The sequence below is a fragment of the Mesorhizobium sp. M0293 genome, from assembly GCF_040321735.1.
Taxonomy (GTDB): Bacteria; Pseudomonadota; Alphaproteobacteria; order Rhizobiales; family Rhizobiaceae; genus Mesorhizobium.
Genome location: NZ_JAMYSA010000013.1, coordinates 1 through 89,174, shown reverse-complemented (window position 1 = coordinate 89,174; position 89,174 = coordinate 1). Strand labels below are relative to the sequence as shown.

General features: G+C 62.6%; 81 protein-coding genes, 1 tRNA gene and 1 pseudogene. 33 read left to right on the top strand and 50 right to left on the bottom strand.

Annotated features, from left to right (window positions below):
* The 6 genes from NKJ06_RS07985 to NKJ06_RS07960 form a co-directional block, all read left to right on the top strand.
* A partial coding sequence (locus NKJ06_RS07985; protein ID WP_352809526.1) for a type I secretion C-terminal target domain-containing protein occupies positions 1-1,957 on the top strand: 1,957 nt, incomplete at its 5' end.
* Between the two features lie 60 nt (positions 1,958-2,017).
* Positions 2,018-2,389, top strand: a complete 372-nt coding sequence (locus tag NKJ06_RS07980; protein ID WP_352635219.1) for a hypothetical protein — start codon at positions 2,018-2,020, stop codon at positions 2,387-2,389.
* A 32-nt stretch (positions 2,390-2,421) separates the two neighbouring features.
* Positions 2,422-3,168 carry a lytic transglycosylase domain-containing protein gene (locus NKJ06_RS07975; RefSeq protein WP_352635227.1) on the top strand — a complete coding sequence of 249 codons (747 nt, stop codon included), beginning with the start codon at positions 2,422-2,424 and terminating at the stop codon, positions 3,166-3,168.
* A gap of 87 nt (positions 3,169-3,255) precedes the next feature.
* Positions 3,256-4,488, top strand: a complete 1,233-nt coding sequence (locus tag NKJ06_RS07970; protein ID WP_352635217.1) for an ABC transporter substrate-binding protein — start codon at positions 3,256-3,258, stop codon at positions 4,486-4,488.
* A 33-nt stretch (positions 4,489-4,521) separates the two neighbouring features.
* Positions 4,522-5,217, top strand: coding sequence for a thermonuclease family protein (locus NKJ06_RS07965; RefSeq protein WP_352635215.1), 696 nt, complete (start codon positions 4,522-4,524; stop codon positions 5,215-5,217).
* Between the two features lie 184 nt (positions 5,218-5,401).
* On the top strand, positions 5,402-6,154 hold the full coding sequence (locus tag NKJ06_RS07960) for a GGDEF domain-containing protein (protein ID WP_352635213.1): 753 nt from the start codon (positions 5,402-5,404) through the stop codon (positions 6,152-6,154).
* 6 nt (positions 6,155-6,160) lie between these two features.
* Here NKJ06_RS07960 and NKJ06_RS07955 read toward each other — a convergent pair whose 3' ends face one another.
* From NKJ06_RS07955 to NKJ06_RS07935, 5 genes are all read right to left on the bottom strand, one after another.
* Positions 6,161-7,687 (bottom strand): HlyD family type I secretion periplasmic adaptor subunit, encoded by a 1,527-nt coding sequence (locus NKJ06_RS07955; RefSeq protein WP_352809523.1) that lies wholly within the window; start codon positions 7,685-7,687, stop codon positions 6,161-6,163.
* A 4-nt stretch (positions 7,688-7,691) separates the two neighbouring features.
* Positions 7,692-9,443 carry a type I secretion system permease/ATPase gene (locus NKJ06_RS07950; protein WP_352635210.1) on the bottom strand — a complete coding sequence of 584 codons (1,752 nt, stop codon included), beginning with the start codon at positions 9,441-9,443 and terminating at the stop codon, positions 7,692-7,694.
* Positions 9,444-9,516: 73 nt separating this feature from the next.
* Positions 9,517-13,533: a T1SS-143 repeat domain-containing protein gene (locus NKJ06_RS07945; protein WP_352809521.1), complete on the bottom strand. Its 4,017-nt coding sequence runs from the start codon at positions 13,531-13,533 to the stop codon at positions 9,517-9,519.
* Between the two features lie 337 nt (positions 13,534-13,870).
* The gene (locus NKJ06_RS07940; RefSeq protein WP_352635206.1) at positions 13,871-15,220 is read right to left on the bottom strand and encodes an HlyD family type I secretion periplasmic adaptor subunit; all 1,350 of its coding nucleotides are present in this window, start codon (positions 15,218-15,220) and stop codon (positions 13,871-13,873) included.
* Positions 15,217-16,995, bottom strand: coding sequence for a type I secretion system permease/ATPase (locus tag NKJ06_RS07935; RefSeq protein ID WP_352635203.1), 1,779 nt, complete (start codon positions 16,993-16,995; stop codon positions 15,217-15,219). The genes NKJ06_RS07940 and NKJ06_RS07935 overlap by 4 nt, the downstream gene beginning before the upstream one ends.
* A 493-nt stretch (positions 16,996-17,488) precedes the next feature.
* Here NKJ06_RS07935 and NKJ06_RS07930 point away from each other — a divergent pair.
* Positions 17,489-17,669 (top strand): annotated as a pseudogene (locus NKJ06_RS07930) (IS21-like element helper ATPase IstB); the annotation flags it as partial.
* A gap of 97 nt (positions 17,670-17,766) precedes the next feature.
* Here NKJ06_RS07930 and NKJ06_RS07925 read toward each other — a convergent pair.
* Together NKJ06_RS07925 and NKJ06_RS07920 are read right to left on the bottom strand one after the other, a co-directional pair.
* A complete protein-coding gene (locus tag NKJ06_RS07925) occupies positions 17,767-18,630 on the bottom strand; it encodes an IS3 family transposase (RefSeq protein ID WP_352635225.1) in 864 nt (287 codons plus the stop codon).
* Complete coding sequence (locus tag NKJ06_RS07920) at positions 18,609-18,959, bottom strand: transposase (protein WP_352635201.1); 351 nt, start codon at positions 18,957-18,959, stop codon at positions 18,609-18,611. The genes NKJ06_RS07925 and NKJ06_RS07920 overlap by 22 nt, the downstream gene beginning before the upstream one ends.
* A 464-nt stretch (positions 18,960-19,423) precedes the next feature.
* Between NKJ06_RS07920 and NKJ06_RS07915 the strand changes: the two genes are divergently transcribed.
* Together NKJ06_RS07915 and NKJ06_RS07910 are read left to right on the top strand one after the other, a co-directional pair.
* Positions 19,424-21,505: a hypothetical protein gene (locus tag NKJ06_RS07915; RefSeq protein ID WP_352635199.1), complete on the top strand. Its 2,082-nt coding sequence runs from the start codon at positions 19,424-19,426 to the stop codon at positions 21,503-21,505.
* A 288-nt stretch (positions 21,506-21,793) separates the two neighbouring features.
* Entirely contained in the window at positions 21,794-22,027 is a 234-nt protein-coding gene (locus NKJ06_RS07910) for a hypothetical protein (protein ID WP_352635197.1), read from the top strand.
* A gap of 11 nt (positions 22,028-22,038) precedes the next feature.
* Here the strand turns inward: NKJ06_RS07910 and NKJ06_RS07905 are convergent, their stop codons facing one another.
* Both NKJ06_RS07905 and NKJ06_RS07900 read right to left on the bottom strand, forming a co-directional pair.
* Positions 22,039-22,677, bottom strand: a complete 639-nt coding sequence (locus tag NKJ06_RS07905) for a response regulator transcription factor (protein WP_352635195.1) — start codon at positions 22,675-22,677, stop codon at positions 22,039-22,041.
* 344 nt (positions 22,678-23,021) lie between these two features.
* Positions 23,022-23,098 (bottom strand) — tRNA-Met (locus tag NKJ06_RS07900).
* 240 nt (positions 23,099-23,338) lie between these two features.
* On the opposite strand from NKJ06_RS07900, the gene NKJ06_RS07895 reads away from it, so the two are divergent.
* A complete protein-coding gene (locus tag NKJ06_RS07895; protein WP_352627517.1) occupies positions 23,339-24,304 on the top strand; it encodes a Gfo/Idh/MocA family protein in 966 nt (321 codons plus the stop codon).
* 9 nt (positions 24,305-24,313) lie between these two features.
* Here NKJ06_RS07895 and mnmA read toward each other — a convergent pair whose 3' ends face one another.
* Complete coding sequence (mnmA, locus tag NKJ06_RS07890; protein WP_352627518.1) at positions 24,314-25,504, bottom strand: tRNA 2-thiouridine(34) synthase MnmA; 1,191 nt, start codon at positions 25,502-25,504, stop codon at positions 24,314-24,316.
* Between the two features lie 290 nt (positions 25,505-25,794).
* Here mnmA and sciP point away from each other — a divergent pair, with 290 nt between their 5' ends.
* On the top strand, positions 25,795-26,070 hold the full coding sequence (sciP, locus tag NKJ06_RS07885; protein WP_013529904.1) for a CtrA inhibitor SciP: 276 nt from the start codon (positions 25,795-25,797) through the stop codon (positions 26,068-26,070).
* Positions 26,071-26,147: 77 nt separating this feature from the next.
* On the opposite strand, the gene NKJ06_RS07880 is transcribed toward sciP, so the two are convergent.
* Positions 26,148-27,074, bottom strand: a complete 927-nt coding sequence (locus tag NKJ06_RS07880) for an NADP-dependent oxidoreductase (RefSeq protein ID WP_352627519.1) — start codon at positions 27,072-27,074, stop codon at positions 26,148-26,150.
* Positions 27,075-27,164: 90 nt separating this feature from the next.
* On the opposite strand from NKJ06_RS07880, the gene NKJ06_RS07875 reads away from it, so the two are divergent.
* On the top strand, positions 27,165-27,563 hold the full coding sequence (locus NKJ06_RS07875) for a winged helix-turn-helix transcriptional regulator (RefSeq protein WP_352627520.1): 399 nt from the start codon (positions 27,165-27,167) through the stop codon (positions 27,561-27,563).
* An 87-nt stretch (positions 27,564-27,650) separates the two neighbouring features.
* Here the strand turns inward: NKJ06_RS07875 and NKJ06_RS07870 are convergent, their stop codons facing one another.
* Positions 27,651-28,028: a flagellar export protein FliJ gene (locus tag NKJ06_RS07870; RefSeq protein WP_013529907.1), complete on the bottom strand. Its 378-nt coding sequence runs from the start codon at positions 28,026-28,028 to the stop codon at positions 27,651-27,653.
* Between the two features lie 452 nt (positions 28,029-28,480).
* Here NKJ06_RS07870 and ctrA point away from each other — a divergent pair, with 452 nt between their 5' ends.
* Entirely contained in the window at positions 28,481-29,176 is a 696-nt protein-coding gene (ctrA, locus tag NKJ06_RS07865; protein ID WP_006203583.1) for a response regulator transcription factor CtrA, read from the top strand.
* A gap of 198 nt (positions 29,177-29,374) precedes the next feature.
* On the opposite strand, the gene NKJ06_RS07860 is transcribed toward ctrA, so the two are convergent.
* Together NKJ06_RS07860 and chpT are read right to left on the bottom strand one after the other, a co-directional pair.
* Positions 29,375-29,743 (bottom strand): response regulator transcription factor, encoded by a 369-nt coding sequence (locus tag NKJ06_RS07860; RefSeq protein WP_352627521.1) that lies wholly within the window; start codon positions 29,741-29,743, stop codon positions 29,375-29,377.
* Between the two features lie 236 nt (positions 29,744-29,979).
* The gene (chpT, locus tag NKJ06_RS07855) at positions 29,980-30,609 is read right to left on the bottom strand and encodes a histidine phosphotransferase ChpT (protein WP_352627522.1); all 630 of its coding nucleotides are present in this window, start codon (positions 30,607-30,609) and stop codon (positions 29,980-29,982) included.
* Between the two features lie 389 nt (positions 30,610-30,998).
* Here chpT and NKJ06_RS07850 point away from each other — a divergent pair, with 389 nt between their 5' ends.
* A complete protein-coding gene (locus tag NKJ06_RS07850) occupies positions 30,999-31,535 on the top strand; it encodes a DUF1134 domain-containing protein (RefSeq protein WP_352627713.1) in 537 nt (178 codons plus the stop codon).
* Positions 31,536-31,783: 248 nt separating this feature from the next.
* Positions 31,784-32,920 carry a coiled-coil domain-containing protein gene (locus tag NKJ06_RS07845; protein ID WP_352627523.1) on the top strand — a complete coding sequence of 379 codons (1,137 nt, stop codon included), beginning with the start codon at positions 31,784-31,786 and terminating at the stop codon, positions 32,918-32,920.
* 13 nt (positions 32,921-32,933) lie between these two features.
* Here NKJ06_RS07845 and NKJ06_RS07840 read toward each other — a convergent pair whose 3' ends face one another.
* From NKJ06_RS07840 to NKJ06_RS07815, 6 genes are all read right to left on the bottom strand, one after another.
* A complete protein-coding gene (locus tag NKJ06_RS07840) occupies positions 32,934-33,737 on the bottom strand; it encodes a TrmH family RNA methyltransferase (RefSeq protein ID WP_352627524.1) in 804 nt (267 codons plus the stop codon).
* A gap of 166 nt (positions 33,738-33,903) precedes the next feature.
* Positions 33,904-34,248: an ArsR/SmtB family transcription factor gene (locus NKJ06_RS07835; RefSeq protein WP_023760638.1), complete on the bottom strand. Its 345-nt coding sequence runs from the start codon at positions 34,246-34,248 to the stop codon at positions 33,904-33,906.
* Between the two features lie 155 nt (positions 34,249-34,403).
* Positions 34,404-35,183, bottom strand: a complete 780-nt coding sequence (locus tag NKJ06_RS07830; RefSeq protein WP_352627525.1) for a HugZ family pyridoxamine 5'-phosphate oxidase — start codon at positions 35,181-35,183, stop codon at positions 34,404-34,406.
* Between the two features lie 35 nt (positions 35,184-35,218).
* A complete protein-coding gene (locus tag NKJ06_RS07825) occupies positions 35,219-36,394 on the bottom strand; it encodes a CaiB/BaiF CoA transferase family protein (protein ID WP_352627526.1) in 1,176 nt (391 codons plus the stop codon).
* Between the two features lie 6 nt (positions 36,395-36,400).
* Entirely contained in the window at positions 36,401-37,162 is a 762-nt protein-coding gene (locus NKJ06_RS07820) for a 3-hydroxyacyl-CoA dehydrogenase (protein WP_352627527.1), read from the bottom strand.
* A 73-nt stretch (positions 37,163-37,235) separates the two neighbouring features.
* Positions 37,236-37,760: a GNAT family N-acetyltransferase gene (locus NKJ06_RS07815; protein WP_352627528.1), complete on the bottom strand. Its 525-nt coding sequence runs from the start codon at positions 37,758-37,760 to the stop codon at positions 37,236-37,238.
* 273 nt (positions 37,761-38,033) lie between these two features.
* Here NKJ06_RS07815 and NKJ06_RS07810 point away from each other — a divergent pair, with 273 nt between their 5' ends.
* Positions 38,034-39,026 carry a glutathione S-transferase family protein gene (locus NKJ06_RS07810; RefSeq protein WP_352627529.1) on the top strand — a complete coding sequence of 331 codons (993 nt, stop codon included), beginning with the start codon at positions 38,034-38,036 and terminating at the stop codon, positions 39,024-39,026.
* 1 nt (position 39,027) lies between these two features.
* Here the strand turns inward: NKJ06_RS07810 and NKJ06_RS07805 are convergent, their stop codons facing one another.
* Positions 39,028-39,522, bottom strand: a complete 495-nt coding sequence (locus NKJ06_RS07805; protein WP_352627530.1) for an NUDIX domain-containing protein — start codon at positions 39,520-39,522, stop codon at positions 39,028-39,030.
* 53 nt (positions 39,523-39,575) lie between these two features.
* On the opposite strand from NKJ06_RS07805, the gene NKJ06_RS07800 reads away from it, so the two are divergent.
* Complete coding sequence (locus tag NKJ06_RS07800; RefSeq protein WP_352627531.1) at positions 39,576-40,505, top strand: metallophosphoesterase family protein; 930 nt, start codon at positions 39,576-39,578, stop codon at positions 40,503-40,505.
* Here the strand turns inward: NKJ06_RS07800 and NKJ06_RS07795 are convergent.
* From NKJ06_RS07795 to leuA, 4 genes are all read right to left on the bottom strand, one after another.
* On the bottom strand, positions 40,489-41,106 hold the full coding sequence (locus NKJ06_RS07795; protein WP_352627532.1) for a hypothetical protein: 618 nt from the start codon (positions 41,104-41,106) through the stop codon (positions 40,489-40,491). The two genes, NKJ06_RS07800 and NKJ06_RS07795, sit on opposite strands and share 17 nt — an antisense overlap.
* A 115-nt stretch (positions 41,107-41,221) precedes the next feature.
* Positions 41,222-42,025: an alpha/beta fold hydrolase gene (locus tag NKJ06_RS07790; RefSeq protein ID WP_352627533.1), complete on the bottom strand. Its 804-nt coding sequence runs from the start codon at positions 42,023-42,025 to the stop codon at positions 41,222-41,224.
* A 195-nt stretch (positions 42,026-42,220) separates the two neighbouring features.
* Positions 42,221-43,969: a tetratricopeptide repeat protein gene (locus NKJ06_RS07785; RefSeq protein ID WP_352627534.1), complete on the bottom strand. Its 1,749-nt coding sequence runs from the start codon at positions 43,967-43,969 to the stop codon at positions 42,221-42,223.
* Between the two features lie 184 nt (positions 43,970-44,153).
* Positions 44,154-45,908, bottom strand: a complete 1,755-nt coding sequence (leuA, locus tag NKJ06_RS07780) for a 2-isopropylmalate synthase (RefSeq protein ID WP_502905596.1) — start codon at positions 45,906-45,908, stop codon at positions 44,154-44,156.
* Positions 45,909-46,580: 672 nt separating this feature from the next.
* On the opposite strand from leuA, the gene NKJ06_RS07775 reads away from it, so the two are divergent.
* Together NKJ06_RS07775 and NKJ06_RS07770 are read left to right on the top strand one after the other, a co-directional pair.
* Entirely contained in the window at positions 46,581-47,747 is a 1,167-nt protein-coding gene (locus tag NKJ06_RS07775) for an ATP-grasp domain-containing protein (RefSeq protein WP_352809519.1), read from the top strand.
* A gap of 4 nt (positions 47,748-47,751) precedes the next feature.
* Positions 47,752-48,528: an esterase family protein gene (locus tag NKJ06_RS07770; RefSeq protein ID WP_352809518.1), complete on the top strand. Its 777-nt coding sequence runs from the start codon at positions 47,752-47,754 to the stop codon at positions 48,526-48,528.
* A 157-nt stretch (positions 48,529-48,685) separates the two neighbouring features.
* Here the strand turns inward: NKJ06_RS07770 and NKJ06_RS07765 are convergent, their stop codons facing one another.
* Entirely contained in the window at positions 48,686-50,221 is a 1,536-nt protein-coding gene (locus NKJ06_RS07765; protein WP_352809517.1) for an MFS transporter, read from the bottom strand.
* A gap of 146 nt (positions 50,222-50,367) precedes the next feature.
* Here NKJ06_RS07765 and NKJ06_RS07760 point away from each other — a divergent pair, with 146 nt between their 5' ends.
* Both NKJ06_RS07760 and NKJ06_RS07755 read left to right on the top strand, forming a co-directional pair.
* Positions 50,368-51,276, top strand: a complete 909-nt coding sequence (locus NKJ06_RS07760; RefSeq protein WP_352659303.1) for a LysR family transcriptional regulator — start codon at positions 50,368-50,370, stop codon at positions 51,274-51,276.
* Between the two features lie 108 nt (positions 51,277-51,384).
* Entirely contained in the window at positions 51,385-52,458 is a 1,074-nt protein-coding gene (locus NKJ06_RS07755; RefSeq protein WP_352809516.1) for a siderophore-interacting protein, read from the top strand.
* A 27-nt stretch (positions 52,459-52,485) separates the two neighbouring features.
* On the opposite strand, the gene NKJ06_RS07750 is transcribed toward NKJ06_RS07755, so the two are convergent.
* The 6 genes from NKJ06_RS07750 to NKJ06_RS07725 form a co-directional block, all read right to left on the bottom strand.
* Positions 52,486-54,591 carry a TonB-dependent siderophore receptor gene (locus tag NKJ06_RS07750; RefSeq protein ID WP_352809515.1) on the bottom strand — a complete coding sequence of 702 codons (2,106 nt, stop codon included), beginning with the start codon at positions 54,589-54,591 and terminating at the stop codon, positions 52,486-52,488.
* 171 nt (positions 54,592-54,762) lie between these two features.
* Positions 54,763-55,866 (bottom strand): AbrB family transcriptional regulator, encoded by a 1,104-nt coding sequence (locus NKJ06_RS07745; protein ID WP_352809514.1) that lies wholly within the window; start codon positions 55,864-55,866, stop codon positions 54,763-54,765.
* A 185-nt stretch (positions 55,867-56,051) separates the two neighbouring features.
* Positions 56,052-56,297 carry a type II toxin-antitoxin system Phd/YefM family antitoxin gene (locus NKJ06_RS07740; protein WP_352809512.1) on the bottom strand — a complete coding sequence of 82 codons (246 nt, stop codon included), beginning with the start codon at positions 56,295-56,297 and terminating at the stop codon, positions 56,052-56,054.
* 38 nt (positions 56,298-56,335) lie between these two features.
* Positions 56,336-56,644: a putative quinol monooxygenase gene (locus NKJ06_RS07735; protein ID WP_352809511.1), complete on the bottom strand. Its 309-nt coding sequence runs from the start codon at positions 56,642-56,644 to the stop codon at positions 56,336-56,338.
* A 63-nt stretch (positions 56,645-56,707) separates the two neighbouring features.
* Positions 56,708-57,490, bottom strand: coding sequence for an SDR family NAD(P)-dependent oxidoreductase (locus tag NKJ06_RS07730; protein WP_352809510.1), 783 nt, complete (start codon positions 57,488-57,490; stop codon positions 56,708-56,710).
* Between the two features lie 62 nt (positions 57,491-57,552).
* The gene (locus NKJ06_RS07725) at positions 57,553-57,993 is read right to left on the bottom strand and encodes a DsrE family protein (protein WP_352809509.1); all 441 of its coding nucleotides are present in this window, start codon (positions 57,991-57,993) and stop codon (positions 57,553-57,555) included.
* 102 nt (positions 57,994-58,095) lie between these two features.
* On the opposite strand from NKJ06_RS07725, the gene NKJ06_RS07720 reads away from it, so the two are divergent.
* Both NKJ06_RS07720 and NKJ06_RS07715 read left to right on the top strand, forming a co-directional pair.
* The gene (locus NKJ06_RS07720; RefSeq protein WP_352809508.1) at positions 58,096-59,199 is read left to right on the top strand and encodes a hypothetical protein; all 1,104 of its coding nucleotides are present in this window, start codon (positions 58,096-58,098) and stop codon (positions 59,197-59,199) included.
* Positions 59,200-59,217: 18 nt separating this feature from the next.
* Entirely contained in the window at positions 59,218-59,424 is a 207-nt protein-coding gene (locus NKJ06_RS07715) for an antitoxin (protein WP_352809507.1), read from the top strand.
* A 302-nt stretch (positions 59,425-59,726) separates the two neighbouring features.
* Here NKJ06_RS07715 and NKJ06_RS07710 read toward each other — a convergent pair whose 3' ends face one another.
* Together NKJ06_RS07710 and NKJ06_RS07705 are read right to left on the bottom strand one after the other, a co-directional pair.
* Complete coding sequence (locus NKJ06_RS07710; RefSeq protein WP_352627548.1) at positions 59,727-60,674, bottom strand: cation diffusion facilitator family transporter; 948 nt, start codon at positions 60,672-60,674, stop codon at positions 59,727-59,729.
* A gap of 5 nt (positions 60,675-60,679) precedes the next feature.
* Positions 60,680-62,869, bottom strand: a complete 2,190-nt coding sequence (locus tag NKJ06_RS07705) for an anthranilate synthase (RefSeq protein ID WP_352627549.1) — start codon at positions 62,867-62,869, stop codon at positions 60,680-60,682.
* A gap of 320 nt (positions 62,870-63,189) precedes the next feature.
* Between NKJ06_RS07705 and NKJ06_RS07700 the strand changes: the two genes are divergently transcribed.
* Positions 63,190-63,960: an isocitrate lyase/PEP mutase family protein gene (locus NKJ06_RS07700; protein WP_352627550.1), complete on the top strand. Its 771-nt coding sequence runs from the start codon at positions 63,190-63,192 to the stop codon at positions 63,958-63,960.
* A 150-nt stretch (positions 63,961-64,110) separates the two neighbouring features.
* Here the strand turns inward: NKJ06_RS07700 and NKJ06_RS07695 are convergent, their stop codons facing one another.
* From NKJ06_RS07695 to NKJ06_RS07680, 4 genes are all read right to left on the bottom strand, one after another.
* Positions 64,111-65,166, bottom strand: a complete 1,056-nt coding sequence (locus NKJ06_RS07695; protein WP_352627551.1) for a M14 family metallopeptidase — start codon at positions 65,164-65,166, stop codon at positions 64,111-64,113.
* A gap of 87 nt (positions 65,167-65,253) precedes the next feature.
* Positions 65,254-66,432: an MFS transporter gene (locus NKJ06_RS07690; protein WP_352627552.1), complete on the bottom strand. Its 1,179-nt coding sequence runs from the start codon at positions 66,430-66,432 to the stop codon at positions 65,254-65,256.
* 126 nt (positions 66,433-66,558) lie between these two features.
* Positions 66,559-67,935 (bottom strand): FAD-containing oxidoreductase, encoded by a 1,377-nt coding sequence (locus NKJ06_RS07685; RefSeq protein WP_352627553.1) that lies wholly within the window; start codon positions 67,933-67,935, stop codon positions 66,559-66,561.
* Positions 67,932-68,393, bottom strand: coding sequence for a DUF4126 domain-containing protein (locus NKJ06_RS07680; RefSeq protein WP_352627554.1), 462 nt, complete (start codon positions 68,391-68,393; stop codon positions 67,932-67,934). The genes NKJ06_RS07685 and NKJ06_RS07680 overlap by 4 nt, the downstream gene beginning before the upstream one ends.
* A 185-nt stretch (positions 68,394-68,578) precedes the next feature.
* On the opposite strand from NKJ06_RS07680, the gene NKJ06_RS07675 reads away from it, so the two are divergent.
* Positions 68,579-69,136 carry a sugar O-acetyltransferase gene (locus NKJ06_RS07675; RefSeq protein WP_352627555.1) on the top strand — a complete coding sequence of 186 codons (558 nt, stop codon included), beginning with the start codon at positions 68,579-68,581 and terminating at the stop codon, positions 69,134-69,136.
* Here the strand turns inward: NKJ06_RS07675 and NKJ06_RS07670 are convergent.
* Positions 69,123-70,139, bottom strand: coding sequence for a GlxA family transcriptional regulator (locus tag NKJ06_RS07670; protein WP_352627556.1), 1,017 nt, complete (start codon positions 70,137-70,139; stop codon positions 69,123-69,125). The genes NKJ06_RS07675 and NKJ06_RS07670 overlap by 14 nt on opposite strands.
* A gap of 127 nt (positions 70,140-70,266) precedes the next feature.
* On the opposite strand from NKJ06_RS07670, the gene NKJ06_RS07665 reads away from it, so the two are divergent.
* On the top strand, positions 70,267-70,911 hold the full coding sequence (locus tag NKJ06_RS07665; RefSeq protein ID WP_352627557.1) for a cysteine hydrolase family protein: 645 nt from the start codon (positions 70,267-70,269) through the stop codon (positions 70,909-70,911).
* 67 nt (positions 70,912-70,978) lie between these two features.
* Here the strand turns inward: NKJ06_RS07665 and NKJ06_RS07660 are convergent, their stop codons facing one another.
* From NKJ06_RS07660 to NKJ06_RS07620, 9 genes are all read right to left on the bottom strand, one after another.
* Positions 70,979-72,658 (bottom strand): formate--tetrahydrofolate ligase, encoded by a 1,680-nt coding sequence (locus NKJ06_RS07660; RefSeq protein WP_352809504.1) that lies wholly within the window; start codon positions 72,656-72,658, stop codon positions 70,979-70,981.
* A 313-nt stretch (positions 72,659-72,971) separates the two neighbouring features.
* Positions 72,972-74,096 (bottom strand): DUF2333 family protein, encoded by a 1,125-nt coding sequence (locus NKJ06_RS07655; RefSeq protein ID WP_352809503.1) that lies wholly within the window; start codon positions 74,094-74,096, stop codon positions 72,972-72,974.
* Between the two features lie 105 nt (positions 74,097-74,201).
* The gene (locus tag NKJ06_RS07650) at positions 74,202-75,500 is read right to left on the bottom strand and encodes a DUF6638 family protein (protein ID WP_352809502.1); all 1,299 of its coding nucleotides are present in this window, start codon (positions 75,498-75,500) and stop codon (positions 74,202-74,204) included.
* A 70-nt stretch (positions 75,501-75,570) separates the two neighbouring features.
* Positions 75,571-75,981: an endonuclease domain-containing protein gene (locus tag NKJ06_RS07645; RefSeq protein WP_352627561.1), complete on the bottom strand. Its 411-nt coding sequence runs from the start codon at positions 75,979-75,981 to the stop codon at positions 75,571-75,573.
* Positions 75,982-76,050: 69 nt separating this feature from the next.
* On the bottom strand, positions 76,051-77,961 hold the full coding sequence (locus tag NKJ06_RS07640) for an AAA family ATPase (RefSeq protein ID WP_352809501.1): 1,911 nt from the start codon (positions 77,959-77,961) through the stop codon (positions 76,051-76,053).
* Positions 77,962-77,985: 24 nt separating this feature from the next.
* On the bottom strand, positions 77,986-79,131 hold the full coding sequence (locus NKJ06_RS07635; RefSeq protein WP_352809500.1) for a hypothetical protein: 1,146 nt from the start codon (positions 79,129-79,131) through the stop codon (positions 77,986-77,988).
* 31 nt (positions 79,132-79,162) lie between these two features.
* A complete protein-coding gene (locus tag NKJ06_RS07630; protein ID WP_352659352.1) occupies positions 79,163-80,251 on the bottom strand; it encodes a hypothetical protein in 1,089 nt (362 codons plus the stop codon).
* 311 nt (positions 80,252-80,562) lie between these two features.
* Positions 80,563-80,952, bottom strand: coding sequence for a c-type cytochrome (locus NKJ06_RS07625; RefSeq protein WP_352809499.1), 390 nt, complete (start codon positions 80,950-80,952; stop codon positions 80,563-80,565).
* A gap of 128 nt (positions 80,953-81,080) precedes the next feature.
* Positions 81,081-81,692, bottom strand: a complete 612-nt coding sequence (locus NKJ06_RS07620; protein ID WP_352603515.1) for a thymidine kinase — start codon at positions 81,690-81,692, stop codon at positions 81,081-81,083.
* A 258-nt stretch (positions 81,693-81,950) separates the two neighbouring features.
* Here NKJ06_RS07620 and NKJ06_RS07615 point away from each other — a divergent pair, with 258 nt between their 5' ends.
* From NKJ06_RS07615 to choV, 3 genes are all read left to right on the top strand, one after another.
* Positions 81,951-82,886: a choline ABC transporter substrate-binding protein gene (locus NKJ06_RS07615; RefSeq protein WP_352627567.1), complete on the top strand. Its 936-nt coding sequence runs from the start codon at positions 81,951-81,953 to the stop codon at positions 82,884-82,886.
* 134 nt (positions 82,887-83,020) lie between these two features.
* A complete protein-coding gene (gene choW, locus NKJ06_RS07610; protein ID WP_352809497.1) occupies positions 83,021-83,875 on the top strand; it encodes a choline ABC transporter permease subunit in 855 nt (284 codons plus the stop codon).
* The gene (choV, locus tag NKJ06_RS07605; RefSeq protein WP_352809496.1) at positions 83,872-85,053 is read left to right on the top strand and encodes a choline ABC transporter ATP-binding protein; all 1,182 of its coding nucleotides are present in this window, start codon (positions 83,872-83,874) and stop codon (positions 85,051-85,053) included. The genes choW and choV overlap by 4 nt, the downstream gene beginning before the upstream one ends.
* A 33-nt stretch (positions 85,054-85,086) precedes the next feature.
* On the opposite strand, the gene NKJ06_RS07600 is transcribed toward choV, so the two are convergent.
* Together NKJ06_RS07600 and NKJ06_RS07595 are read right to left on the bottom strand one after the other, a co-directional pair.
* Positions 85,087-86,493, bottom strand: coding sequence for an ATP-binding protein (locus NKJ06_RS07600; RefSeq protein ID WP_352627570.1), 1,407 nt, complete (start codon positions 86,491-86,493; stop codon positions 85,087-85,089).
* A complete protein-coding gene (locus NKJ06_RS07595; protein WP_352627571.1) occupies positions 86,490-87,206 on the bottom strand; it encodes a response regulator in 717 nt (238 codons plus the stop codon). The genes NKJ06_RS07600 and NKJ06_RS07595 overlap by 4 nt, the downstream gene beginning before the upstream one ends.
* Positions 87,207-87,439: 233 nt before the next feature.
* Between NKJ06_RS07595 and NKJ06_RS07590 the strand changes: the two genes are divergently transcribed.
* The 4 genes from NKJ06_RS07590 to clpS all read left to right on the top strand — a co-directional run bounded on the left by NKJ06_RS07590 (position 87,440) and on the right by clpS (position 89,027).
* Positions 87,440-87,742: a hypothetical protein gene (locus tag NKJ06_RS07590; protein ID WP_352627572.1), complete on the top strand. Its 303-nt coding sequence runs from the start codon at positions 87,440-87,442 to the stop codon at positions 87,740-87,742.
* A gap of 38 nt (positions 87,743-87,780) precedes the next feature.
* Complete coding sequence (locus NKJ06_RS07585) at positions 87,781-88,014, top strand: hypothetical protein (RefSeq protein WP_352627573.1); 234 nt, start codon at positions 87,781-87,783, stop codon at positions 88,012-88,014.
* A gap of 215 nt (positions 88,015-88,229) precedes the next feature.
* Positions 88,230-88,595: a hypothetical protein gene (locus NKJ06_RS07580; protein ID WP_352627574.1), complete on the top strand. Its 366-nt coding sequence runs from the start codon at positions 88,230-88,232 to the stop codon at positions 88,593-88,595.
* A gap of 126 nt (positions 88,596-88,721) precedes the next feature.
* The gene (clpS, locus tag NKJ06_RS07575; RefSeq protein WP_027039419.1) at positions 88,722-89,027 is read left to right on the top strand and encodes an ATP-dependent Clp protease adapter ClpS; all 306 of its coding nucleotides are present in this window, start codon (positions 88,722-88,724) and stop codon (positions 89,025-89,027) included.
* Positions 89,028-89,174 lie beyond the last annotated feature (147 nt).

The window sequence follows — 89,174 nt, the reverse complement described above, 5'->3', positions numbered from 1 at the left end:
CCTGCCGACCTCGTCGGTGACGGAAGGGGCTTTCTTCCAGACGGTGACCGGCACGCTGCTGACGATCAGCCAGATCCAGAACGGCGTCGCGGTGGCGGTTGTATCGGTGTCGCTGTCGAACACGACGGCTGGCGCCTATACGGTGACCCAGCTGCATGCGATCGACCACCCGGCGGGCGCCAACGAGAACGACGTGGCGTTCACGGTCGGCTACACGACGACCGATCATGACGGCGACACGGCGACGGGCTCGCTGACGATCAATGTCGATGACGACACACCGACGATCAGCAACATCCAAGACGCGATCATGCCGAACGTCAGCAATACCGACGTTCACGGCACCTGGCAGCCGTCCTTTGGAGCGGACGGGCCAAGCCTTACTTCGGCGATCAGCCTTGCTATGGGAGCCGCGCCCTCTGGACTGACCTACATTTTGACTAGCCAGGGGACGAATGGTGCTGGCGATGCCGTAACTCAAGTCGACGTGAAAAGTGGAACGACTACTCTCTATACGTTCTATGAGTATACGCACTACGATCCGGCAACCCATTCGTCCGAGATGTTTGCCTACACGAACCTCACGGATGCGCAGGGAGCTACCGGCGCGAACGAATACTTCACGCTGACTGTCGCGGCAGATGGAACCTACGACTTCCACCTCGTGACGAACAGCCTGCAATCGACCAATACGTTCGACATAACGGGGGTCCATCCGGGCAACGGCAACTACGCGACGATCATCAACAACGTTGGCAGCTTCGGCAACGGTGCGGTCCCAGCCAGCGGCTACGATGTCCTTATCGATGGGTTCAACGCGTCAAACGTCAACGACAACGTATATATGAACAATAACGGGCTGGGGATCGGCAACGGTAACCTGGACACGAACGAGACCCTGACCTTCAAGTTCGCTCTGCTTCAGGATCACGTCTCGATGGCTATCGGGAAAAGCGGAAACGATGCGAATGAGCATTTCTTGGTGACCATCTGGAATGCGGCGCACAATATCTCCGCCACCTGGAACGTGACACAAGCGGATGGCACGCCGCTGATTATCGACGCGGCGCATTGGGGGACCAACGGAACGAATAGCGGGGCGTTCTTCGATTTCAGCGAAGCAGATGTAAAGAACATCTCAAGCGCCAGCGGTGAGGATCCCAAGCTAGTGATCCTGTCGCTTACCTACAACTCGCAGACGATCATTAGCGACACGACGCTGAATTTTGCGCTTGGCATCACCGATCATGATGGCGACTCCGTCACCAGTTCGGACAATCTGTCCGTCTCGCTAGTCGGAACCCATACCGGTTCCGGCTATCAGGAGACGGGTACCACGACTGCGGAGGTAATTGCCGCGAGTTCCGGTGCCGACACGCTCAACGGCGGAACCGGCCCCGGCGACACCGTCGACTACAGCAGCGCGTTGGGCGCGGTCACGATCAATCTGTCAACGCAGACAGTGAGCGGAGCGGGGGCGAGTGGCGACACGATCAGCAACTTCGAGAACGCGATCGGCTCGCATTTCGCAGATACATTGACCGCCAACAACACCGGAAGTGCACTGTGGGGCGGGGGAGGCGACGATACGTTGATTGGCGGCAACGGCAACGACCTGCTGATCGGCGGTCTCGGTCAGGACACGATGACCGGCGGCACAGGCGCCGATACGTTCAAGCTCGATCATCTCGACATCAAGGATCTCATCACCGATTACAATGGTGGCGAGGGTGACAAGATCGACCTGACGGCGTTGTTCGAAACCGGACCAGGGACCAATATTGCCGATTTCGTGAAATATGATGCGCTCTCACACACTCTCAGCGTCGATACGAATGGTACAACCGGCGGCGCCAATTTCGTCGACGTCGCCGTCTTGCAGAACGCACCTGTCGCCGGCACCATCAATCTGATTTACGACGACACGGCGCACGTACAACACACGGCAACGATCTAACGCCATGGCGCACGACCACCTGCCTATGTTATACATCGCTAATATCGAGGGGAGCTCAATATGAAACGTTCTGCAAGACTGCTGGTTTCCGCTGCGACGCTGTTGCTGGCAGTCGGGTCGACGGGTTATGCCGCCGACATCATCGAAGGTCCGACGGGCGACTATTGTCGTGTCGTCGGAACCTCCAACCTGGTGCTGAACGACAACATCGTCGATCTCAGGGAGCAGGTGGTGAAGCTGATGGACGAGTCGGTGGCGGCCGCCAACAGCTCGGAGTGGATCAACTCGTCCCGGCCCGTCTTCGTCTGGGCATCGGAAGCCAAGGTCGCTTGCGGCATGGCTTACGGCTACTTGAAGACGAACTACAAGGACGAAGACACGCTCAACAAATGCGAGTGTTTTCACGATCGCATGGTCGAGTACATGCACTGACCGGATAGGCGAAGCCACGCCTGTTGGCCGTCATGACAGCCGACGGATCATTCCTGAGCGCGATCGCCGGTGCGGTCGCGTTGATCGGCTTTGGCCATGCTGTCACGCCGGCCAGCGCCAACTGGCTGGAACGACCTTCCGTGAAACAGTCCTCCAATCCGGTGCGACCGGTGCACTGTGAGGCGGCCACGCAGTGGACCCGGCAGACATTCAAGGCGTTTGCCAGCTGCCAGGCATCGATCTATGGCCTGGAGCCGCTGCTGGCGCATGCCGTCATGGAGATCGAAAGCGGGTTCGATCCCGACGTGCAGGGCGCCGATGGCGAAGTCGGCCTGATGCAGGTCATGCCGGCGACCGCCAGGATGCTCGGTTTTCGAGGCTCCCTGGACGATCTGAGCGCGCCGGCGACCAACATCGCTCTTGGGGTCAGATATCTTGCGCAGGCCAACAGGCTGGCCGCGGGCGATCTGTGCACCACCGTCATGAAATATCGCGCCGGGCACAATGAAAGCCGGTTCTCGGCCCTGTCAGTCCGCTACTGCCAGCGTGCGCGGGCAATCCTGGCAAGGGACGGCATCGACGTAGCCGGCCCGCTACCAGTGGCCTCCTTCGGCTTTTCCGCATTTTCGCCAGGAGGCGGAGCTCCTGCCCAGGGAAAAAATGTGTGCGTGCGCCGTGTGTTCGTGCCCGGGCCGCGATACATGAAATGCGCCGACTACCGGAGTGCCGGGCAGGCACGACAGGTCAAGGCGCTCAGGGCCAGGCTTTTCGGCGGTTAAAAGAAATGCAGACGGCACAGCAAGTCCGCCGTAACATGACTTGAGGGCCAGACCGGGAAGCCGGCGGCAAATAAGGGTGGAGCATTCATGGAAGCTGGCCGACGCGTCCATTGTCCACGGACATGGGCAATCGCCTTTGCGCTCGCCATGATGGTGTCGGGCTGCCAATCGAAAGACGGCGTTTCCGAAGCGCTCGATCCGGCGGCGATCGCCGCGCCTGCCGGGCAGAATGGCGCCGCTGTTGCCGTACCTGCCGGGCAAAATGGCGCCGCTGTTGCCGGTCCAGTCCAGGCGACCCAGTCGCTGGGCACCGGTTCGACGAAGATCACCATGCTGCTGCCGCTGTCCGCCGCCGGAACGGCAGGCGAAAACGGCAGGAAGATGCTCGATGCCACCAAGCTGGCGATGACGGATATCGGCAATGGATTGCTTACGCTGACGGTAGAGGACACCAGAGGCGACAGCACACTGGCCAGCAAACTGGCGATAACGGCCATAACGACGGGGTCGAAGGCCGTCATCGGCCCGACCGAATTGCCGGCAGCACAGCATATTGCCACGCTGTCGGGATCGACGCGGCCACCGGTCCTGGCGCTTGCCGATAATTTCGCCGGCGGCGCCGGAGTTTATGCCGTGCCGCTTGGCGAAGCGGACAGCGCCGCGGCGGGCGCCGCGGGACTGGCGGCGAAAGGCAGCAAGAAGTTCGTACTGCTTGTCGCGGCGGGCCCAAACGCCGGCGCCGTGGAGAAGCGGGTCGCAAACAGCCTCAGCATCTACGGCGCGACGCTGGCGGTCACCGTGCCGTATTCGGCCGGCGACAGTGGCGCGAAGGCGGTCGACGATATGGGCTCGCTGGTGGAAGCCCCCGACGCCGTCATCGTTGCCAGCGGCGATGGCAGTCCGTCATCCATCCTTGCCGCCCTCAAATCAAAGGGCATTCCGGGAAAGACAATCTCCGTCGTCGGAACGAACCGTTGGCTGGAACACCCGATGGATCCGCTGTTCGCGGGGGCCTATATCGCCACGCTCGATCCAAGTGAAACCGGGCCGATCGCCGACCGTTTCAGGACGACATACAACTATCCGGCCGACGTCAATGTGGCCTACGCCTATGACATGGTTGCGCTGACCGCGGGGATTGCCAGTGCGGTCGGGCCTGATGGCTTCAGCAAGAAAAATCTCGAAAATCCAAACGGGTTTCGTGGATCGACAGGCCTGTTCCGGTTTCGGGCCGACGGATCCAGCGAGCGATCGATGCCGTTCTATCGGATTGAAAAAGGTGCTCTCAAGCTGGTTGCAAAATCGACGTCGGGTTTCTGATCGGCGAGAAGCCTTGAGAACCTGTTCGGGCTGATGGGCAGGTTTGTCCGCAGCCGCCAGCCGATCGGGCTCGGAAGCCTGCTGCTTCTGGCCGGTATCCTGCTGATTGGTCGGGCCGGGGCTTTGCTTTCGGTCGATCGGCCTGTCCTGGCTCCTTCGCAGGACGACACGCAGCCAATCCGACCGGCGGCCACTATCGAGGCACAACGCCGAGAGCCGGCGCGCAAGGTTGCTCAAGACCTCATCGCCCCGCCGCGGCTCGATCCCGCGGAGATCGAACGGGTCGAGCCCCGCCCGCCGCTCAGCGAGCTCGGGCTCGCCGTACCCCCGAAGACGCCGATGCCTGGCGACTGGCGGGAGGTCTTGCTCTACCGCCCGATTGCGACATCGTCGGCGATGTTCGAATCCATGGGCCGGAAGGTGATCATCAGCGGGGTGCAAGGCATCGACCTCGACGGATCCTGCTCGTTTCACGCCGTCACCTGGCCCTGCGGCCAGCGCGCACGCGCCGCTTTCAATTCCTGGCTGAGGGGACGCGCGTTGAAATGTTTCGTGCCGCCGGACGTCGAGCGTTTTGCCATCGCCGCACCGTGCAGCCTGGGCAAGCAGGATGTCGGCGCCTGGCTTGTCTCCAATGGCTGGGCCACGGCGCTGCCGAACGGCCTCTATGGCAAGGCGGAGGCGACAGCCAGGGGTGCGGAGATGGGCATGTTCGGCCCAGCGCAATAGCCGGCCATTCAACCCCTGATACTTGGTTTGTTAACCGTCACGGGCGAAGCTTTCCCCAGGAGCAAGCCATTTCGTCCGCAGCCTTGATGGGGTCATCGCGCAATCGATTAAATTGCAAGGTTCCTTGAAACTGAAATTGCAACACACCGGCCTTATTACCAGCCCATCCACAGGAGATCGGCCAGTGACAAAGATATCGGCGAGCACCACCGTCCCAGCATGGAAAGGCGTCGTTTGGCTGACCTTTCTGGGAACCACGGGAATCCTGGCCCTTTCCGTCGGCCTCAACTATCTGCTGCTTTTCTCGGAGGCGCTGACGCCATTTGGGCGCAGTATGATCACGGCGATCCTGTTGCCGGTTGTCCTTGGCGTTCCGCTTTTTCTGTTCGTCGGATTGAAGCAGATCGAGGTCCGTCACTATCGCCGGGAGCTCGACAAGTCGGCAACTTTCGACACCATGACCGGCTGCCTGAACGGAGCGGTGTTCACGTCGATGGTCGAACGAAGAACAGCAAGGCCGTCGTCGCCAGGGCCGAGATCCGGCGCCTTCCTGGTCATCCATTCGGAACAGCTGCGGTCCATCAACCTGCGCTTTGGCCTTGAATGGGGCGACGAGGCCTTGCGGCTGGTCGCCTCGACCATACGATCGTCGGTGCGCGCGGAGGACCTGGTTGGACGTATAGGGGCTTCTATGTTCGGGGTCTTCCTCTCGGGCGCCACCGAGGCGGAAGCCAGCGAAATCGGCGAGCGTATCCGGTCGCGCATCGCGCAAGTCTATTTCGCACCAAAAGGAACCGAGGATGCGCTGAGCGTCAAGGTCGGCGGCGTGGTGTTCGAAGACGAGGTGGAGTTCGCGGACATGTTCCGCTCCGTCGAGCAGCGCATGGCAATCGTCCAGGACGGAGCCGCGTTCGAACTGACGCATCTCCACAGCTGACAGTCGCTAATGCTCCCTGAAACCGCGATTGAGAGAATCGCGAACTGGCGCCAGCATGTAGTCGAGCAGCGTATGCTCGCCGGTCAGGATCATGACCTCGGCCGGCATGCCGGGCGACAGATGGACGTCATGCAGCTTCCCCAGATCGGCGGTATCGACTTTGACCTTGGCGAGGAAATAGGGTTCTCCTGTCCTCTCGTCCGTTAGCCGGTCCGCCGATACCGAGGTCAGCAGGCCATGGATCTGCGGCAGGTGCCTGGTCGGATAGGCCGACAGCACCACGCGGGCCGGCATGTCCGGATGCACCATGTCGATGTCGGCAGGCTTGATCCTGGAATCGATGACCAGATTGGGCTCATTGGGAACGATATCGAGAAGCGGCTGGCCGCTGGAAATCACCCCGGATTCGGTCGTCACGCGCACGTTCATGACGGTTCCCGCGATCGGTGCGGCAATGTCGGTCCTTGCCAGCACATCCTGGCGTGAAGGCAGAAGGCTGCGCAGCTCGGCCAGGTCGCCCCGCACCTTGGCAAGGTCCTCATTGGCGCTCTCGCTATCTTGCTGGCGCAGGTTGAGCAGCTGCAGCTTGGTCTCGCCGATCTGCTGCTCGTTGCGCGCGACCTGCGACCGGTTCGACGCCTGGTTGGCCCGGATGTCGGCCTGGGCGCGCTGCAGCGCCAGGATTCGCGGCAGGCGCTCCAGTCCCTTCTTGTAGAGCACCGTCGCGGAACCGATCTCCTGGTCGATCAGGCCGAGTTGCTCGCCTTGCGCCGCGATCACCTCCCTCGATCCCGTGATCTGTTCTTCTATCTGCGCTATGCGCTTGTTGAGGATCTGTTCGCGCCCTTCGCGGGTCGCGAGGCGGCTGTCGAGCAGCGCCTGCTCCTCGACAACCACCTTTCGCGCGATCTCGCTGTCGATCGAGGTCAGCTCCTTGGGAAAAATGATCTGGTCTTGCTTGGCAAGCTCCGCGAGCAGGCGCGCCTCGGCGGCCAGCAGGCGGATGTAGCGCCCCTGAAGCTCGTCGTAGCGGCCCTGTGCGTCGGTCGTCTTCATGCTGATCAGGATCTGGCCGGCGCTGACCTTGTCGCCTTCCCGCACATGGATGGCCCCGATGATGCCGCCCTCCAGATGCTGCACGGTCTTGCGGTAGCCCTCCGGGCTGACGACGCCGTTGGCGACGACGGCGCTTGCCAGAAGCGCCACGCTGGACCAGACCGCGATGCCGCCGACAAATCCGATCGCCGAGACGTAGCCCAGTACGCGCGCCGGCCGCGTTCGCTGCTTCAGGTCGCGCTTGCTGGCCCGAAACGCACCGGAACGCCGCCGGACAAGAATTCGGAGCATGGGCAGAAGCAGCGCGGCTGCCGCTGCCGCCACCGCGATGCGTGCAGGCAGGCCCAGCCCCTCGAACCAGCTCGAGGCCGCGCCCGTCAGATCTCCGAGAGCGATGATAAGCTTGTCCACCATGTCGCGCAGGCTGACCATCAGCAGGTCCAGCATCGTCGACAGATCGCCAAATCGATCGTCCATGGGTTCACTCCACTGCCTTCAGCTGCGCCGGCACATTGGCGGCGATCTTGTCCCGTACGGATGCCGGCTGGGCGATGCGTTTGGTCTGACCGGCCAGAGCGCCGAGCACCTCGTCGCGCGTGCCGAACATCGACATGCAGCCGTCCTGGAGCAGGACGACACGATCGGCGGTGCGCAAAAGGTTGGTCTGGTGGCTGATGAGGATAACGGTGCGGCCTCTTTCCTTCAGATGCCGAAGCACGTTGAACAGCGCTATCTCGCCGTCGCCGTCGAGACCGGTGTTCGGCTCGTCGAGCACGACCAGCGCCGGATCGCCGAATAGCGCCCGGGCCAGCGCGATGCGCTGACGTTGGCCGCGCGATATCCGAGCTCCACGTGACCCGACCTCGGTCTGGTAGCCGTTTGGCAGCCGCAGGATCATCTCGTGGATGCCGGCAAGCTGCGCCGCGGCGATGACCGCGCCGCTGTCGACGTCGCGCAGGCGTGCAATGTTTTCGGCGATCGTGCCGGGGAACAGCTCGACCTGCTGCGGCAGATAGCCGATGTGCATGCCCAGCTGGTCGGATGGCCAGCTCGATACCTCCGCACCGTCCAGTCTGACATGGCCGAGCGACGGACGCAGCGTTCCGACAATGAGGCGGCAAAGCGTGGTCTTGCCGGAACCCGACGAACCGATCACGCCGCAGGTCTCGCCCGCCTCGATACTGAAGGCCACCCGGTTCAAGAGGGCCTGCGGCGCACCCGGTGCGTAGTAGTTCAGGTTCTCGAGCCTCAGCCGCCCTTGCGGGCGCGGCAGCTTCACGCAGGCGTTTTGCATCGACCCGGTGTCGGCGAAAAGCCGCGTCAGGTTGCGACGTGCCGTGCGGGCGGTAACCAGGCTGCGCCATGCGCCGATCGAGCGTTCTATCGGCGCCAGCGCCCGGCTCAGCAGGATCGAGGCGGCAATCATCGATCCTGCGGTCAGTTCGCCATGCAGGACAAAATAGGCGCCAAGCCCCAACACGGCCACCTGAAGCGCCAGCCGGATCGAGCGCGACAGGCTGCCGATGGTCGTCGTGCGCCCGAGCAGTTGCGCCTGGACGGTCATCAGCGACTGCTGCCTTTCCTCCCAGCGCCGCAGCGCGGGCTCGGACATGCCGAGTGAGCGCAGCGTCTCGGCGCCATCGATGTATTGACCGGCCGCGACCTGGTTGCGACGCAGCCCCGCCGCCGCTTCCTGACCCCTGTGACGGGTGAGGAAATCATTGGCGAGCGCGCCGCAGAACAAAAGGATCGCTCCGGCAATTCCGACCAGGCCCAATGCCGGATGCAGAAACCACATGAACATTAGGAAGACGGGCGTCCACGGCGCATCGAGAAAGGTCAGCATGCCGTCACCGCCAACGAAACCGCGCAGATCCGACACGTCCTTCAGGCCGGCCTCGACGCCGTTGCCACCCACGAGGCGAGCCTCCATGGCGCGTTCGATCACCGGAACACTCAGCTGGTCGTCGAGCCATTGGCTGATATGCCCGAGGATCATCCGGCGGGCCTGTTCCAGCAGGCCGTAGACGGCGATCGCGCCGATCACCGCCAGAGTTAGCCACTTCAGCGTGTCGATCGACCCGCTCGACAGCACCCGGTCGTAGATCTGCAGCATGTAGACGGTGCTGGCCAGCAGCAGAAGATTGGCCAGCAGGCTGAAGAGGAGCAGGGCGGGCGCCTGGCGCCGTGCCAGATGCATCACCTCCTGGAACTGCGGTCTTGACTGCGTCACGGTAGCCCCCCGGGGTTCAATGCTTTTGGTAGTGTCCGGCGGGGCGCCCGTCTGGCGCCCGGCCGGTGTCGTGTCAGGCAATGCCGTCGTCGAAGATACCGGTGCCGTCGACGCCGACAGAGAAGTTGGCGAACGCATCGGCGGTACCGCCGTCGACGTCGCTGTCGTAGTCGGTGATCTGGACCGCGAAGTCGAACGATTGGTCCGGCGTATCCTGCCCTTGCAGCAGGTTGAAGCCGCCAATGTCGAACTTGCCGGCAACAGCCTCGATGTCGGCCACGTCATGCGGCGCTTCAGTGTCGAACTCGACCGTGTAGTGGGCTCCGAGGCCGGACACCGTGACGCTGTACTGGTTGAAAATGACACCTACCGTGGCGCTGTCGATCAGGTTCACGGGATCCCCAGGATCGGTGTCCGTCCAGCTTTCGATCACCGTGCCGTTCGCGTCGAGCACCCTGACCCCGGTGATGTTGACCGGGTCGGCGTTGGCTATGGGATCCAGGGCGAAGGCGCGGGCCTCTGCATCGGTGTCGACTTGGCCAAGGGCGACGTTGTCAATGTCGTAGGCGAAGATGTCCATCGTCGCCAACGTATTGCCCTGCACCTGCGAGATCTCCACGGACGCAGAGGTCACCTCCGTCGTGCCTTGGAAGCCGATGGTGTCGGCATCGTCGGCCGTTTTCTGCGTCAGCCCGCCCGTGACCCCGGCGATCGAATCGTCGTCGGGATTGTCGAGATAGACGAAGAACGCGCCGTCTCCCGGATCGAACATCTGGTTGCCGATGCCGATCGTCACCGGTCCGCCGCCCTTCGACGTGTTGATGGTGTCGCTGGCGTTGGCGCCGCTGGTGACATAGGTTCCATCGGCCTTGAGGTGCACGTCAGAACCGATCACCAGCAGGGCCGATCCGTCGAGGTCCGCCTTGTCGGCGGCGATGACGCCGAACAGGTTCTGGCCCGATGGCAGGTCGCTGAAGTCGAACGAGGTGAAGGCCGCCGGTGGATCCTCGTGGACGGTGAAGGTGTACTCGCCGCTGCCGTCCTGATCGAGCACGATGTCGTAGACCAGCGTGCCAAGCGTGGCGTCCGAGTAATACTCGATCTTCGTTGCGTCGGCCGAAAGCACCGCCGTGAGGTCCGAGAAAACGTTGGTCGGCGTCGAGTAGTCGGCGAACGTGTAGGTCTTGGTGCCGTCGCCCGACAGGTCGTCGGCGGTGTTCTCGTCGGCGCCGATGATGCCGTTCAGCGAATTGCTGACGAAATCGCCGGCGGCGAAGTCGACTACGCCGCTCAAGATCTGCGCGCTGATCACCGGCACGTCGTTTTCGACATTGATGACGAAGGCATTGACGTCAGGCGTCACCGCGTCGCCGTCGGCATCCGTCGCCACCAGCACCGACGATAGGTCGAGCGCCAGAAGAGCGTCGTCGCCGCTGGCGGCTGCGTGGTCGATCTGGTCCTGAAGGTCGAACGTGTAGCCGCCGGTTGCGGCCAGCGCCAGCGTGAACACGATGCGCTCGTCGGCTCCGCCGTCATCGGCGGTGGCGGTCAGCAGATCGCCGGTCAAGTTGACTTCATAGGTAACTGCGTCGCCCTTCGAGGTCAGGCTCTGCAGGCCGGACGTGTCGGCCGACAGGCTGAAGGTCACCGGTTCGTCGGCGCCGGACGTCACCAGTGACGCCACCGATCCGCTGGCCTCGTCCTGGTTGGGCGTGGCGTCCTCGTCGATGCCGTCGGAGGAATCGCCGTCCGCGAGCTTGAGGTCGTCCTCCTGCACCGTTGCCGATACCGTCTCACCCGACGCCACCGGCACGTCGTTCTCGACGTTGATGACGAAGGCTTCGGCATCTGGCGTCACGGTGTCGCCGTCGGCATCGGTTGCCACCAGCACCGACGACAGGTCGATCGCCAGGATACCGGCATCGCCGCTGGCGGTTGCGTGGTCGAGCTGGTCTTGCAGGTCGAAGGTGTAGTCGCCGTTGGCGGCCAGCGTCAGCGTGAACACGATGCGCTCGTCGGCTCCGCCATCATCGGCGGTGGCGGTCAGCAGATCGCCCACGACGCTGTAGGTAACGGCGTCGCCGTTCGAGGTCAGGCTCTGCAGGCTGGACGTGTCGGCCGACAGACTGAAGGTCACCGGCTCGTCGGCGCCGGACGTCACCAGTGATGCCACCGATCCGCTGGCCTCGTCCTGGTTGGGCGTGGCGTCCTCGTCGATGCCGTCGGAAGAATCGCCGTCTGCGACCTTGAGGTCGTCCTCCTGCACGGTTGCCGACACCGTCTCTTCCGACGCCACCGGCACGTCGTTCTCGACGTTGATGACGAAGGCTTCGGCATCTGGCGTCACCGTGTCGCCGTCGGCATCTGTTGCCACCAGCACCGACGACAGGTCGATCGCCAGGATACCGGCATCGCCGCTGGCGGTTGCGTGGTCGAGCTGGTCTTGCAGGTCGAAGGTGTAGTCGCCGTTGGCGGCCAGCGTCAGCGTGAACACGATGCGCTCGTCGGCTCCGCCATCATCGGCGGTGGCGGTCAGCAGATCGCCCACGACGCTGTAGGTGACGGCGTCGCCGTTCGAGGTCAGGCTCTGCAGGCCGGACGTGTCGGCCGACAGACTGAAGGTCACCGGCGCGTCGGTGCCGGACGTCACCAGTGATGCCACCGATCCGCTGGCCTCGTCCTGGTTGGGTGTCGCGTCCTCGTCGATGCCATCGGAGGAATCGCCGTCCGCGACCTTGAGGTCGTCCTCCTGCACCGTTGCCGATACCGTCTCTTCCGTCGCCGTCGGGCCGTCGTCCTCGAAACGGATCTTGTCACCGATATCGAAATGCTCGACCACGCCTTGCGTCAATCCGAACTGGCCGATGTCGAATTTGCCCTCGACGTCCTCGACGAGGACCTGGTTGTGATCGGTCGCGGTCGTCCATTCGACCTTGTCGCCGGCGCCGAGCCCCGCGATCTCGACCTTGTCGTTGACGCCGTCCAGGTTCGAAACCGTGATGCCGTCCTGGGTGCCGTCGGCGTTGAAGGTGTAAACGGTCCCGCCGACGGTCACCGTAATGGACGTGATATCGATCACGCTGCCGGTTCCGAGCGCGGTGTCGAAATCGGCGCCGTCGGCGTTGGGAGCCAGAAAGGCTTCGATCGTCAGCGTTGCGTCCGTATTGCACTGGATTTGCGAAATGACGAGGAAGCCGCCGGTGACATCCAGCGTATCGCCGAACTGCACGTTGTCGAGATCGTCCGCTTCATTCTGGTCGAGGCCGCCGACAACGCCCGATAGAAAGTTGGGGTCCGGATCGGTGACATAGGTGAAGTAGGCGCCTTCACCTTCATCGAACATCTGGTTGTTGATGCCGATCGTTACGGTGCCGCCGCCTTGCGACGTATTTATCGTGTCGCTGGTATTGGTGAAGGTGTTGTCGGCCTTCAGGTCGATATCGCGACCGATGACCACGATGGCAGCGTCGGCGTCGCCGACCGTGCCGAACAGATTTTGCCCGGAGGGCAGAGTGTCGAAATTGAAGACCTTCGGCGAAGTTATCGCAACATCGATAAGGCCGGTGAGATCGACGGGGTCGTCGGGATTGTTCGTATCGGGATTGTCGATGGCTTCGAACTGGACCATGGAGATGTTGACGTCCGATCCGCTGGTCGTGATGTAGACCGCAAAGACCACGTCTCCCGACGCGTCGACGCCAAACACCAGGTTGTCGCCAAGACCGCTGGCGCTGTCGATGCACAGGTAGATCGCCTCGCCGTCGAGCGTCGTGAAACTGGTTGCAATGTCGGTGGGCGGGGCACCGCTGCCCACGACGTAGACCGGCAGCGAACTGCCGTCATCCTGGACGAATCCTTCCAGGGTGGAGCCGCCGCTCAGCGTGGCCACGGTATTGGTCGCCGCGCCGTTCGTGCCGCTGAAGGTGCTGCTCAGCCCGAGGTCGGTGAAGAGACGGGTGGAGAATGTGGCATCCAATGACGCCACAAGGATATCGTTGTCGTTGTTGTCTTCGGTACCGACCGGGACACCGCTGTTCTGCAGCCCGGAAGATTCGTCCAGTGTGACGGAATCGGTGATGATAATTGCCATGATCGTTGTCCCCTTGGGGTTAGATTCTAACGATCCGCACATCCGATAACCCCGGGGTGCATCTGCCAGAGTGCACTCCGGTCGCGGCCTGGATGAGCGGCCCTCATACGCCATTATGTCGCCAGCGAAGAGGACGCGTCCATTCTCAGTTCGATAGTATTGGGGTCAATGCCCGTACCTGATCGAACGATATACATCCTTCGATAGATCAGGCCGCGACAGGCGCTCGGGGTGGCCGCGGCGCGGTCTTGGCTGCGTCGCGGAAGGCCCCGTGCGATGTTTTCGGTTGTGCCCGGTCGGCGCCCAGACTGGCGCCCGGCCGCTGGGCGGCCTACGGTTATTTTTCCCGCATTGCTCGGCGGAAGTTCTGCGTGATCGGCTCGGCGAGGTAGGAAAGCACGGTGCGAGCACCCGTCCGGATCATCGCCTCGCTCGACATGCCGGGCAGCAGCTTGCGGCCCTCCAGCTTGGCGAGTTCGCTCTTGTCGATCAACACGGTCGCGGCGAAATAGGGTGCCCCGCTGCGCTCCTCCACCATGCGGTCAGCCGACACGATCTCCACGACGCCCTCGAGCGGCGGCAGGTTGTAGCGGGCAAAGGCCGGGAAGCTGACGCGCGCGGGCTGTCCGGGGGCGATCGTCTCGACATCCTCTGGTTTGACCATGGCCTCGACCACGAGTTGCTGTCCGAGCGGCACGACGGTCATCAGTGTCTCACCGGGTTTCACGACACCGCCGGCCGTGTGGACCTTCAGGTCCATGACGATGCCATCAACCGGTGCGACGACATCGGTGCGGGTAAGCACGTCCCTGGCGGAGCGCTCCTGCTGTCCGAGGTCGAACAACTCCGCCTCCACCTTGCTCAGCTCGTCGACGGCCTCTTTCAGCCGCACTGTGCCGAGGTTCAGGATCTGCATGTCAATCTCGGCCATGGCGCTTCCGGCACGGGCGATTGCCGCGACATTGGTGGCGCGCTCGCCCTCGATCTCGCGCTGTTGGCGTCTGAGCAACAGGTTCCGCTCGCGGGTGGTCAGCCCCTTCTTGAGCAGGCTCTCAAGGTCTTTGCTTTCACCCTCGATCGCCTCGATCTGCTTGTCCTCGGTGACGATGAGCTCCTCCAGCCCCTTTACCTCATCCTCGGTCTGGTGACGGCGCTGGCCGAGAATTTCCCGCTCGTCGGTCAAGTTGTGGTGCTTCGCCGCGAACACGTCACGCTGTGCGGCCACCGCATCCTTCGCGGCGGTGGCGGGGTTTGCGAGCAACGCCGGATCAAACTCGATCTCGGCCTTGCCGTCGCGCTCGGCCCTGAGACGCGCGGCCAGCGCCTCACGCGTCGCTATCCGGTTCTGGAACAGGTCGAGCTGCGCCTTTGCCTGTGTGTCGTCGAGTCGGACGAGGACCTTGCCCGCCTTGACAATATCACCGTTGGCGGCGTTCAACTCCGCGATGATGCCGCCCTCGAGATGCTGGATGAGCTTGCGGTCGCCGGCGACCTTGACAATGCCCGGTGCCACTGCGGCGCTGTCCAACGGTGCCAGGGCTGCCCAGCCCCCGGCGACGCCGAAGAACAGGAACATGATCGCGAACCCGGTGAACGTCACGCCGGCCAGACGCAGGGGTACCGGTTCCAGGAGGGAGGGCGGCGCGACGGGTAATGGCACGACGTTCAATGCTGAAGACCGGGTCATGCTTCTTTGACCTCTTCGATTTCTTTGACTTCCTTGACCAGTTCGAGGGTTGGCAGTTGGGCTGCCTTTGGCATCTGGCTAACCTTGCGGGCGCGGTTGGCGAGTTCGTTGAACACGGCATCGCGCGGCCCAAACAGGTCCTGAGCGCCGTGGTTAAGCACCAGCACCTTGTCAACTTTTTCCAAAATGCTTGGCCGGTGCGAGATCAAGATCAGGGTCGTACCTGCCGCCTTGAGCCCACCGATGACTGTAGCCAGTGCTTGCTCTCCCTCGTGGTCGAGATTGGAGTTAGGCTCGTCGAGGACAAGGAACGCTGGGTCGCCGTAGAGTGCTCGCGCCAGCCCGATGCGCTGGCGTTGCCCCCCGGACAGTGCCGCACCACCTTCCCCGATCTCGGTGGCGTAGCCCTTCGGCAATCCCTTGATCAGTTCATGGACGCCGGCCAACTCCGCGGCCTTGACCACATTGTTGAAAACCGCAGGGTTGAGCGACGCAAAACGGGCGATATTCTCGGAGACGGTGCCGGCGAAGAGCTCGATGTCCTGGGGCAAATAACCGACGTGTCGTCCCCTGTCCTCGGCCGCCCATTCGACAACGCTCATGCCGTCAAGCAACGCGCGACCACCGGATGGGCGCCAGGCTCCGACCAGGATTCGCGCCAGACTTGTCTTGCCGGCGCCGCTCGGGCCGATCAACGCCATCGCTTCACCGGGCTTGAGCTGGAAGCTGACGCCTTTCAGAATGTGCTCGCCACCCTGACGGGCAAGCACAAGGTTATCAGCCTCAAACCTGCCTTTCGGTCGTGGCAGCGGCAGAACTGGCGTGGCCTCCGGGCGCTGTCCGGCGACCGCGGTGAGACGCCGGTAAGCGGCACGCGCTCCGACCGTCGCTTTCCACGTGGCGATCGCTTGCTCGACAGGGGCCAACGCACGGCCCATCAGGATTGAGGCGGCGATCATGATACCGGGTGAAGCCTCGTTGCGAAGTACCAGATAAGCGCCGAGGCCGAGGATGGCCATCTGCAGGGCCAGGCGGTGGCATCGTGCGATGGCCGCAATGACGCCGCCCCGGTTGGCGGCAAGAACTTGTCCTTTATTTGCCTCGTCCTGATGCGCCTTCCAACCCTCCAGCAGGGGCTTCAACATGCCCATCGCCTGGACGACTTCGGCATTGCGGATCGCCGCCTCAGCCTGCACGTATGCCCGCGACTGAGCGCTTGTGGCCTCCGTCAACGGTTTGCGTGTGATGTATTCGTTCAGCAAAGCGAGTGCGAACAGCACAAGCCCGCCGCAGAGTGCCAACCAGCCCAGCCAAGGGTGCATGAGGAAGATGGCGGCGAAGAAGATCGGTGCCCAAGGCGCGTCGAGGATCGGGAAGATGCTCGGGCTGGTCAAGAAATTTCGCACCTGGTCGAGGTCGCGCAGTGGTCGCGCGTTAACCTGGCCTGGGGCAGAAGCGGCGTATTCCACCGATGCGGTCAGGAGGACTGGGCCCAACCGTGCGTTCATCCATGACCCGACCTTGGCCAACAGACGCCCGCGCACAACTTCCAACCCCGCGAGTGTCCCGAGCGCCGCCAGCGCCATCAGCGACAGCATCACCAGCGTCTCCAGACTATGGCTGCCGAGTACGCGGTGGTAGACCTGGAGCATGTAAAACGCCCCGGTCAGCATCAGCACGTTGATGCCGCCGCTGAACCAGATAAGCGGTCGGATGGCGCGTTTGGCCTCTTTCATCACCACCTGCAGGGCAGAGGGCTGTTGCTTGGTTTTCATCGTTATTTCTCTGGTGTGCGGAATGACATCCGGCGCGAGGGATTGCAGTGGGGACAGCCATGAGCTGCTATGGTGAGTGCCATCGAGATTCCCCCTTTTTTTGGAACGCATCAAGAAAAGGGGTTCCCCATCCCCAGATGCCCTACCCGAATGCATCCGCTGGCGCGCTGACGCCCTGAATTGCGGCCTTTGATCCTCGATTGTGTCGCCGCCGAAGAGGACGCGTCCATTCCCGGTTCGATAGTATTGAGGTCAATGTCCGCACCTGATCGAACGATATATATCTTTCGATAGATCAGGCCGCCGCAGACGCTGCGGCGGGTATCACGGCCGATGCCATCACGCGGCTTTCCGGCCCGTGCCGGCCTCATGTCGATGCCAAGTGCTGATGTCAGAGGAGGCCGGCCCCTGGATGGTCGAGGCCCTTTGCGCCATCCAGGCCAGTTCCGCCCGGCTGCCGAGGTGCAGCTTCTCGTAGACGTGATACAGGTGCAACGTCGTCGATCTGCTCAACCAGCTCAAGACCGAGCGTCGCGCCGGTAAGCAGGGCCGCATCGCCGACTATCTCACCCGCCTCGGCTTCGTCGTCCTCGATGAACTCGGATCGTCTCACGCATCACTGTGAGATCATCGAGACTGGCAATGAGTCCGGGCGCTTCAAGAACCGCGCCTGATCAACCCAACACGTCCAAGCTCATCCGCGCTCGCGGGCTGCAACCCGATCAGCTCCGCCCGGCGAGCGCTAAGCGAAGTGCCCTACATAGAGGGGGGTCAAAATTGGACGCCGATCTGGAGTGCGCCCCTCGGACCGGACAGGTCAAGCCGCAGTTTTGACCATCTGCCGGGCGTGTTGGTCCTCGAACTGTTGCGGGCTGAGATAGCCGAGCGCTGAGTGCAATCGGCGGGTGTTGTAAACCTCATCAATGAAGCGGGGAAGTCCTCAGCGACGTCGGCGAAGGTTTCGTAGGCCATCGGATAGACGGCTTCGACCTTCATCGTCTTCATGAAGCTTTCCGCTTTCGCATTATCGTAGGGATTGCCGCGCCGGCCCATCGATCCAATAAGATCGTGCTCGGCGAGAACGTTGCGGTAGAGGAGTGCGGCATATTGCGAGCCTCGGTCCGAGTGATGGACGCAGCCCGGCGGGGTTTTTCGTCGTTCGATTGCCGCTTTCAATGCTGCAACGGTCAAGCGCGCGTCGATCGACCGACCGATGGCGTAACCAACGACCTTGCGTGACCAGGCATCCAAAATGACCGCGACGTAGACGAAGCCCGCCGCAATCGTCACGTATGTTATGTCGCTCACCCAGAGCTGGTTCGGGCCGTCGGGTGTCACGTTCTTCGCCAGGTTCGGGAAGATCGGCAACTCGTGATCGCTGTCCGTAGTGGCGATGAAGCGCCGCCTGATCCTGGGCTGCAGATCGTGCTCGCGCATCAACCGTCTGACCTTCTTGTGGTTGACGACGATGCCGCGCTGCCGCAGCGCCGCCTGCATGCGGCGATAGCCGTAAGCTTCGAAGCTGTCGGAGATCTCACCCATCGTCTCGACGAGCGCTGTGTCATCCACGGCGGTTTCGGGCTGATCGTAGTAGGTTGATCGCGCGATCCCCATCAGCCGGCATCCTTCAGCGATGGAGACACCGCCGGGCCGGTGATCACGGATGTAGTCCCGCTTCTCGGACGTAGTGCGCTTTTCAGAGCCCCCTTTAGAAACTCAATTTCCAAGGCTTGCCGGCCTACCAGCCGCTCCAGCGCTGCGATCCGCGCCTCATAGGTCTGCATCGTGTCGGCCGCCGCCACGTCTTCGTCGAAGGAGCCGGCCTCGTATTTCTGAACCCAGATGCGGATCAGGTTACGCGGCAGTTCGTGCCGCTTGGCGAGACCATGCAGCGTCTCGCCGGACAGGAACTCCTGCACTACCTGACGTTTGAACTCGATGCTGTGCGTGCGATAAGTCACCATGGGCTTCCATCCTTCGAAAGCCCGGCTTCCAAGTCAATTCTGCTTGTGCATCCTGTCCGGTCCGAGGGGCGCACTCCAATCGGGGGTAAGTTTTGCAAGGCGTTTGACACGTACGGTTGGCGCCGACGCGAGCATTCACTACGGCGCTTCTCCGCCAGGTCAATATTCCCAGTTATATTGACGACAGCGATCTATCGAAAACGATATATATCGTTCGATATAGATCATAATACTACCAGACGGAAAGTTGACTTGCCATCCTTAGGCTGCGCCCAATGGCCCCCCTGAGCAGCTGGGGTTTGTTAGCATTTCAAGTGATGGCGGACGGGCAATCGTAGTTTTCTACGCCTCCGGAACTTACGCACGTCAAGGCGTGCTCTGTTCCGGTTCTCGAAATCCACCATTTTCGGCGCGCCCTGACCTCTGACCCTGGGGACAGCTCGATCACAATTGGGAGGAAGATTATGACCACTATTACCGGCACAAATCTCGTTCTCGACGAGCAAATCGACGTACAGACTGTCACCGATGATAATGATATCATCCTGGACGCGACGCTGCTCGCCCATCTCGTCAATGATCTCGGCGTCGACATCAGTGATACCGACCCCGCGACAGGCTTCCCGCAGGTGGCCGTCAACAGCGCCCTCCTTGACACAACCGGAGCGACCGATCTGGCGCTGTCGACCACTGGCGGCTCGAGCGGCCTCTTTACCGTGGGCGGTGTTGAAATCTTCCTCTACAACGAGGGCGGCATCATTTATGGGCGCGAGGCCGACGCGAATGGCGACGCCGACCCGGCGGGCGCCCTGGCATTCGCGGTTGCGCTTGACTTGACCGACGGCGTGTCATCGGCGCAGGTTTACCTCATTCAATACGAACCGCTGCACCACCTCAATCCGGACGCTGTTGACGACGGCGACATCCTATCGTTTGCCGAGGGCAAGATCACACTGGATGTAACGACTACCGAACTCGTAACGACGTTCCAGACACTCGACTTCGCGTCGATCCCGTCAGGTAGCCCGCAGGAGACACTAACGGTTGCGACAGCCGATCCCACTGACAATCACAGCGCCAAGTTTGATGGGCTCATCTTCCCGAGCGGGACGGTGGTTGATCCAACGACAGTCCCAACCAACTCCGGAACCAATGATGATCTGAACCCCGACGCCGTCGGCTTCGGTGTGAAGGGCGGCCAAGCCTCCCAGTTGAATCAAAATGAGGGCTTCTTCGTTCAAGACGCGGCCTGGACCTCCTCTGATCCGGATGCGAACGAGATCGGCGGCATTAGATTCGACGTCCAGGGCATAGGCGGGGTGAAGAGCGTTAACATCGAGTGGTGGACTGTCGATAATGGAGCAGTAGTTGAACACGGCGCCGACACAGTAAGCTTGCCTAAAGGCAGCGCCGTCTATGAGAATTATACCATCGAAACGGCGGATAGCGTCGACCAAATCTACGTTCGATTTACCTACGACACGAAGCAAAGCACGTCCGGCGTGCGCATTGAGAACCTCGAAGTCGCGTTCCCATCAACGACCGAGGTGCCAGTCGTCAACCCCGAGGATCTCGGGACGCACCTCGTGTTCGAGGACGCCGGGCCGACGTTCACCGGCATCACTGGTGATGGCACGGACTTCCAGGTCGGATTGGCCGCCGGTCAACAGGACACAGGGACGTTCGACCTTACTCCCGGAGCCGACGGCTCACACGTCACCATCACCGGTTACACCGATCTCGGTGGCGATGACATCGAAGAGATTCTCAGCATCGACGGAACCACGCTGACGTACTACGACGTTGCCGCCGATCAGAACCTCTACCAACTGAGCGTGACGGATTCGGGGTACACTTTCGACGTGCTCTTCACACCCCACGGTGAGCAGTCCGACCTCGACTTCAATGCGGTCAAGTCGGGCGGTCCCCAGGAGACCTTGACGGTACCCACGGCGGACAACACCGGCAGCATCGTCTTTGACGGCCTGATCTTCAACGCTACGCCCGCAGCGGACGCGACCGAGTCAGCCTTTGCGCCGTTCAACGCTGCTCCTCTGGGAGGCCCGACCGTTGCGGCTGACGACCTTAACCCCGATGCAGTTGGATTCGGGGTGAAAGGCGGTCAGGCGTCGCAGATCAATAACAACGAGGGCTTCACCTTCTCTACTTTGGACGGGTCTGACATCAACAATCTAACCTTTGCGGTCGCAGGGATTGGAAACATCAACACCATCACAGTAGAATCGTGGCTTTACGACGGTGGCGGTAATCTGATTGATCACAATACCGACGACGTTATTGGCTTGCGCTCGGGTAATCAGACCGTGACCATCAACGACGATGGTGGTCAAGCCTTCGACACGGCCTACGTTCAGTTCCACCTCAACGGTGCCAACTCGGGTGTTCGCGTCCTCGACTTCTCGACGAGCATCGAGGGTCCGGTTCCCGATCAGTTGTTCGAGTTCACGCTGGCAAACACCGACCTCGACGGGGATGCTGCTACGCAACCACTGAGCATCCTCGCAAGCCAGGACTTCATTGTTTAATGGCGTCCTCGTAGCCTACAAGAGCTTCAACGCCTGCGATCCGGTCCCCCTTTGGGGACCGGTCGTTCAAGACACCAAGGCCCTTGACTAAAACCAGGCGACGCGCAAAGCGGCGGCTTGCAGTGCCCACCTATGATGCTGTGGACGGCTCTCCAACTAATCGTCCAGCCTGTTTGGCTGAAGCCCCAAGCCAATCTCCCAGGGCCGGTTATCAGGCGGGTTTGACCGAGAGCAGGCGGTCGGTTGTAATGATCGATACGAAGATCGCATCAATCGAAGCGGACCCCGGTGGTCAACTGGTTCGATCGGGTATGCGCCAGCCTGGAAGGGAACCTCCAGCGAAGTGCCGAGAGTCAGGAGATATTGCAGCGTGAGATTCGTGTCCAGGGACGCATCAATATCGTCGTCTGTACTGCCGGCGGACTCGATCAGGCCGGCGCAGGCGCTGCGGCGGGTACCACGGCCGACGCCATCACGCGGCTTTCCGGCGCCCGTTGCCGGTTTCATGTCGATGCCAGTTGAAAGTGCTGGTGTCAGAGGAGGCCGGTTCCTGGATGGTCGAGGCCTTTGCCATGCGCCGCCCAGGCCAGTTCCGCCCGGCCGCCGAGATGCAGCTTTTCATAGACGTGATGCAGGTGCATCTTCACCGTGCCTTCGGATACGTGCAGCCGCTGCGCGATGGCCTTGTTGCGTAACCCGCGCGAGACGAGATCGGCGATCTCGGTCTCCCGCCCGGTCAGCCTGGACATCGGCTGGTGCCGCGTTTCCGGCGTCAGCAGTTGCTGGACGATCTTGTTGTCGATCCACTTCTTGCCTGCCGCCACCGCGCTCACGCATTCGATGAGATAGCGGTGGCTGATGCCGTCCAGCATCAGACCGTCGCTGTCGAGCGCCTGTATTTCCTTGATGCCGAGCCGGCCGGCTGGCTGGACGATGAAGATGATGCCGAGAGCGCTGTTGCAGGCCTTCAGCCGGGAGGAAAGCCCTGATGTCTGCGGGTCCGCGATATCCAGGCCGACGATGACGATATCAGGCCGATGGCGCTCCACATGAGGGAGAACGTCGACAAGGCGGCGGCACTGGGCGACAACATCGTGTCCAGCCTTCTGCAACACCCACTCCAGACCGGCGAGATACACCCCCCGCGGGTCGGCGACAACCAAAGTCGACATACCAACACCGTCCGACCAACACCGTTCGAAAAAACGCAACGAACTTGGTTAAACACCCGTTAAATCACGAAACCAGAGCTCATGCGTATTGTCAAGTAAACACTAATATAGCGACTGCTATAATAAAGACCTTAGGCTTTCAGGCCGATCGGCGCGGGAACCCGCACGGCAGTGAGTTCGGCTGACGCTGCCGGATGGCACTCGCAAACCTTGTCAGTATCGCGTCATGATGAGCAGGACGCGATACTGGAGATCAACCTTAGCGGTTTGCGATATGGCACGACACGAAGGGAGCAGGTTTGCTGCCCCTCAGTTCGCGTAACATCACGATATTGAAAGAAATTTGGTAGCGGGAGAGGGACTTGAACCCCCGACCCCAGGATTATGATTCCCGTGCTCTAACCAACTGAGCTACCCCGCCAGGGCGGCGAAAGGCCCGAAATCCGCCTCAAATCGAAAGGCATGTCGGGGGCGTTCGCCAAGGTCGCGCGGATATAAGGTTGGGAGGGTGAGCCTGTCAAGCTTCGAAGCAACCGGCTTGCCGGCTTATCGTCATTATCGAAAAGCTTTGCCGCGCAGACATTTGGTTGCTGCCGTCGGGGTTGAGTTCGAGGGGGCACGTCGCTATGTCTCGGCCACGAGTTTTTAGAGTTTGAAACAGATGAAGCCGCGCATTGCAGTCCTCGGTTGCGGATACTGGGGCAGCAACCACATCCGCACCCTCAAGGCGCTCGGCGCGCTGCACGCGGTCTCCGACGCCAACCGGGCCCGTGCCGAAGGCTTTGCCAGCGAGCAGGACTGCCTGGCGATCGAGCCGGACCAGCTATTCGTTCGTGACGATATCGACGCCATCGTAATGGCACTGCCGCCGCAATTCCATGCCGACCTTGCCGTGCGTGCCGTCGAGAGCGGCAAGGACGTGCTGGTGGAAAAGCCGATCGCGCTGACGGTGGCGGATGCCGAGCGTGCGGTGAAGGCGGCCAAGGACAATGGCCGTGTCTTCATGGTCGGCCATGTCCTGCGATTCCATCCCGCCTTCGAGACGCTGAAAGGGCTGATCGACAAGGGCGAGCTCGGCGAAGTCCGCTACATCCATTCGCATCGGCTCGGCCTCGGCAAGTTCCACACCGAGAACGACGCGCTGTGGGACCTGGCGCCGCACGATTTGTCGATGATCCTGGCGATCACCGGCACCGAGCCGATCGAGGTGCGCGGCGAGGGGGCCGCCCTGCTCGACAATCTCAGCGACTTCGCGCATCTGCACATGCGCTTTCCCAACGGCCTGCGCAGCCATCTCTTCACCTCGCGTCTCAATCCCTATCGCGAGCGGCGGCTGACCGTGGTCGGCACCAAGGCGATGGCGGTGTTCGACGACGTCGAGCCATGGGAACGCAAGCTTGCCGTCTACCGCCACGCGGTTTGGCAGGACAGCGGCCAATGGGCCTTCACCACCAATGAGCCATCCTATGTCGCGGTTGCCCAAGGCATGCCGTTGACGCGTGAACTGGAGCATTTCATCCAGTGCATCGAGACGCGCGCCGAACCGCGCACCAGCGGTGAGGAAGCGATCAGGGTGCTGCGCATCCTGACCGCAGGCACGGTTACACACACCAAGTCCGGTTCCTGAAACGCGGTTTTATTCGGCGGGGACCTGCGCCGGCCCGGCGGCAAGCCGGGTCAGCATGGCCTCGGCCTCGGCGCCACGCTCCGAACGCTCGATGAAGCCGCCGCCGAACACACGGGCCTCGTTGCCGTCGTCGGAATAGAGCACGCAGGCCTGTCCCGGCGCGATGCCGGACTCGCCGTCGACCAGTTCCACCCATGTGGCGCCGGCACGATGATGCAGCACGGCCGGGCGCGGCGGTCGCGTCGAGCGAACCTTGGCAAACAGCTCCAGGCCGGCGGCGGGGACTTCTGTGAGCGGTTCGTCGCCAAGCCAGTTCATATTGCGCAGATAGATCTTGTGCGTCTCCAGCGCCTCGCGCGGGCCGACGACGACCCGTGCGCGGTCGGCGTCGAGATGGACGACGTAAAGCGGCTCGCCGGAAGCGATGCCGATGCCGCGGCGCTGGCCGATCGTGTAGCGCAGGATGCCCTCATGGCGGCCGAGGACGCGGCCGTCGATGTGGACGATGTCGCCCGGGTTGGCGGCGGTCGGCTTCAGCTTGGCGATGATGTCGGAATACTTGCCCTGCGGCACGAAGCAGATGTCCTGGCTGTCCTGCTTGGCGGCAACCGTCAGCCCCATCTCCTCGGCAATGGCGCGAACCTGCGGCTTCGACAGGCCACCGAGGGGAAAGCGCAGATAATCGATCTGCGCCTGCGTGGTGGCGAACAGGAAATAGCTCTGGTCGCGGTCGGCGTCGACCGGCCGGTAGAGCGCGCGGTGGGCACCGTTGGCGCCAGAGCGGATATAGTGGCCGGTGGCCAGCGCGTCGGCGCCAAGTTCCTTGGCCGTGGCCAGGAGATCGGCGAACTTCACCGTCTGGTTGCAGGAAACGCAAGGGATCGGTGTCTCGCCGGCGACATAGCTCTCGGCGAAGGGATCGATGACCGCCTTGCGGAAGCGCTCCTCATAGTCGAGCACATAATGAGGGATGCCGAGCGTCTCGGAGACGCGGCGGGCATCGTCGATGTCCTGCCCGGCGCAGCATGAGCCGGCCCGGTGCGTCGCCGCGCCATGATCGTAGAGTTGCAAGGTGACCCCGACGACATCATAGCCTTCGCGCTTCAGCAGGCCGGCGACGACCGATGAATCGACACCGCCCGACATGGCGACGACGATGCGGGTGTTTTCGGGACGTCCGGGGAGATCGAGACTGTTCATGGTGCTTTCGTTCTGCGCGGCGTCTCAATGCCAATGTCGAGAATATAGGTCAAGCTTTACGGTCGCGCCAGCGCACAGGGCGATTCACCCGGTTGCGGCCGATCCCGCTAGGAGATGCAATTTCCCCCGGCAAAATCAGGGTTCGCGGGCAGATGTTTCAAATGCCTGCGAAAAGACTAACGCGGCGTTCATGATCCTTACCTAGTCATTAGGGTCTGCTTAGGCAATTTTTAAAGCTGTGGCGGTAACGTGGCGGGGATTGGGTCTTTGAGTTTTTTGTAGAGAGTACGATGACCGATCTGGTTAGACCGAGAGTCAAATATGTTATCGGGCCTGACGGCAGCCCTCTTACGATTGCCGATCTGCCGCCGACGAATACACGTCGCTGGGTTATCCGGCGTAAGGCGGAGGTGGTTGCGGCAGTGCGCGGCGGGCTCCTGAGCCTGGACGAGGCTTGCCAACGCTACAAGCTCACCACCGAGGAATTCCTGTCCTGGCAGGCGTCGATCGACGAGTATGGCCTTGCCGGGCTGCGCACGACGCGCATCCAGCAATACCGTCACTGACAGTTGCGAATTTGAACGAAGGGCGCGGAATGTTCCGCGCCCTTCCGTTTCTGCTGCTGGCTGCTGCGGTCCCTGGTTCAGGCCGTAAGCGCCACTTTGCCGATCGGCTTGGTGGCCAGAAAGGCGTGGGCTGCCCCCGCCTGGTCGAGCGGGAATGTCCTGGCCACATGGACGGCGAGCTTTTTCGCGTCGATCAACTGGGCGAGTTCCAGCAGGCCCTCCCTGTCGGGCACGACGGACATACGCTCGACCCGGATATCGCGCGCACTGGCCTGCACTCTGGTGTCGTCGTTGACATCGAGCAATGACACCAGCACGCCGCCACGCTTGAGCACCTTCAGCGAGCGTTCGGCGTGGTCGCCGCCCATTGGATCCAGCACCAGATCGATGTCGCGAACATGGTCGGTAAAATCGCCCTTGGTGTAGTCGATGACCTCGTCGGCGCCGAGTTTGCGAACGAAATCGAGTTTTTGCGGGCTGGCGGTGGCGATGACGTAAGCACCGCGCGCCTTGGCGATCTGCACCGCCAAATGGCCGACGCCGCCGGCCCCCGCATGCACCAGCACGCGCTGGCCCGATTTCAGCCTGCCATGGCGGACCAGGCCTTGCCAGGCGGTGAGGCCTGCCAGCGGCAATGCGCCTGCCTGGATGTGGTCGGCGCCCTTCGGCTTCAGCGCGATTTCATCGGCCGGCACAGCGGCCAGTTCAGCGTAGGCCGCCGCCTGCTTGGGAAAGCGCGGCATGCCGAACACCTCGTCGCCGACGCGCAGGCTGGAAACACCGGCGCCCAGCGCCTCGACGGTTCCCGAGATGTCCCAGCCCAGGGTGAAGGGCGGCTCGCCGAGCAGCGGATAGTAGCCGGCGCGGACGGCACCATCGACCGGGTTGATGCCGGCTGCCTTGACACGGACCAGCACCTCGCCGGCCTTTGGCGTCGGATTGGGCTGGTCGGTGACGAAGAGAACGTCGGGTCCGCCGACGGAATTCTGGATAGCGGCGCGCATTGGGATATCTCCTGCTTGGTTGGCGTCACTATCATTTGGATAGTAATGGCTTCTTGTCTAGTATTTACCTTTATGATATATACGTACCCCATGGATAGTGATGACGACTGCGGTTTCGGCTATGATGCGTTCCGGCGAACGTGCCCATCGCACACCGTGCTGGAAATGCTGGCCAGCAAATGGGTCTATCTGGTGGTTTGCGCGCTGCGCAAAGGCCGGCTGCGCAATGGCGAGCTTGCGCGCAAGCTCGAAGGCATTACGCCGAAGATGCTGACGCAGACGCTACGTGTGCTCGAGCGTGACGGCCTGGTGCGTCGCGAGATATTCCCGGTCATTCCGCCGCGCGTCGAATATGAATTGACAGAACTCGGCCAGAACCTGGCTGGACTGCTTAGCCAGATCAGGTCATGGGCGGAGCAACACGCGCCGGACATCAAGGACGCCAGAGCGCGGGCGGTTGCCGAAAATGAAGGCGATTTGGCCGCCTAGGCGGCTTTCAGTTCTCTTGGCGACCTTCCCAGCCGAGATCAAGCGCCCGCCAGTTGGCAAGCGCCAGAGCCGCGTGCAGGCCGGGCTTCAGCCGATCATGGCGCTGCGGCCGCCGACTTCGGCTTCGCGGATCTTGGTGTCGCGCGATTCCAGCATTTCCGCCTTGGAAAGCTCCGCTTCAGCTTCGCCGAGTAATGATTCGGCAGCGCTTCGCTGTTGTGCGAGGTCGCTTTGCGAATTTCTGAGATTGTCGCGGCGCAAACGCGCCGCCTTGGCGAAGGTCGGATAGGCGAAATGGTTGATGTCGGTGATGCCGGCCTTCTTTTCTTCGGCGGTGATCTGAAGCTCCAGCTCGACGGCCATGCGTTCGAACTCGGCGATCATCATGTCGAGCTGCAGCAGCTGCCGCCGCTTCTCATTCACCTGAAACTGTTTCAGCCGAACGAGGTTTTCACGTGACTTCATGATTCGGTACTCCCGGAAACGCACACCCGCATCTATCGTCCAAACCACCTGGAAACGCCCAGGTCTCACCCGTGTCCACCGGCTTTCCCCGAACTATGGGAAACAAAACCCTAAAGTTTTTTGCCGGCGGTAACCATTCGTTTACGGGCATTGTTAATCATACGGGTCAGGACTTAAGGCCGGGTAAAAATTCCGGCCGCCGATGCGGAAGCGACGTCGATGAGTCCCTGGAGTCACTTAGTCCGGGTTATTAATGTGTTGCATTAGGAATTTGGTTCTAAGATTCGTTATTAGATTCAAGAGGGTGTAGAAAGGGGTTAAAAAATCTGGTACCGTCATGGACGGGAAATTAGATTTTGTTAACCATTCAATGGCAGCCTCTGCACAAGGCAACCACTGCTCCGGGTCCGGACGGGTCGTGAAATGGTCCGGCAGCAGAAAAGGGGAATGAAATGCGTGTTCTGCTGATAGAAGATGACAGTGCAACCGCACAAAGCATCGAGCTGATGCTGAAATCGGAAAGTTTCAACGTCTACACGACCGATCTCGGTGAAGAGGGCGTCGATCTAGGCAAGCTCTACGATTACGACATCATCCTTCTCGATCTCAACCTGCCTGACATGTCGGGCTACGAGGTTTTGAGAACGCTTCGCCTTTCCAAGGTCAAGACGCCGATCCTGATCCTCTCCGGCATGGCCGGCATCGAGGACAAGGTACGCGGCCTCGGCTTCGGCGCCGACGACTACATGACCAAGCCGTTCCACAAGGATGAGCTGGTTGCCCGCATTCACGCCATCGTGCGGCGCTCCAAGGGGCACGCCCAGTCGGTCATCACCACCGGCGACCTGGTGGTCAATCTCGATGCCAAGACCGTCGAGGTCGGCGGCCAGCGCGTGCACCTGACCGGCAAGGAATACCAGATGCTGGAACTGCTCTCGCTGCGCAAGGGCACGACGCTGACCAAGGAAATGTTCCTCAACCACCTCTATGGCGGCATGGACGAGCCTGAGCTGAAGATCATCGACGTCTTCATCTGCAAGCTGCGCAAGAAGCTCGATGCGGCATCCGGCGGCCAGAATTACATCGAGACGGTCTGGGGTCGCGGCTATGTGCTGCGCGAACCGGAAGACATCCGCGTCAGCGCCTGAGCGACGGACACGTCCGATCAAAAAGACCCGGCCCCGGCCGGGTTTTTGCATGATGGGCGGATAACTATTTGTTTTTACGCAATTCCTGACGGAAAACCGTCACACATTTTTCCAGGAATTGCTCCGGGTTTTGTTTTTATGCATGTCGGTGTCCCAAAACCGGGGCCACTTTCGGGCGACATGCATCTGGCCGCCGAATCAGGCGGCGATCTTCAAGGCGCGAAAACGCTCAAGCAGTTGCGGCCGGTTGAATGGCTTCAAGAGATAGCCCTGGGCGCCGGCGCGCTTGGCCCGCATGATCGAAGCGATATCGAGTTCGACCAGTGAAATCAGGATCTGCGGCTTTATCGGGCTCTCCATGGCGCGCACGCGACGGATGAGATCGACCGCCGGTACGTCCGGCAAGGCGCCATCGACGACGATGATGTCGGGCATGTCGGCGGCGCACATCTCCAGCGCGTCAAGGCCGCTGGCGGCCTCGATGACAACCATGTCGGAACCGCCCAGGATGCGTTTTGCAACCTTCCTGATGACGCTTGAATCGTCGACGAACATGCAGCGTTTCATTTCCGGGTCCTCTTTGCCGTCTGGCAATCCGGTAGCGTCGGGGCATCCAAACGCACCATAGGCCAATCTGGTAAAGAAGCCGAAAAGGCGTTAGGTAAAATTTTTGCAAAGATGGCGGCTGCCAGTTTTTATTCGCGAATGCTTCAATGCCGCCTAGGCAATTAAACGCATTTCATGTCGATGAGCCGGAATTACAGGTTTCGATGTGAAAATACTTTGACTTCTCGACTGCGCGATCAGGCTGCCGCAAACACGATTTCTTCCGGCGTCGCGTGGATCGATATCGTCATGCCGGCTTCGCGCGCCAGAAGCAGCGTGTAGTAGGGTTGCACGGAATGCGCGTCGATCGGTTCCTCCGGCTTGTGGCCGGAATGCAGTTCGAGGAATTTCGGCGGCACACGCAGCATCGGGCCAGCCGCCGCGAGTGCGAAGCGCGGCTCGGTCTCGAGGTTTTCCAGCGTCACGGAAAGTTTGCCGCCGCGCGGAATGGCGGCGTTGGCGACCAGGATCAGGTTGAGCAGCAGCTTGACCTTGTTCTTGGGCAGCAGCGCACGGGTCCCGTTCCAGGTCAGTTCCGGCTTTTCGTTCTTGAGGAAGGCGATGGCGACCGCTTCGGCATCGCCGGTATCGATCAGCATGCCGGCCGAGCCGGCGGCGCCGAAGGCGATGCGGGCGAACTGCAGGCGGGCCGAAGCGTTGCGGGCGCTCTGACGGATCAGCTTCATGGCATCTTCGTCGGCGCCGCCTTCATCGAGCAGTTCGAGCCCGTTGTTGATCGCGCCGACCGGCGAGATGATGTCGTGGCAGACCCGGCTGCACAAAAGCGCCGCTAGGTCGGGCGCGGAAAGGGTGAACAGATCGGCCATCGGCGAAAATCCCTGCAAAATCTTACAACTCATGGCCGAGCGATCGATCGTCGCCTGCCCACACGAATCACGCTCTCTCCTCGAGCTTTCTGAATACACAGCGCCCGTGCGTGCAGCAACAAATCCAAATTGTGGTTATGGCAAATGGCGTGTTCACGCAGGCTGCCGACCCCACTTAAGCGACCTCAAACAGCCTTTGAACCGCCATGTTCATGTGGGAGCTTAATGGTTGAAAAAGGATTACGGCATAGTTTGCCCGTAACAGTTACCCTTAACGGCCGGCTAAAAGAGCCGTACGGGGTGCGAGGCGTCGGCGAAGGTGCTCCCTGACGGAGATTGGAAGCATGTTTTCCCGATACTACGACCGGAGCTTTCTCCGCGTCTTCTCAATGGCGATCACGCTCCTGGGCGTTCTCGTCTTCTCAACTTCAGCCCTGCGGGCCCAGGAATACACCGCTCAGGAGATTGTCGATTCCGGTCACAAGTTTTTCGGCGCGACATCAGGCGGGCTCGCCACGGTCGTCGAGAAGATTTTTGCTTCCTACGGCCTGCCCAACGGCTATCTGCTGGGCGAAGAGGGCTCGGGCGCGCTGATCGGCGGGCTGACCTACGGCGAAGGCACGCTCTACACCAAGAATGCCGGCGATCACAAAGTGTTCTGGCAAGGCCCGTCGCTCGGCTGGGATTTCGGCGGCGAAGGGTCGCGGGTGATGATGCTGGTCTACAATCTCGACGATGTGGGCAGCCTCTATAACCGCTATGGCGGCGTCGCCGGTTCGGCTTATGTGGTGGCAGGCGTCGGCTTCAACGTGCTGAAGAACAACAATGTGGTTTTGGTGCCGATCCGTACCGGCGTCGGTGCCCGGCTCGGCGTCAATCTCGGTTATCTGAAGCTTACCGAGCGCGCCACGTGGAACCCGTTCTGAGCTAATTCCTTGGCTTTGTGCATATCGTTCTCCCAAAACCGGGGTTACTTTGGACGACGTGCGTTAAACCCGTCACGTTGCGGCAGACCCTTGCCGCAACGCTGGATTTCCGCCATGTCAACCTGGCGCAGTCAAAAGCGCTCGATGCGCTTTGGTTTTATCTTGTTGCAGTCGTTGTCCCAAAATCGGTTCCCACTTTTGGGCGACATGCATTAGTTTGATGGTTGCCGTCCACAACGGGTAGTCACTTGGTCCAATCGGTCCTGTTCTTCGTCCTAGGCTTTCTCTGCGCCGGCTTTCTGGCGCTTATGGTGGCTCCGGCCATATGGCGTCGTGCCGTCACCCTGACGCGCCGACGTATCGAAGCCTCGATCCCTCTGACGCAAACCGAGATCCAGGCGGACAAGGATCGCGTCCGCGCCGAGTACGCCATGTCGACACGTCGCCTGGAAATCAGCGTCAAGGCGTTGCGCGAGAAGGCGGCCGAACAACTCGTCGAGATCAGTCGCGGCCACGAGGCCCTGAAGGGGCTGGCGGTCGAGCGCATGGACAAGAACCATGCGCTGACCGAACTTGGCGCCAAGAACGAAGCGTTGCGTCAACGCGAGGGCGAGTTGCAGCAGCTTTCGGAGCGTCTCAAGGAAACCGAACGCAAGCTGGAAAAGCGCGCGCTCGAGCTGGAAAAGCTGGAGCGCATGTATGACGATGCCAGTTTCTCCTCCAGCAGCCGGCAGATCGAGCTTGTCGCGCGCGAATCCGAGATGCAGAAGCTTGCCAGTGACATTGCGCTGCTGCGCGGCCAGCGCAAGGAGGCGGACAGGCGCGGCCAGGAGATCGCGGCCGAAAGCAAGGCAGCGCGCGAAGCCCTGAAAACCGAGAAGAAAAAGACCGCCGAGCTCGACAAGAAGGTCGAACGGCTGCTGGCGACACTTGCCGACCGCGAGGACAAGCTAGACCGCCGCGAAAAGGAGCTGGCGCGCATGCGCGAAGAATCAAAAGCCGAAGACAGCGCACCGGCCTTGCGGCTGGTCGGCAAGGGCGGCGACGTCGCCAGGAGCGATGAGCTCGACAAGGCAATCGCCAAGCTCGACAGCGACCGTGAGCGGCTCGAGGCCAGGCTGACGGCACTGGCACGCGAGAACAAGCGGCTGAAGGCGGATCTCACCGCGCTGGCCGCGTCCAATCCCGCAGACGGCAGTTCCGCCTTGCGCGAGCAGATGAACGAGCTGGCGGCGGAGGTCGTCCATCTGACGGCCAAGCTCGAGGGGCCTGGTTCGCCGATCGCCAAGGCACTGGCAGTGCCGTCGGATGCACGCTCCGGCAACGGTGACCGCAGTCTTGCCGACCGCGTGCGGGCACTGCAGAAGGCTGACGCGTCAAGCTGATATCGGGCTGAAATCAGGTTTCTTTTGCCGAGAAATGATGCAGCGCGATGGCTGATGCGGCCGCGACGTTCAGGCTGTCTAAACCTTCCGACATGGTGATCCGCACGGTGTGCAAGCGCGCGAGCAGGCTGTCCGGCAAACCTTCGCCCTCAGTACCGAGATAGAGCGCCAGGCGTTCGCTGCGCTGCGCATCGCGTATGTCGGTCTGCCCGCGTGGCGTCAGTGCGAATTGTTCGAAGTCCCGCCGGGCGAGCATTGCCGTGAAGCCGGCGGCGTCGGTGAACGACGCGAAAGGGATCTTGAGCGCTGCGCCGACTGAAACGCGGATCGCCTTGCGGTAGAGCGGATCGCAGCATGTCGCATCCAGCAGTATCGCGTCGGCACCAAAGGCGGCGGCGTTGCGGAAGATCGAACCCATATTGTCATGATTGGCGATGCCGACGAGCACCACGATCAGCGCCCTGGCCGGCAAGGCATCCAGCAGGGCCTCGGCGGACTCCGGCGTCCCCTTGCGGCCGATGGCCAGAATGCCGCGATGCATGTGAAACCCGGCGATTGCGTCCATCACCGCGCTTGGGGCGACATAGACCGGAAGTGCGGCCGGCGCCTTGCGCAGGATGCCCTCGAGGCCGGCCAGCCGGTTCTCCAGAACCAGTACCGATTCGGCGCCAAAGCGCCCAGTCGAGAGCAGCAGGTCCAGGACCACCTTGCCTTCGGCGACGAAGCGGCCTTGCCGGCCGGCGAGATCGCGTTCGCGGATGTCGAGATAGGCAGCGACGCGCGGATCTTGCGGGTCGTCGATGCGAATGGGATCCATGCGTTCCTCGCGGCCATCGCATCGACCCGAAAATCCGGGCCGATCTCCCGGCGCTCACCGTTGGTTCGGAAAGCACGATGCGACAATTCGGGACGGTCAGCCAGCTCCATGCGCCCGGATGGGCGCATGTCGCTCTGAAATCGCCAGCGAGGGGGCTACAGGACGGTCAGGTTCCGGCACGGCGCAAACGGTGCGCCATCTGGGACAGGTCATCCTTGCCGCTGCCGAAAATGCCGTCCAGCATGACAAGCAGTTCGCGCACGGCGTCGGATTTGCAGGAATAGTAAATCATCTGCCGGTCACGGCGAGTGTCGACGAGGTCGAGCGCACGCAACTTGGCCAGATGCTGGGATAGTGCCGATTGACTGAGCATCACCTTCTCGGCGATGGCGCCGACCGACATTTCACCGTCGGCGAGGTAGCTCATGATCAACAGCCGTTTCTCATTGCCCATCAGCATGAGAAATTCGGCCGCAGATTCGGCGTTGACGATTAGCTTTGTCGAGACCATTGATGCCCCATGCTTCTTGTTCATCCCGACGCCATGGGGGCAATGGCGTCTGATTCCATAAACTCACTTGTGAACCGGCGCTGGCGATTCAGCGCCACCGCCAAAAGGTAGAGCATTTCATTAAAATCTCAAGTGTTGCTTTTGATCAAACATAATTAAGTCCAGTCGCCGGCGTCGACCGAGGCCCGGCCGCTCCTGGCCATCTCGACCAGAACGTGCCGCAATTCACGCGCTGCCGCCAGGGGTTGTGGGAAGAAAACCCGGCAAGTGTCGTCACCCGATACCAGATCCATGCCATCGGCATCGAATCCGGCAACGGTCCAGCCGTTGCCGGATGCTGTCGCGAAATGCCGTGCATACACGGCGAGCGCGTCGAGGTGATCGGCGTTCATGTGGTCGATGGCGGATTGTTCGCTCGCCGCCAGTTCCTCGACGATCGGCCCGCTGGTGAGCAAATCCGATTGATCGAGATGATAGGCCTTGCCGAAACCGCCGTTGAGGCTGGCGCGTTGCGGCTCGAGGCGAAAGATCGAAAAGTCGCCAAGACCGGCGTAAAGTTTCGCCTTGGGATTGCGGTTGAGGTAACGGCGCTCGGCGCGGGCGTGTTCGATTGATCCGCGCTCTAGCCGTACCGCCCGGCAGACCAGTGTCAGGCGCGGGTGTGCCAGCGGATCGCCTTTGCCGGGTTCGCCAAGCAACAGGGAGCAGCGCGGATCGGCAAGCAGGGCGCCGGTGTGCGCCGAGAGCATCGACACCAGGATCAGCGGCGCGCCATCGATGTCGGTCGCCACGCCGACCCTGCTGGCCAGCGGCGAGCCGGTTTGCGGTTCGATCACCGCCAGCGCGCCAAAACGCGCGTTGCGCAGAAGCGTCTTGGCCAGCCGGATCGCCTCGGCGTCGGTCTCGCGGATCACGTCCTTCTTCGGCTCGTCCAAGGCATCACCGCAATAAGTGGATTTTCTTTCTCCAATTATCTGTCGAACAAACCGGATTTGACAAGGTCGTCGATCTCGTTTTTCGAAAACCCGAAACGCGCCAGCACCGTCGATGGGGCGAGATCGCCGTTGGCCGGCTTGCTCGCCGGTGTCGGCTGCGAGCCGGAGAAACGCGGCGCTGGGGCAGGGCGCTCAAGTGCGCCCGCCGTCACGAAGGCGTTGCGCGCCCGATTGTGCGGGTGCTGCTTCGCCTCATACAGCGACAGGACAGGGGCGACGCAGGCATCGGTTTGGGCAAACAGTTGGTCCCAGTCGTCGCGTGATTTCTGCCGGACCCGATCGGCAATGGCCGCGCGCATCGGCGGCCACAGCGCCTTGTCATACTGGCCGAGTACAAAATGTTCATCGAGCGGCAGCAGTCTGGCGAATTCGGCGAAGAATTGCGGTTCGAGGCAGCCGATGGCGATATGGCGTCCGTCTGATGTCTCATAGGTGTCGTAGAAGGGGGCGCCGGAATCGAGCAGGTTCGCGCCGCGCTTTTCGCTCCACAACCCCGCCGCCATGAAGGCGTGCAGGGGCGCCGCCAGCATCGAGGCGCCTTCGACCATCGCGGCGTCGACGACCTCGCCCTTGCCGGTGCGCGAGCGTTGGAGCAGGGCGGCCAGCGTGCCGGCAACCAGCATCATGGCGCCACCGCCATAGTCGGCGACGAGGTTGAGCGGCGGGACAGGGCGGCCGTCGGCGTGGCCGATGGCGTGCAGCACGCCGCAATAGGCCAGGTAGGTGATGTCGTGGCCGGCGCGACCGGCGAGCGGGCCGTCCTGGCCGAAGCCGGTCATGCGGCCGTAGATCAGCGCGGGATTGCGCGCCAGCACCGCTTCCGGGCCGAGGCCAAGCCGTTCCATGACACCGGGGCGATACCCTTCGAGCAACATGTCCGCCTTCTCGGCAAGGCGCAGCACCAGATCGGCGCCTTCCCGGCGCTTCAGGTCGAGACGCAGGATGGCGCGGCCGTGGCGGTCGATGTTGTACTCGTCCGGCAGCGACGGGAGGGGCTGGCTCGTCCCCTTCCGCTCGATGCGCAGCACTTCGGCGCCCATCTCCGAAAGCATCAGGCCGGCCAGCGGGACGGGGCCGAGCCCGGCCATCTCGATCACCTTCAGCCCGGCAAGCGGGCCGGTCCTGCCGGGAGCGGACGGGCCGGTGCTCATATCCGTCTATTTCGGCGCCATGCGGATGGCGCCATCGAGACGGATGGTCTCGCCGTTCAGCATCTGGTTTTCGATGATGTGCAGGGCGAGCGCGGCATATTCGGATGGTTCGCCCAGGCGCGAGGGAAAGGGCACGGCGGCGCCCAGCGAATCCTGCACCTCTTGCGGCATGCCGGCCATCATCGGCGTCTTGAAGATGCCGGGCGCGATGGTGCAGACGCGGATGCCGGAACGGGCGAGGTCGCGCGCCACCGGCAGCGTCATGCCGACGACGCCGCCCTTGGAGGCCGCATAGGCAGCCTGGCCGATCTGGCCGTCATAGGCGGCAACCGAAGCGGTGTTGACGATGACGCCGCGCTCGCCGCCTTGCAGCGGCTCGAGCTTTGACGCGCGCTCGGCGACGAGGCGGATCATGTTGAACGTACCGATCAGATTGACCTCGATCACCTTGCGGTACTGATCGAGGGGATGGGGACCATCCTTGCCGATCGTCTTCACCCCAATGGCGATGCCAGCGCAATTGACCAGGATCCGCGGCTCGCCAAGCTTGTCGGCGACGTCGGCGAGTGCAGCGGTCCCACTGTCGGCGCTGCTGACGTCGCACTGGACGGCAATGCCGCCGATCTCGGCCGCGACCTTGGCCGCGCGATCGATGCCGACGTCGAAGATCGCGACGCGGGCGCCCTTGGCGGCCAGCGCGCGTGCCGTTGCCTCGCCGAGACCGGAGCCGCCGCCGGTAACGATCGCGATCTGGCCGTTCGGGTTCATGGCGTCATCCTTCAATCTCAGGAACAGTGGGACGGATCAGGCGCCAGATCGACGGGGAAGGTCAAGCCGTCACCTAGACGTGCTCGCCGACCCTGGCCTGGCTGGCATGGCAGACCTCGCCCGAGAGCCTGGCAACCGCGCCCGGCGCTATCTCGTGCGACAGCAGCCGGTCGAGATCGACAGGGCGAGGCATCGAAATCTGGCCGCGCGGGATCCGTTTGAAGCCGAGCGGCCCATAGTAGGGTTCGTCCCCGACCAGCATGACCGCGGGCGCACCGGTTTTGGCGGCGGCCTCCAGCGCGATTGCCACCAGCCGGCGGCCAATGCCGAGATTCTTGAAGGCCGGCCGCACCGCGAGCGGCCCGAGCATCAGCGCGCGACCGGCGCCGGCGGCGATGCGGGTCATGCGCACCGAGGCGACGACAATGTCGCCATCGACGGCGACAAAGGACAGCGAGCGTTCGTGCCCTCCGGCTTCGCGGATCTTGTAGGCGGCCAGCACAAAGCGGCCCGGCCCGAAGGCTTCGTCGTTGATGGCTTCGATCTGGAGGTCATGCGCCGGGGTTTCCGGCAGGTATTTCACGTCGGCAAGGCTCATGGTCTTTGCGTTCCGGTAAGGAGGAAAGGTTGCTGCAAACGGCAGCATTCGCCAGTCAGCGCTTCATCAAGCGCGGGCGCCCTTTCGTCGTCGGTCAAACCGGATCAAAGCAAAATCGAACATGCGGATTGTCCGCTAGCATCAATTTTCGGCCGCTGCAATCGGCCGTTTTTGTCCGTCGTTTCGGCCAAGTCACGGTCTGTTCAGCACCTGACGTCTTCGACAGGCCAATCTTGCGCCTAAATTACGCCAATAGGACGCAAGGAGATTTGCATGGGATTGCTGGTCGACGGCAGGTGGCAGGATCGCTGGTATGATACGGCGGATAACGGTGGCAGGTTCGTACGGGCGCAGTCACAATGGCGCGACTGGATCACCGTTGACGGGGCGCCGGTCGAAGGCCGAACGCGCGGCTTCAAGGCCGAGCCCGGCCGCTATCATCTCTACGTCTCGCTTGCCTGTCCGTGGGCGCACCGGACGTTGATCTTTCGTGCGCTGAAGAAGCTGGATGGCATCATATCGGTGTCGGTGGTGCATCATTTCATGGGCGCCAACGGCTGGACGTTTTTGGCTGAGGATGGCGCTACCGGCGATACGCTTTACGGCCTCGACTTCCTGCACCAGATCTATGCCAAGGCCGATCCCGCTTATTCGGGCCGGGTGACGGTGCCGGTGCTGTGGGACAAGAAGGAACAGACCATCGTCTCCAACGAATCTTCCGAGATCATCCGCATGCTGAATTCGGCTTTCGACCAATGGGGCGATGCCAGCCTCGACTTCTATCCGCAGGCGCTGCGCGGCGAGATCGACAAGATCAACGCGCTGGTCTATCCCGCCATCAACAACGGCGTCTATCGCGCCGGCTTCGCCACCACGCAGGCCGCCTATGAGGAAGCGTTCGGCGAATTGTTCGCGGCGTTGGATACGCTGGAGGAGCGGCTGTCAAAACAGCGCTATCTCGTCGGCAGCCGCATCACTGAGGCCGACTGGCGGCTGTTCACCACTTTGGTGCGCTTCGACCCGGTCTATGTCGGCCATTTCAAATGCAATCTGCGCCGCATCGCCGACTACCCGAACCTGTCCAATTATTTGCGCGATCTCTATCAGGTGCCTGGCGTGGCTGGGACCGTGAACCTGCATCACATCAAGGCACATTACTACGGCAGCCACGAGACGATCAATCCGACGCGGATCGTGCCTGTCGGGCCTAAACTGGACTATGGCGCTCGGCATGACCGGGCGCGGCTCAGCAGGGCGGCGGCCTGATCTACCAGTAGGGCGAGGGCTGCTCGCCGCCAAAAACCTCGGCGATCCGGCGCAGCGTCGCCGGCGTCGTTTTCTCGGGCAAGCGGTCGAGCGGGAAGAAGCCGGCTTCGGCGATCTCGTGGTCCGGGAGTTTTGGTGCCGTCTGGCCGAAGCGCTCGATCACGTAGAAGCCTACATGGTCACGCCGGCTGGCGCGGCGGTTGAAATGCATCGATTTGAACACCGGCGGGGCGGTCAGCGCGATGTTGCCTTCCTCGGCCAGTTCACGTGCCAGCGCCTCGGCAAGCGTCTCGCCGACTTCGACACCGCCGCCGGGAAGCTGCCAGCCCGGCACATAGGTGTGGCGGATGAGGAAGACGGAATTGGATGCCGTGTCGTGGATCAGGCCGCGCACTCCAAGCGTCATCGGCCGCCGCAGCACGAAATAGAGATGGAACAGCCTGGCCCTCAGACCCGCCCAGCCGGCTTGGCGGAAGGCATCTTCAGGCTTCACCATCAGGCGCGAAACCGTGGCTGGAAAGCCAAGCGCGGGTCGCCTATGAAGGAGAAATGTTCAGGCTCGCGCATATTTCCGATGTCCATCTGGGGCCGCTTCCCGATGTATCCTATCGCGATCTCGCCTCCAAGCGCGTGCTCGGCTACGTCAACTGGCAGCGCAACCGCCGCCGCCATATGCATGACGCCGTCATCGACACGATCGTCGCCGACATCAAGGCGAACACGCCTAATCACCTCGCCGTCACCGGCGACCTGGTCAATCTGGCGCTCGACGGCGAGATCGAGATGGCCAGGCACTGGCTGGAGACGCTGGGACCGCCGCATGATGTTTCGGTCGTTCCGGGCAACCACGACGCCTATGTGCCCGGCGCGTTCGATAAGGCCTGCCGATCCTGGGCAGCGTGGATGAGCGGTGACGGCGTCGACACGCCGGTCGACCGCAACGCGTTCCCCTATCTGCGCGTGCGCGGCAATGTCGCGCTGATCGGCGTCTCGACGGCACGCGCCACGGCGCCCTTCATGGCCAACGGCTTCTTCATGGAAGGCCAGGCGGAGCGGCTCGGCGAGCTGCTCGATGCCACGGCCCGGCAGGGGCTGTTTCGCGTCATCATGATCCACCATCCGCCGGTGCGCGGCGCGGTCCCTCAGCACAAGCGGCTGTTCGGCATTGCCCGCTTTCACAAGATCATGCGTCGCCATGGCGCCGAACTTGTCCTGCACGGCCATTCGCATCTGCCGTCGCTGTTCTTCATCGGCGGTCGAGGCGTCAGGATCCCAGCAGTCGGCGTTGCTGCCGCAGGCCAGGCACCGGGCGGCAACAACCCGGCGGCGCAGTATAATCTGTTCGACATCGACGGTGAAAAGGGCAATTGGCGGATCCGGCTGACGCGGCGCGGCCTGACCGGGCCGTCGATACCGCCATCCGACCTGCAAACGCTGGAGCTTGGCACGGAGGCCGGAGCCGCTATGGCCGCAAGCTGAGGCTCATGGCGACGATACGGTCCCAGAACAAGACGACCGACACCACAAGGCCGACCAGTGCGCCGGCGGCGACCAGGCCAAGCCCGGAGACAAAGGCCGACCAGCCCTTGCTGCGCGTCATCGCGCGCAGTGGCGGTTCGGCTTCCGGGACATCGGCGCGTTTCATGCCGGCGATAGCCGGCTCGACCCCCCCTTCCATCATCCTCTGACGCTCGACGATGCGCTCGGCGACATAGCGCGTCACGGAATCGGCAACCGGCTTCATCTCAGTCGATTCGGCAAGCACCACCCGGCCGATGCGGGTGTCCTTGAGGAAGCGATAGGTGCGGCGGTCGCGTCCCATGGCAACATGGCTGACGGCGTCGATCCACAGGCGCGGCTGCAAGCCTGACGAGACGACAAAGTCGAAATTGTCCATGTCGGCCGGAACATCGGCAAAAACCGGCGCCAGCTCGGCGGCGAGCAGATCGAGGCGCATGCGATGCGCCTCGCGCATATCGACGACGACGTCGTCACGGTCGGCGAAGGCATTTTTCACATCACGGATGGCATCGGACAGTTTCTTCGACTGATCGATGGTCTTCTCGCCTGCTTCCTTCATCGGCGTCTGCCTCGCGGGTTTGGTTAACATGGCGTTAACACGGCCGCCGGCAAAATGCACTGGCGAGATGGACGGGATCGAGGCGCGCACGAAGGTTGTTGTGCGCGAAAAAAGGTCAGCTGGCCGCCGCGGCGAATTTCTGGCGATGCGGCCTGGCGCGGCGGTTGGTGTTGCGGCGAATGATCTCGGCCACGAGGTCGGGGGCTTCCTCGGCCAGCATATGGCCGGCCTCCAGCACATGGTGCACGTGAAAATGCGCCGGCAGATCATCCGCCTGGGTAAAGGGCAGCACCGCGTCGTCGGTTCCCCACGCCACCATCACCGGCATGTTCAGCCCGTCGAGACGATCGTGCGGGATGACGCCTTGGCGATCATCCATGGTCATTGCGGCCGCGATCTCGACGAGTTTTTCCAGCTGGCCGGGTCGCCGGCGCATTTCCCAGAGGCTGTCCATGGTGTGATCGAGCGGCCGGGCTGATGGCCCCGACATGGCGGCGAGGCAGGACCGGATCTCGGACCGATCCTGTGCACCGGCATAGCGGCGCAACAATGGTCCGTTGATCTCCGGGCCAATGCCGCCCGGCGCCAGAAGCGTCAGCGAGGCGATTTTGTCGGGCTCGGCCAACGCCATCAGCGTTGCCACCGCACCGCCCATAGAGTGGCCCACGAGATGAACGCGCCTCAGGCGACGCTCCGTGAGATCGGCGAGCACGGCCCTTGCCGCCACCTTGGCTGGACCTGCGGCGGGAAAATCGAGCGACAGCCCATGCCCCGGCAGATCATAGGCCAGCGTGTGCGTGGCAGGCGCCATCGAGGAAATCACCTCGCGCCAGATATCGTGGCAACCACCGAAACCATGCATCAGGACAATGGCCTTCGAGCCAACGCCCTGTTCGGCGGCAAAAAGCGATGCGGTCATGAAAACTGTTTTTTGTTATTGCAAGAATGCGCGACACCAAGTGTGGCTGAATTGCGCCTAGTGTACAGCGATGGCCAGTAAAATTTTCGCGATTTGTACGGTTCCGGACAGACCTCGGCGACCAGCCGGCAGTGGCGATCGGAGCACGGGAAATCCACTGGAACGTGGCCCCCGTTCCGCGGATGTCGATTGGTGTCAGCTTGGGTTGCCGAGCCCGGCTGCGCGCAGCGCCTGGACCAGCCGGTCGGTCAGGTCAGCCGGATATTTCCGCTCGACAAAGGTCGCGCGCGGATCGGCGGCAAATTTAGGGAACTCGGTGTTCAGTTGGTTCAACAACGCGCTCACCAGATGATCCTGTCCGGCGGCCTTGGCGCCGATCAGCCGCGCCGCCAGATAGTGCGATTTCGTTGCCGTCGTTCTCAATGCCATGCTGGCCGCGATGGCTTTGTTCATGTCGCCGAGCATGAACTCACCAACGAACACCCCGTAGTCCCACCATGTCGAGTGCCCGCTGAAGGTCTCCGCCGCATGGTCAAGGATCGGCGTTCCCTCCGCATATCGGCCGGCGAAGATCAGCCCGTAGCCGTAGGCGGCGGCCATACCGAGGTCGTAGGGATTGAGTTCGTAGGCCTTGCGCATCCAGCGGATCGCTTCGTCCGTATTGCCGAGGCGCGAACTGACATAGCCGTAGGAGCGATGCGCATAAGGGCTGGTCGGCCCCATCTGCACGCCGCGATGGGCAAACTCCACGGCCTTTTCGATCGTCGCATTGGGCGGATAGGCATAATGATCGGAGACCGCTTCCAGATGCAGGGAGGCAAGTTCCGAATAGACGAGCGAGGATTTCGTGCCGCCATTGGCCAGCTTCTCGAGGCAGCGATAGGCGGCCTCATGGGTCCTGGCGTTCTGGTCGAGATAGTATTTGTCGTTGAGCAGCAGGCATTGCGTCAGACCGTTTGGCGCACCGGTCTGCTCGATATAATTGTAGATCGTGCCCGAGGCGGGAAGAGCCGAACTCAGCATGTCGGCGATACGGTCTTCGACCGCGGCAGGTGCGCTGTCGGCAGGGGTGAGATTGCGCGAAAGAAGCACCCTTCCGGACGCCATGCTTTGCAGTTCGATCGAGATGTCGCCCGCGTTCGGTCCAGGCAGGATGTCGAATATGAAGCTGGTGGCGTCGTCGGCCGGATCGGTGACGGTGTCACGGCCGATGAAGTCGATCGTATCGAAACCGCTCAGTCCGGCACGCAGCGACGCGGCGACACGGCTGGCGTCGGTGCCTTCCGCCTTGAGGCCGATATAGACTTGCGGCAGGTCGTCAGCCATTGCCGATGACGCGATGCTTCCGGTTGCGCCGGCGGTCTCGAGCGTTGCCGACATGTCGCCGCCAGCCAGCAAGGCACTGCTGCCCTGACGAAGGATCAGTACGCCCAGCATGGCGATGACCACGGCAATCGCCATCCAGAAGAAGCGGAGATGGCGCACCACCGAGGGCGCGGGCGAAGGCGACACGGAAACCAGCGACACCGCATCCGGCGCACTGGCGTCCTTGGGCCGCTCGGCTGACTCAGCGCCGTCCAGCTTGAGATCCGGCAACCTTATGGCGTTCAATTCATAGGCGGGAACATAGCCGCCGCGTGGAATGGCGATGCGGACAGGCTCGGCAACGCCCTCATTGGCAAAATAGTGCTGCAGAAGCTCGCGCAGCCTGCCTGCCTGCACCCGCACCACGGCATCGGTGGACGGATCGAAATCGCCGTCCTTGCCAAAAACATCCATGGCGATGGAGAAGCCCTTGAGCCTGTCGGCTTCGCCGGCTTGTTCACGTTCGACAAGATAACGAAGCAGCTTGCGCGCACGTTCGGATCGTCCGAACGTTTGGCTGGCAAGCAGTCGCTCCAGTGTCTCGCGCACTGCGGGGGCGGCAGGCGTGGCATGCTGCAAGTGTCGATCCTCTCGAAGTCGGCACAGGTTGAGGCGCGATCATATAGGTCCCGCACCGCCACACAAGTATACTCCCATTATGCGATCACGTACCCCACCGGATAATTCCGCGGTGGTTAATGGCCCGAAAGATCGGAACCGATCACCAGGTTGGGACGGTCCCGATCTTTGTTCCGTTCGTGCGTCAGCCGGTTTTCTTGCCAACGATACGGTTGGCGGCGGACATCACCGCTTCCAGCGAGGCGGCGACGATGTTGGTGTTGATGCCGGCGCCGAACAGCTTGCCGCCGGGATATTCCATCTCGACATAGGAAATGGCCGAGGCGTTCGAGCCACGCTGCAACGAGTGCTCGGAATAGTCGAGCACCGACATCTCGACGCCGAGATGGCGCGACAGCGCATCGACGAAGCCGTCGATAGGACCGGTGCCTGTGCCGGAGATCGTCACTTCCTTGCCATTGTCCAGGATGACCGCCTCGACGACGCGCCGGCCCTTGATTTCGGTGCTGGGATAGGTGTGGTGATCGAGGAATTTCAGCCGCGCGGCCGGCTGATCGACATAGGTCTCGAGAAAGCGCTCGTAGATGCGCCTGGCCGGCACTTCCTTGCCCTCGGCGTCGGTGATCGCCTGGATTTCCTGGCTGAATTCGATCTGCAGATTGCGCGGCAGATTGAGGCCGTAATCGGCCTGCAGCACATAGGCGATGCCGCCCTTGCCGGACTGCGAGTTGATGCGGATGATGGCTTCATAGCTGCGGCCGACATCAGCCGGATCGATCGGCAGATAGGGCACTTCCCACAGGCTCGTATTGGCCTTCTTCAGCGCCTTCATGCCCTTGTTGATGGCATCCTGGTGCGAGCCGGAGAAGGCGGTGTAGACGAGTTCGCCGACATAGGGGTGGCGCTCGGGGATCTTCAACTGGTTCGAATATTCGTAGACGTCCTTCATCCGGTTGATGTCGGAGCAGTCGATCAGGGGATCGACACCTTGCGTGTACATGTTGAGCGCCAGCGTGACGATGTCGACATTGCCGGTGCGCTCGCCATTGCCGAACAGCGTGCCTTCGACACGGTCGGCGCCGGCCATCAGCCCGAGTTCGGTGGTGGCGATGCCGGTGCCGCGGTCATTGTGCGGGTGCAGCGAGACCAGCAGGTTCTCCCGGTTGTCGAGATTGCGGCACATCCATTCGATGCGGTCGGCATAGATGTTGGGTGTCGACATCTCGACCGTCGACGGCAGGTTGACGATCAGCTTGTTGTCTGGCGTCGGCCTGACGATCTCGGCGACGGCGTTGCAGATCTCCAGCGCCACTTCGAGTTCGGTGCCGGTAAAGCTTTCCGGCGAATATTCGAAGCGAAAGCCGCCTCCGGCCTTGGCCGCCATGTCGGTGATCATCTTGGCCGCGTCGGTGGCGATGCGCTTGATGCCGCCGACGTCCTTTTCGAAGACGACGCGGCGCTGCAATTCGCTGGTCGAATTGTAGAAATGCACGATCGGGTTGGTGGCGCCCTTGAGCGCCTCGAAGGTGCGGGTGATCAGTTCGGGCCGGCACTGCACCAGCACCTGCAGCGAGACGTCGGCGGGTACGTTGCCTTGCTCGATGCACCAGCGGGCAAAGTCGAAATCGGTCTGCGAGGCCGACGGGAAGCCGATCTCGATCTCCTTGAAGCCCATGTCGAGCAGCAGGCCGAACATGCGCGCCTTGCGCTCGCGGCCCATCGGATCGATCAGCGCCTGGTTGCCGTCGCGCAGGTCGACCGAGCACCAGATCGGCGCCTTGTCGATGACCTTCGAGGGCCAGGTGCGGTCGGTGAGGCCGACGGTCGGATAGGGCTGATATTTGCGGGCCGCGTCGGACATGCCCTTGTTCTGGATGCTTCTTTCCGCATCCTTGCCGGCTACCGCGGCATCGGAACGGATCTCTTCTCGTGCGTTCATCGTCTTTTCTCCCGGCGGCTCATGGATCCACCTCAGGTGGATTGATGGCGAGCGGCGCCTTTACCAGAATTTCGTTCGCTTGATATGATTGCCAAGGAGCATGCGCTTGCGCGGCGGTTCGACCGCCGGGCGCTCCTTCAGCGAACCCGGCGATCGCCGATAAGGCCGAGAAGAAGCAGGGTCGAAGCCAGCGCGCGCACGGTCTCGCCGGAAAAACCGGCCGGACGGGAAGCGTTGGTGGCGCGCGTGTTCATGGCTGATCTCATATAGGAGCGGCTTGTGGGAGGCAAGTGGGGCCGCATTACTGGTAGGGCTCCGAACTCAGGTCAACAAAAAACCTGACGACAGCCAGTTCGGCAGTGGCGGCAGCTTTTGTGCCGGCAGCTTTTCACGATAGGAATTTTTTCTTGACTTCGTGCCCTCAGCTATGGTACATATTTGTCCATGGTGCTGATTTGCGCCAGTGACCCGCCGCGCAGGCGGGTTTTTCGTTTGATGCTCAGTCGGCCAATCGCCGCCGAAGGCTGCGACGGAACCCGTTAACCCGAGTTCGTAGCCCTGGCATGGCGGGGCGGAATCTCTAACGCGCATGCTCTTCCCCAGGCGCGGCAAATGCGCCAGACTTGGGCGTCGACGGGGTTGCGATGTCCTGTCGCCGGGAGGGGATCATCCATGAATTTCGTGTTCTTCTCGCCGCATTTTCCCGCAAATGGCGCGGATTTCTGCGACCGTTTGAAGAAGGCCGGAGCCAGGGTGCTCGGCATCGGCGACGCACCCTATGACGCACTCGACGCCAAGCTGAAGGCGGCGCTTTCGGAATATTACCGTGTCGCCGACATGGAAGACTACGATCCGGTGTTCCGGGCGATGGGGCATTTCATCCACAAATGGGGCCGCATCGACCGCTTTGAATCGCTCAACGAGCACTGGCTGGAGCTGGAAGCCAACATCCGCACCGATTTCAACATCTACGGCACCAAGCTTGATTTCGTGAAGAATCTGAAGCGCAAGAGCCGCATGCGCGCCTTCTTCCGCAAGAGCGGTGTCGACACCATAGCGCAGCGCAAATGCTCCGACCGCGCTGGGGCCATGACCTTCATCCGCCGCGTCGGCTATCCCGTGGTGGTCAAGCCCGACACCGGCTCGGGCGCCTCGAACACCTTCAAGATTTCCAACGCCAGGGAGCTCGACCAATTCTTCAGGGACAAGCCCGAGGACGTGACCTTCGTCATGGAGCAGTTCATCGAGGGGCTGGTGGTGACCTTCGACGGGCTGGTCAATCGCGACGGCGAGGTGGTGCTGGCCGCCAGCCACCGCTACGACCAGAGCGTCATGGAGGTGGTCAACAAGGATCGCCACATGAGCTACATCTGCTTTCCCAGGATCAGTCCGGCGGTCGAGGAGGCCGGCCGCAAGATCCTGAAGGCATTCGACGTACGCGAGCGCTTCTTTCACATCGAGTTGTTCGAGACCAAGGACAACCGGGTCATCGCGCTGGAGGTCAACATGCGTCCGCCCGGCGCCTGGATGACCGATGCCATCAACTATACCTTCGACATCGACGTCTATGCGGCATGGGCCGAGATGGTGGTCAGGGATGCCGCCGGCGGTCCCTACGAGGGCAAGTATTTCACCGCCTACGCTAGCCGCAAGCGACGCCTCAGCTATTTGCACAGCCATGAGGACGTGTTAGCCGCCCATGGCGACAAGATCGTCCACCATCAGGCCATCGAAGAGGTTTTCAGCCGCGCCATGGGAAATTACGCCTACCAGATGCGCTCGAAGGACGAAGCGGCGCTGCGCGAGGCGGTCGCCTACATCCACGCGGAAAAGGTGTGAGGCGATGGACATCTCCTATCACAAGAGTTTCTCGGACAAGCTCGGCCGCGACATGGAATACAAGCGCTACGGCCACGCCGGCCGGCCGGTGGTGGTGTTTCCGACCTCGCAGGGGCGCTTCTACCAGTTCGAGGATTCCGGCGGCGTAGGCGCACTGGCCGAATTCATCGACACCGGCCGCATCCAGCTGTTCACGGTCGACGGCGTCGATTCGGAATCCTTCTTCGACAAGCATGCGGACGCCGCGCACCGCATCGCCCGCCACGAGGCCTATTTCCGCTATGTGCGCGAGGAGGCGCTGCCGGAATTCCTGTCGACAGCCGAGCAAGCCAATGGCGGGCGCAAGCTGAAGCCGCTGTTCTCGGGCTGCTCGATGGGCGGCTACCACTCGTCGAACTTCGTCTTCCGCTTTCCTGAACTCGCCAGCGGCGTCATCGCGCTGTCGGGCGTCTATTCGGCCGGCGACTTTTTCGGCAAGGCGCTTGAAGGCGACATCTTCTACAATTCGCCGCTCGACTATCTGCCCGGCATCGTCGATCCGAAACTGCTTGCCCGCCTGAAGGCGCTGCGGCTGATCTTCTGCTGCGGGCAGGGCGCCTGGGAAGAGCGGATGCTGGTCGAAACACGCAAGCTGGAACAGATCCTGCGTGACAAATCCATTCCCGCCTGGGTCGATTATTGGGGCGGCGATGTCAGCCACGACTGGCCGTGGTGGCACAAGCAACTGGTCTATTTCTTCGGCCGCTGGCTGGATGAGGACCTGATGCACAGGCTTGACTGAGGTGCGTCGATATTCAGCCGGCCTGCGAACGACGGCCTGACCTGAATCTCAACACACGCACGTCCGCATTGCCGTCACGGGCAACGGCTTCAACGGCGAGGGCGACATGGCCTTCACGCTGGACGGCGATCGCATAGCGAGCCTGGTCGTCGCCTGACTATCCTTCCTGGCATGCCGCCAGAGCGATGGCCTCATGTTCCGACGCCGATCCGCGACGCAGGCCAAGGAAGACGACGATGGCGGTCATGACGGTGATTGCCGCCAGCACAATCAACAGCCTGTCGAACGCCGTCTCGTAAGCCTGGATCAGGACGGCGGCGCTGGCCATCGGCAGGTGTTGCGCCGTTGCGCCGACATTGCCCGTTACCAGCAACTGCGCCGCGGCCGCCGCATCCACAGGAGAAGCCATTCCCTGCGCGGTGAGCTGCGCGGCGTTGAAACCCGACAGGGTCGCCATGACGATCGCCAGCGCCACGCCCTCGCAGGCGACGCGGGTGGTGTTGAAGATACCGACCGCCATGCCGGCGCGCTCCCGCGGCACGACGCTGACGGCAAGCCCGTCCATCAACCCCCAGGGTAGAGCGATGCCGATGCCGATCAGCATCAGCGGCGCCACCAGCGCGCTGTCGACCGGCACGACGCGGCTCAGCCAGACAAGGCCGGCGGCGGCGACGATCAGGCCGACGCCGCAGATCGTGGCCGGAGCAACCCAGCGCGCCAGTTGGCCGGCTAGCATCGGCAGGATCAGCAACGGGGCCGAGAGACAGATCATCAATTGTCCCGCCTTGATCTCGCTCATCCCTTCGATGCCGATGAAGCGGATCGGCAACAGCACGAGCAGGACCACGAAGGCATAGGCGGGTGCCGCCGCCAGGAACTGGACGCCGACGAAGCGCGGATAGGCAAACAGCGTGAGATCCAGCATCGGCCGGCGCACGCGTCGCTCAACAATGACGAAGGCGACAAAGAAGATGGCCGCCGCGGCGAGAAGCGTGATGACTAGAGGATTGCTCCAACCGCTCTGCGGGGCCTGGAGCACGCCATAGGTCAGCGACGCCAGCGCGATCGTGAAGGTGCCGGCTCCCGCCCAGTCGACGCCTGTCGCATCCGGGTCGCGCGATTCCTTGACGGTACGCAGGCCGAGCATTGCGGCGGCAATCGCGAGTGCCGCAACCAGAAGAAAGATCGACCGCCAGCCGAAGGCATCGATGAGCAGGCCGGAGGCGATCGGGCCGAACGCGAGGCCGATGCCGAAACTGGTGCCGAGGAAACTGAAGGCACGCAGCCGCAAGTGCCCTTCGAATTCCTGGGCGAGCGCGGACGCACCGCCGGCAAAGGCGGCGGCGCTGCCGATCCCTTGCACGGCTCTCAGCACATCCAGCCAGACGATGTCAGGTGCGAACATCGAGCCCAGCGTGGCGAGGACATAGAGGCCGAGGCCGGCGAGGAAGATCCGCTTGCGGCCATGGTTGTCGGCCAGCGCGCCTGATGCCATCAGGCTGGCGCCGAAGGTCAGCATGAAGGCATTGGTCACCCAGTTGAGCTCGATCGGGCTGCCGCCGAGATCGGCCGCGATGCGGGACAGGGCGACCGCCGGTCCGGTGAAGGTCAAAGGCATCGTCATCGCGGCAAGGCATACCGACAAGAGCACGAGCCATCTCTCGGCCGAGCCGGTTCTGGTCTTCAAAGTCATGGGTTTTTCCTATCTGAAGCAGGATCTGTCGGCAGGTCGCGCGGTCGCGGCGCCGGTCACCGACAAGATAGGTCGACGACATTTCCGGCGAAATAGTATTAGATCTCCAGTCATACCGGAATGAAACGCTCGAATGGAATGATGCAATGGATCGTCTCAGCGGCCTGATGGCCTTCGCACGCACGGCTGAGCTTGGCAGTTTCGTTGCCGCCGGCCAGGCGCTCGGCATTTCTGCTTCCGCCGTCGGCAAGAGCGTCGCAAGGCTCGAACAGGAGCTTGGTGTACGGCTCCTGCAACGCAGCACGCGGCGCATCGGTTTGACGGAAGAGGGCAGGCTGTTCAACGAGCGGGTGCGGCGCATTCTCGACGACATCGACGATGCCGAGGCGATGCTGTCGCGGACACGGGAGACGCCGCGTGGGCGGCTGCGCGTCTCGACCCCGATCGTCACCTATCATCTGTTGTTGCCGGTGCTGTCGGAGTTCATGGCCCGCTATCCCGAGATCGAACTCGACATCGATTTCAACGATCGGATCGTCGACGTGATCGACGAGGGTATCGATGTCGCGATCCGCAGCGGCGAGCTGCCGGATTCACGGCTGGTATCGAGACCCGTTGCGCCCTTTCGCATGCTGCTGTGTGCGGCGCCCTCCTACCTCGACCGCCATGGCACACCCGGCGAACCGGCGGATCTCATCAGGCATTTCGGCATAAACTTCCGCTTCCTCAACAGCGGCAGGCTGCTGGAATGGCCATTCATTACCGGAAGCGCTGAACCGCAGATCCGCTCGATGCTGACCTGCAACAACATGGAGGCGTTGAAAGGCGCCACACTCGCCGGCCTCGGCATCGCCTGCATGCCGGATTTCCTGGTGCGCGAGGCGCTGCACGAAGACAGGCTGCGCACCGTCCTCGACGATCATGTCGACGGCCGTGGCCAGTTCCGGATGCTGTGGCCCTCCAATCGCCATTTGTCGCCCAAAGTGCGCGTCTTCGTCGATTTCCTTCCCGAGCGCCTTGCAGCGGCGCCAAGCGGTTCGTCGGAGAAAATATGACTTTTATTATCATGTTTCTATGGAAATGCCGAAGCGGCTGTGGCATGCCGCTGATCGCGAGGACGCCCCGCGGCGACTTGCCCCGAACCGTTTCGAAGGACTTGAGCGATGGACCAACTGAGCGCGCAAACCCGGATCAGCGATGAGGCAACCAGGTCGGCGATAGAGCGGCTGCGCGCCGAACACGGCGAATTCGAGATCGAAACCGGCGTCGCCGATCGTTGGGAGCTTCGCCTGCATTATGGCTCGCTGATCGCCATGCTCAAGGATGACGGCATGCTGATCCGTGTCGCGGCGACAGACGAGACTTGCCTGTCCTACATGAAGATGACGGTCGCCGGCCATGTCGCCGAACATCTTGGCACGGCCAGCGGACTGCGCTGGCAAGGCGACGGCAGCGATGCCGGCACGCCGGTTTTCTTCCGCGAGATCACGGTAATGGCGTCGACGCGGATCTCGGCGCATATGCAGCGCCTGCGCTTCGCCGGCAGTGATCTCGGCCGGTTTACCCATGGCGGCCTGCATATGCGGCTGCTGTTGCCGCCGGCTGGGCGGCGGCCCGTCTGGCCGTCGATGGGTGCCGACGGGCTGCTTGTCTGGCCTTCGGGCGACGATGCTCTAACCGTGCGGGTCTACACGATCCGGGCGGTGGATGCCGCAAGCGGCTGGCTCGATGTCGATTTCGTGCTGCACACCGGCCAGAACACGCCCGCCGCCACCTTCGCGCAAAACGCGCGAGCTGGAGACGTCATCGGCATGATCGGACCCGGCGGCGGCGACGCCCCGGTGGCGCAGACCTTGCTTCTGCTCGGCGACGACACCGCACTGCCCGCCATTGGCAGGATTCTTGAGCATCTGCCGCCGTCAACCCGCGCCGAGGCACTCATCGAGGTCGATGGCCCGGATGACCGGATCGCGCTGGCGCAAGGCGGCAATATCGATATCACCTGGCTTTACCGGCACGGCCGCGAGGCCGGCACCGCGGGTCTGTTGCCGGCCGCCTTGCTGGAGCGCAGTCATATGGCGCTTGCCGACGGCCTGTACGTCTGGGCCGGATGCGAATTCGGCGATTTCCGGGAGATACGCAAGATCGTGCGCAAGCAATGGAGCCTGTCGCGCGACCGTCATCTGGTCACCGCCTACTGGCGCCGGGACGCGCAGGGCGAGGGCGGCGAGGACTAGTCGCCACCCTCCTGAAACGGCGTTCCATCAGAAGCGATAACGCAGGCTGGCGAACAATGAGCGGCCCTCGTCGCGGTAACAATAGCCGGCGGAGCAGATGGTCTTCTGGTTGTCGAACAGGTTCTTGGCGTTGACCTGCAGCTTGACGCCTTCCAGCTTCGGATTGCGGTAGCCGAAATCATAGGAGAGCGAGGCGTCGACGAAGGCGCGGGCGCTGTTCTTGAATGTGTTGGTGTCGTCGCCATAGCTCGAACCGGCGACGCGCACGCCCGTGCCCAGCCCCAGCCCTTCCAGCGTGCCATTCTCGAACTGATAGTGGCCCCACAGCGACAGGATGTGGTTCGGCGTCGCTGATAGCTCCTTGCCATCGGTTCCTTCGGCGCCCTGCTCGATCCTGACGCGAAGATACGTATAGGAAGCGATGAAGCTGAAGCCGTTGTCGAGCGAGGCATTGGCTTCCAGTTCAACGCCACGCGAGTTCAGGTCGAGCTGGCGCTGCTTGTTGATGCCGGTCGAGGCGTCGAAGACGACGCCGTCCTTCTGGTCGATGTCGAACAGCGCGGCGCTGACGGTCGCATTGTAATTCGGGATCTCGTATTTGACGCCGATCTCCCTCTGCGTGGCGATGGTCGGGCGGGCGACGCGGCCGACGGGGCTGGTAACGTCGTCATAGACGAAACCGATGTTGGGCGAGAACGAGGTCGAATAATTGACATAGGGCGTGATGCCCCATTCGGTCTGGTAGGACAGGCCGAGACGGCCGGAAAAGGCGCTGTCCTTCTGCTTCGACGTGCTGTAGTCGGCCGCGGTGGAGGTCGTGTCGACCCAGTCGTAGCGGCCGCTGGTGAACAGGGTGAAGTCGTTCCACTCCATCTGGTCGTGCAGATAGACGCCGAGCTGGTTCATCTGCTGGCCGCCGGAGTGGGGAACCGGCATCGCCTTGATGTCGTCGACCGAGACATAGGACAGACCGCTGGCGGCATCATAGTCCGACCAGGCATAGTCGACGCCGCCGACGGCGATGTGCCTGACCGCGCCGGTGTCGAACTCGAACTGCGCCATGTTGTCGACGACGAAGTTCTTCATGGTCTCGGTGTAGTGGCCCCAGTAGCGCTTCAGGTCGGCACCGTCCGGATAGTGGCCGCTGTATTCGATGTCGCTGTCGACGGCGTTGTAGCGCAGGTTCTGGCGCACCGTCAGCACATCGCTGAAACGATGCTCGAACTCGTAGCCGATGCGGCCCTGGGTCTGGTCGAAATCGTTCCAGGCCGGATCGCCCTCATAGACGTCGGACAGCACGCCATAGCCTGAATTGTAGAAGGCGGCCGTGCCACCGGCGACCGATTTCGAATATTCGCCAAGAATGGTGAGCTTGGTGTCCTCGTCCGGCTTGAAAGTGACGGCCGGCGCCAGATACATCTTGTCGTCGGAATAGCCCGACAATTCGGTATCGCTTTTGCGGCCGAGGCTGGTGAAGCGATAGAGGATTGTGCCGTCCTCGTTCACGGGCCCGGAAGCGTCAAGGGCTGCCTGAAACCGGTTGTGCTCGCCGGCGAGCAGTTCGATCTCTCGGTAGGGCTCATCCTTGGGGCGCTTGGTGACGACGTTGACGATGCCGCCGGGACCGCTGACGCCGTAGAGCGACGATGCCGGGCCTTTCAGGATGGTGACACCCTCGATGCCGTAGGGCTCTGTCCTGAACCAGGCCGAGGGGCCGTTGTACTGGCGCAGCCCATCGCGGAACATGCCGTTGTAGAAGGCCTGGAAGCCGCGCAGGAAAAACGCGTCGTAGCGGGTGTCGAAGCCGAAACTGTTGGGATTGGCGCTGGCCGTGTAGCCGAGCGTTTCGTTCAGGGTGCGCGGCTTCTGGTCCTCGATCTGCTTCTGCGTCACCACCGAAATGGCCTGCGGAATCCTGGCGAGCGGCGTGTCGGTCTTGGTGCCGATGCGGTCCTTCTTGGCGACATAGCCATCCTGCTTCAGGATTTCGTTGCTCTGCGCGGTGACCTCGATGTTGCCGAGCATGCTGGACGTTTCGCTGTCCTGCGCATGTGCAGCGCCTGACTGGCCAAGCATTGCCGCACTGCCCAGCAATGAGATCCCCAGGCGCCATGTCGTCAGCCTTGTTCGCATCAACTCGTCTCCACCGTCTCATGCTTGATTGCGTCCCCGCGTTCTCAAATATGAGTATGTGAGTCAAGTATTTTTTCCCCGCGACGGCCCAAGCTGGCATGGGCCGTTGCAGAGCGGCATCGCTGATAGATTCGACTGAACGATTTTGAGCTTCTGGGGCGGCGGCTTTGCCTACTGCCTGACGCTTCTCGCCACCAGCCGCGCGACGCTCGGGCCGACCAGCAGCACGATCAGGAAGCGTGCCGATTGCAGCGCCATGACAAACGAGATGTCGACGTTCTGCGCGGCGGCGGCGATGATGGCGATGCTGTCCATGCCGCCGGGGCTGGTCGCCAGATAGGCGGTCAGCGGATCGATGCCCAAGAGATGGCTGATCATGAAGGCAAGGCCGCCGCAAAAGGCGATCAGCGCCACGATCGAGGCGATGATCTGCGGCAGAGCGCGCGTCGCATGGCGCAGGATCGGCCTGGTGAAGTTCAGGCCGATCGACCAACCGACCATCGCGTAACTCACAGCGAGCAGCCATGGCGGCAATTGCATCTCCACGCCCAAGCCGAGATGGACGACAGTGCCGAAGATGAAGGTGCCGAGGAAGAAGGGCGAGGGCAGCCGGCAAAGCTTTCCCGATAGGCCGCCGACAAGCGCGATGCCGATGGTGGCGGCGAAGGCTTGGGCATCGATCGGCGGAAACCAGATGATGGCGGGGATTTCGATGCCCGATGTGTCGACCCACATCTTGGCAACGAGTGCTGCCGTCATCGAGACGAAGATGACGCGCAGATATTGCATGAAGGCGACGAGACGCTGGTCGGCGCCGAAGGCACCGGCCATCAGCACCATGGCGGTGGCCGCACCCGGCGACGAGCCCCAGACGGCGGTGGTGCCTGGCAGGATGCGCCAGCGGCTGATCAGCCAGCCGAGCAGGCTGGAGGCGGTGACGGTCGCCACCACGACGCCGAGAAACAGCGGCCATTCCCGGTAGAAGACCGGAAAGATGTCGGCCGAGATCGACGCGGCGACGAGGCAGCCGACGATCGCCTGGGCGGCGCCGAACGCAAGGCGCGGCACGCGCACCGTGGCGCCGTTGGTGCCGGCGACGATGGCCGCCAGCATCGGCCCGATCAGCAGCGCCGCCGGCAGGGCGGCGAGTTCCAGCGCGCCGGCGAACAGCAGGGAAACGACCAGCAGGGCCAGCCATTGCCAGAGCTTGCGCATCCGCGCCATGCGCTCGAGTGTGGGCAGGTCCGGCGATGGCTGCTCGGCTGAGGAATCCATGTTTCGGTCTTAGACTCGAACCGGGACGATGCGAACCCCGCTACGCCGAAAAAGGAAGCTGTGTGATGCGCGGCCTCTCAGTTAGCGAGAGGTATGCTGGTCAAATCTTCCGGGTAGGACCGTGGTCGCGGACGACCATAGTCCGTCCTCAGCAAACGTCTTCCACTGGGTGTCGAGTGATCGTTTCACGCGTTGGCGCCGAACAGTTGCTCGACCTCTCCGTCACCCATGCGATCGAAATCGTCGGGGACGGAAAACTGGCCGGCCATAAAACCGATCCGTCGCGCCTGCGCCGATGCAGGCTGGTCGATCGGCACGACTTTGACCAATGGTTTGCCCGCCTTGGCGATGATGAACGGCTCACCTTTGGCGGCCTGGTCAACGAGACGTGAAAGATTGGCCTTTGCATTGTGAATGTTCACGGTCTGCATCGCAGTTGGCTCCGTTGGCATGGCGCCGTCTGTCCTGGTCAGCCAGTCTTCCCGTCGGCCAGGCCGAAGCCGCCAACGGGGTGGGTCTCGACCTGGAATTCAAAACCGGCGATGAACGGTCGCGCCTTGGCGATCGTCGCCTGGACTTCCGGAAGCTGCAGCGACGCCTTGTGGCTTTCGGCGTCGATCCACACTTCGGTCACCCAGATCGCATCGGCATCCGCGGGGTCGCGGGCGATGATGTAGTTCAGGCAACCCGGCAGGGCGCCGGTGCTGGCACGCAGGAGGTCGATGACCGCGTCGCGCTGGCCGCGTGCCGCCCGCATCTTGCCGATCAGTCCGTACATTCCGTTGTCTCCCTTTGAGGTTTTCGACAAGAACATGCAGATCGCCAGTATGCCGATAGCCGCTCAAGGCATCAACTGGCCGCCATTCACCTCGATCACCTGGCCGGTGATGTAGCCGCTCAAAAGATCGGAAGACAGGAACAGATAGGCGCCGACGCAATCCTGCGCCGTGCCGGCACGTCCCTGCGGAATGGTGGCGATCATGCCCTTCATCTGCTCGTCGGTCGAATAGCGCTCGTGGAACGGCGTGAGAATGGTGCCGGGCGCCACCGCGTTGACGCGGATGCCGAAGCCGATGAGCTCCTTGGCCATGCCGCGCGTCACATTGGAGACGAAAGCCTTGGCCGAGCCATAAAGTCCGGCGCCGCCGCCGGCACCATTGCGCGCGGCGATCGACGAGGTGTTGACGATGAAGCCGCCCTGTTTCTTCAGCCACGGGATCGCCTTGCGCGAGGCGGTCAGCACCGAACGCGCGTTGAGATCCATCACCGCGTCGTAATGCGCTTCGGTCTGCTCGGCATAGGGCACGCGGCCAAGCATGCCGCCGGCATTGTTGACCAGCCCGTCGAGGCGGCCGAAATACTGCGCGCTCTCCTCGACGACGTGTTCGACATCGGCGGCAACGGAGAAATCGCCCTGGACGAGAAACACCTCGCCGCCCTTGTCGGCGATCGTCAGGCCGAGCTTCTCGGCGGCGTCGCGGCTCGAGTTGTAATGCAGCGCCACCTTGCATTTCTGCGCGGCATAAGCCAGCGCGAGCGCTGCGCCGATGCCGGTCGACGCACCGGTGACCAGCACCGCCTTGCCGGCAAGATCGGGTATGCTGAGCGTGGTGGTGGCTGGCACTGTTCTTCCTCCGGGATTTCGGCCCGTCCTTCGTAGGCCCTTGCCACCCCGGTGTTCAAGCCTCAGGGGCGCAGATAGGCGTAGCCCTGGCCTTGCAGTTCGGCGAGCTTGACGACGCCGCCCTTGTCGGCGGCATGGAAACCGGCGAGCAGGTCGGCGAGTGAAATATCCATGCCTTGCATGGTGTTGGCGCAGGCATGGGATTCCAGCCCCTGCTGCACCAGGCCGGCGAAGCGCCCGGAAATCGCGGCCGATATGCCTTTCGACTTGAAGGCCGCCAAGGCAGGACCTTGCACGACCAGCACGATGTCGACATTGCCGCCGGTACCGTCATAGTGGTTCTTGATGTTGCCGAGCACGAAGTTGACCTTGTCGACGTCGCTCAAGTGATAGGCGACCTTTTGCCGGGCCGGCTCCGTTACCGCTGCGGCCTGCACCGCCCGCAGGCCAAGAAGCGTTCCGGTTCCGGCAACAACCGCGCGGAACATTTCGCGCCGGCGCATGGCATCCTCCTCGGCTTGGCGGCCCACCGCGAATTGCGTGGCTGCGGCCGCAATACTAGCATAAATTGACGTGGCGTCCTGTCGATGCGGAGGAGAGATCACATGGCGTTCGGGGTAGGGGAATGGAAGACAGTCGCCGGCGCCGGGTTTGGCGCGGCGCTGCTTGCCACTCTTGCCGGCTCGGCCTTCGCCGATGATGCACTCAAGCTCACAGAACTCAGTCCTAGCGGCACTGACGCCTGTTTCGGCCGCGTCTATGATGCAGCGCATCTAAAGGCGCACCCGAAGCAGAAGGTGGCGCGGATCTTCTTCTACTACGGCCATGATCCGGTCAGCCGGCCGAATGAAGAGCCGACCGTGAATTCCGACACATCCTACAATGCCTTCATCGCCACCTCCGTGCGCGGGGCCAAGGCGCCGGAATGGGCCGGCGGCTGGTGCAATCATGCGTCGGAGGACGGCAAGGCAGGCGCCATCCATTGCGGTATGGAGTGCGACCGGACGCTTGCGTCGCTGAAAGTCGACGACAAGGGCCGGCTGTTCCTCTCGGAGCTGCAGCCCGACATCTATCTCGATGCCGATTCGGAAGAGGAGTTGGGCGCAGCGGAATATGACAGGCAGGCGCTGGGTTCGGAGGACGATAATTTCCGCCTCGACCCAATGCCGGCCGCGACCTGCAAGGCGGAGTTCGCGCGCATCGATCCAGTCGACCCCGCGCTTGGGCCGCCTCTGCGCGAACGGCTGAAGCCGGACCAGGCGTTCTGCTATGGGCGCGACTACGATGCAGCGCATCTCGGCTCGCACCCCGATCAACTGACGCAATCGATCCGGGTTTTCCGCGGCCCGGTCGAACTGGCGTCGTTTGCGTCAGGGAGCGATGCCGGCAACTGGCCTGATGGCGCCGACATTGCCATCTCGGTTACCACGCGGCAGAAATCGGCGAAGATCACGCAGACCTATTCCTGCCAGGGCGAGGCCGACCAGTGGCGCTGCGCGGCAAGTTCGAAGATGAGCGACTTCTCCTGCGACATCGCGCAGAAGGAGATTTTCCTCAAGCGCGGCGCCGATGGCACGATGATGTTGGCCAACCCCAACAGCGCACTCGCGATCGTCGATCTGTGCTCGAAGGCCGCCGACGGCAAGACCAAATCCGACGACAAGGTCTATCGGCTGCAGCCAATGCCGCAATCGGCCTGCGCGCCGTGAGTATCTCTGGAGGGGCGAATGGATAAGGCAAAGGTCTTTTGGTCTGGCCGATCGCAAGCGGTACGCTTGCCCAAGGAGTTCCGTTTTGAAACAGACGAGGTATCAATCCGCCGCCAAGGCCGAACGATCATCCTCGAGCCGCTTGTGCAGGACTGGGCTTGGCTGGACGGTTTGACCGGGCCGCTTGACGACGATTTTGTCGAGGCAGCTTTGGAAGGCCGATAGAGACTGGCTCATCGGCACAGAAGTTTTCGCGGTACGCCTGTCGCTTCGTCATCCTATGGCGGAGCCAGGAGCGAAGCGACGCGGCGCAGACCCCTGGAGCTGCTCCGCAGCCCAAGGGATCCATGCCGTGACATCCGAGCGCTGCTGCGGTGCAGAATTGTGTTCCGCTGCACTTCACGGCCAAGGTCGCGGCGTGGATCCTCGGGTCTCCGCGACGGAGCTTCGCTCCTGCTTGCTCCGCCCGTGGATGACGAAGTCGAGAGGCTTCGGCTAATTTTCCAGGGTTGTGACGGGAGACCGCCTCAAGCGAACGGCACCGCCGTCGTGCCCTTGGGCAGCTTGGCCTCGTCGTCGGGCTCGACGTGGATGGTGACGCGCACCGAGGGGATCTCGGCCTTCAGGGCGTCCTCGATGCGGTCGCAGATGACATGGCTGGCGCCGACCGACATGTCGGCGTCGACGACCAGATGGAACTCGATGAAGGTGGCTCGGCCGGCGATGCGGGTCTTGAGGTCGTGTACCTCGAGCGCGCCCTTGCAATTGGCCGAGATGACGTCGCGGATGCGCATGTGCTCCTGGGTGTCGACGGCGCGGTCCATCAGGCCGTTCATCGATGAGCCGATGACATGCCAGCCCTGCCACAGGATGTTCAGCGCCACGAGGACGGCGAGCGCCGGATCGAGGATCTGCCAGCCGGTCAGGATCGCGCCGACGAGGCCGCCGAAGACGCCGATCGAGGTCACCACATCGGTCATGATGTGGTGACCGTCGACGACCAGTGCTGGTGACTTCTCGGCCCGACCGGCGCGGATCAGCGTCCAGGCCCAGAAGGCGTTGATGACCGTGGCGACGCCGTTGACGGCAAGACCTTCCCAGGGCTGTTCGAGCGGCGCCGGGGTCTGCCAGGAACGCCAGACCTCGTTGAGGATCAAAAGGGCGGCGAGCACGATCAGCACGCCTTCCAGCACCGCCGAGAAATATTCGGCCTTGTGGTGGCCGAAGGGATGGTCCTGGTCGGCCGGCTTGTAGCTGACCTGGATCGCCCAGAAGGCGGCGGCCGAGGCGATGACGTTGACGATCGATTCCAGCGCGTCCGAATAGAGCGCGACGGAGCCGGTGACGTACCAGGCGACGAGCTTCAGGCCGAGCACGATTGCGGCAATGATGATCGACCAGAAGGCAAGGTTGGCGACCTTGCGCTTCGCGGCCGCCTTGGCCGCGATCGCCATTGTGTCCTCGGTTTCGGCCATGATTGTCAGGCGGCCTTTTCCTTGGCCTTGCGCGGCAGGTGGGCGACGATGTTCTCGATGATGCGCATGCCGGCATTGTGGCCGAGCGTCATGATCGATTCCGGGTGGAACTGCACAGCGGCGATCGGCTCCTTGCGGTGCTCGAAGGCCATGATGACGCCGTCCTCGGTTTCCGCCGTGACGATGAAATCGTCGGGCAGCCGCACCGGGTCGGCAAAGATCGAATGGTAGCGGCCGACGGTGACCTCCTTGGGCAGGCCGGAGAAGATGATGCCCGGCTTGGAGACGCGGATGCGCGACGGCTTGCCGTGCATCGGCACGTGCAACTGCCTGAGTTCGCCGCCATAGGCCTCGGCCAGCGCCTGCAGGCCGAGGCAGACGCCGAAGATCGGCAGATCGCGAGCGCGCGCTCGTCTGATGGTTGCGGCGCAATCGAAGTCCTTCGGCGTGCCGGGGCCGGGCGACAGCACGACGAGGTCGGGCTTCAGCCGTTCGAACACTTCCTCCGGCACCGGCGTGCGCACGGTCGAAACATTGGCGCCGGTCTGGCGGAAATAATTGGCCAGCGTGTGGACGAAACTGTCCTCATGATCGACGAGCAGGATGTTGACACCGTCGCCGACGCGCGCGGTGGTGCGCTCGGTGCTGGCGGAATTGCCTGTCTTGGCGTCGCGGATGGAGGAGAGCATGGCGGATGCCTTCAGTTCGGTCTCGGCTTCTTCTTCCTCGGGAATGCTATCGAAGAGCAATGTGGCGCCGGCGCGCACTTCGGCAATACCGTCCTTGATGCGGATGGTGCGAAGGGTGAGGCCGGTGTTCATGTCGCCGTTGAAGTTGACCATGCCGATCGCGCCGCCATACCAGGCGCGCGGGCTCTTTTCGTTCTGTTCGATGAAGCGCATGGCCCACAGTTTCGGCGCGCCGGTGACGGTGACCGCCCAGGCATGAGACAGGAAGGCGTCGAAGGCATCCATGCCCTCACGCAGCCGGCCTTCGATGTGATCGACCGTGTGGATCAGGCGCGAATACATCTCGATCTGGCGCCGGCCGATGACGCGCACCGAACCCGGCTCGCAGACCCGCGACTTGTCGTTCCGGTCGACGTCCGAACACATGGTCAGTTCGGATTCGTCCTTCTTGGAGTTGAGCAGTTTCAGGATCTGCTCTGAGTCCGAAATGGCATCGTCGCCGCGCTTGATGGTGCCCGAGATCGGGCAGGTCTCGACGCGGCGGCCGTTGACGCGCACGAACATTTCGGGCGAGGCACCGATCAGATATTCGCCTTCGCCCAGATTGATGAAGAAGGAATAGGGCGAGGGGTTGATCGACTTCAGCTTGCGCGAAATCTCGGATGGCTGCGTCTCGCAGCGCTCGTAGAACATCTGGCCGGGGACGACCTCGAACAGGTCGCCGCGCTTGAACGAATCCATCGCCTTGCGCACCAGATTGGCATATTCGCCAGGTTCATGGTCGCCGCGGGGCGGGATCCGGTCGGGGCTCTTGAACGGCTCGGCGATTTCGTCGCGCGGCAGCCCCTCCGTCGAGAACCCGTCGCCGGCATAGTCGTAGCGGTCGGTCCAGGCCTTGGCTGAATAATGGTCGACGACGAGGATCTCGTCGGGCAGGAACAGCACCAGGTCGCGCTGGCTTAGCTTGCGCTCGAGCTTGTAGTCGACCGGGTCGAACTGGAAGGCGAGATCGTAGCCGAAGGCACCGTAGAGGCCGAGATTGGCGTCTTCCTCGGTCTTGAATAGAGCGGTGATGGCACGCAGCAAGGTGAAGACCGAAGGGACGCGGCTGCGCTCCTCCTCGGTGAAGACCCGGCCGGGCTTGGCGACGTCAAGGCGGATCAGTTTCTTCGACGTTTCGGCGATGGTCACGTCGGCCAGGTCGCCCAGCGCCTTGCCGATGACCGGTAACAGCGCCTCGCCACGGCGGTTCAGCGCCTCGATGCGCATGGCGCGGCCACGCGCCGAGATGACCAGCGGCGGGTCGATGATGGCGGTGTCCCAGCGCGTGTAGCGGCCGGGATATTCGTAGTTGGAGGAAAATACCGCACCCCGGCGCGAATTCAGGCCGTCGACGTAAGCGTCGATCGCGCCCGCATAGGGCCGGTCGTGGCGCTCGCGGGTGATGGTCACGCCACCCGCGGTCACGAAACTTTCCGCCCCGTTATCCAGAACCTTCATCGTCATTTCCGTCTCCATCAGCTTCTTTGGGGCAACGGACCCGGGAATGGCTTGGAAAAAACAAATGGCCGCCCGGACTTTCCGTTGCGGCCACCCTCTCTTTTCACGCGCACGTGTTCGAACAGGCCGCTGTCAGCAGGCCCACCACCAAATGGTCTTGGTCGAACGCATGTTCATCGCGAAATCCATAGCTGCGAAAGGGAGGATACGCAACAGGTTTGAAAAGCCTGTCCGGTGGCCGCAGCTTCTGCATCTCATGGCACATCGCCAGAGCCGACCGTGCGGCCTAGATTGTTCATCCAACAGCAGGAACATGGGAAACACCGATGACCGAGCAAATCGAGCGCGCGCGCACGTTCCATTCCCTCCACGTCAAGGGAAACCCGATCGTCCTCTACAATGCCTGGGATCCGGGCTCGGCCAAGATCGTCGAGAAAGCAGGCGCCAAGGCGATCGCCACCGGAAGCTGGCCAGTGGCGGCTGCGTTCGGATATGCCGATGGCGAGAAGATCCCGCTGGAGCTGGCACTCGACAACATCAGGCGCATTGTCGGGTCGGTCGACCTGCCGGTGACCATGGACCTCGAGGGCGGTTATGGTATCGCTCCGGAAGCCGTCGCCCATACTGTGACGCTTGCCTTGCAAGCAGGCGCCATCGGTTTCAATTTCGAAGATCAGATTGTCGGCGGCACTGGCCTGCACGACATTGCCGTGCAGGTGAAACGCATCGAGGCCGCGGCGGCCGCCGTCAGGGAATCGAGTATACCGGCTTTCCTCAACGCCCGGACCGACATCTTTCTCAAGGCCAAGCCGGATGCGCATGACAAGGCGCTGCTCGATCAGGCGATCGAACGGGCGCGGGCCTATGAAAAGGCCGGAGCGAGCGGCTTTTTCGCGCCGGGTCTTGGCGATGAGGGCCTCATCGAGGCGCTCTGTAAGGCAATCGCGTTGCCGGTCAACATCATCGCGCTGGCGCATGTGCCGCCGCGCCAGCGGCTGGCTGAACTCGGCGTCGCCCGCATCAGCCATGGCCCGGTGCCTTACCGGCAGATGGCGGAATGGCTGGAGGCCAAGGCGCGGCAGGCTATTTCGGGCTAGGCGGGTGATGCTGCATTCAACGGGTTTGGGATTGGCCGAAGCCTCGCAACTTCGTCATTCTAGGGTCTGCGCCGCGTCGCTTCGCTCCTTGCTTCGCCCTAGAATGACGAAGCTATGGAGTGCTTCGGCAAACTACGAGGCAAAGCTTCCTCAATCCTCCAGCGTTCCCGACCTGGCGTCGGCGCTCTTCCTGTCGCCGACCAGCTTGAGCAGGTCTTCGCCGGCGCGGATGATGCGGCGCGAGCGGCGGGTCAGGATGATGCCGTCCTGCGGCGCGAAGACTTCGGTACGGCCATCGGCTTCGCCCGGCGCGTGGACGATAGTGGCGAGGCGCGCGCCCCTGGCGACGCGGTCGCCGGGCTTTACATCGTAGAGCACTGCGCCTCCCCGCGGTGCGGGCATCATGTCGATGTTTTCCAGCGGAGCGACGACGCCGGTGAACGGACCGGGCGCGGGCAGGGTGGTGTCGGCGATCACGCCGCGCGCCACCAGCAGCCGGTAGAGCCCTTCGGCGTCGGAGGCGGCCAAGGCGTCGTCGACATCGAGGATGCCGCGATATTCGACCGTGGTGGCGACGCGTCGGTCGAGTTTCGCCATGTCAGCGGGAACGTTCTGGTAGGGCATGATCGAGGCGCCCTCGAACGTGCCATCGGTGTCTTCGCTCCACAGCACGACCGCATCGACGCCCATGGCGGCGGCGCAATCGGCCATTGCCGGCCATAGGCTGGTGTGGACGTAGAGATAGGCGAGGCCCTCGTCGTCGCAGTGCAGGTCGAGAACGATGTCATGGCCGAGCGATAGCTGCACCAGCCGGCTCTTCAGCCGCTGGTCGACGTTGCCAAGGCTGGTGTCGGGCAAGAGGGCGGCTTCGGGTGCGGCGAGCAGCGGAAAACCGCGGTTGAAATTGGTGCGCGTGCCCAGATGGAAGCGGCCCTGGTGCTCGCCGAAATGATACTGCGCGCGACCGATCGGGTTGGCCCAGGGCACGATGGTGAGGTTGCCCTTGATGCGGCCTTCAGCCTCCGCCTTGTTGAGTATCGGCATCAGCGCGTCGATAGCGACGACGCCCGGCAATTCACCGGCATGGAGCGCTGCCTGCAGATAGGCGGATGGGGCGGCCTTGTCCGCGCCCGCGAAGCGGAACAGCGGAAATTCGTAGGAAACGCCTTCGCTTTCGCCGGCGATGCGCTCGATCGATTTCTGCATGACTTTCTCCATCAAGAGCATGAGACATGCCCGTTTGAAGACGCCGATGTCGATTGGTCCAGCCTGCCGCGCTATAGGCGCAAGAGGTTACCCTGCGGGAGCCGGAAGAGGGATGACCGGCATGCGCCGGTCCAGCGCCTGCGACAGCACGGCAACGGTGACCGCCAACAGGGCAAGTGCTGCGCCGACCAGCGGCAAATTGGCATAGGAAACACCGGCGGAAAGGGCCACACCGCCGATCCAGGCGCCGCTGGCATTGCCGACATTGAAGGCGCCCTGGTTCAGCGTGGCGGCAAGGTTCGGTCCGTCGGAAGCCGCCTCGACGACGCGGATCTGCAACGGTGGCACGACGACGAAGATGAGCAGGCCCCAGAGGAAGACGATGCCGATGGCAACGCTTGCTATCGCTCCGAACTGCATGAAGCCGACAAACAGCAGCGCCAGCAACAGCAGGGTGCCGATGACCGTTGGCATCAGTTTCCAGTCGGCAAGCCTGCCACCGATGATGTTGCCGATGGTCATGCCGGCGCCGAACAGCAGCAGCACCCAGGTGACCGCAGAGGTGGATAGGCCGGATACGTCGGTCAAATAGGGTTTGATGTAGGTGAAAACGGTGAACAGGCTTGCGGAGGTCAGCGCCGCGATCAGCATGGCCAGCCAGACCTGCAGCTTGCCCAGCACGCGCAACTCGCCGCGCAGGCCGCCACCGCTCGGTTCGGCGACGCCGGACGGCACCAGCCAGGCGATGGCAGCGACCGAGATCAGGCCGATGCCGACCACGGCAACGAAGGTGGCGCGCCAGCCGAAGGCTTCGCCAAGCGCCGTACCGGCCGGAACGCCGAGGATGTTGGCCAGCGTCAGGCCGGCGAACATCAGCGCTATCGCGCTGGCGCGCTTGTTGCGCGGCACCAGACTGGCGGCAACGACCGAGCCGATACCGAAGAAGGCGCCATGGCCGAAGGCGGTGAAGACGCGTGCGGCCATCAGCGTCCAGTAGTTGGGCGAGATGGCGCAAAACAGATTGCCGACGACGAACAGCACGGCGAGGCCAACCAGCACGGGCTTGCGCGGTAAATGCGCGGTGGCCATCGCAACGATCGGGGCGCCGAAGACAACGCCCAGCGCATAGCCGGTGACGAGCAGGCCCGCAGAGGGGATGGACACGCCGAGATCGGCGGCGACCTCCGGCAGCAGGCCCATGATGACGAATTCGGTGGTGCCGATGCAGAAGGACGCAATGGCAAGCGCAAGGATCGGCAAGGGCATGGGGCGTCCAGGCTGAATCGGTTCAAATTGAGACTGCGCGAAGGACGCCACCGTTCGCAAGTTGCATTGCTGCATTGCAGCAATGCAGAAAAGAAGGGGGCTTTGAAATGGGTCGCCAACAGGCTGTCAGGCCAGCGGCTTCAGTTCCTGGGCAATGGTGGGCAGCAGTTCCGAGACATTCGGGTGAATGTGGACGGCACGCGCCAGCGTGTCGACGGGCGCCTTGGCGTACATCAGGTCGAGCACGCAATGCACCGCCTCGTCGCCACCGGGGCCAAGCACCGAGCAGCCGAGGATCTCCCTGGTGTCGGCATCGACCAGGATCTTCATGAAGCCTTGCGTCTCGCCCTTTTCGATGGCGCGGCCGACGCGGGTCATCGGCCGCTGGCCGACCAGTGCGCGACGGCCGGATTTCTTCACCGCGGCCTCGGTCATGCCGCAGCGGCCGAGCGGCGGGTCGATGTAGAGCGCATAGGCCTCGATGCGGTCGCTAACCTTGCGCGGGTCGTTGTCGAGCAGATTGGCGGCGACGATCTCGTAATCGTTGTAGGAGGTGTGGGTGAAGGCGCCCTTGCCGTTGCAGTCGCCCATCGCCCAGATGCCGGGCACGCTGGTGCGCAACTGGTCGTCGACGGTGACGAAGCCACGCCGATCGACCTCGACGCCGGCCTTTTCCAGGCCGAGGTCGTCGGTGTTGGGCGTCCGTCCGAGGGCCAGCAGCACATGCGATCCGACCGCCGGCGGTTTGCCGGCCGAGAAGGTCACTGCGATGCCCTTGCCCTGCTTCGCAAAGCTGATGTCGTCGGCACCTAGGTGAACGGCGATACTTTCGTTTTCGAGGATCGACAGGATGGCAGCCGAGACATCCTCGTCCTCGCGGCCGGTCAGGCGGAGGCTCTTCTCGATGACGGTGACTTCGCTGCCGAAGCGGCGGAACATCTGCGCGAATTCGAGCGAGACATAGCTGCCGCCGACGACGATGAGATGGCGTGGCAGCACGTCGAGATCCATCATCGAGGAATTGGTCAGGTAGTCGATGTCGTGGATGCCGGGCAGGTCGGGTACCGAGGCACGGCCGCCGGTGTTGAGGAAGATTTTTTCGGCGGTCAGGAGGTCGTCGCCGACGCGGACCGTGTTGGCGGATTCGAAGCGCGCATGGCCGCGATAGAGGGTGCAGCCCTTCATGCCGGCTATCCAGGTCTCGAGATTGGTGCGGGCGTCGATCGTCACCTTGTCCTTGCGCGCCTTGATCCTGGCATAGTCGACGCCGACGGGGCCGCCGAGCGTGACGCCATAGTCGGCCGCACGCCGCGCCAGGTGCGCGGCATAGGCGCTGGCGACCATGGTCTTGGTCGGCATGCAGCCGGTGTTGACGCAGGTGCCGCCGACCAGCTTGCGCTCGATCAGCGCCACGCTCATGCCGGCCGCACTCAGCCGGCCGGCCAGCGAAGGGCCGGCCTGTCCGGCGCCGATGACGATGGCGTCGAAGGCTTTTGCCGTCATGTCACCGCCGCCACGATCAGCAGGCCGCCGACGATCGCCACCGCGTCCTCTATGAAGGCGGCGGGAGGATCCTTGCCGAAGGCGGCTGCCAGCCGTCCGCGTGCTTCGGCGCCGCCCAGCGTGCCGATGACAGCGCCGATGGCGCCGGCTATCAGGCCGCCGACGGTGGCGCCGCCTGTCGCGCCGATCACCGCGCCGGTGAAAGCGCCCATGATGATGCGGGCGCCGAATTGCTGCGGCACCTTGCGGCTCGGCGTCGACGGCAGTTGGTCGGTGACCAGCTCGACGATGGCCAGGATGGTGAAGATGCCGACAGCGGCCCAGTGGCTCATGAAGCTCGCCCAGGTGCCGGCAACCGGCAGCCAGCCGAGCCAAGCGCCCCAGGCAACGGCGGCCGGTGCGGTCATGGCGCGAAGACCGGCAATGACGCCGATCAGAAGTGCGAGAATATACAGCATCGTCGATCCCCCTCGATCGCCGGGCCGGGACAGTCCGGCAAGAGCAGGCTAGCATAGGTCCGGCATTTGACCAGCGCATGACTGCGAAAAATCCGAATGGATTTGCGCGGGTGCTGCCGGGGCGCTGGCACTTTCCCGTTAACTGCAATTGTGCTTTGGCAGTGACGTCACATGGAGACATCGTCATGGCTGGAAGCGAACGCGCAAAAATGGCGGCTGGCCAATGGTACACGTGCCTCGACGACGAACTGGAGGTTTTGCGGGCGGCAGCGCGCGACGCGGTGTTCGAGCACAATTGCCTGCCGCCGCGGCAGCGCGGCGATCTCGAGCCAAGCCTGAAGGCGTTGCTCGGCAAGGCCGGTGAGGGCGTCCGCATCGAGGCGCCGTTCCACTGCGCCTATGGCTTCAACATCTTTCTCGGCGACGGCGTCTTTCTCAATGCTGGCTGCACTATCCTCGATACGGCGAGCGTGCGCATAGGCAAGGGAACGCTGCTCGGTCCCAATGTGCAGATCTACTGCGCCGAGCATCACAAGGAGGCCAGCGGGCGGCAAGCCGGACTGGAGATCGCCAGGCCGGTCGAGATCGGCGCCAATGCCTGGATCGGCGGCAGCGCGATCATCCTTGGCGGCGTCAGCATCGGCGAGGGCGCCATCGTCGGCGCGGGCGCGGTGGTGACGCGCGACGTGGCCGCGAACACAACGGTGGTCGGCAACCCGGCCCGGGCGGTCACGCGGGATTGAACGGGATCAGTGCAACAGGCCGTGCTCCATGTACTCGCTCCTGATCGGGCCGCCTGGAGAATTCGCGCCGGTATTGCGCCGGCGATGTCCTGAGCCGCGCGGCGAAATGCTGGCGCAGCGAGGTGGCGCTGCCGAAGCCGGCTTCGAACGCTACCATGTCCATCGACTTTTCCGTTGCCTCCAGCAGCCGCTGTGCCAGTTCGATCCGCTGGCCGGTCAGCCATTCGCCGAAACTGGTGCCGATCGATTTTTGAAAGCGACGGGTGAAGGTTCGCCTTGTCAGGCCGGCGGCATCGGCGACGCTGTCCAGGCTGTGCGTCTCGCCGAGCGTCGCGCGAACCGCGTCGAGGGCCTGGGTGAACCGGTCGGCGTCGGCGCTTCTTGCCACCGGATGCTCGATGAACTGCGCCTGCCCACCCTGCCGGTGCGGGGAAAGGACGATCTGGCGAGCGAGCCGCAGTGCTGCCTCCGCGCCATAGCGGGCGCGCACGATGTGGAGGCAGCAATCGAGGCCGGCGGCGACGCCGGCCGAAGTCACGACATCGCCATTGTCGACATAGAGCACCGTCGGGTCGACGACGATGTCGGGATGAAGTTTCTGCAGCTGCTCGGAATAGGCCCAGTGCGTCGCAGCCGCGCGCCCGGAAAGCAGTCCGGCAGCGGCAATGGCAAAGGTCCCAAGGCATAGGCCGACGATCAAAGCGCCGCGTTGATGAGCCCGGCGTAGCGCCTCCATCAGCAGCGGCGACGCCGGCTCGCCGAGATGATGCCAGCTTGGGATGATGACGATGTCGGCGCCGTCGAGTCCTTCGAGCCCATGCGGGGCGGCAACGGTCAAGCCGGCCTCGGTGTGGATCGGGCCGGCCTTGGCCGCGCAGATGCGGAAGTCGAAGCGCGGCAGGCCAAGCGCCGTCCTGTCCTCGCCGAACACCAGGCATGGCACGGAAAGATGGAACGGGCTGATGCCGTCGAAGGCGAGGACGGCAATGATCGGGTCGGTCATGGGTGCTTCCAGCGAGTGAGCACGGATTGTCCCAATTCTTTCGAATGATGTCAATCGGGCCACTTTCAGCGATCTGGCAACCCGCCTATCTTCGGCCCATCGCATTCAAGCCGGAAAGGAAAACACCATGTCTGACCCAGCCAACACCACGCCGCGCCGGGCGCTGATCGTCGTCGATGTGCAGAACGATTATGACGGCGGCAATCTCGCCATCCAGCATCCGCCATTCCGCGACAGCGTCGTCAATGTGGCACGGGCGATGGATGCGGCGACTGCTGCCGGCATCAAGGTGGTGGTCGTCAAGCAGATGGCGCCGGAGACATCGCCGATCTTCGCCAAGGGCAGCCATGGCGGCGAACTCCATCCCGAGATCGCCAGGCGCGAGCGCGACCACTATGTCGAGAAGAACCTGCCCTCCGCCTTCACCGGCACCGATCTGGAGGACTGGCTGCGCGCCAATGCCATCGATACGATCACGGTGGTCGGTTACATGACGCACAATTGCGACCTGTCGACCATCATCCACGCCGTGCATATGGGCTTTGCCGTCGAGTTCCTGTCCGACGCCACCGGCTCGGTGCCTTACGCCAACAGCGCCGGCTACGCCTCGGCCGAGGAGATCCACCGCGTGGTCACGATCATCCTGCAGTCGCGCTTCGCCGCCGTGCTCAAAACCGCCGAATGGGTCGAGTGCCTGAAGACCGGCGCGCTGCCGGAGCGCGACACGATCTACGGTTCCAACCAGCGGGCGCTGTCGCGCAGCGCCGCGTAGGGCTATCGGAAAACAGAAAGGGCGCCGCATCGCGGCGGCGCCCTTTTTATTGTCGAGACTTAAGGTCTCAGAACAGGCCTTCGATCTGGCCCATTTCGTTGAGGAAGATCTTCTCCGAGGACGGCGCCCTGGGCAGGCCGGGCATGGTCATGACCTCGCCACAGATGATGACGACGAAGCCGGCACCCGCCGAAAGCCTGACCTCGCGCACCGGCACGGTGTGGCCGGTCGGCGCACCGCGCAGGTTCGGGTCGGTCGAGAACGAGTACTGGGTCTTGGCCATGCATACCGGCAGGTGGCCATAGCCGGCCTGCTCCCAGGCGTGCAACTGGTCGCGCACCGACTTGTCGGCAATCGCCTCCGAGCCGCGATAGATGCGCTGAACGATGGTATTGATCTTCTCGAACAGCGGCATGGCATCGGGATAGAGCGGCGCGAACTGCGAAGCGCCGGATTCGGCCAGCGCCACCACCTTGTTGGCGAGGTCTTCGATGCCGGCCGAGCCATGGGCCCAGTGCTTGCACAGGATGGCTTCCTCACCCATCGAGGCGACATAGTCCTTCATCGCCTGGATCTCGGCGTCGGTGTCGGAATAGAAGTGATTGATGGCGACCACCGCCGGCACGCCGAACTGCCTGATGTTCTCGATGTGGCGGCCAAGGTTGGCGCAGCCCTTCTTCACCGCCTCGATGTTTTCCTTGCCGAGGTCTTCCTTCTTGACGCCGCCATTCATCTTCATGGCGCGCACGGTGGCAACGATGACCGCCGCCGCCGGCTTCAGACCGGCCTTGCGGCACTTGATGTCGAAGAACTTTTCCGCGCCAAGGTCGGCGCCGAAGCCGGCTTCGGTGACGACGTAGTCTGCCAATTTCAGCGCCGTCGTTGTGGCGACGACCGAGTTGCAGCCATGCGCGATGTTGGCGAACGGGCCGCCATGCACGAAGGCCGGGTTGTTCTCCAGCGTCTGCACCAGGTTGGGCTGCATGGCGTCCTTCAAGAGCACGGCCATGGCGCCGTCGGCCTTGAGGTCGCGGGCATAGACCGGCGACTTGTCGCGGCGATAGGCGACGATGATGTCGCCGAGGCGCTTTTCCAGGTCCTTTAGGTCGGTCGACAGGCAAAGGATCGCCATGACTTCCGAGGCGACGGTGATGTCGAAGCCGCCCTCGCGCGGAAAACCGTTGGCGACGCCGCCCAGCGAGCAGATCATCTCGCGCAGCGCACGGTCGTTCATGTCCATGACGCGGCGCCAGACGACGCGGCGGGTGTCGATGCCGAGCTCATTGCCCCAATAGATGTGGTTATCGATCAGCGCCGACAAAAGGTTATGCGCGGTGGTGATGGCGTGGAAGTCGCCGGTGAAGTGGAGGTTCATGTCCTCCATCGGCACGACCTGCGCGTAGCCGCCGCCAGCAGCACCGCCCTTGACGCCGAAATTCGGGCCGAGCGAGGCCTCGCGGATGCAGACGATCGCCTTCTTGCCGATGCGGTTCAGGCCGTCACCGAGGCCGACCGTGGTCGTGGTCTTGCCTTCGCCGGCCGGCGTCGGGTTGATGGCGGTGACGAGGATCAGCTTGCCGTCCTTGTTGCCCTTCACCGACTTGATGAACTCGGCGGAGATCTTGGCCTTGTCATGGCCATAGGGCAGCAGATGTTCGGTCGGGATGCCGATCTTCTGGCCGATCTCCTGGATCTGCTTTTTCTTGGCGCCGCGCGCGATCTCGATGTCGGACTTCACTTCGGCCATGACGGCTTTCCTCTGGATTGGACGGTGGAGGGGACGGGTTTGATGTCACTCGCAAGCAGGTTGCAACCGGGCGCGGGCATGTTCTAACCCTGTCGCTGCCGCGGCGTCAACTTGCATGCAACTATGTTTCCTCTAGAGAAAATTCCTCTGCGGACCGGCCGACCTGCCATCGGTTCTTCCTGGCTCCGTTGCCGCGCCGTATAGAAGCCAGAGGACGCGTCGCGCCGCCGTCTCAAAACAGCCGCTCAATGCACGGAATGCGACAGAGGCGACGGCGCAAATTCGCCATCGCGTGGGATGCGGCTGGCGAGCGTTACTGCGTCAGCACGTTGCTGATTTCGACCATGTTGGAGCGCACCCTGAGCACGTAGAAGCCCATTGTCGTCAGATGCGTCGGCAGGATCCAGCCGTCCTCGCGGCCATTGGCGATGATGAAGGGCTGGATGCGCAGCGCCGAGACAAACTGTGCATCCATGGTGTCCCACAGATTCTGCAGATGCTTTTCCTTGATCACGTCCTCGAAATCGGCCTGCGCGCCCTTCATCAATCCGTAATAGCCATAAAGCTGGCCATAGGCGAACCAGAAGCGGTCGTCGGCGCGGGTGTCGAACCAGCCATTGTTGTGGTTTTCGGCGCGTTCCTTGAGGATGGCCGAGGTCGAGCCGATGTCGGATGTGATGCGGTCGATATACTGTTTCAGATTGTCGGCGCGGGCGTCGAACGTCGCCTGGCAGGTGGCAAGGCGGGCGTTGAAGGAGCGTAGCATGCGCACGGCGTCGCGATAGTAGCTTGGCGTCGGCGTCTTCGGGCCGAACGGGTTCAGGCCGAAATACCAGGTCTCCTCGTCGAACTGCAGATTGCCGCGGGCATTCTGCAGATCGCTGTCGATCTGCGAGGTGGTGCGTACGCGGCCGAGATTGTCGGCGAGTTCGGTCGCGGTGCGCCGCACGGCCTGGTTGATGCCGCGCTGGAACGAAGCCTTGTTGTCCATCCACGGCGTGTTGTCCCAGTCGATGCCGAACAGGCCGAGCTTGTAGAGGATCATCGACGAGATCCAGGCATTCTGGTTGACGTTGAAGTCGGTCAGGTCGGCCGCCACCTGGGCGATGCCGGAGTTGCCGCAGGTCTTGGCCGTGTCGGTGCCGGAGCCCGCGGCGACCTGTTCGCCGGCGGAGACGTTACGCTTCTCGAAAGTGTATTTGTCAGGGTAGTTCGGGTTGAAATTGTTCCACCACTGGGTGGCGTAGAAGAAATTGGCGTAGAGGCCGATCAGCACAAGCAAAGCCAGGCCGACCGCCGCCTTGAGGATCCAGCCGCGCTGCGTGTACCAGCGCCCCGCCCACAGGAACGGCCACAGGATCACGCCGATCACAAGCCCGATGCCGCGGCCGATCCACTGGAAAATCCGGGTGAAGAAGTTCACGATCGGATCGAGCATGTCGATGTCATCCCCTCATAGCATGATGCCAAAAAGTTGCAGACTTTTCGGACAACATCATGCACCAAAACAATAAGTTAGAACGAAACTACGGTTCATTTCGTTCTAGTCAGTCAGGCCGTAGAGGCGTGTGCGAAACGCCACCTTGTCCTTCAAATATGTGGTTTTGAGAACGTCCACAACATGCGATCGCCAGGCGTTGCTGAAGCCGTCATAGTCGTTGTAGAAGCCCTGCTTGTTGAAGATGTAGCGCGAGACGAAGTCCGACGGCACGAAATCCGAGATCAGCCGGTTGGTCAGCCAGGCGTCGGGATGATCAGGCTTGGCGCGGATGACCAGAAAGCGCTGCTGCGGGAAGACATCCTCGATCTTGAGGTGGCCGAGCTGGGCGATCTCGCGCTTGGCGGCGTTGAGGAAGGGAAAGTTGCCGTCTTTGGCGATCAGGTCGGCATGGCTCTGGATCCAGGTCTGCAGCCAGACCTTGTCGACATCGGTCAGGTTGCGGTTCGGGTCGGCGTCGCGGATCAGCGCGCGCACCACCATCTCGGCGCGGTGCTCGAGATAGCCCGATGTCTCGACCCAGGAGGCACGCGGCAGCTCGATGCGGCCGGTGGCAGCGAGGAACTTGAACACCTTGTCGGCGTCGCTGATCGAGATATAGCTCACCTGCCACGGTCGCGAACGGCGGAAACCGGGAGCCGTCGGATCACTGATCACGGTCGTCATATCTGGGTCGACGAACACGTAGAGGCCGCCGAAATGGCTGGTCCAGTACGCGTTGTGGCGGAAGATCACCTGGTCTGGCACCAGCGCGTTCTCGCGGATATCACCGCAGATCTTGGCCAGTTCCACCATGCGGGTCAGCATGGCGTTGTCGCGCCAGGCATCAGGCTCCTGCTTCAGCCGGTCGACGAGCTTGCCGAGTTCGGCGGCCTTGCCCAGCACATCCTCGGCCGACAGCACCTTGAACTCGACCTGGTTGATCGACAGCAGGTCCTCGATGTCGTTGACCTTGGGAACGGAATCCTCAATCTCGCCGTAGATTACGTCCTTGATGGTCAGCGCATCGATGGCGCGCTGGTTCTTCGACATGAACTCGAACATCAGCTGCGAGGTGTTGGAGAAGGCCGTGTGCACCACCGGCAGGTCGATCTGCGATGGCGTCAGGATGATGAAACGGCGGTTGACCTCGTTGGGATCGAGATAGTCGTAGTCGTCGCATTCCTCGGCCACTTCGGGCGAGAAGCCGGTGCGGTCGATCTGGAAGCTCTTCAGTTTCGTCGGCTTCAAGCCGAATGCGGCGAGCGCCTTGTTGTAGCGCTGGATGAGGTGCGGCTCGTCGACCGTCAGCAGCCGGCCATAGATCAGCTCGTTGTCGCGTAGAAGGTCGGGTTTCTTGGTCATCTTCTTCCCTTCTCCCCGTTTACGGGGAGAAGGTGCCCGAAGGGCGGATGAGGGGCGGCGCAAACGCTCATCATCTTTCCTCTGGCGTGGCTGACGGCAGAAATTTCGCGTCGATACCGATCATTCTCTCATCCAACCGACCGTCCAGGACTGCAACAATCGTCTCCAGCACGCTCCTGCGGTCCGTGAGGACATCAGCGTGCCACACCCTCAATACCGACCAGCCGTTCCTGTTCATGGTTTCGTCCCTGTATCGATCATGAGATCGATTTGCGTGCTGGCTTCCATCGACTTCCACAACCAGATTGGCCTCTCGGCAGGCGAAATCGGCGAAGTAGGGGCCGATCGGCAGTTGGCGAATAAATTTGTGGCCATTCAATCGTCGCCCACGCAGTTCGTGCCACAGCCATTCCTCGGCATCATTCTCGACTTTTCGCAGCTGACGGGCTCTCGCTACCTTTGGCTCATTACTGCCTCGCATAGCGCTGCCCCTCATCCGCCCTTCGGGCACCTTCTCCCCGTGAACGGGGAGAAGGAAGAGGTGCCAACCTCACGCATTCCACAGCCCTTTCTTCTTCATCTCCTCCATCTCCCGCGCCGCCCGTTCGCGCAGGCGCGCGTCGCGCAGCAGCTTTTCCACCGCGGAGTCGTCGGACTTGTCGGAGTAGCGGAACTCAGAGTCGGCGTAGCGGTTGATCTCCTGCATGACCATGTCCATCGAGAACGGCCCGCGCAGTTCCTCGATCATCGCTTTCTTCTCGTCATAGCCCTTGTGCATGAAGACTTCCGGCTTCTCGAACCAGTCGTCGGGAAGCTCGATGTCCATGGCGCGCATCTTGATGGCGTCGGTGACGTTCTTGATGGCGCGGCCGGTGAAGCGCGGCTCGGCATCCTTGATCAGATGCAGATAGGTGCCGATATCGGCCATCGATTTCGGCGCGCCGTTCTCCTTCATGTAGCGCTCGTAGACCTTCATCAGGCCGTCTTCCCTTGGTTTCTCGTGCTCCTCATAGGCCTCGGTCACGGCGCGCTGGATCTCCTGCGCGGCGTAGAGATCGTGGTCGCCGAGCGGGATCTTATGGTTCTTGCCGGCAAGCAGCACGAAGATGTCGATATAGTCGTCGCGGCTCTGCGGCCCGTCGACCAGCCAGCGGGCGCCGGCGCGCTGGCGCAGCGCATCGTCGACGTTCTCGGGATAGTTGGAAAACATGCCGAACGAGCAGTTGCCGCGCACCACGGTGGCGGCACCGGCGAAGGCGTCCATCAACACGCCGGTAATCTCCTGCTGGCCGGCCGAGGCGCGGTCGTCGGAGCGGCGCGCCGCCACCTGGTCGATGTCGTCGATGGTGCCGAAGCCGATGACACGCGGGTTCAAGACATTGTTGATGAACTGGCGGCAGTTCTGGCCGGACTTACCCTGATAGGACGAGATCTGGTCGACGCCGAAATTCTCATAGGCGAAGGGATAGCCGGCGACCTGGCAGTAGCCGTTGACCAGGCCGGCGATCATCTGGATCAGTGTCGTCTTGCCGGTGCCGGGCGCGCCGTCGCCGATGAAGGTAAACAGGAAGCCGCCGAGTTCGACGAACGGGTTGAGTTCGCGCTCGAAGTCGTAGGCCATCAGCATCTTGGCGAGCTTGACCGACTGGTATTTGGCAATGTGGTTGCCGACGACCTCTTCCGGCTTCTTGAAGGTCATCACCAGCGGCTTGGAGCGCTTGCCCGGCGCGACGTCGAAGCCGTCGAGGGTGAAATCGTCGACATCGATGCGGATATGGGCGTTCTCGAACGGGCCGATGCCGTCGAAGCGGCCCTTGCGCGCCAGAAGCCCGTCGATGGCGACGCGGGCAAAGGCACGTGCTCTGGTCATCAAATCGGCGTCGTCGGACGAGCCGGATATCGCCTTGTCGAGACCGGCAAGGATCGACTTCATTGCATCCTGCGGCGTGTCGAACAGGAAGTCCGGCTCGGGGATATCGTTGGGCGCCTCGCCGTCGCTGTCGATCAGCTGGAACAGATAGGAGGCGAGGCTGAAGGCGGAGATGTAAGCCGAGGCCGACAGAAGCTTCTTGAAGGTGGACGCCTCGTCGCCTTCGAGCGGCGCGCGGGTGTTCTTGGCCTGCAGGCTTTCGAGGTCCGAGCCTTCGGCGAAAACGTCAGATATTGCGAGCGCGATCGCTGTGCCTCGCCGGGCGCGAAACAAGAGCGTGTGCTGCGGGATGGTCAGCAGCTGGTCGTCGGGATGGACGGCGCCGACAGTCTTGGCCAGCTCGACCTCGCGCGTGCGGCGCACCGAACCGACCGAAACGGTCGAGACGAAGCGGCGGTTGGTGCCGGCAAGTGCCGTGCCGGACTCGCGTGACGGATCCTCCAGCACGACGATGCGGGTGATGAAGCTCTGCGCGGTGGCGCGGTGCTTTTCGATCGCAGCTTCCGGGATGGTGGTCAGGCCGGTATCCATGAAGAGTGCTCCGTGGTGTGACGGTCAGACGTCTGAGATGACCTGCCCGTTGGACAGGATGTGAACCTTGTAGCCGGCAAAAATCTTCTGCGCCTCGCCGACGGCGTAGAGTGCCTGGTAGGCTTCGTGCGGGATCAGCGCGTGGTTTTCGTAGCTCGACACGCCCTGGCGCGCGGCTTCCAGATCGTCGGTGTTGATAAAGAATTCCTGCGTCGTCTTCTCGCTAGAGAACAGGCCTTTGCGACCGGGTTTCTCGGCCTTTGAATAGACCTCCTGAATAGTCCAGGTCAGCAGCCAGGCATTCTCGGGCTTGCGCACCTTGGCCAGGACTTCCGTCACCGTCGAATTGTTGTCGGTGATGCCAGCCGAATAGAACGGTCCGAGCACGACGCGGCGCAATTGCTTGGGGTGCAGCGGCTCGAAATCCTTGTCGAGATTGACCGCGATGGTCGCCGGCGACAGCGTATAGGCGGAATTCTTCTCGGTGAAATCGTCGAAACGATGGGCGAGCTCGGGATTGAGCAGGCCGTCCACCGGCAACGGGATGTCGATCGTCTCGTTCAGCTTGCCGTTTCTGTCGACAAGCTGTCGAACCATGTCTTCGGAAGAATCCTCGACCGTCACCATGTAGACCAGAGGCAGGTTGGCGCTGCCGTCGAACGTCGCCCAGTGGACGAGGTAATAGGGCCGCCCCGTCTTCGGGTTGACCGAGACCTTGGCTGTCTGCGCCAGGGTGAACGGGCCGAACGTGTTTTCGCTTTTCACGTCCTCGAGATAGAGTCGCTCGGCCATCGACTTCTGCAGCGCCTGAGGGAATTCCTTGTGGCGCAGGATGAAGTCGGCCATCTCCTCGCGCAATTCGCCGGCCAGCGGAATGTTGGCAAGCCGCGCGTCGGCCTGGCGGCGGTCGTTTTCCAGTTCGAGCAGATTCTGGAACACCGGAAATCCGCTCTCTGCGCGCGAAATGCGGAACGTGTCCATGAAGCCCAGCCGGTTGCGCCAGCAGGAAAAGGACTTGTCGAGCCGGGCGATGTATTCGGCGGCGATCTTGGCGACGATGCCATGCCGATAGAGCGGCGAGCGATCGTCGCGCATGAACACTTCAAGGCCGCTGAGCGCGGCCGTGATGGCGGAGAAATACCGTGCAGCCGCTTCGTTTTCGGGGGTCATGCCTGTGCGCTCGCGGGCAGTCCTGTCACTCCTAAGACTGCACGTAGTTTGCCGAATTGTGCTTCTTCAACACCTCGTCGAAGCGGCGGGCAAAGGCATCGTCGGCCAGCTTCTTGCGGCGCTGGATGTCGGCAGTGGCGACCATGTTCTTCTCGTGCATCTCGAGCAGGTCGCCGATGTGCTTTTGCGAAGCAGCACCGATGCCGGCCATGGTTTCCTCGGCGGTGTTGTCGACCTGGCTGCCCAGCGTGTTGATCTTGTGGGCGACGTCCTGCTGGGCGGCGGTCTTCAGCGAATCTTCCAGCGCCTTGTAGAGCACGATGCGCTGCTCGGTATCGATGGTCAGCTTGTTGATCAGCGTCGACTGCGCGGCGATCTGGTTGTTGAGCGAATCGACGAAGGTCTGGAACATCGAGGTGTAGCGCTCGAGCGTCTGGCTCTCGGCCAGCAGCTCCTGCTCCTTGGCCTGCTTCTCATTGTATTCCGTGGCCAGCTTGGAGCGCTCGCCTTCGAGCTGCGTGCGCTCCTTCTGGCTGGTCGAGGCGGCGATCTTGTTTTCGATATCGAGCAGCATCGGGTTGAGTTCCTCGATGCGCTTCTGCACGGCCTCGAGGTTGGACATGGTGGTCTTTCGGCGCTCGATGACCTGCGATAGGCTGGTCTCGGAGGTCTTGTAGCGCTGGTCGAGGACCTCTTTCTGCGCCTTCAGGATGCCGACGATGGTGTCGGATTTGACCAGCAGTTCCTGCAGATTGCCGGCCAGCGACATGTTGCGGACGCGGTCGGTGCGCATGCGCTGCTTGCTCTGGCTGGAAAAGACGCCGATGAATTTTTCCCAGCCGGTGTAGTTCTTCATGCTCTCGAACTCGGCGCCGAAGACGTTGGTGGCGTCCTCCAGCCCGATGATCAGGTCGGCGATGTTGCCCTCCATCACCTTCTGCTGCTTCAGCACGTCCTCGATGCGGGCGTTCTCGATGTCGAAATTGGCGTCGCCGATCTTCTTGTCGGCGGTGGCGAGCGTATCAAGCACGGTGCCGGACTGGTCGATCTTGGTGCGCATGTCCTGCACGACCTGCTTGGTCTTGGCAATTTCGGCGTCGAAATTCTGCAATGTCGCCATTGGGGCCTCCCGCTTCGGCATCACGTCGCTGGTCGCGAACAGCGGCGAATATATGTGGGGCATTCGGGGATTGAAAGACGCAAGACAAGACCCGCCCCGAAAACAAAATAGTCGGTCACGGTCTTGAAAGGCAATGGAGGTGGGGTCATGGCGTGATTAGCCTGCCGGCCAGGCTTAGTTCAGCTGTCGTTGAACTTTCATGCCGCAAAGCGACGGCGCGGATGCCTCAGTATTCGGCAAACCACTGAAGCAAATCGCGGGCGCGATATGCGAAGCCAAAGCCGGCTTTGCAGAGGCGGACGGATAGCGAATCAGGGCTTGGGATCGGCCTTCAGATAGGCGATGACGTTGGCGATGTCGTCGGCTTTGGTCAGGCCGGCAAACGCCATCTTGTTGCCGGGCACTTTCAGCTTGGGGGCCTTGAGGTACTCGGCGAGATTGGCTTCATCCCAGACCAGGCCGGCGGCGCCTGCACCCTTCATCGCTTCGGAGTAGTGACCAAGAAAACTCTCGGCGCTACCGGCGGTGCGGCCGACGACGCCCATCAAATGCGGGCCGACCTTGTCGCGGTCGGTGGCAGCTTCATGGCAGGCGATGCACCGGTTGAAGACCTTCTTGCCCAGGGTCGGGTCACCGCCGGCATGGGCGGCAAGCGCGGTGGCAAGGAGAAGAATGCTGGCGGACGAAGCGGCTCGAAACATGGCTGACCCCGAAGAGCTCTGGCTGGCCGCCTTATAAGGCCGAGGCCTTAACAAACGCTGCATCGTGGCGGCATTGCGGAAGACGCACGATCCGGCCGCACCAGGCTGGGATCAAACGCTGGGTTCCGTCAGCCCTTGATAAAGCCGATGAAATCGTCGGGCGCGGCGCGGCCCATCTCTTCTTCCCAGTGGCGGCGGCAGAGCGAGACATAGACGTCCTTGCCGATCGCCACCTGCTCGCCCTGGCGCGCCACTTTGCCATCGGGACCGAGGCGCACCACCATCGTCGCCTTGCGGCCGCAGCGGCAGATGGTGCGCACTTCCCGCAGATCGTCGGCGATGGCCAGCAGCGCGCGCGAGCCGGAAAACAGATTGCCCTGGAAATCCGTGCGCAGGCCGTAGCACATGACCGGAATGTTCAGGCGGTCGGCGATGCGGGCGAGCTGCCAGACCTGCTCTTCTTCGAGGAACTGCGCCTCGTCGACGAAGACGCAATGCACCGATGTATGCGCGTGGTGATCGGCGACGCGGGCGAACAGATCATCGCCGTCACGGAACATCTCGGCTTCCGTCTCCAGGCCGATGCGCGACGAGATGAGGCCGGTATCGCCCTTGCGGTAGTGGCCGGCGACGAACAGCATCGTGCCCATGCCGCGCTCGCGATAATTATACGACGCCTGCAACAGCATCGTCGTCTTGCCGGCGTTCATGGTCGCATAATGGAAGTAAAGCTTGGCCATGCCGCTCTTTTAAGCCGACTTGGCCTGACACGGGGAGGGGTGGCCGCCCGCATTCCCCTGAAAAAGCCGGCCCGTCTTCGAAAAAACCGTCTGGCACTGCAAAAGCGTCAGCCGTGTCGCTCATTGGCCAGTCTGCGCCGTTGATCGTGATTGCCTTAGCGCTTGAAAACACACCAGAATGGTGTTTGGCTGACGAAACAAGGCGGGCAGAGAAACCGTAACTACGCTTCGCCAAAGAATCACAATGGGAGACTGTCTATGTCGCGTATGAACTCTTTCGTCGCCGGCCTCGGCCTGGCGGCATTTTTGTCCACGAGCGCTGCCTTCGCCGGTGATCCGGCGAGCTGCAAGGTGGTGCGTCTTTCCGATGTCGGCTGGACCGACATCCAGGCGACGACCGGCATCGCTTCCGTTCTGCTGACCGCGCTCGGCTACGAGCCGCAGACGATCCAGCTGTCGGTGCCGGTGACCATGGCGTCGCTGAAGAACAAGGACCTCGACGTGTTTCTCGGCAACTGGATGCCGTCGATGACCAACGACATCAAGGACTATACCGCCGACGGTTCGGTCGAGACGATCAGCACCAACCTGACCGGCGCCGGTTACGGCATCGTCGTGCCGACCTATGTCGCGGATGCCGGTGTCAAATCGCTGACCGATATCGGCAAGTTCAAGGACAAGTTCAACGGCAAGATCTATGGCATCGAGGCCGGCAATGACGGCAACCGCATCATCCTCGACATGATCAAGAACCCGAAGGACAATCTCGAAGGCTTCGAGCTGGTCGAATCCTCGGAAGCCGGCATGCTGACCCAGGCCGAGCAGTCGATGAAGAACAATGAGTGGATCGCCTTCCTCGGCTGGACGCCGCATCCGGTGATGGGCGCCATGAAGATCACCTACCTCGATGGCATGGGTGACAGCGGCTTCGGTGCCGCCACCGTCTATACCAATGTGCGCAAGGGCTACACCACCGAATGCCCGAACGCCGGCAAGTTGATCGCCAACCTGAAGTTCAATCTGGACATGGAAGGCCAGATGATGGACGCGATCCTCAAGGGCGGCGACGCCAATACGGTGGCGACCGACTGGCTGAAGAAAAATCCGGACGCGATCACTCCCTGGATCGCCGGCGTGACCACCTTCGACGGCGGCGACGCCGCGGCGGCCATCAAGACCGCGCTCGGAAGCTGAGCCGACTGAATTCGGCAAAGCCGAACCAGGAAGGGCAGCCATCTTAGAAAAGGCTGCCCTTTTTCATATCCTGTGACAAGATGACGACGGTAGAGGCCGAGGGGCAGGGCGGTCTCGAGCATGAGAGGGGCGATATGGATCCGATTTCGAAATTCATGGTCGATCACAAGATTCCGATCGGCGCCTGGGGAAAGGCATTCTTCGGCTTCCTCACCGACAATTTCGACACTGTGTTCAGGGCCTTTTCGAACGGCCTCAATTTCCTGCTCGACGGGTTGGTCGGCATTATGCTGATGGTGCCGCCGGTGTTGCTGGCGCTGATCATCGCGGTCATCGCCTTCCTGCTGCAGCGCTCGCGGCCGCTCGCCATCGGCGTCTTTCTCGGCCTGATCTTCATCATCAATCAGAATCTTTGGAAGCAGACGGTGCAGACGCTGGTGCTGGTGGTCGCGGCTGCCGCCATGGCGATGGCCATCGGTGTGCCGCTCGGCATCTGGGCGGCGCACAAGCCGAAGGTCTATCGCGTCATGCTGCCGGTGCTCGACCTGATGCAGACGCTGCCGACCTTCGTCTACCTGATCCCGGTGTTGACGCTGTTCGGCCTCGGCAACGCGCCCGGCCTCATCGTCACCATCATCTTCGTCATCCCGACCGCGGTCAGGCTCACCCATCTCGGCGTCGTCTCGGTGCCGAAGTCGATCGTCGAGGCCGGCGAGGCTTTCGGCGCCACCAAGAGCCAGCTGTTGTGGAAGGTGGAGCTGCCCTCGGCGCTGCCCACCATCATGGCCGGTCTGACGCAGTCGATCATGCTGTCTCTGTCGATGGTGGTGTTCGCGGCGCTAATCGGCGCCGGCGGTCTCGGCACCGAGATCAACCGGGCGCTAGGCTCGCGCCGCATCGACCTCGGGCTTGAGGCTGGTCTGGCCATCGTCGTGCTGGCCATCGTGCTCGACCGGATGACCCGCATTGCGGTTGGAGGCAAGAAATGACCGTCGCCGTCGATTTCAGAAACGTCGATATCGTCTTCGGCGCCGACCAGGCCGGATCGCTGAAAATGATCGACGCCGGCGCCAGCCGCGCCGATATCCTCGAAAAGACCGGCAATGTGCTGGGCTGCGCCGGCGCCAGCCTGACCGTCAACGAGGGCGAGATCTCCGTGCTGATGGGCCTCTCCGGCTCGGGCAAGTCGACATTGCTGCGGGCGGTCAACCGGCTCAACGTGGTGTCGCGCGGCCAGGTGCTGGTCAAGGATGGCGACAAGACCGTCGATGTCGTCACCTGCGATGAGGCGACCTTGCGGCGCCTGCGCCAGAAACAGGTGGCGATGGTGTTCCAGCAGTTCGGCCTGCTGCCTTGGCGCACGGTGGAGGAGAATGTCGGCCTCGGCCTCGAACTCGCCGGCGTGCCGGAAGCCGAGCGCAAGGAACGCGTGCACCGCCAGCTCAAGCTGGTCAATCTCGACCAATGGTCGAAGAAATACGCGCATGAGCTTTCAGGCGGCATGCAGCAGCGCGTCGGCCTGGCCCGCGCCTTCGCCACCGAGGCGCCTATCCTTCTGATGGATGAGCCGTTCTCGGCACTCGACCCGCTGATCCGCACCAAGCTGCAGGACGAGCTGCTGCAATTGCAGGCCGAATTGAAGAAGACCATCATCTTCGTCAGTCACGACCTTGAGGAAGCGCTGAAGATCGGCAGCCACATCACCATCATGGAGGGTGGCCGCATCGTGCAGACCGGGGCACCGGAAGACATCGTGCTGCGGCCCGCCAATGACTATGTCCGCGACTTCATCGCCAATGTGAACCCGTTGTCGGTGCTGACCGCCTGGAACGTGATGCGCGACCGTCGCGATCTGGAGCACGGCAAGGACGGCTGGGTGTGGCTCGACCGGCGCAAGACGACGCGCTTCAAGATCGACGATCACGGGCTGGTGGCGGGGGCCGAACGCGATGGTAAGCCGGCGGTGTGGGTGTCCTGCGCCGACGTCGAAGCCCAGCCCGAGGAAGTAGCGCAGGTATTCTGGGCCAATCCCGGCACTTCGCTGAAAACCGTCATGCTGGCCATGCACCGTTCGCAGACCGCCCCGGTGGCGCTGTTCGACGACCAGTCCCGCTTCGTCGGCGCCATCGGCATCCGCGACGTGCTGAGCGCGGTGCTGCGGCGGTAACGGTCCGGTCGCGAGGCTTCGAGGCGACCTGTGTCAGGTCGCCAGCGGCAGGCGCAGTTGCGTCAGCAGGCCACCGCCCGGGTTGTTGGACAGGCTGACCTCACCGCCGGCGGCGCGCGCGATGTTGCGGGCAATGGTCAGGCCGAGCCCGAGACCGCCGGTCTGACGGTTGCGCGATTGTTCAAGGCGCACGAAAGAGCCGAACACGGCGTCGATCTGCGCCTGCGGTATGCCCGGTCCTTCATCGCGGATGGTGAGCAGGATCATGTTTTCCGACCGGCGCAGGCTGAGATGCGCCTTCTTGCCGTAGGTGACCGCGTTCTGCACCAGGTTGGTGACGCAGCGCTTGAGCGCGACCGGCCGCGCCATGCAGATGAGGCCGCGTGATCTTGTATCGTCGTCGAACGAGACGTCGTCATAGCTGTCGGCGATTGACTCCACGAGCGACCAGAAGTCGATGCGTTCGTTCTTCTCCTCCGTCACCTCGAAGGTGGCGAAGTCGATCACCGAACTGGCAATGCTCTCGACATCGGCGAGATCGTGCGCCAGCGCCTCGCGGACCGCCGATTTGCGCAACAGCTCCAGGCGCAGGCGCATCCGCGTCATCGGCGTGCGCAGATCATGCGCAAGTGCCGCCGCCAGATGTTCGCGGTCCTCGACATATTCGCGCAGCCGGGCCTGCATGGCGTTGATCGCCTTGGCGGCGGCACGCACCTCGCGGCTGCCGCTCTCGGCGATTGGCGGGCTCTTCAGATCCTTGCCGATCCGGTTCACGGCGGTTTCCATCATCCGGTAGGGCGCCGTCAGCCGGCGCAGCGACCAGATCGACATGATCACCACCAGGCCTGCGATCAGCGAATAGAGCGGCAGGCTGTCGAAGCTCAGGATCGGGCCGACGGGCGTGATCGGCTCGGTGAAGTTCAGCCATTGACCGTCGGCGAAGCGCAGCGACGCCGTCAGCTTGTCGCTCTGGGCGAAGTTGGCGGCCAGCACCAGAAGGTCGCGTTCCACCTGGCCGATATCGGGCCCCGGCGCGGTGCCGTCGGCGTCGTCGGCCTCGCGCGTCGCCGGATCGCGCCGCACGCGCGCGTCGGTGATGCCGAACTTCGACAGCCGGCCGACAAGGATGTCTTCGAGTTCCGCCAGCTCGTCGTCGCTTGCGATCGACGAGGTGACCGCCGGCGTGTCCGAGACGGTGAGCGCGTAGGTGGAATTGAACAGGCCGGTCGCCGTCGCCTTGCGTTCCTCCGGCGTGGCGTCATGCATCAGCTGCACTAGCGAGAAGGCACGGTCGTTGAGGCGGTAGAGGTCGACCACGCCGTTGGCTACGGCGCGGTCGCGCGACACGATGTAGAGGGTCGCGACCTGGCTGATCAGCAGGCCGGCAATGACGATCAGCAGCACCCAGACAGGCAAGGTCTGCGGCAGGAAACGTCTCATTCGGAGGTCGTCTCGGGCAGGAACTGGTAGCCGCCGCTGCGCACCGTCAGGATCAGCTTGGGCGTTTTGGGGTCGTCTTCCATCTTGCGGCGCAGCCGGCTGACCAGGATGTCGATGCTGCGGTCGAAGGCGTAGTCGCTGTCGCCGCCGGACAGTTCGATGAGTTGGTCGCGGGTCAGCACACGCTGCGCGCTCTTGACGAAGGTCTGCAGCAGGTTGAATTCCGCCATGGTCAGCTCGACCCTGACATCGTCGGGCGCGGTCAGCCGGCGGCGTGAACAGTCCATTGTCCAGCCGGCGAAGCGGTAGATCTGTTTCGTGGTGGCGCGCTTGGGCTCGGCGGCGCCATTGCGCCGTAACACGGCGCGGATGCGCGCCAAAAGCTCGCGCGGGTCGAACGGTTTTGGCACATAGTCGTCGGCGCCCATCTCCAGGCCGACGACGCGGTCGGTCGTCTCGGTGACGGCGGTCAGCATGATGATCGGCGTCGAATACTGGGCGCGCAGGTCGCGGCACAGCTCCAGCCCGCTCTTGCCGGGCAGCATCACGTCGAGGACGATGAGATCGACCTGCGCGCGGCGCAGGATGGTCTCCATCTCGATGCCGTCGGCGGCAACCGAGGTGTGCAGACCCCGCTTCTGGAAGAATTCCTGCAGCAGGTCGCGAATGCCCTTGTCGTCGTCGACGATCAGTATGTGTGCGTCGGATTTCACTTGAGCCCTGTCATTGTTGATTGCCAAGCCGTTCTGTCGGAACCCACACGATAGAATTCAGGCCATATGTTGGCCAGTGCCGATGATGGGTTCACACCAGCTCTCTCAGACACAATCCAGAAACAAAATTCTACAGTTCAGAAAAACTCCTGAAAAATTTCAAGGGCATAACTGGTCTCGTGGCGGTCAGGTCATCGGCTGCGACGCTAGTCTCCGGGTTTACGGATAAACCGATGCCAAGGTTGTCGATCAGTTTGTTGGGTGCGTTGCTGGGCCTTGGCCTGGTCACTGCCGCTGTCGGACAATCGGACGCAAAGGCGACGCCCACCACCCGGAGCGAACGGTGCGCCAATCTCAGCCACCAATTCGATGAAGCCCTCGAAACCCATGCCGCGGCAACGCAGGTCACCGCGGCAAAGGCACTTCAAAGGAAGGGTAACCGGTACTGCGCCGCCAAGAAACAGGCACAGGGCATCCGGATGCTCGCCAATGCTTTGAAGCTGCTTGGAGTGACACCGAACGACCCGGTCCAGTGACACTCAAAAACTCGACCCGCATAAAAGGAAACGAAGCCATGAAAAAGTCCATCCTCTCCGCAACCGGTCTCGCCGTCGCTCTCGCCTTCGCGATGCCGGCTCTCGGCAACGCCGCTGCCACCACGACCGCAGCTCCGGCTGCTTCGACGACCACCGCTCCGGCTACTGCCGCTCCTGCCAAGGCTGCTCCGAAGAAGATCGTGAAGAAGACCGTCAAGAAGCACAAGAAGGCTGCCGAGAAGGCCGTCAAGAAGGACGCCCCGAAGACGTAATCAGGTCCGGCATAAAATGCCGGCCTGTTGACCAAGGTCGCTCCAGCTGGTTTCGGCTGGAGCGGCCTTCTTCCTGTCGGAACGCTGAAGGCCTGACGTTGGCGATGAAGCGGGTCGATGGGTTCAACTGATCTTTGGCGAAGTCTGGCACCGGCAGCTTCCGCCTCGACTGACACTTAACCCGTTTGCAACGCCGGCCGTGTAGGACAATCCGCATGAAGAAGCGGCTTTCGTCCATTGTGCGCTCGATGGTTATCGGCGGCCTGGTTGCCACCGGCATCGCCAGGGTGCTGATCCTGTTCACCGCCAGCCCGGTGCCCGATCCGGCCAGCGGCCGCACCGAGCCTTCGTTGTTCGCGCCGGCGATTTCCACCAACTGGGACTACATCACGCCGGCCCAGACCTGGCTGCTGATCGTGCTGACAGGCGCGACGCTGATCTGCGTCGCCGCGTGGCCGATCGCGGCGTGGATGGAACGCCGGGCGGATGCCGGTGGAAACCGCTTTCGCCCCGATATGCCGTCCGCCACGACCGCGCGGCAGAGTCCCAGCCGTCGCATGTTCGGCCGTCAGGACCGTTGAACGGCAAACGACACTTTCCCACATAGGTGTGAATGCCGCGCCCGGCTTGGGGCGTTGATCAAAATAGACTGTTGCTTTCGCTGGTGCCAGAATGGCGAAGGTCGCTTACGCAAATTGTCGGTTCCAATGCCTGAAATCACCACAAAACCGCGCGTACAGGTCAAGCCGCAGGTCGAACGCCCGAAGCTCTACAAGGTCATCCTTATCAACGACGATTTCACGCCGCGCGAATTCGTGGTGACGGTGCTGAAGGGCGAGTTCAAGCTCAGCGAAGACCAGGCGCACCGGGTGATGATCACCGCGCATCGGCGCGGCGTCTGCGTCGTCGCCGTCTTCACCAAGGATGTCGCCGAGACCAAGGCGACGCGCGCCACCGATGCCGGTAAGGCCAAGGGCTATCCGCTGATGTTCACGACGGAGCCGGAGGAGTAGAGGGCAGTGGAAGCTACCGTCCCTCGCGGTACCACATCGAACCCATCGCCAGAAGCAACAGGCCGAGGCCGAGGAAGCCGCCGAACAGCGGCACGCGCGAGACGGCCTTGAGCACGCTGTCGTCCGTCGTGCGCAGGCCGATCCAGT

Coding starts and splice junctions, on each gene's coding strand:
- NKJ06_RS07850 (WP_352627713.1), top strand. CDS start 30,999: ATGGCGATCACGCTCCTGGGCGTTCTCGTCTTCTCAACTTCAGCCCTG.
- NKJ06_RS07660 (WP_352809504.1), bottom strand. CDS start 72,658: ATGGCCGAAGTGAAGTCCGACATCGAGATCGCGCGCGGCGCCAAGAAA.
- NKJ06_RS07880 (WP_352627519.1), bottom strand. CDS start 27,074: ATGCGCGCCGCTATCCAGAATTCCGTCGGCGGACCCGACGTTCTCTTC.
- NKJ06_RS07810 (WP_352627529.1), top strand. CDS start 38,034: ATGGGATTGCTGGTCGACGGCAGGTGGCAGGATCGCTGGTATGATACG.
- NKJ06_RS07765 (WP_352809517.1), bottom strand. CDS start 50,221: ATGACTTTGAAGACCAGAACCGGCTCGGCCGAGAGATGGCTCGTGCTC.
- NKJ06_RS07640 (WP_352809501.1), bottom strand. CDS start 77,961: ATGGATACCGGCCTGACCACCATCCCGGAAGCTGCGATCGAAAAGCAC.
- NKJ06_RS07945 (WP_352809521.1), bottom strand. CDS start 13,533: ATGGCAATTATCATCACCGATTCCGTCACACTGGACGAATCTTCCGGG.
- sciP (WP_013529904.1), top strand. CDS start 25,795: ATGACCGATCTGGTTAGACCGAGAGTCAAATATGTTATCGGGCCTGAC.
- NKJ06_RS07915 (WP_352635199.1), top strand. CDS start 19,424: ATGACCACTATTACCGGCACAAATCTCGTTCTCGACGAGCAAATCGAC.
- mnmA (WP_352627518.1), bottom strand. CDS start 25,504: ATGAACAGTCTCGATCTCCCCGGACGTCCCGAAAACACCCGCATCGTC.
- NKJ06_RS07650 (WP_352809502.1), bottom strand. CDS start 75,500: ATGACCAAGAAACCCGACCTTCTACGCGACAACGAGCTGATCTATGGC.
- NKJ06_RS07705 (WP_352627549.1), bottom strand. CDS start 62,869: ATGACGATGAAGGTTCTGGATAACGGGGCGGAAAGTTTCGTGACCGCG.
- NKJ06_RS07740 (WP_352809512.1), bottom strand. CDS start 56,297: ATGCAGACCGTGAACATTCACAATGCAAAGGCCAATCTTTCACGTCTC.
- NKJ06_RS07725 (WP_352809509.1), bottom strand. CDS start 57,993: ATGCGCCGGCGCGAAATGTTCCGCGCGGTTGTTGCCGGAACCGGAACG.
- NKJ06_RS07760 (WP_352659303.1), top strand. CDS start 50,368: ATGGATCGTCTCAGCGGCCTGATGGCCTTCGCACGCACGGCTGAGCTT.
- NKJ06_RS07905 (WP_352635195.1), bottom strand. CDS start 22,677: ATGTCGACTTTGGTTGTCGCCGACCCGCGGGGGGTGTATCTCGCCGGT.
- NKJ06_RS07970 (WP_352635217.1), top strand. CDS start 3,256: ATGGAAGCTGGCCGACGCGTCCATTGTCCACGGACATGGGCAATCGCC.
- NKJ06_RS07690 (WP_352627552.1), bottom strand. CDS start 66,432: ATGCCCTTGCCGATCCTTGCGCTTGCCATTGCGTCCTTCTGCATCGGC.
- NKJ06_RS07590 (WP_352627572.1), top strand. CDS start 87,440: ATGCCAAGGTTGTCGATCAGTTTGTTGGGTGCGTTGCTGGGCCTTGGC.
- NKJ06_RS07805 (WP_352627530.1), bottom strand. CDS start 39,522: ATGGTGAAGCCTGAAGATGCCTTCCGCCAAGCCGGCTGGGCGGGTCTG.
- NKJ06_RS07820 (WP_352627527.1), bottom strand. CDS start 37,162: ATGAACCCGAACGGCCAGATCGCGATCGTTACCGGCGGCGGCTCCGGT.
- ctrA (WP_006203583.1), top strand. CDS start 28,481: ATGCGTGTTCTGCTGATAGAAGATGACAGTGCAACCGCACAAAGCATC.
- NKJ06_RS07935 (WP_352635203.1), bottom strand. CDS start 16,995: ATGAAAACCAAGCAACAGCCCTCTGCCCTGCAGGTGGTGATGAAAGAG.
- NKJ06_RS07700 (WP_352627550.1), top strand. CDS start 63,190: ATGACCGAGCAAATCGAGCGCGCGCGCACGTTCCATTCCCTCCACGTC.
- clpS (WP_027039419.1), top strand. CDS start 88,722: ATGCCTGAAATCACCACAAAACCGCGCGTACAGGTCAAGCCGCAGGTC.
- NKJ06_RS07815 (WP_352627528.1), bottom strand. CDS start 37,760: ATGAGCCTTGCCGACGTGAAATACCTGCCGGAAACCCCGGCGCATGAC.
- NKJ06_RS07745 (WP_352809514.1), bottom strand. CDS start 55,866: ATGGATTCCTCAGCCGAGCAGCCATCGCCGGACCTGCCCACACTCGAG.
- NKJ06_RS07715 (WP_352809507.1), top strand. CDS start 59,218: ATGGATAAGGCAAAGGTCTTTTGGTCTGGCCGATCGCAAGCGGTACGC.
- NKJ06_RS07615 (WP_352627567.1), top strand. CDS start 81,951: ATGTCGCGTATGAACTCTTTCGTCGCCGGCCTCGGCCTGGCGGCATTT.
- NKJ06_RS07870 (WP_013529907.1), bottom strand. CDS start 28,028: ATGAAGTCACGTGAAAACCTCGTTCGGCTGAAACAGTTTCAGGTGAAT.
- NKJ06_RS07860 (WP_352627521.1), bottom strand. CDS start 29,743: ATGAAACGCTGCATGTTCGTCGACGATTCAAGCGTCATCAGGAAGGTT.
- NKJ06_RS07755 (WP_352809516.1), top strand. CDS start 51,385: ATGGACCAACTGAGCGCGCAAACCCGGATCAGCGATGAGGCAACCAGG.
- NKJ06_RS07795 (WP_352627532.1), bottom strand. CDS start 41,106: ATGAAGGAAGCAGGCGAGAAGACCATCGATCAGTCGAAGAAACTGTCC.
- NKJ06_RS07630 (WP_352659352.1), bottom strand. CDS start 80,251: ATGGCGACATTGCAGAATTTCGACGCCGAAATTGCCAAGACCAAGCAG.
- NKJ06_RS07940 (WP_352635206.1), bottom strand. CDS start 15,220: ATGACCCGGTCTTCAGCATTGAACGTCGTGCCATTACCCGTCGCGCCG.
- NKJ06_RS07695 (WP_352627551.1), bottom strand. CDS start 65,166: ATGCAGAAATCGATCGAGCGCATCGCCGGCGAAAGCGAAGGCGTTTCC.
- NKJ06_RS07875 (WP_352627520.1), top strand. CDS start 27,165: ATGGATAGTGATGACGACTGCGGTTTCGGCTATGATGCGTTCCGGCGA.
- NKJ06_RS07625 (WP_352809499.1), bottom strand. CDS start 80,952: ATGTTTCGAGCCGCTTCGTCCGCCAGCATTCTTCTCCTTGCCACCGCG.
- NKJ06_RS07710 (WP_352627548.1), bottom strand. CDS start 60,674: ATGGCCGAAACCGAGGACACAATGGCGATCGCGGCCAAGGCGGCCGCG.
- NKJ06_RS07585 (WP_352627573.1), top strand. CDS start 87,781: ATGAAAAAGTCCATCCTCTCCGCAACCGGTCTCGCCGTCGCTCTCGCC.
- NKJ06_RS07685 (WP_352627553.1), bottom strand. CDS start 67,935: ATGACGGCAAAAGCCTTCGACGCCATCGTCATCGGCGCCGGACAGGCC.
- NKJ06_RS07775 (WP_352809519.1), top strand. CDS start 46,581: ATGAATTTCGTGTTCTTCTCGCCGCATTTTCCCGCAAATGGCGCGGAT.
- NKJ06_RS07720 (WP_352809508.1), top strand. CDS start 58,096: ATGGCGTTCGGGGTAGGGGAATGGAAGACAGTCGCCGGCGCCGGGTTT.
- NKJ06_RS07680 (WP_352627554.1), bottom strand. CDS start 68,393: ATGCTGTATATTCTCGCACTTCTGATCGGCGTCATTGCCGGTCTTCGC.
- NKJ06_RS07665 (WP_352627557.1), top strand. CDS start 70,267: ATGTCTGACCCAGCCAACACCACGCCGCGCCGGGCGCTGATCGTCGTC.
- NKJ06_RS07825 (WP_352627526.1), bottom strand. CDS start 36,394: ATGAGCACCGGCCCGTCCGCTCCCGGCAGGACCGGCCCGCTTGCCGGG.
- NKJ06_RS07975 (WP_352635227.1), top strand. CDS start 2,422: ATGACAGCCGACGGATCATTCCTGAGCGCGATCGCCGGTGCGGTCGCG.
- NKJ06_RS07645 (WP_352627561.1), bottom strand. CDS start 75,981: ATGCGAGGCAGTAATGAGCCAAAGGTAGCGAGAGCCCGTCAGCTGCGA.
- NKJ06_RS07770 (WP_352809518.1), top strand. CDS start 47,752: ATGGACATCTCCTATCACAAGAGTTTCTCGGACAAGCTCGGCCGCGAC.
- NKJ06_RS07790 (WP_352627533.1), bottom strand. CDS start 42,025: ATGACCGCATCGCTTTTTGCCGCCGAACAGGGCGTTGGCTCGAAGGCC.
- NKJ06_RS07735 (WP_352809511.1), bottom strand. CDS start 56,644: ATGTACGGACTGATCGGCAAGATGCGGGCGGCACGCGGCCAGCGCGAC.
- NKJ06_RS07620 (WP_352603515.1), bottom strand. CDS start 81,692: ATGGCCAAGCTTTACTTCCATTATGCGACCATGAACGCCGGCAAGACG.
- NKJ06_RS07835 (WP_023760638.1), bottom strand. CDS start 34,248: ATGGTCTCGACAAAGCTAATCGTCAACGCCGAATCTGCGGCCGAATTT.
- choW (WP_352809497.1), top strand. CDS start 83,021: ATGGATCCGATTTCGAAATTCATGGTCGATCACAAGATTCCGATCGGC.
- chpT (WP_352627522.1), bottom strand. CDS start 30,609: ATGGCCGATCTGTTCACCCTTTCCGCGCCCGACCTAGCGGCGCTTTTG.
- NKJ06_RS07800 (WP_352627531.1), top strand. CDS start 39,576: ATGTTCAGGCTCGCGCATATTTCCGATGTCCATCTGGGGCCGCTTCCC.
- NKJ06_RS07895 (WP_352627517.1), top strand. CDS start 23,339: ATGAAGCCGCGCATTGCAGTCCTCGGTTGCGGATACTGGGGCAGCAAC.
- NKJ06_RS07580 (WP_352627574.1), top strand. CDS start 88,230: ATGAAGAAGCGGCTTTCGTCCATTGTGCGCTCGATGGTTATCGGCGGC.
- NKJ06_RS07655 (WP_352809503.1), bottom strand. CDS start 74,096: ATGCTCGATCCGATCGTGAACTTCTTCACCCGGATTTTCCAGTGGATC.
- NKJ06_RS07635 (WP_352809500.1), bottom strand. CDS start 79,131: ATGACCCCCGAAAACGAAGCGGCTGCACGGTATTTCTCCGCCATCACG.
- NKJ06_RS07670 (WP_352627556.1), bottom strand. CDS start 70,139: ATGACCGACCCGATCATTGCCGTCCTCGCCTTCGACGGCATCAGCCCG.
- NKJ06_RS07965 (WP_352635215.1), top strand. CDS start 4,522: ATGGGCAGGTTTGTCCGCAGCCGCCAGCCGATCGGGCTCGGAAGCCTG.
- NKJ06_RS07840 (WP_352627524.1), bottom strand. CDS start 33,737: ATGGATCCCATTCGCATCGACGACCCGCAAGATCCGCGCGTCGCTGCC.
- NKJ06_RS07675 (WP_352627555.1), top strand. CDS start 68,579: ATGGCTGGAAGCGAACGCGCAAAAATGGCGGCTGGCCAATGGTACACG.
- NKJ06_RS07955 (WP_352809523.1), bottom strand. CDS start 7,687: ATGGACGATCGATTTGGCGATCTGTCGACGATGCTGGACCTGCTGATG.
- NKJ06_RS07980 (WP_352635219.1), top strand. CDS start 2,018: ATGAAACGTTCTGCAAGACTGCTGGTTTCCGCTGCGACGCTGTTGCTG.
- leuA (WP_502905596.1), bottom strand. CDS start 45,908: ATGAACGCACGAGAAGAGATCCGTTCCGATGCCGCGGTAGCCGGCAAG.
- NKJ06_RS07600 (WP_352627570.1), bottom strand. CDS start 86,493: ATGAGACGTTTCCTGCCGCAGACCTTGCCTGTCTGGGTGCTGCTGATC.
- NKJ06_RS07750 (WP_352809515.1), bottom strand. CDS start 54,591: ATGCGAACAAGGCTGACGACATGGCGCCTGGGGATCTCATTGCTGGGC.
- NKJ06_RS07920 (WP_352635201.1), bottom strand. CDS start 18,959: ATGGTGACTTATCGCACGCACAGCATCGAGTTCAAACGTCAGGTAGTG.
- choV (WP_352809496.1), top strand. CDS start 83,872: ATGACCGTCGCCGTCGATTTCAGAAACGTCGATATCGTCTTCGGCGCC.